The sequence below is a fragment of the Eudoraea sp. genome, assembly GCF_039969275.1.
Lineage (GTDB): Bacteria > Bacteroidota > Bacteroidia > Flavobacteriales > Flavobacteriaceae > Eudoraea.
Genome location: NZ_JBDVOC010000010.1, coordinates 346,029 through 461,371, shown reverse-complemented (window position 1 = coordinate 461,371; position 115,343 = coordinate 346,029). Strand labels below are relative to the sequence as shown.

Here is a 115,343-nt window from a genome sequence, read left to right as displayed (position 1 = left end):
GAGGGGCTAAGCACCACCTTGGAAACCTATAAAGACCGCTTAAAAGGCAAGATCTCGGATACCGACAGAAAGTTGATATTAGATGGACTGGGGCAGGCGGGGAGCAACTACAGAGCCACTATTTATGCTGATGGCTATAACGGGTCCCGGAAAAATGTTTCCAAAGCCGCGCTGCTGAATTTTGTAGAAGTGGCCCTAAACTATATGGATCACAGCATAGACGCCAATAAAAGGGCAGACAAGATGTACCATGCCTATAACCTCATGTCTGTGGAGAATGACAAGGAGATTGCTGTTTCCTATTTAAGTGAAATGCTCGAAGGGCAGGTGGCAGTACTGAGCGCTGGTTACCTTTCCTCAGAAGCCTGCCTGGAAGTACTCGATGCTTTAAAGGCCAGCAGCTTGTTCCGGGAAGATCAATACAGCTATATCTTATACCCGGACAAGGACTTGCCACGCTTTGTAGACAAGAACAAGATCCCTGCAGAAAAAGTAGCCCGGTCCAGGCTCTTGCAACAATTACTCAAAGAGGGGAATAAGACGGTGCTGGAACAGGATGTGGCAGGGGACTACCATTTTAACGGGGCCTTTAATAATGCCGACAGCCTTAAAAAAGCTCTTGCAGAACTCCCTGAAGGGCCATACAAAACGCTTGTTGATGAGGAACAGGAATTATTGTTAAACACTTTTGAAGAGGTGTTTGATCATAAATCCTTTACCGGAAGATCAGGGACCTTCTTTGGTTACGAGGGCCTTGGGTCTATTTACTGGCATATGGTGTCCAAATTGCTCCTGGCGGTCATGGAGGTCTGTTTAAAAGCCATAGAAGAAGGGGAGGACGAGGCCATCATTGGAAGATTAATAGACCATTATTACGAAATAAATGCGGGGATAGGGATACATAAATCTCCTGAGCTGTATGGGGCCTTCCCTACAGATCCTTATTCGCATACCCCGGCGGGGAAGGGCGCCCAGCAACCCGGGATGACCGGCCAGGTAAAAGAGGATATTTTAAGCAGGATGGCAGAACTGGGCGTAGCCGTAAAGGCCGGTAAAATTACATTTAGCCCCGGCATTTTTAATAAGGCCGAGTTTTTAAAAGCGCCTGCTACCTTTAATTATGTAGATATACATTTTAAGCCTCAACAATTAGAACTGAAAAAAGAGTGGCTTTGCTTTACCTATTGCCAGGTACCGGTAGTCTATAAACTTGACGAACAGGAGGGCCTTGAAGTATTTTATGCTAATAAAACTTCAAAGAATTTCGAAACATTACAGCTAGACCGCGATACGAGCAAACAGCTCTTTGAAAGGACTGGAGATGTAGTACAGATTATAGTATCTCTGAGAAAATAAAAAAATAGGGAACAAATTACGAAGTGCGAACTACGAAGGAAGGCATATAAGAAGTAGACAGCATTCATTTCAAATAAAATTCTATTTCACGGTCTTTCCCGTTTTCTTGCCATAGCGACGCAAAGACCTGAAAGAAGCGTAATATTTGTAGATGTTGCTGACATACTGCACCGGCTCCCGGCCTACCTCCCGCGCTACCAGCAGTTCCACCTGCCCAAACCAAATATTGGGATTCACTCCCTGCGCATCGGCTTTCCCGCGAATCCGGTTAATCCGTGCCGGACCCATGTTGTAAGCAGCCATGCTAAACAAAATGGCATTCAAGGGGTCAATTTTCGGGTCTGTAAAGTACCTCTCCCGTATAAAGGCAAGGTATTTGGTACCTGCATGAATGTTGTTTTCCATATCATAGACATTGTCAATCCCAACATTCGGGTCAGCAGCCGTACTGGGTTTTATCTGCATTATCCCAACTGCTCCTGTTGAACTCTGCTTGCTATTATCGAGCTGAGATTCCTGGTATCCCTGAGCCGCCAACAGCATCCAATCAATATCGTATTGCTTACCGTATTTGACAAACAGATCCCGGACCACGATAAATCGGTTAAGGGTTTCCGGGGAACTGGCTTTTTTGACATAACTTAAATTGTCAAGGTATTTTTTCAACAAAATATTCCCCATCAAAGTGCCTTGTTTGTGTTCCTGCACAAAGACATCCACTTCAGCTTTCAGTTTTGGACTGTTTTTGCGCATTGCCCACGCCACTTCTCTGTCGGTTTTTATCAAAAGATTTGGATGTACACGGATATTCTCCAGAACGGGTTCCCACAATTTCACGGTGAACTCATTCGCTATAGTCAACGGAATCAACCCGGCATTGACCATCTCTAAAATATCATCGTCCTCCAGAAACTCGTCTACGGGCTCAATGTGGACTATCGGTTTTCCTGCGGTACGAAGAGAATCATTTAGCATTACCAAATGTTCGAAATAACTGCTTGTACGACGCACATGTACTGTATCTCCCAACATGTCTTCCAGGCTTGATAGGGGCAGTACTTCAGGGCCCGAAACCACTAGTTCGTTCCAGCCACTGAGAAGAGGTGCGGAAAAATCAACCAAATCTTTGCGTTTATCAGTAATCACAATGTTTGCTGCGGCGATATCCCCATATCCTTCCTGCAAGGATGGTAAAATCCGGTCACGGGTAATCGGGATGAAAATTACCTGAACATATCCGGGGTTCCCTGATTTTTTCCCCAACCGTTCGTTGAACTTCTGTTCAAACAGATTGAGCGCCTCATATGTAATCCCACTCCTTTTCATGCCGTCTATAAAATAACTGGTACGGTTATAAGGTACCAGGGCCCGGATGTGTCCACGTTCAATCATACCATCCAGGTCGCCCGTCCATTTTTCACTGAGTCCAAGTACCTCATCCGAAGCATTAAATTCGGGTTCGGCCAAAGACTCCATGGATTCCGCTTTAGAGGAATTCACTGAGGGCTTAGAAGTCTGATTATCCTTACAGGAACTCATGCCAGCCAACAGTATCAGAAAAATGAACATAGTACTACGAATTTGATTGATAACTTTTGTTTTCATTTTTCTTCCTTTGGTCATAAAGTGCTAAACTCCTTTAAAATTAGCACTAATTTATGTCATTTCCTATTTGGCTAATATGATCTAAATTAACAATGATTCGTGCTATTTTGTTTGGACAGGATTCCATTTTAAATTGTTACAAAGAAGGGTAATGTTTTTACATTTTAGTATAATTTCAGAGTCTACATACTTAATATCGTTTTACCAGGACTTTGCCCCCGCTGGCGCAAACATCTCACTCGTACCTTTTCCCAACTACCACCAAAAATAATAGCTGATATGCAATACCAGGGTTACCTAAAAAGCATAAACTGCAATTTAACTTGGAACCACGAATTATCTTTGGTATGCTTAAGATAGATTATCTTAGTTTACATATATGGATGTAGTTAATACCTATAACCATTGTAATCATTCAAATCAACATCGAAAGGTTTCTAGCAATAGATAAATAAATGAAAAATAGCATTTTAGTAATTTTCGTAAGCTTGTCACTTTGTGTTGTTGCATGTACTAAAGTGGAGAAAGAGCAAAGACAACCGAATATAATTTATGTATTGGCAGATGATATGGGGTATGGTGATGTATCAGGGCTAAATCCGGAAGGTAAAATAAAAACGCTATACTTAGATAAAATGGCCAATCAGGGGATGATATTTACCGATGCTCACACTTCTTCATCAGTTTGCACCCCAACACGATACGGCATTCTCACCGGGAGATACAACTGGAGAAGCAAGCTAAAGAGTGGCGTGCTCACAGGAAAGTCAAAAGCGCTAATCCCCACCAGCCGAAAAACAGTGGCCTCTATGCTTGAAAATCATGGCTATGAGACCGCCTTTATTGGGAAATGGCATTTAGGGTGGAATTGGGGACTCAAAAGTCCAATAGACAGTACTGGGGCAGGATGGAACAAGGAGGATTTTGAGAATATAGATTTTAGCAGGCAGGTTACAAACAACCCAAATGATTTAGGCTTTAATTATGCCTATGGCCACTCAGGATCATTAGATATGGCACCCTATGTTTATGTGGAAAACGGGAGGGTTACAGCCCTGCCAGATACAACTACAGTTAATACAGGCAAGTACTCCTGGTGGAGAGAGGGTCCTACCGGCAGCGATTTTATTCATAAAGATGTGACTCCAAATTTCTTTCGCCGGGCTAATAAATATGTTGCTGAAAAAGCCGGGGAAGACGCTCCTTTTTTCCTTTATCTGGCTTTACCTTCACCTCATACCCCCATTCTGCCCACCAAAGAATGGCAGGGAAAGAGTGGCTTAAACCCATATGGCGATTTTGTGATGATGATAGATGCCTATATGGGGCAACTTGAAAAAGTGATAAAAGAAGCGGGGATAGAAGAGAACACCATCGTAATTTTCACCAGTGATAATGGTTGTTCTCCAGCGGCAAAGATTGATGAAATGGAGGAAAAAGGACATAAACCAAGCTATATATACAGAGGACATAAAGCGGATATCTATGAAGGTGGTCACCGGGTTCCGTTTATCGTTAAATGGCCCGCTAAAATTGAGGCAACCTCCATGAGTAATCAGACGATCTGTACCACTGATTTGATGGCTACCCTGGCTGATATTATCGGTTATTCATTAAAAGATAACGAAGGAGAAGACAGTTACTCTATGCTTTCTTTGTTTGAACAAAATAGTACAAATAAGTCAGATCGAAAAGCCATTGTACATCATTCCATAAATGGAAATTTTGCTATAAGGAAAGAGAAATGGAAGCTGATTATGGCCCCGGGATCGGGTGGCTGGAGTTTCCCAAATCCGGATAACGATAAGGAAATACTGGTCACAATGCCTCCTGTACAATTATACGATCTGGAAACAGATCCCGGAGAAAAGTATAATTTACAAGCTAAAAATCCTGAGATAGTGGCAGAGCTTAAGACTCTGCTAATTAAATATATTTTGGATGGACGAAGTACACCGGGTAAGCCACAACAAAATGATTCGATTGACTTTGAATGGAAACAAATTGAATTCATCAAAGCTGTTAGCCATTCAGATTAACCAACCAAAGTATACTATTGAACAGTTGAAGCAGGATGATGTATTCACTGCATTACAAGGGTTGTGAAATAGTTTTGATGGGAAAGTACAGCAATGGAGTGCCAGTGCGTTCCCTCGTTATATAAGCACTATGGCTATGACATGCACATATCTGCAATAGAAATAGACTAACCGTTGGCGTTAATTATAAAACAAATTGATAAATTCGACCTTAAACCAGAAGACATAGGATTCTTATCTGACTCATTGACCATGACTTGAGATTTCGTTAGTCAGAATATTACAAATTACCAAACCAATAGAGGTTAAGTAAATGAATATATTTAAGAAATTAAACACAATTATTATCCTGCTTTTAACCAGCATCAATCTTTCAGCACAGGTTGAAAGTGTCTGGCATCAAAAACCCGAAATCAAATTTTCTGGATTTATAGACGTGTTTTATATCTATGATTTTAACCAGCCGCAAGGTACTAGCAGACAACCGTTTTTATTCAACCACAACCGACACAACGAGTTTAATTTAAATCTAGGATTGGTAAAATTCGCTTTAGAGCATACAAAGTACAGAGCCAATCTTGCGTTTCAGGCAGGAACTTATGCCAATGATAATTATGCTGCAGAGCCAGGACTATTGAAAATAATTTCTGAAGCGAATATTGGTATTTTACTTAGCAAGAAAATTAATCTATGGCTAGATGCAGGTGTTTTGCCATCTCACCTTGGTTTAGAGAGTCCCATTTCAATGGACAACTATACATTTACACGGTCACTGTTGGTTGAAAGTTCGCCTTACTTTTTAACAGGGGTTAAATTAACTTTTAACCCAACAGATAAATGGGAAATAGCAGGGTTAATTGTTAACGGTTGGCAGCGCATTCAACGATTGCAGGGAAATTCTTTGCTGTCATTTGGAACGCAAGTAATTTATAGCCCAACAGAAAAAATAAAGTTAAACTGGAGCACATTTATTGGAACTGACGACCCCGACACAACAAGGCGTATGCGATACTTCAATAATCTTTACGGGCAATTTCAACTGGCAGAAAGAATTGGATTAATCGCAGGTTTTGACATTGGGATACAACAAAGAACAAAAGGAAGTTCGGATTACGATATTTGGCTTAGCCCTATAGTAATAGGACAATACACTTTTAACAAAACTTGGAAAACGGCAATAAGAGCAGAATACTATCAGGACGAAACAGGCATCATTATTCCTACTGGCACAATTAACGGTTTCCAAACAACAGGACTTTCATTAAATCTGGACTATTCACCAACGTCATATATCGTTTGCCGACTGGAAGGTCGTTGGTTGAATAGCAAGGACGACATTTTTGAAACCAAAACAACCCCGACTAACAACAATTTCATAATCGGAGCATCAATAGCAATTAAATTGGTGGAATTGCTGCAATTATAGTATTTGAAGTGTTTACTGTATTACCGGAATTTTGTAACTTTATTATTGTTGTCTTGCTAACAGGATTAATCTTTTGTAAACAGGTTTTTAGTGGTAAGCCAATGGCCAGTTTGTGGGGAATGGGATATTCTACTTTTTTATTAGTAATATGCTCAACAACAGCAACAGGAATGACCGATGCGGATGCCAAGGTTTGGAAGCGTGTTTTACAAATAATGATAACTGTAATTTATATCGCTGCAGCTTTGGGTTTGATAGTAAGATTTAAAAAAAATGATAAGAAATTAGAATCATCATGATGATACTAAGTAAAGTGTTTTATGAGCTAGACCACCAGCTATTTTCACGGTTTGGCGAATCAGCCCATAAAATGAAAATCAGAAATCTAATCATATTATTCTATTTCTCGGCTAGTATCAATCTATTTGCACAAAGGGTATTAATCCCTAGTGATAGCACTATCTCAGTTACATTAAATTCCACTGGTTATACAGAAATTCACCCCCATGATGTTCCGGATGAATCCGGATTGTTTATATACACTGCAAATGGACGTGAGGCACTTAGAATTTATGGATCATTTCGTTTATTACTTACCTGGGACGACAAGAAGAACTTTCATCCCTTTGACTTAACTCAACCCACTATCCCAACTGGCGTCAAGGATTTTTATTACCCTAATTCCCAGGCTACTATCAACATGTCCAGGCTGGGTTTTGATGCGATGATAGCAAGAAATAAATCAAGCGACTTGTTAATCAGAATTGAATTAGACTGGAAGGGGGATAATGAAAAGTTCAGGATCAGACACCTGTACCTGCGTTCGGAGCATTGGCTGGTTGGGAAATCATGGTCATCTTTTAACAATGTGGCCTATCTAACTCAAGCGGTAGATGGTCGTTTAACTGGAGGCGCAGTAGGTGTAAGACCAGTTCAGATACGATACTACAACCAAACCGAAAAGTGGAGTTATCAGTTCTCAGCCGAATATCAAAAGCCCACTTTGATTCAACCTGATACCCTGGGAGCCCAAAGCGATGTTATTTTTCCAGGTTTTACTGGAAATGTTAGTTATAAAACCAATTCTTTTGATATAATGCTTGCCGGAGTACTAAGAATCAACAGAGTGCAATTTACATCAGATTATAATGGCAGTCAATCGGAAACAGGATATGGAGGTCTGGTTGCTGCAAAGATACATTTAAATAAAAAGAACAGGTTCATGATGAGTGCAACTGGGGGTATGGGAATAGGAGGACTTATGGGAGATTTTGCTTTTGTTGATATTGATCTCGCCTTCAATCCGGATGACCAGAAATTTGAGAATATGGGTGCTTTTACTGCATTCCTGGGTTATGAGCATGATTGGTCAGATGAATTCACATCGGCCATTGGAGGGAGTATATTAGGTTCAGAAGAAAAATCCTTTTTCGATGGTGGATACTTTAAGTCCGGGAGTAAAGTACTTACTAACCTGTTCTATAAGCCCTCCTCAAAATTTGGTGCCTTTAGTGTGGGTGTTGAAGTTGAATATGCAGAAAGGAAAAATATAACAAGCCCTTCAAACAATACGATAAGAGTGAGTTCCCTGCTGATTTATAATTTTTAACAGTGAATTGCCAATATGTAGTTATTTGATAAACTCAGTAAGCTCTTTCATTATTTATTTCTAATTTAGAGATGATAAAATTATCTATTGAAGTTAATTCAAAATAAATTAAAACATGCCGAGGCTCATTATTTTTTCGAGTTTCGGGTTTAGACTTTTAATTTTATTAATAAGTTTCCTATGTGTTCGTTAGTTTTATATGCCTTACGAGGATCAAAATAGGGTGCAATTTGCGGAATGGGTTGATACTACATAAAACCAAAAGAATCAGTTATTCCTTAACTGTTTCTTCTGATTCATTAAGCCAAGCAATGAATAGCTTGTATCCTATCGAGAGGATAATAGCGCCAGAAAATAACCCTATAAAACCGAAAAACATGAACCCTCCAACCGCTCCAAGAAAGATGACCAATATAGGTACGGGCGCACCTTTTCCCATTAGCAGGGGCGTTAGCACATTATCAGCACCAGAAATAATAATTAATACAATTGTCCAGATTGTGGCAACCAATGGATCGTGAACAGAATAAAGATATACGGCTATTGGAATGGTTACCAATACAGGAGGTATTTGTAGTATGGCAAATATCAATATAAACAATGCCCACAATCCAGCGAATGGCACTCCTGCCAGTGTGAATCCAATTCCAGCAAGGATGCCTTGAATCAGAGCAACTCCTAATATACCTCTGGTAACATTATTGATCGTGATAACCGTTAGTTCACTGACCTTTGCACCACTGGGTCCCATAAGCCTTGTGAATAATTTCTTGAAAGTTTTATCGGCAGGTTCTGAAAATACTAGAAGAATACCGGCGATGATAAAGGAAACAAGGAACAACAGCATGCTTTTGCTCAAATTAACCGCAGAGCCTACTACGGTTATTCCGATTTCTTCTAACTGCTCCTGGTATTTATTAAATGCATTTTCTAGATTATCGTAAGCAGCTTGCCAGGCTTCGCTAATTTTTTCGCCAATTAAAGGCCAATCTGAAACACTTTCATTTGGTGGCGGGATAATTACTGTCCCGCTTCGCAAATCACTCCCGATTTTATGTATTCCATCATACATCGAATCAATCAAAAAATAACTGGGAACAATAATAATTAACAGGAAAAACAAAGTCAGCAACAAAGCTGCAAGTTTCTCCCTGCCACCTATCCACCTAGTAATTTTCTTGTACAGTGGTGATACTGCTACTGCAATGATAGCGCCCCATAAAAATGGATTAAGAAAAGGCAATATGATGCCTATACAAATAGCAATCGTTACCACCAAAAGGATCAGCCTTATTGCCACATCTATGGTGACTTTCGAAATTTCGTTAATGTTTTTGTCAGAATTACTCATACTATATAAATTTAATTTTTAGTTGATTAAGGATTTCTTAAATAAACGGTGTCTTGTCCGGGCACCCAACCACCGCCCAGAGCTCTATACAGGTCAATGGTTGAAGAGAGCTGCAATTGTAAAGCTTTTGAAGCAGCCACCTTTGAATTGAATTCAGATCGCTGAAGGTCAAGTATCTCAAGGTAATTTGTTAACCCATTATCGTATCTCACCCATGCAAGCCTAACAGCATATTGCGCTGATTCCACCTGGTTTTTCCGGATATGATATTCATTACCGTAACGCTCAACGATTCTAAGTTTTTTTTGGTCATTGAAACGCACTTTGCTCAAAGTTACCAACTTTTGTAAATGTTCATGTTATTTCTTGACAATTAATTCTCTCCTGATCCGAATTTTTATGACCGCTATTTCAAGATTTCAAATCCGACTGAAGCACCTTCACAACAATAGGTTCCATATGTTAGAATATTATCAAAAGCGCATGCAATTCAGATGCCACAGACTGCTTAATTTTTTTAATTTAGAAAATGACTAAATAGCCTCTAAATACATTATCTTGGTTAACATAAGTGGGCGTTCATGAATAACTATATCTTATGGTTATGTACAATTGGAAATAGAAATAATATTGAATGACAAACATAGATATTTACAAACCGTTTTTAAAGCTCGCAGCTATTTGCTCATTTCTTGGGGCATTGACAACAGTCTTATTGATTTTTCTACCAAATACGGTAGCTACCGATTTCGAATCTCAAACACTGCTATATGAAAATAGACTGTACTTAAGTAAACTTTGGATTTTGTTTATTCATCCGCAGGTAAATATTTTGGCAGCCCTGGGAATTGCCCTTCTGTTATGGAAAAAACACCCCTTACATATCATAGTTGGAACCTTATTTTTACTGGTTTGGGCACTGGCAGAAATTTCCCAACAGTCATTATTGATCGATAGCTTGAATCAAATTTGGCGACCAGGATATATCGAGGCAGAAAATGAAGTAACCAAAAATATGTTTAAGACCCTTATTAATGCTGCAAATGGAATTTCTGACAGCAAGTATTTTTTGGTTATTTATGGCTTTGGGATAGGCTCTTTACTCTACGGAATGGCATTCGTTCAAGAAAAAGGTTGGGAAAAATGGATTGGAGTAGCGCTCTTATTCATTGGGTTATTAAGTATTTCCTCGTTTGTAAGATATTATTTAGGAGTAAGCTCCCTTAATACCATTGTAAATTGGTCCTATGAATGGATATATCCTTACCTGCAACCCTTGGTCAGAATAGCAATTGGGATATGGATTTTCAAAGAAATTAAGAAAAGTGCCTAACACTGTATATGAAAACACAGCACACTTAGTGATGCTACGCTTCATATACCACCCGTTGCAGCACTTTGCGCATAGGTAGTAGAAAAAATACATGAAGTCACTAATACCTGGTATAAGATTTAAATAAGTTGAGACAGTTTGTATTTTAAAAACCAGGTAACGTTTGCCCCCTCGCTGGCGCGAGCATCTCGCTCGTGCCTTTTTCCAACCACCAACAAAATAAAAAGCTGTGATGCTATACAGTTTATCTATTAAGCATTCTGTATTACAAAACACGGAACCACGAATTATCTTTGGTATTCTTAAGATAGCTTATCTTAGTTTACATAATAGGAAGTTCATAGTTAACTATGTCTGTTGTTGAAATCATGGTTATTTTGAAAGGTCCAACATATGTTGGATTGGGACCAAAGCCTTTTCCCTGATAGCTCTGGGAACATTGATCTGCGGGCTTTCATTAAGTAAACAATTATATAATTTTTGTAGCGTATTTACTTTCATATAGCCACATTCACTACAGGCACAAGTATTATCTTCTTCTGCAGGGGCAGGAACCAATTGAGCATCGGGGACTTCTTGTTTCATTTTATGCAAGAGACCAGCTTCTGTTGCGACAATAAATTTTTCTGTTGGATACTCTTTTACATAATTTATCATTCCGGAGGTAGAACCGATATAACTGGCAGTATTTAATATGTGTTCTTCAGATTCAGGATGGGCAATAATTATTGCATCCGGATGTTCTTTGTAGAGCGCCAATAATTTATCAATACTGAAGGCTTCATGTACTATGCAACTCCCATCCCATAGCAGCATGTTTCTACCTGTTTTTTTTATGATATACTTTCCTAAATTTCTATCGGGAGCAAAAATGATAGGTTTATCCTTAGGAATAGATTCTACGATTTTTAGAGCATTTGAAGAAGTACAAACTATATCAGACATTGCTTTTACCTCAGCACTACAATTTACATAAGTAATAACGACATGGTCCGGATGGGCGGCTACAAACTTCCGAAAAACATCCGGCGGACAAGAATCTGCTAATGAGCATCCTGCATTCAAATCGGGTAAGACAACCGTTTTTTCAGGGTTTAGTATTTTCGCGGTTTCTGCCATAAAATGAACTCCGGCAAATACAATTATATCTGCATTTGTTGCCGCGGCCATTTGAGATAACCCTAAACTATCACCAACATAATCTGCTATTTCCTGTATTTCAGGAGGTTGATAATAATGCGCCAAAATAATTGCATTCTTCTCGTTTTTCAGTGCTGCTATTTTTTCTTTCAAATTCATTTTCAGGGTTTTGAAGAATTTATTTGCAATCTTATGCTATTTATGCGGTAAATAAAATGATTTGTATCATGATTTCCTTAAACATGGCTAAAATATAGTTAGCCCTTATGTTCCTTGATTTATAATGCAAAATATATAACCTATTGCCCAATTTATAATAATATTTGCACAGTGTGATTTTTCACAAACATTTTTTTACTTTTAAAGCTTACTAACTGCTGATCAATATGAGAATAATAAAATTACGTTATCCCAAATATATTCTAGCCACAATCTTCGTTTTTTCATTTTTTAACCCCTCTGTTGTTCTTTCTCAAGAAAATAATAAAGAATTGAAAAATATTCCTTTTAGCTCGCACATGCAGAACATTGACACCAAAATTGATAGCCTGCTTTCCCAATTAACCTTGGAAGAAAAAGTGGCTATGTGCCATGCCCAATCTAAATTTAGTACCCCTGGTATGCCTCGTTTGGGAATACCCGAAGTCTGGATGTCTGACGGCCCACATGGGGTAAGGGGAGAAATTTTAATTGATATTGCTGATTTAAAATATTACGAAGAATCTATTTCAAATTGGCGCCTGGAAAAAGGGGAATATATGATTTGTGAAGGAAACGCCTCTGATAATATTGTGAAGAAATTAAAAATTAGTATTGATTAAACACGCCTCAGCACCCATCTTATGGATAACAATTTACCCAATGAGGCTGGTTTTACTTTTCAAAATAAATAGCACATGTCTGTAACAAAAAAAATATCAATAAAGGAAAAAATTGGATATGCCTTAGGGGATGGTGCTGCAAACATTGCCTGGAGAGGAGTAGCTACCTTTTTATTTATTTTTTATACAGATGTTTTTGGATTGAGCCCCGTTACTGTTGGTGTATTGATGCTGGTTGCTCGCTTTAGTGATGGTATTAGCGATGTGTTGATGGGTATTATTGGTGACAGGACAAAATCTAAGTACGGAAAATTTCGCCCTTGGATTTTATGGACAGCCATTCCGCTTGCCGCCATTCTATCTTTACTATTTACCAGTCCTGATCTTGGATCTTCGGGTAAAATTATTTATGCCTATATAACCTATATATTTTTCACACTAATCTATACCGCTAATAATGTTCCTTACGGAGCGCTAATGGCGGTAATGACGGGTGATGACAGAGAGAGGACAAGTTTAGGTTCTTTTAGAATGGTTGGAGCTTTTGGAGGTGGTATGATTGTACAGGGAGCTTTACTTTTTTTAGTCGCTTATTATGGAAATGTTAACCCTGCAATAGAGGTTAATGAACTGGACAATGAAAAATTCAGCGTTGTAGTTTCTGTCGCTGAGGATATTGAGAATGTTAATATTAAGACTGAAGATGGAATTGCAATGTTCACTTGGGATGATAATACTATGGATTTTGAAGAAAATGTTCCAACTCCCAGAAAGAGTTTTTCTATGAAGGCAGATAAGAAGTATGCATTTATTGTTGCCGGAGAGTCTAATATAAACGCAAGTAAGATTTCAATTATAGATCAAAAGCGAGGTTACAGTAATTCAATGTATTTGATGTCTGTTTTCCTGGCTCTTTTTATGTTTATTACATTTTATACTACTAAGGAAAGAGTTCAACCTCCAAAGGCACAAAAAAATAATTTAAAGCAAGATTTTAAAGATTTAATTTCAAACAAACCATGGCTTGTATTATTGGTCATCGGACTATTATTCAACATATACAATTCTATAAAGCAAGGTATTGTTATCATTTATTTTACTCATTATTTAAATAATCAACTGTTAGCTGCATCCTTTCTGGTTGGCTTGATGATCGCTTCTGTGGCCGGCGCAATGATTACCGCACCTTTAGGAAAGAAATTGGGTAAACGTAATTTATTTATATATGCACTGATATTTTCAGGTGGAGTAAATGCCTTACTAGCTTTTTGCGGGCCAAATGATATTGAAGCCATTTTTTCGATTGGAATTGCATCTGAATTGGCAGCGGCTATTTTTCCTACTTTGTTTTTTGTAATGCTTGGTGATGCAGCAGATTATTCAGAGTTTAAAAACGGACGAAGAGCTACGGGACTAATATATTCAGCGGGGTCATTTGCAACTAAATTTGGAGGTGGCATCGCAGGTGCAATAATTGGTTTGATACTAGGCGCTTTTCATTATAACGGGCAGGATACCGAAGCTATAAAAGGAGCAGTTCCCGGAATCATAATGCTGATGAGTTGGGTGCCGGCAATCATTACAGTAATAGCAGCCGGTTTAATGCTTCTTTACCCGCTCAATCAAAAAAAGCTTGATGAAATTACCCTGGAGTTGAATAAGAGAAGACAAGACGAATAAAGACCTAATAAGAAAATTTTAAATATCCGCAATATGAAGTACGGACACTTTGATGATGAGAATAGAGAGTATGTAATTACAAATCCCAAAACACCTTATCCCTGGATCAATTACTTAGGGAATGAGGATTTTTTCTCACTTACCTCCAATACCGGTGGAGGTTACACCTTTTATAAGGACGCCAAATTCCGTAGGTTAACCCGTTACAGATATAATAATATTCCTGTAGATAACGGGGGCAAATATTTTTATGTTAAAGATGGTGATACTACCTGGTCTCCCGGCTGGAAACCTGTTAAAACAGAACTGGACCATTATGAATGTCGCCATGGCATGAGCTATACCAAATTCAAGGGCTCTAAGAATAAACTGGAGGTAGCAGTACTTCAATTTATCCCACTTGGCTTCTGGGGAGAGATTCAGAAAGTAACGGTAAAAAATGCTTCCCCCGGTATCAAAAAAATAAAGTTGTTTTCCTTTATAGAATGGTGTTTGTGGAATGCGGAAGATGATATGACCAATTTTCAGCGAAACTTCTCCACTGGCGAAGTTGAAGTAAAGGACTCTGTGATCTATCACAAGACAGAGTTTAAGGAGCGCCGTAATCATTATGCTTTTTATTCGGTAAACAGCCCTATTGATGGCTTTGATACAGACAGGGAAACCTTTATTGGTCTTTACAATGATCTGGATTCCCCGGATGTAGTCAGTGCAGGGCAATCAAAAAACTCGGTTGCCCATGGCTGGTCGCCAATTGCATCGCATTGTCTGGAAATTGAGCTTAAGCCCGGAGAAGAAAAAGAATTGATCTTTATGCTGGGGTATGTGGAGGTAGAGAAAGATAACAAATGGGAAAGCAAGTCGGTCATTAATAAACAACCGGCACAGGAGATGATCTCTGCCTATGACACGGTAGAGAAAGTAAATAAAGCCTATGAAGAGCTAAGGACCTACTGGGATAATTTATTGGGCAAGATCTCAATTGAATCCGGAGATGCCAGACTGGATAGAATGGTTAATATCTGGAATCAGTACCAATGTATGGTTACCTTTAATATGTCTCGTTCAGCCTCTTTCTTTGAGTCTGGTATTGGTCGGGGAATGGGGTTTCGGGATTCAAATCAGGATCTTATCGGTTTTGTACATCAAATTCCGGAAAGAGCCAGGGAGCGTATTTATGACATTGCCTCTACCCAGTTTGAAGATGGTTCCTGTTATCATCAGTATCAACCCCTGACAAAAAAAGGTAATGCCTCAGTGGGCGGCAACTTTAATGATGATCCACTCTGGCTGATTCTCTCTACAACCGCTTATATAAAGGAGACAGGTGACTTTTCCCTATTGGATGAAATGGTACCTTTTGATAATGATCCCACACGAGCGAAAACCCATTTTGAACATTTGAAAGCTTCTTTTTACCATGTGGTAAATAATTTGGGTCCGCATAAATTACCCTTAATAGGCAGGGCCGATTGGAATGACTGCCTTAATTTAAATTGCTTCTCTGAGGATCCTAATGAATCCTTTCAAACTACAGAGAACCAAAAAGGAGGTACTGCAGAATCTTTAATGATAGCAGGACTATTTGTGGTATACGGAAAAGAATATGTAAAGCTTTGTAAGCGTATTGGAAAAGAGAAAGAAGCTAAAGAAGCTCAGGTACATGTAGATGCCATGATTGAAGCAGTAAAAGCACATGGTTGGGACGGGGAATGGTTTTTACGCGCATATGATTATTTTGGCAATAAAGTGGGATCTTCAGATAATGAAGAAGGTAAAATATTCATTGAATCTCAAGGCTGGTGTACTATGGCCGAAATTGGAAAAGAAAATGGAATGGTGGAGAAATCTTTAAATGCGGTGAAGGAACACCTGGATTGTGAATACGGAATTGTCCTGAATTATCCAGCCTTTACCAAGTATTATATTGAGTACGGTGAAATTTCAACTTATCCGGCGGGTTATAAGGAGAATGGCGGTATCTTTTGCCATAACAACCCCTGGATTATGATTGGCGAAACAATGCTGGGGCGCGGAGATCAGGCTTATGAATACTACACAAAAATAGCACCTAGTTTTCTGGAGGAATTGTCGGAATTGCATAAAGTAGAACCCTATGTCTATTGCCAGATGATAGCAGGTAAAGAGGCACAAAAGCCGGGTGAAGCAAAAAATTCGTGGCTGTCGGGTACGGCCTCCTGGAATTTCTACGCTATTACACAACATATTTTGGGAATCAGCCCAGAATACGATGGGTTATCAATTAATCCTTGTATCCCTTCTGGATGGGATGGCTTTAAAATGAAAAGGGTGTTTAGGGATGTTACTTATAATATTAATGTTAAAAACCCGGAACATATAAGTAAAGGGATAAAAAAAATACTGGTAAATGGCACCGCCATTGATTCTAATATTGTTCCTATTCTGGAAAAGGGTAAGGAACATACTGTGGAAGTGATAATGGGGTAATGAATTTAAAAAACCGCATTTATTAATGAGGAAGTTTGTTTTTTAGTACACCGTATACAAATGTGCCAAATACAGCTGCAGCAATAACGATTAGCATACTTATTACACCTGTACCAAATAGAACATATAAGGGCCCGGGGCAAGCACCTGCAAGTGCCCAGCCAAGACCGAAAACCGTACCGCCCGCAATATAACGTACAAAGCCGCTGTCTTTTGGTATCAGATGAATTTTATTGCCTTCAATATTTTTTATCCTCAGGATTTTAAATAGCCCAATAAATAAAACGCCAAGTAAAACGGCAGAGCCAATGATACCATACATATGAAACGCTTGAAATTTGAACATTTCATAAATCCTGTACCAGGAAACAGCTTCAGATTTTACGAGGACTATTCCAAAGAAAATGCCTACCAATAAGAATTTTAAAACTTTCATGGGCTGAATATTATAGGTAATAGTAAATGGGTCATTATTAAGCCCCCAATAAAAAATCCAACAACTGCAATTAGCGAAGGCCATTGAAGATTGCTGAGCCCTGTAATCGCATGACCCGATGTACAACCACCCGCGTACCGTGTTCCAAAACCAACCAGGAAACCTGCTATAATAAGAATGGCCATTCCCTTTATTGTTAAAACATTATCCCATGCATAAATTTCAGAGGGTAAAAGATTCTCACCTGCATTGCTAAATCCTAGTTGGCCAAGGTCCGCCACGGTTTGAGAATTTAGGGCAATAGTAGAACCATCAGACAAAAAAGTAACAGCCACATAGCCACCAATAATGGCGCCCAGAACTACAACAAGGTTCCAGCGATAAGCCTTCCAGTCGAAACGGAAGAAATCAGAATATTTTCCGGCACCGCTAATACTACATAGGGTTCTGAGCGTAGTTGACATGCCAAAGGTTTTGCCAAAATAAATCAGCAATAACATTACGAGTGTTATCAAAGGTCCTGAAACATACCAGGGCCAGGGTTTAAGCAGATATTCCATTTCCTTTATTTATAAAAAACATAACTCAATAATTGTCGGATTCATGGAGTATAAATTACTCGCATGAAACTTGTTTAAAGATGATTTTTGCAACTTTAATTTCTTTGAAATAAAAATGATTATATTATTGTTTTGTGTAAACTTCACTCATAAATCCAGGCAGGTCCTCATTTGTAGTGCTCGTTAACCTGTCACCACTTAGATTATATACAATCAAGGTAGTATTTATAAATAAGGACAGCTGCGAATTTTGAAATTGCCAGAGTCCTGAAGAGGTATTACTTGTGCCGCTACACCTAATATCAAAAAGCCCGCCTGTAATGGTAGTAATTTCTAAATTAGCAACGGTTGAGCTCCACGTACCGTCATTATTTATAATAAGTGTTCCTGTTGCGCAGGGAAGTTCAGTCAAAATATTCGAAGTTGTATTTCCATTTTCGTTAATATCCTGGGGCGGATTAATATTTAGTTCGGCCAAACTCCAGGTACCTATAACTGCATCATTGTTATCCACAGTGGGAGCATTATCGTCCGAAGAGCAAGCCTGTAAAATAAATATAAAGACAATTAGGGGTATTATAACCTTAATCTTTTTCATTGCTTTTTTTTTTAATTCTGAATCAAATGTAAATGATTTTGATGATAATAGATCAATTTTCGTAATTGGAATAGTTCAACCGATAGGAACAGCGGTTTTATATTATGGGGTCCGGTAGCAATTAATAGCTATTATATAGCATAAAAACCATTAGATTTGAATAAATGTATTTTAAGCATAACCTGGAGCATATTTTGGAAAAATAAAATTTATTGAAGATGAAAAAATTAAAACCAATACTGTTCATCACGGCTATTTTAAGTATAATATCCTGGGTGGTTGTGAGTACTGAAAAAATTGGTAATGCCACAGAAGATTGGCATTATCTTTTTAACGGAAAGAACCTGGAGGGTTGGGTGGTTAAAGTGCATCATCATGAATTGGGTGATAACTATGCGAATACTTTTCGTGTTGTTGATGGGAAAATTCAAATTAACTATGATGATTATGATGCATTTAATGACAGATTTGCACATCTGTTCTATAATGAGTCCTTCTCGTCTTATCACTTAAAATTTGAGTATAAATTTACAGACCAGTGGTTAAAAGATGCTCCTGTTTATACGTATAGGAATAGTGGTGTTATGTTTCATTCTCAGGATCCCAAAACCATTTTAAAAGAACAGAACTGGCCTGTTTCTGTGGAATACCAAATATTAGCCGATGAGGGAAATGGAGTTCCCCGCCCAACCGGCAATATGTGCTCGCCTGGAACGGATGTACTGTATAATAATGAAATTGATCCCAGACATTGTATCAGCTCTTCTTCTAAAACGTATAAATGGGATCGGTGGGTAAGCGGAGAATTAATTGTATATGGTGATTCTCTGGTGACGCATATTGTCAATGGTAAAGAAGTATTGCAGTATAGCAAGCCTCAAATAGGGGGTGGGGTGGCAGACGGATTTGATCCTGCAATTAAAATTGATGGTAAACTGCTAAAAGAAGGGTATATAGGATTGCAATCTGAAGGTCAGGGCATCGAATTCAGGGAAATAAGAATTAGAAAATTAGATTAATCAATCAGACACTATGCAGTTTGGCAAAGTCTGAAAAGAAGTATTTTAAAGACTATGAAATCTTATAAATTATTATTAATCATCCTGGGATTATTCTTTTTAAGCTGTAAAACTAGTAAAGAACCCACGCCAAAATTTCAACATGATATTAAAATGGGGCCAACCCCCTGGACCAGTGATCTTTTTGAATTAGAGGAGGAGGATTTCACATTTGCCATCATCTCAGATTTAAATGGAGGTGAGCGGGAAGGGGTTTACAGTACGGCTGTATCCCAATTAAACAGATTGGACCCAACTTTTGTTCTTAGTGTAGGCGATTTAATTGATGGAGGTACCGAAGACTCTATACAACTGGCTAAAGAGTGGGATTCTTTTGATGCCCGTACTTCAAAACTTAATATGCCTTTTTTTTATTTAGGGGGTAACCACGATCTGACAAATCCGAGGATGAGGGAATTCTGGAAAAATAGATTTGGACCACGTTACTATCATTTTGTTTACGAAGATGTTTTATTTTTAATGATGGACTCAGAGGACTATACTGAAAAGCGGATGTTAGAGATTTACCATGCGCGAGCTGAAGCCCTTAAAATTATAAATGGTGATATTGAGGGAATTTACGAAGAGTCTGAATATTTCAATATGCCCGAGCGTCGACTTGGAGGTATGAGTGAGGATCAATTGCTTTATTTTAAAAATGTCCTCAATCAATATCCCAGCGTAAAATGGACTTTTGTTTTAATGCACAAGCCACTTTGGAGGAGAGAAGATGATAAAGGTTTGGGACAATTGGAAGCAGTTTTATCTAATCGAAATTATACCGTACTTAACGGTCATTTACATTCCTTTTCACACAGGATCAGAAACAAAATGGATTATATGGTCCTGGGAACAACAGGGGGAAGCCAAAAGACGGGTGATTCTCTTGCTTTTGATCATGTAACCCTGGTGAGAATGGCACAAAAACCAATAATTACACATTTAAAAATGGATGGTATTTTAAATGAAACTGGTAAAGTTCCTGATTAGGCTTTAGCCTGCTTCCAGGAGTATGGTTTAAAAGAAAGCAACCTGGTTCTAGCACCATTATTTACCCGCGAATGTCATTCGAAATGACAATATCAAAGAAGTGAAAATTATATAGGAGCAGCTGTAAACATTTTTTATAGCTGCTCCTTTAGTATCTTTTGGTTTAATGATACTTTACTAATTACCAATTATGCTCACATTAATTCTGATTGTTTTGATCTATTCTTTTTTAATAAGTTGTGAGGCTCCGGTCAAATGCTTTTCAGTTACTAAAGCACCTCCTTCATAGGTAAGTGAACTGGCTCCGGCAGCATCTATTTTAATTGTCTCTGATACAGAAAGTTGGGCATTACTGGCTCCGGAAAGAGCAATAGTTAAATTTTTGACTAAAAAATCATAGTTGAGCAATTCGCTACCACCTGACAACTCTGCCTTGAATTCACCAGTTTTCCCGAAAATATCTATTTTGGAAGCACCTTCAGCTTCAAGTTCTAAATTATCAGTATTTAGCTGACCAGTAAAAATAGAAGCGCCAGATAAGTCAATTTTAGCTGATTCTGCTGTTAGTTCAGATTCCAGGGTTATCGTGGAAGCCCCGGTGGCGAGATAATAGTCAATGTTCTTTGTGGTAATGTAAACATTCATTGTTGCGTTTCCGCGAATATTGGTAAGTTCCTTAAGCTTAATTTCCAGATTGTTGTCTTTCATTTCTACAACCACAAGATTTTGAATATCTTCATTGGCTTCAACAATTATTTTTTCTTCAGTATCCGAGAAGGTAACAAATGCATTAAAGGTACTGGCTACTTTCAGTCCTGTAAATCCTTTGAGGTTTACTTCAACCCTGCTTACTTGGCCAGAAACATTTACAGTTTCTTTTTCACAAGATGTCAGTATTACTATTACGAAGATTAAACCGGTTAATAAAGTTGTTTTTTTCATTTTCTTATAATTTATTTTAGTACTATTTTAAGTTTTTATTTGATCCCATTAGGGGTATCCATTGAAAGTTTATTGGAGACCATTCAGTGTTTCCTTGATTGTCTATTGTATCGTTTTTTACAAAAACATTATTGTTTTTGGAGTATACATACTGTGTACGTATCAGCCAATGTGCAGAGCTTCCAGGAGGTATAGTATTTTTTACCATCTTAAATTTTCTTTTTGTATCTGTTTCTACCCATATTGAATACGCCCACCTTAACACCAATTCCTACAGAGAAACCATTAATATCAGAAACCAGGCCGGGTTGAAAATCAGTGCTGCTTGAAAACCTGTACTTTAAGCCCGCTTCTAGCTGTACATATCGTGAAATATTGTAGAGAATATTGACCCCTGGTTCAAATACAAATATGGCATCCCACTCATCAACGTCTGTAAAGGGGTCATCAATATCCCCGTTTAAATAGCCCACGGCGCCACCCCCTATAAGTACGGGAAACGACACGTTAACCCGGGATTTTCCAAATAAAATAGGCTCTAAATGTAATCCTCCGTAACCACCAACAAGGTCTCCATAGGAAAATGAACTACTTTGGGCATTTTGTTCCGAATAAAGTCCCACTCCAATTATTCCCACTTCGAATTGCTGATTGGCCACATAAGCTATTTTTACGCTGCCCAAATAAGTGTCTTTTTTATCAATTTTACCATAAGACCCTGCAATTCCCAGGTATATGCCATGTACCACATTTTTGCGATCATTAAACTCCACGTAGTCATTAGATTCTTGGGCATTGGTAAAGGCAACAACTTGTAACAGGATGAGAAGGAATAGTAATTTTTGATGTTTCATGATTTAATTATTATTTGATTGATGTAGTAATAGACAACCCATTTTTAAAATAGTTGCATTTCTTATTATTTATTTTAAACAATGGTATTTTAATATTTTGGATCAGGTCTTTTTAAGAGCTAGTTATCGTAATTTTAATGGAAGTTGGATAGTTTACTTCTGTTCTTTAAGTACTACCACGCCTTTATTTCCGATTAAGGACACCTTACCCTGCATTTTTTTTCCATATGTAGCTTCAATTTCACGGATTTTTTTTACATCATTTACCATCTTTGAATTAATGTTTTCAAAGGTCTTAGGAATCCTTAGTAATCCCTCTTCCAAAACGGCATCAAATACGAAGGATGTTCCACTAATATTAAGACTGACATCCGAGGACTCCTGGTTAATAAAAACTACAGGATTTGGTTTAAGAAATTGGGAAACTTTAAAATCCGTGACCTTAGTGCTAATATTAATAGTATTACCAACACTTTTCACAAGTGCAGTAGTAAATTTTAGCTCTCCCTCAATAGAGCCAATTTCTCCTATAGTTATTTCATCCTTATTCGAATGGATATCAAGCGTAGTTACGTTTTCTATTTTAATATTTGTGCCACGGCTATTAATCCGTAGATCTCTGGATTCATCAATAGTAATGTCACCGTTCTTTGACCTAAGATTACCGTAACCGACAGAACGGGCCTTTAATTTCCCGTAGTCTATGGTAATGTCTGCATTATCAATGTTCTCATTAATCCAGATATCGCCATGTGCAACTATAGCTTTAAGATTTCCTGCCCATCCGTCAATAACAACATCACCAAATTTGTTATTTATCTCCAATTCGGCATTGGAAGGCAGCATAATGATATAATCTATTTTAAGATTACTTCGACTAAAATCTAAAGGACTCTCATTGGTAAAATATTTGGCAATAAATCCTGTTTTTTTAGCCTGTATTTCTGAGGTCACCGCCACATAATTGTCCATAACCTTGAAATCAGGAATAACGCGTTCTAAAAGACTTTCCGCGTTTTCTTTCTTCTTACCGGTAGCGGTAATGTCTATTACTATTTCAACTTTGTTTTGATCCCAGCCCCTCACAGTAATATTTCCGTATTCGTTGTTAACCTGTAATTCCCCGGCCCCATTCATTTCAAAAGAATTTTCTATCCTCTTAGTTACCTTCTGCTGAGCCGTTGTAGAATGGCTTAATGCGAGAATAACCATTATAACCAGTAGTTTTTTATAAATTGTATCCATCATTTTCATCTGTTATTTTGGATTCGTTTATTTGTTGCAATAAATTTTCTATGAGTTCAATTCTTTTTTTATAATTGGTAATGATGGCCTCCAGAACAATTTCGCTGTCCAAGTTTTTTTTCATTTCCAATTTTAATACCTCATATTCTTCATCCAGTTCATCTATAAAACCTAAAAATTCCTCTTTATCGTTTTCTGAGAGTTTAGGGTGATCTTTTACCAACTGTATCTGGTGAGAGACTAAAGCCTTATAGTGCATATCAATACCCTGTAATTCTTTGGTGACCAGACTATCCTGATATTTTTGATTTCCCGTATTGAATAAAGTAACCCCTATGATTCCTGATAGCCCTAGTACCAATAAAATACTGGCAGCAATTCGGACCATGGATATCCTCCAAAGCTGTATAACCTTGGGCTGAGGATCACCCAATTTAGCCGAAATATTTCCCCAAAGTTTAGCTTTATCAGGTTCGTGTATATCAAACAATTCTTTGTTCGACCGTATATGTTTTTCAAATTTGTCCATTATTAGCTGCTAATAATTGTGATTAATTTTTTTTTGGCTCTGTGGTACTGAGATTTTGAAGTAGCTTCAGAAATCTCGAGTATCTGTGCAATCTCTTTATGTGCATAACCTTCTATTAAATAAAGATTTATGATCTGTTTATACCCGGCAGGTAGTTTTTCAATTCCGTTAATGATGTTTTGGATATCCTTTTGTTCACTCTTTTGATCACTCTTTTCATTCTCATCTTCATTCAGGTAATATTCATGGTTTTCAATTGGCGTAATTGCTATACGCCTTGTTTTAAGGTGGTTAATACTTTTATTTATTACTATTCTTTTTAACCACGAACCAAATGTGCTTTCATACCTAAAGTTTTTTAGGTTTTTAAATGCCTCAACAAAACTATCCTGGAGTACATCCTCAGCATCTTCTTTTATTCCTATCATTCGCATACCAACATTGTACATGGCGTCCACATAGAGTTCATACAATTGGTATTGTGATGTTCTATCTCCCAACTTGCTTTTTTCAACAAGATCTTTATGCGTATAACGTATATTGGCTTTCAACTAGATCAGGCCTTGGTTAGTTCTATTTTTGAATTATAAATTTCATTCACTTCTAAAGACAAGCTAAAAACGAAAGGGTTGCACCAGAATAAAATAATTTCGAAATAAATTGACAAAATGGATATTTTGGCTACCAAAAATTACATGTCATTCGAAATGCCTATCTTGAGGTTATATGTCGATTATTGTAGCCTAGATGTTACAAATATTGGCAGGCAAATAGAAAATTTTATTAAGATTTTGATTGGTAATCCTATTTTATAAATACAGGACACCTAATAAAAGTATATGGAAAACAAATATCTGGATATCAATACCCTTAAATTTTTACTTTACGAAGTACACGATCTTCAAATTGTTTTAGATCAGAGTCGTTTTAATGACTATGACCAGGAATCTGTAGACCTTTTTTTAAACGCTGTCAAGGATTTTTCGGACAGGGAGATGTTCCCATTTTTTCGTGAAATGGATGAGCAGCCTGCCCGTTTTGAAGATGGAGAAATAATTGTCCATCCACAGGTGAAAAATTACATAAAAAAAGGAGGGGAAATGGGACTTGTTTCCGGACTTTTTGATTATGAAATGGGTGGGATGCAATTACCCGGGATGGTGGTTACTGCATCGGCTTATATCCAGGAAACAGCTAATAATCATTTGCCTGGTTACCTTGGATTGACCCTTGGGGCAGCAGAGTTGATTGTAAAATTTGGGAGTAAAGAGCTCAATGATAAATTCGTTCCTAAAATGCTTACTGGTGATTGGAACGGGACTATGTGCCTGACGGAACCCCAGGCAGGAAGTTCTTTATCTGATATTGTGACTTCAGCTGAACCTTCCGAAGACGGCTATAACATTTCAGGGCAGAAAATATTTATATCGGGAGGAGACTATAAAGGCGCCGAAAACATTGTTCATCTGGTATTGGCCAGAATCAAAGGGGCACCTGCAGGCACCAAAGGAATTTCTCTATTTGTTGTTCCTAAAAACAGGCAATCAGCTACTGGTGACCTTACATTTAATGATGTGACTACTTTTGCGGATTTTCAAAAAATGGGTCAGAAAGGCTATTGTACAACGCATCTTTTCTTTGGGCATAATGACGATTGTAAGGGATGGCTTGTTGGGGAACCCAATCAGGGATTAAAGTATATGTTCATGATGATGAACGGTGCCCGGATAGCTGTAGGACGGGGAGCTGCGGCTATTACTATGGCAGCTTATCAGGCATCTTTAGCGTACGCACGTGAAAGACCCCAGGGACGAAGCCTGACTAATACCGGTAAAAAAGATGTAGCGCAGGAGCAAACCCTTATCATAAACCACCCGGATGTTAAACGTATGCTTTTATTGCAAAAAGTTGTGGCAGAAGGATCCTTGAGCCTGGTATTACTTACCTCCAAATATCATGATTTATCAAAGACTCATACAGATCCGGAAGAAAGGGAAAGATATGAACAACTGCTTGAAATGCTAACACCAATTGCTAAAACCTATCCCTCTGAAATGGGATTGCTATCCGTTAGTAACGGTGTACAGGTCCTTGGGGGTTATGGTTTTTGTTCAGACTTTATTTTACAGCAATATTACAGAGACATCCGAATTTTTTCAATTTACGAAGGAACTACAGGGATTCAGTCATTGGATCTCTTAGGAAGAAAGATTACAATGAATAATGGCAAAGCATTACAATTGTTGTCGGCAGAAATAATGAAAAGCATAAAAAAAGCATCTGAACATGATGATCTTGTGCCTTATGCAAAGAAACTTGGAACAACTTTATCCTTAACAGAGGAAGTGTTGAATTTTCTGATGGATTTTGCTAAAAAAGGAGATTATGAACGATTTTTATCAGATGCTACGGTATTTATGGAATTTTTTGGAAATATTGTTTTAGGCTGGTTGTGGTTGGATATCGCTGTTAAATCTCAAAATGCGATGGTTTTGAGTGACACCAAATATTCATCCGCATTCTATGAGAGTAAGATCTCTGCGATGAAATTTTATTTTAAATATGAAATTCCTAAAACAAAGGCATTGGCTGAGGTTTTGATGGATAAAGATGTGTTGACTACAGCTAATGAAAATAAGTTGTTTACCTAGTGGACGTCATGGGGCATTAGTGAACGAAGAATTACCAATTTGAATAAAATAAGTTGAAATAAACTATGAGCAGTATAAAATCTAAATTTGACCTGAGTGGTAAAGTAGCTATAGTCACCGGATCAAGTAAAGGAATAGGGAAGTCTATTGCCAGGGGGCTGGCTGAAAATGGAGCCAAAGTAGTAGTAAGTAGTAGGAAGCAGGCAGCTGTAGACGAAGTTGCCGCTGAATTTAGGGAAGACGGCCTTGAGGCGGTGGGAATACAATGCCATATTGGCGATTCTGAACAACGTAAAACACTTATTGCTAAGACCATTGAACATTTTGGAAGCATAGACATCTTAGTGAACAATGCGGCCATAAACCCCTATTATGGTCCTCTGGAGGGCTCAGACGAAGCCGTCTTTGATAAGATAATGAATGTCAATGTCAAGGCGCCCTGGATTCTTTCTAATCTGGTCCTGCCTCACATGAAGGAAAAGGGTAGTGGTAGCATCATTAACATTTCATCGGTTGAAGGAATAACTCCTGGCTTTGGATTAGGATTGTACAGCGCCACTAAATCTGCTTTGATAATGCTAACCAAGAATCAGGCGAAAGAATGGGGCCGTTATGGGATTAGGGCAAATGTATTGTGTCCTGGTCTGATCAAGACTAAATTTAGTGAAGGATTATGGACAAATGACAAATTGGTTGCCGGATTAACAAAAGCCTTACCACTGGGTCGGATAGCTGCTCCCGAAGAAATGGCCGGAATGGTCATGTTGCTGGCATCTGATGCAGGATCTTATATGACAGGTGGAGTATATGTAGCAGACGGGGGGTACTTAATTTCAGGTTGACATTTGTTTACGGATTAAAATTAATGATATGAATTTTGAATACAGTGAAAAATCGCTTGCTTTCCAGGAAAAACTTAAGCTATTTATAGCTACGCATTTAATACCTGTACAGGAGGAAGTGGAAACTTTCCATAGAGACCCAACCAATATTTGGAAAAAATGGCCGGGCCTTGAGGCATTGAAACAAAAAGCCAAAGCTCAGGGACTTTGGAATTTGTTTATACCCGTGGGTTATGGAGCCTTAAGTCCGGGATTGACAAATTTGGAATATGCCCCATTGGCCGAGATCATGGGAAGGATACTTTGGTCCTCAGAAGTATTTAATTGCAGTCCCCCCGATACAGGTAATATGGAAGTCTTGGCGAAATACGGAACTTCTGAACAGAAGGAAACATGGCTTCAGCCATTAATGCAGGGCGAAATCAGATCTTCATTTTTAATGACAGAACCCGACGTAGCCTCCTCAGATGCAACTAATATTGAGACATCTATTGTAGCTGATGGCGATGATTATGTAGTAACAGGAAAAAAATGGTGGTCTTCAGGAGCCATGGACCCTAATTGCAGGATCACCATAGTAATGGGTAAGACTAGTTTTGATGCGCCCCGCCATCTGCAACACAGCATGATTTTGATTCCGATGGATACGCCCGGCCTGGAGGTTATAAGACCTCTAAGTGTTTTTGGATACCAGGATTCTCCCGAGGGCCATGCAGAAATCGTTCTAAATAAAGTTCGTGTACCAAAAAAGAATCTTATCCTTGGTGAAGGCAGAGGATTTGAGATAGCCCAGGGTCGCTTGGGTCCGGGAAGAATACACCATTGCATGCGATTAATAGGAATGGCACAACGTTCCCTGGAGTTAATGTCTCAAAGGGCCTCTGAACGCAGTCCGTTTGGCAGAACTTTAGATACCTATAGCAGTATTCGTCAGGAAATTGCGCATTCTCGTTGTGAAATAGAACAAACACGTCTACTGGTCCTTTCTGCTGCAGATAAAATGGATAGGGTTGGAAATAAGGAAGCAAAAGACCTGATTGCTATGATTAAGATAGTAGCTCCAAATATGGCCTTAAAAGTGATTGATAGGGCCATACAGATAATGGGTGGCAAGGGCGTTTGTGGAGATACCCCATTAGCGCACTTTTATGCCTCTGCCAGAACCTTGAGGCTGGCTGATGGCCCGGACGAGGTTCATCTAAGTCAATTGGGAAAAAATACAATAAAAAAATACACATAAGTCTGGCAATGCGGGTAAAGGAACTGACCAAAACTGTTCGAAAAGGAGAAGAGCTTCATGTGCAAAGCTTGAAAAAGTTCCTGTTGCAATGCAATTTGATCAATGATGAGAAAAGTGAATTAATCATCAGGCAGTTTTATAATGGATATTCTAATCTTACTTATCTGCTAAAAACAGAGGATAAGGAATACGTACTTCGTCGTCCGCCCTTTGCGGCACCAAAACGCGGTCATAATATGGGCAGGGAATTTAAAGTACTCTATAATTTGCATAAAGTATTTGATAAAGCGCCTGCGCCTTATGCATATTCAGAAGATGTTGATATTTTGGGAGCTCCTTTTTATTTAATGAAAAAAGTTGACGGAATAATTTTAACTGCTAATGAGGCCAGAGATCGTGCGGTCACTCCTAATGAATTTAAAACTATAGCGGATACATGGTTGGATGCCTATGTGGAACTCCATGATGTAGATTATAAAGCAGCCGGTCTTGAATCATTGGGAAATCCGGATGGCTATGTTGAGCGACAAGTTAGAAACTGGGGCAAGCAGTACCTTGCCGCGGCAACGGAAGAAGTTCCCTCCGCAAATAAGGTCATGTCATGGATGGAAAAGTATCAACCTGAAAACTATCATTACAGCCTTATCCATAATGACTATAAGTACGATAATGTAGTGTTTGTTGATGACCAATGGAAAAAAATAGCCGCAATACTGGATTGGGAAATGTGTACTTTAGGTGATCCTTTGATGGATTTGGGTACTTCCCTTGGGTATTGGACCACAGCCTCAGATGCTGATTTTTTAAAACAGGGGCTTCCATCTCCAACAACTATGGCAGGCAATCCTACCCGAACAGAAATCGTGCAGCAATATGCACTTAAAAGTGGCAGGGAGATAAATAACCTTACCTTCTATTTTGCATATGGTCTTTTTAAAATTGCGGTAATTGCCCAACAGATATATTATAGATTTAAGCACGGACATACAACAGACCCTCGTTTTGCGAACCTGAATACGGTTTCCGCCTTATGTTGCGATACCGCATGGAACGCCATTCAGAATGATAGTATTGACTGATAACATTAGTAATTTAAAATTTAAAACACAAAGCATAAAAGATCAAGGACGTTTGACAAAATAAAAGCAATATGCAATTAGAAAATAAGATTGTGATCATTACCGGAGCAGGAAGTGGAATAGGAGCTGCTTCAGCTTTATTGTTAGCTAAGCACAAGGCATTGGTCATTGTATCTGATCTGAATATTGAAAGAGCCCAAAAGGTAGCCGATCAAATAAACACTGCAGGAGGTAATGCTTTTACGTACCAGGCGGATGTATCTAAGTTTGAAGAAGTAGAGTTGTTAATAAGCCAAACGGTTCGGGATCATGGTAGGTTAGACGTCATGATAAATAATGCGGGTATAGGTGGTGAAAATCAAAGAAAGACAGCTGAACATACCCTTGAAGATTGGGACAATGTTATTGCTGTGAATCAGACGGGGGTATTCTATTGCATGAAAGTGGCTTTGCAGCAAATGATGAAGCAGGGACATGGGAATATTATAAATATCGCTTCACTGGCAGGCTTAAAACCCTCTGGTTACAACCTTTCCTATAGTGCCAGTAAGTTTGCGGTTGTAGGTATGACCAAATCGGCGGCCCTGGAATATGGGCGTAAGAATATTAGAATAAATGCAGTATGTCCGGGGTATACCCATTCGGCACTTTTAGACAAATTACTTGCAAGCAAACCTGATATGGGAGAAACCCTTAAAAGATTGATTCCTATGGATAGGTTTGGAGAAGCAGATGAAATTGCGGAAGCCGTAGCATGGCTAGCGTCTGATAATTCAAAATATATTACTGGTCAAACCATAACACTCGACGGTGGAACATCTTTATTATAAAATAATTTAAAAAACCAATGCTGAACAAAATAAAAATTTTACCCGGATGAATACATTAAAGATTATTAAGAAAGAGGGTTATACCATTATTCAGATGAACCGTGGTAAGGTAAATGCCATTAATTATGATATGGTTCAGGAGCTTAGGCAAGTGTTCCGCGATATTGAAAATGACAAAGCAGTGAAAGGAGCAATACTTACAGGGCAGCCACACTATTTCTCGGCAGGATTGGATTTAATAGAATTATTTCAGTACGACAAAAAGCAGATCGAAGATTTTTTTAATGTTTTTGGTGCACTTTTCATAGAACTAATGCAGATCACCAAACCTGTTATATCGGCAATTACCGGTCATTCCCCGGCGGGGGGCTGCGTTCTTGCAGTGGCAAGTGATAACCGAATTATGGCAGATGGAGAACAATATATTATTGGACTGAATGAGGTTGCTGTAAATATTCAAATTTCTCAGAACCTTGTAGAAACCTATGCCTTTTGGATAGGTCAGGGTTTGGCTAGCAGATATATTATGGAAGGGAAGCTGCTTAATGGAAAAGAAGCCTTGTCTGCCGGATTAGTGGACGAATTGGTTCCTTTAGAGCAGGTATTGCCAAAGGCTGAATCCAGGATGCAGCAGTATTTGCAAGCAGATCAGGAAATACTTCTTAACACAAAAAATAAGCTTCGAAAAAATTTACTCGCTAAACTTGATTTAAATGCTAAAAATTCGCTGAAAGAAGCTGCAACACTGTGGTGGAAACCTGAAATACGAACCAAAATGGAAGCATACGTAAAGAGTTTCTCAAATAAAAAGAAAGGATAAAACCGAAATGAAAAATATGAATAAACAATTGAAATTTGTAAAGAGACCGATAGGTGAGGCAGATGCTTCAACCTGGTCATTAGAGACTAATCCTATTCCCGAATTGCAGGAAGGGGAAATTCTGGTGAAACAACATTATGTTTCCCTTGACCCGGCTATGCGGGGTTGGATGAATGATTCCAAGTCCTATATAGAGCCAATGGCTATTGGATCAGTTATGCGCTCTGGCGCTGTTGGTGAGGTGGTGGCAGTTAATAAAAATCTCAACTTTAAAGTAGGGAATTATGTAGCCGGATTTGGGGGTGTACAGCAATATGCAATTTCGGATGGAAAGGATTTGCGTAATATAGATCCTAAGCTTGCTCCTCTTCCAACTTATTTAGGCACTTTGGGCATGACAGGCATGACAGCCTATTTTGGTATTCTTGAGGTAGGGAAAATAAAAGAAGGTGATATTGTGGTAGTTTCAGGAGCAGCAGGAGCGGTGGGGAGCATCGTAGGTCAAATTGCTAAAATTAAAGGATGCCGGGTTGTCGGCATTGCCGGGGGTAAGGAGAAATGTAAATATATTTTAGAGGAGTTGGGTTTTGACGCTGCTATTGATTATAAGAACGAGAATGTTGTAACCAGGTTGAAGGAAGAATGTCCAAAAGGCCTGGATGTTTATTTTGACAACGTAGGTGGCGAAATTCTTGATATTGCCCTGAGTAAACTGAGAATGCATGCCCGAATAGTGATATGTGGAGCCATATCGCAATACAACAATAAAACGGCCATAAAAGGACCCAGTAATTACCTTTCACTCCTGGTAAACCGAGCCACAATGCAGGGAATGGTGGTATTTGATTATGCACAAAGGTATGGCGAAGCTGCAAGGGCGATGGGTGCGTGGCTGGCAGAGGGAAAATTGAAAGGCAAAGAAGATATATATGAGGGAATTGAGAATTTTCCGCAAACCTATAAAAGGTTGTTTACAGGTGAAAAGTTAGGCAAACTGGTGCTAAAAGTAGTAGAAGATGAAGGCCATACGATGTAAAGAATTCGGACCGCCATCTTCTCTGGTTTTAGAAGAAATGTCCGGTTTAAAACCCAAAGCAAAAGAGGTGGTGGTGCAAGTAAAAGCCTGTGGAATAAATTTTCCTGACACATTAATTATCCAGGGTTTATACCAGTTTAAACCAGAGCTTCCATTCACTCCTGGAAGTGATATTGCCGGAATAGTTAAAGAAGTTGGCGAAGATGTACATCATCTGGCCATAGGAGATGAGGTCTTTGGATTTGTGTTCAGCGGAGGCTTTGCAGAGGAAGTTATAGTGCCTTCCAATACCTGTTTCCTGAAATCAAAGAAAATGAATTTCCCTGTTGCGGCTTCTTTTATGGTGGCATATGGCACCTCATATCATGCCCTCAAAGACAGGGCAAAACTGGCAAAGGGCGAGACATTACTAGTACTTGGCGCTTCGGGTGGTGTTGGTTTGGCTGCGGTGGAATTAGGTAAATTAATGGGGGCCAAGGTTATTGCAGCAGCGTCTTCTGAAGAAAAGTTAGAATTATGTCGCGAATATGGTGCTGATCAAACCATTAACTATTCCAAAGAAAATTTGAAGTCTGAAATAAAAAAATTGACAGATAACAAAGGGGTAGATGTTATATACGATCCTGTTGGTGGGGAATATTCTGAGGCGGCATTCAGAGGTATTGCATGGGAAGGGAGATATCTGGTAGTAGGATTTGCTTCCGGGACTATACCTAAAATGCCTTTAAACCTGCCTTTGCTTAAGACAGCTTCTATCGTTGGGGTATTTTGGGGCGATTTTGCCATGAGAAACCCCAAAGTGAATATGGAGAATACAAGGACCCTGATGCAATGGTATGATGAGGGCAGAATAAAACCCCATATCCATAAGATTTATGAGTTGAAGGAAACCTCCATGGCGTTACAGGAAATAATGGACAGAAAAGTCAGAGGTAAATTGGTAATAAAAGTTTAATGCCGTTCTTCTTCCTGATTATTTTGCTTTAGATTAAAGTTCTGCTTAGTTTAAAGGATCAAATTTCGCAAAGACGAAAAAAAATATAATTAATGAATCATACAAAATGAGACTTAAAGACAAAATTGCCATAGTTACCGGGGGTTCCCGTGGAATAGGGCAGGCCATATCCGAACTCTTTTCAAAAGAGGGTGCAACGGTAATTATTATGGACCTGTTACCGCAAGGACAGAAGGTAGCTGATAACATAAATGAGACCGGGGGAAAAGCGGAGTATCATCAGGTTTCTGTAACCGATAAACCTGCAGTAGAAAGGCTTTTCAAAAAAGTAAATGATAAATATGGTAAAATAGATATCCTTATTAATAATGCGGGAATCACAAGAGACAGAACGCTCGAAAAAATGAGTGAAGAAGAATGGGACGCCGTTATTGATGTCAATCTGAAAGGAGTCTTTATCTGTACACAGGCTGTAGTACCATATATGAAGGCCAATACGTATGGAAGGATTGTAAGCGCCGCCTCCAATGTAGGTTTAAGGGGTAATTTTGGACAGACGAACTATGCAGCCACCAAAGCAGGTGTTATTGCCATGGCAAAGACCTGGACGATGGAATTTGGCAAGTATGGCATAACCGCCAACGCCATAGCACCCGGTTTTACAATGACCGATATGGTAGATAAGATTCCGGAAGAACATTTTGCTAAAATTAAAGAAAGCATTCCCTTGCGCACTGTAGCTCAACCTTTAGATATAGCCTATGGTTATCTCTATCTGGCATCTGATGAGGCGCGCTTTGTTTCGGGGATATGCCTTACAATAGATGGTGGAACTTCAAGATAATTAATATGGCCAAATTAGAATTAGAGAATTTTGCTGACTTTCGAGAAATAGAAGGTCAAAGATTACCGGCGGGAGATTGGCTTACGGTGACCCAGGAAATGATTAATGACTTTGCCAAAGCCACCATGGATTTCCAGTGGATACATATCGATGTTGAAAAAGCAGAAAAATATTCACCTTTTAAAAAGCCGGTGGCTCATGGTTTTATGTCACTTGCACTTTTAGCTAAACTTTTAAAAGATGTTTTGTTAGTTAAATCTGCCAAAATGGGTATAAATTATGGATTAAATAAAGTACGCTTTCCAAGCCCTGTTTTAGTAGATAATCAGCTCAGGTTAATCTGTACTATTCAAAAAATTGAAGATTACGGGGATAAAGGATTAAAAATTACCTGGAATTGTGTGGTGGAGCTAGACGGTTCTGATAAACCAGCCTGTGTGGCCGAATTTATTAGTTTGATGTTCGAGTAATTTTTTTAATTTTAAAGTTGACTAATGATTCTCGGATAAAGGCGGATTTAATAAATATACCAATACCAAACCTAAAATAACAAACCAATGACCAGACTTTTTGATCTTCTTTACCATCAATTAAACAGCAACCCACTTGAAGCTTCCTTAAGTGCCCGGGATTCTAAAGGTAACTGGAAGTCCTATAGCACAGAGGATGTAAAAAATTATTCGGAACAAGCTGCTTCCGGTTTGCTAAAATTAGGCCTGAAGCCCGGAGATAAGGTAGCGATGGTAATCTATAAAAACAGGCCCGAATGGGTAATTATGGATTTTGCGCTGCAAATGGCCGGACTTATAAGTATTCCATTATACCCAACCATTAGTATTTCGGAGTATGAATATATCCTGAATGAAGCGGAAGTAAAGGCAGCATTTTGCGGAGGTCTTGATCTTTATGACAAACTGTCCTTAGCAGGAAAGAATATTCCGAGTTTAGAAAATATCTACACTTTTGACAAAGCTGAAGGAAGGCCCTATTGGGAGGAAATTTTGGACAGTGAAGGTTTAAGCAAAGTGGAGGAAATTAAGGGGCGATTAACGGGAGAAGATCTGATTACTATAATTTATACGTCCGGAACAACCGGTAATCCTAAAGGTGTCATGCTAACAAATAGTAATATCATGCATGCTATACTTGAAACTGCACCAATAGCACCAATTGATCCCGGTGAAAAGGTGCTGAGTTTTCTGCCGTTATGCCACATTTATGAAAGAGCGGTTTCTTTCGCCTGGTTTAACAAGGCTGCCAGCATATATTTTTGTGGAACCGATAGCCTGAGTGGGCCGGACGGTGATCTGGCATCGGTGAAACCGGTGGTTTTTACGACAGTTCCAAGACTGCTTGAAAAAGTATATGAAGCGATCTACAATAAAGGCCTGGCTTTAACAGGAGTAAAAAAGGCACTTTTCTTTTGGGCACTTCGCTTAACAGATAATTATGAGCTGGATCAAAATCTATCTCCTATTAATAAAATAAAATGGGGGATCGCAGATAAATTGATTTTCAGCAAATGGCGTGAAGCCCTGGGGGGAAATGTACGTCTGATTATTACGGGCTCAGCTCCTTGCCCCTTGAAGATAATTCGCGTTTTTTGCGCTGCAGGCATTAATATAAGGGAGGCATATGGGTTAACAGAAACCTCTCCTACCTTAACTGTTAATAGTACTGAACCGGGGGGAGCCATTATTGGCACGGTAGGCTATGCTATCAAAGGGGTAGAGCTATATATAGATAGGTCGTCAGGGGAATATAATGAAGACGAAGGTGAAATACTTGCTATTGGGCCTAATGTTATGTCGGGTTATTATAAAAAACCTGAGATAAATGCTAAGGTATTTAAAGAAATTGATGGCAGAAGATGGTTCTGCACCGGGGATATTGGAAAATTGATAAAAGGTTCGAATGGCAAGGATTTTTTAAAAATAACTGACAGGAAGAAGGAGTTGTTGAAAACTTCCGGCGGTAAATATGTGGCCCCTGCACCTATTGAAAACAGGATAAAGGAAAATTTTGTTATTGATCAGATCATGGTTATTGGGGATAAACAAAAATTTGTTTCTGCGCTAATTGTTCCCTCTGAGGATGGGTTAAAGAACTGGTGTATGCATAAAAGTATTAAGTGGACCAATCTGGAGGACATGGTAATGCAGGATAGAATTATCGCGAAATATCAAAAAGTGATTGATAAATACAATCCGGAATTCAGTCATATAGAACAAATAAAGAAATTCCGGTTGGTCCCAGCCGTTTGGCTGCCTGTTCACGAAGATGATGCTGTGGCTGAACTAACGCCAACATTAAAGCTCAAAAGACGTGTGATTAGGGAGAAATATAAAAAGGAAATTCAGGAAATATATACTTAATTCTGCCTTTTGTATTGCTTAAGAATTTAAGAGACTCTTATGGGTTTTGATTCTTTAGGGCGTTGAGGCTGTCCATTTCCTTCCTGAATCTTAGGATGACCAATGAGTCTAATTGCTGTGAAATGCTATCTTTCATTGCTTCCCAGTTGGCCATATTCATATCTGAATTATATCGTAGTATCCTGTGGAATTTTGCAACATTAAACCGGTTGGCTTCCCAGGCTGCAGCCGTACTTTCCTGATGCTTTAAATCTTGAAGGTATATGCCAATACCAAAGCCCAAGATAACCAAGATCAAGGCAATTGCTAAATTTCTGGTGCTTTTAGGCATTTTTTAGGTTTTAAGATCATGATAGTAAAACTAACATGGATTTGGAGCATATTGGTAGATCAAAGATACCAATTAGATTGATATGACCGGAAGTAGCCTAGATAATATTGGTAACTACCATGAATGACATAAAAAGAACAAAAGCACTTCCAAGTGTTAGTACAAAGCTGATAATTTTGGATCTTCTTCTCATAATCGTAAAACTAGAATGGATGGCCTTAATTACAAAAGATATCCGTTCAAATATAATTTACTTGGATAAAATGCACTTAGATTCCTATTTATCCAAAGAAATGAAAGTCTATCTATTTGGATTGCCGATCATGGATATTATGGCTGTTATTAATGTAAGCCTGGAAAAGAATTTCATTAAATTAATCCAGATTAAACCAAATGTCTACAGCACAATAAAAAAGTTTTATCTTCAGGATTAATTGTCTTCTATTATTTAAACTTAGAAACATGTATTTATCAAAAAAGAAGCGAGCTCCTTTTTGAAACACGCTTGTATTTCCACTTTTTTGTGGTTTATTCGTGACCTTGACAGGATTACCTACGGTTTTCCTTTGAACTCCTTTTTGAAAATAGAAAGACCAGCTGCGGGCGCAGTTGATTTTCCATTTTAATTCACTTACAAAAACCTTTAGTTTTTGACGTTTCTAAAATGAAAAAATCCATTACTCGCGTAATGGACTTTCTGCTTTAAGTGACCTCGACAGGATTCAAACCTGTAATCTCTTGAGCCGTAATCAAGTGCATTATTCAGTTATGCTACGAGGCCAAATATATTATGTTTCCCAAGGGGGCTGCAAATATATTTCTTTTTACATTTAAGGCAAAATTACTAGCAATCAAATAAATGGATTTTAAAAATTACATCAGAGATATTCATGATTTTCCTGAGAAAGGGGTGAACTTTAAGGATATTACCCCCCTTTTAAAAGAAGCAACTGCATTGCAGGCGGCGGCAGATGCCATGCTAAAAATGATTGGTGATATGAAAGTAGATAAGGTTGTTGGAATGGAAAGCAGGGGTTTTTTCTTTGCTCCAATCCTTGCATCACGATTAAATGCCGGATTTGTTCCTGTGCGAAAATCGGGAAAATTGCCTTCGGATAAGATCAGCAGAACCTATTCGCTTGAATATGGGAAAGATACTCTGGAAATGCATGCAGACAGTATTCAGCCCGGAGAAAACGTAATTATACATGATGATGTTTTAGCCACAGGCGGGACTGCAAAGGCTACTTGTGAATTGGTGGAAGCACTGGGAGGAAAAGTAATACAATGTAATTTTTTACTGGAGTTACTTAAACTTAATGGTGCGGCTAAATTAGAGGGTTACCAGACTAAATCATTGGTAAGTTTTTAATCCAGGGCATTGGTAGTAACAAAGTAACGCCAACCAATAATGGCCATTTGGTACTTAGAGGCTTTGGAAAGATCTAATCTCTTTTTAGTAAAGGAAGGTAATATCAGTTTGTTAATCTTGGCAAGAAGCCTAAAGAGTGCTTTTTTCATGCGTTACTTTTTGTAAAGATAGTACCTAAAAAATAAAAAAAATGAACGCATAAAGCGTTCATTTTTTTATAAAAGATACCCCTTTAATTCTGTTTAGGATATTATAAGAATCAAGGATACTATGACAAATATTATAATTTTGGCAATTGTAATCATAACTGGTTTTATACGTTTAAAAATTATTTCCTTTTAATTATAGATCGAAGATATTGGAATTCATACCCCATCTCCAAGCAAATTGTTAAAAATTAATGCAATTGCATACACTATTGTAAGTAAAATAATGAGTTATATTATAAATATATTAACTGTCCCTTGTACAAAGTTTCAAATATTAAGCATAAATGCTTGTTAAACTTATAATTAGTAATAATTGTAGGGGGTATTTTTAACTTTTTTGGAATTGCAAGGCACTTTTTGGTTCAATAAAAGCCAATTTGGGCAATTCCGTTGTGCAATAAAAAAATACCGATCAGAAATGTGATCGGTATTTTAAGTATATAAATATTTAGTTTAGGTACTTTCAGGAGCTAGTTCTCCTTTTTGGTTTTAATTTCTATTACCCCATCTTTTGCTTTTTTACCATACTTTTCAACTGCCTTATCACCTTTGTAAACATTTATGGTTTCAATCTTATTGGGAGATACAGATTTAACATCTTCTTTGCTGCCTTCTTTTCCGTCAATAATATAAAGTTGAACTTCGTCATCTTCCGTATCAATAAATAAAAATCCATTCCCATCTTCACTAATTACTTCAATATCATCTTCATCATCGGTATCCTTTACTATAATTACGTTGGTATGGTCACCGGCTAAGTGTTTTTGCTTTATCCGTACATGTTTACCATGCATCTTATCTTCTTCCTCTATTTCCTCAAAGGCTTCGCGGGAAACTTCTTTACCATTTACAATAATTATTTCCTTTCCATCATTCACTTTTATTTCAATGTGCTTATGCTCTTCATTGTCGCTGTAGACCCAGGTATTAATATCGGTATCTTCGTGTATAACTTTATGCTTGGACTTTTTGTCTCCCATAAAAAAGGAGTTGTTATCTTCATCATAAACAATAGTTATGGGATCAATTGGCTTTCCATTATTGTCGAATGAAGAGGATCCTCTGAATTTTTTCCCGTCTTTCTTCTTAGAGCGCATATCAATTTCTAGCTCTATAATCTCTTTATTCTCATTATGCACAACGGTGTAGGAGAAATCTATTCCCTTGGAGGATAAATCTTTTTTAATTTCCTCCAATTCTTCATTTGTAGTATCCTTATTTATCAGGATTTCAATGGTTTTAAGGCCTTCTGCGGTTATAAAGGCAGAACTGGTATTAGTTTCTTTCTTCGGTAGGTAGACCGTATGTGTGTTAAAACTTATTAGGAATACGGCCAGGGCCGGCAGGATTAGTGCCATTTTAAGCAAGTTTCTTTTGTGTGATTTTGATTTGTGTAACATGACTATTCGTTTTTTGATTAATGAACTGTAAAAATTATTTGTGATTGGTGTAAAAAAGTGATTTCCGGATACTTTAAGCAAAGCATATTTATATGCCCTGCTGGAGACAACACTTTGTATGGCCGTATCGTCTGCTAAAAACTCAAGATTTTGTTCAATGTTTTTTTTATATAACCAGCTGAATGGATTTGCCCACATAACTATGGTAAGCAGATGGGCCAACAGTAAGTCCAGGGAATGTTGCTGGGAACTATGAGCCCGCTCGTGTTTTAAGATTGCTTCAAGTTCCAGCTCCTCGAATTTAACGGGGTTATAAAAAATATACCTGAAAAACGAAAAAGGGGCAATGTCCTTATTAGTTTCTATATAAACGTAACCATCCTTTTTAATAATTTTGTTCGAGTGAATCACCTTCCTTATAGCGAAGATTTGCAGAAAAAACTTAAGTCCAAGTAAAAACATACCTATACCATAAACTAAATAAACTAAATCCAGCCAATTAAATAAGGGCTGACTTATTTCAAAAGAGGAATTTTTAACTGAGGTATTAGCTGTAATAAAAGGAGTCGCTGTAATTTCTACATAATTATTAATTACGATAAAAGGGCAAACAAAGGCAGCTATTACTCCGATTAGTAAAAAATGGCGGTTTACCCGGAAAAAGGTTTCCTTTTTAAGAAATACCTGGTAGACGAAATAAAATAGAACGAGTATTCCCGAGGCTTTTAAAAGATATATCATTATAGCTTCCATCTAGTCTTTTTTTTCAATTAATTCTATTATTTCCTTAAGTTCATCAATCGAAATCTTTTGCTCCCTGGCAAAAAAAGACACCATGCTTTTATAGGAATTGTCATAATAATCTACAAGGGTGTTAGAAATAAAGTGTTTTCGGTAATTTTCTTTGGTGACCAAAGGATAATAGCGGTGGGTATTGCCAAATGCTTCATGAGAAACGTAATTCTTCTCCTCCAGGTTGCGGACTATTGTAGATAAAGTATTGTAATGTGGCTTATCGCCCTTCAATTCAGCCCTGATTTCCTTTACAAATGCCTTTTCTAATCTCCACAGGATTTTCATTATTTCCTCTTCCTTATTGGTAAGTCTCTGCATGATGCGATTAATTTTAATCAAACATATTACTAATAATCTAGTTAAGCAACTACATTTATAGTTATTTAACTATTTTTTAAGTTTTTATTGGGTTAATAATTCAATTCTCAGACATTATCTAAGGATAATAAATCATCCTTCAATTGTCCAAAAGACGGTATTAATTTAATGTTGTGTACAGCCCTGTTCCGGGTGTATTCTGCTATATTTGCTAAAATTTTTAAGATGTTCAATTTATTGCTTATTGCTCTTGGCTTGGCTCTATTAGTTCTGGGGGGTAATTGGCTGTTGAAGTCAGCGGTAGCTTTTTCATTGCGTTTGAACATATCCAGGATTATTATAGGTATGACCATTGTGTCTTTTGCTACCTCAGCACCGGAACTTATAGTTAGCATAAACGCCGCCATAGATGGTTTTCCGGACCTGGCGCTGGGCAATGTAGTTGGATCCAATATTGCAAACCTGGGATTAGTATTGGCAATTATTATAGTACTGGGCAACATTGATGTGCGCAAGGCTTTCTACATTACAGACTGGCCGGTGATGATGGCCGCGACTTTTTTATTTTTTGGTTTTATTTATTTCGACGGTGCATTACAGCGCTATGAAGGCGGAATTATGCTTCTTTTTCTATTTCTGTTTTTAATTTTTTTACTTCGCTATCAGAAAACAGCTGTTGTAGATGATGCTCGTGAGGATGACAAACCACTGGCACTTTATAAAGCACTGCTTTTCCTTGGATTGGGGGGAGTAGCCCTTTGGGGGGGGTCAGAATTATTGGTAATGGGTGCCGTAGGCATGGCTACTTTCTATGAGGTTAGCGAAAGAATCATTGGAATCACAGTGGTTTCTGTAGGGACAAGTATCCCGGAACTGGCCGCTTCTATTATAGCTATAATTAAAAAGGAAAAAGCGATTTCAGTTGGAAACCTTATTGGATCTAACATTTTTAATTTATTGGCGGTCCTGGGTATTACCTCCATGATAACCCCAATCTATGTAATAGACCAGGGGCTTTTAACCAATGACATCTGGTGGATGCTTGGTATTTCCTTTGTTATTCTTCCATTAGTATTTATACCCAAAGGCCTCCGGCTTGGTTGGCGCGACGGAATTATTTTACTTTCCCTTTACATTTTGTTTTTGTATTTTACATTGTCCTAAGGGTGCCATTAAAAATTTAAATTTTTATGAGGGTAAGATTACTTCTGGTCTTTTATATCCTTATAGGTTTTTATACTTCCGTTAGCTGGGCACAGCAGTCAGAGTTTATATATGGAAAAATCATAGATGCTGAAACTAAAAAACCTGTCTCTTTTGCCACGATACGAATTGAGAACAAAGCCATAGGTGTGATCTCCAATGATGATGGCGGGTTTGCTATACCCTTGGAATTTAAAGAAATAGGCGAAATACTTGAAATTACCTCAATGGGTTTCATGGAGCAGAACATACTAATTTCGGAATTAGCTACGGAAGAAATAAACATAATAAAGCTTTTTCCCAAGACTATAGAACTCCAGGAAGTAATAGTCACAAATAGAAAAAAGAAGAGGCTCTCTGCAAAAAGGATTGTTAAAAAGGCCATAGAAGGAATTCCTGGGAATTACCCTCTGAATTCTTTTTCAACAGTTGGTTATTATCGGGATTATCAAAAAAAACAAAATCAATATATCAACCTTAATGAGGCTATTTTAGGGGTTTTTGATGAAGGTTTTGATGAGTCCGATAATGAATCCACTTCAGTACGCATATATGATTACCGGGAAAACAGGGATTTTGAGAGGGATACTATAGCCGAAAAGCCCTATAATTATAAAAGTGGTGTAAAGGTCATAGATAAAGCATTTTTAAGGAATTATGGGGGTAATGAATTTACCATTTTGCGAATCCATGATGCCTTGCGAAATTATGACATTGATTCGTACTCTTTTGTGCATCGTTTAAAATATGATTTCATTAAAAATCACACTTTTTCCAAAGGGCCGGATACCTATTTAGCCAGTGAAAGCCTTTATGCAATTAGATTTAGAAAGGAGGACATGCGTTATTTGGCCTATGGTACTTTATACATTTCCCAAAGAGATTTCGCCATTCATAAAATGGAGTACGCCCTTTATGATAAATTAAAAACCACAGTTGCCAATAATGGAAATAATAATGTGACTAAAGGACAACTGATTTTTGAAGTCATCACCGAGTATCAACGCGTTGATAATAAAATGTTTTTAAACTATATTTCTTTTAATAATTCCTTCAGATTAAGGAAGCCTCCTAAATTTAAAGTGGAGGAAATGTTGATGGATTCGAAAAAACTATGTTTTGTAGTAGTGTTTAACAAGGAACCTGAAAAGCAATCAGCCCTAATAAAGAACAATTATTCTTTAATTTATAAGGGTAAAAAGATGAAATTAAAGGAGATTATAATAAATAAAAATCAGGCATACATATACCCTAATTTTAGTAATGTTGATGAAAGGTTGTCTTTCTTTAAAGAATTGAATACTTCCCGGAATAAAGACAATATAATAGATGCTAAGTTATTTTCCTTTGATGCCAGGAATATTGTTGATACAGAGGGTAACGAAATAAATACACCAACTTACATTTATTTTAATCAGTTTAGGGAATTTTTCGTCCAGCAGGTAAAACCAAATGTCAGAGGTCCTGAAGACAGTCTGTATATGAAGAAGGACAGGCCTATTTTTAAAAACCAGCCTATTGTTAAACCAGACGATTTCTCCGAATTATGGATGAATACCCCATTAAAGACTATAGATAATTAAAAAACCGCCTTTAATTCCTCAAAGGCGGCTTTATAAAAATAATTCTGAAAATTAGTTAGCTACAGCTTCTATATTTGCTGATTTTACCGTTTTGATAATTCTACCTGCTATTTTATACGGATCTCCATTAGAAGCTGGTCTTCTGTCTTCTAACCATCCTTTCCATCCTTTTTCGACAGTTATAATTGGAATTCTGATTGAGGCACCCCTGTCTGAAACCCCATAACTGAAATCCTTAATAGATGCTGTTTCGTGCAAGCCTGTAAGTCTTTCATCATTAAAAGCACCATAAACGTCTATATGGTCAAGAGCCACTGGTCTGAAAGCCTCACAAATTCTTTCATATATTTCTTTAGAGCCACATGTTCTTAAAGTAGTATTGGAAAAGTTTGCGTGCATTCCACTACCATTCCAATCACCTTTAACAGGTTTTGGATGTAATTCTATGTAATAACCATATTTTTCGCTAAGGCGATTCAGTAGATAACGCGCTATCCAGATCTCATCACCTGCTTTTTTAGCACCTTTGGCAAAACACTGAAATTCCCATTGCCCTGGCGCAACTTCCTGGTTTATACCTTCAAAATTAATTCCAGTTGCGATACACATATCCATATGCTCTTCTACAAAATCTCTCCCCCAGGTGTACCTTCCACCTACGGAGCAGTAATATTTACCTTGAGGTCCTGGAAATCCACCACGTGGAAACCCAAGAGGTAAATCCGTTTCAGTGTCCATTAAAAAGTATTCCTGTTCAAATCCGAACCAGAAGTCATTATCATCATCATCAATTTTAGCACGATGATTCGACACATGCGCTGTTCCATCTGCATTTAACACTTCTGCCATTACTAAAAATCCAGTTTCTCTTTCCGGATCCGGATAAATAGCGACCGGTTTCAACAGACAATCTGAGGAATCGCCTGTGGCTTGCTCTGTGGAACTTCCATCAAAAGACCATATAGGGCAGTCTTCCAATTTACCACTGAAGTCTTCTTCAATCTTGGTTTTGCTTCTTAGTTCCTGAGTTGGTTCGTGACCATCCAACCAAATGTATTCTAACTTTGTTTTGCTCATAATCTTCCGTGTTAATATTTCATTTTTATGATTTTCAAAAATAAATTATTTTATAGACATCTATAAAAAATTAGGGGGTATTTATCAAAAAAATCGACATATTTATCAACACCCCTGTTTTTTAAAGGGTATTTTGCAATATTTGTATAATTTAGCGGTTTTTCTATGAAATACTTAATATCGTTTTAATTAAAATCTTAAAATTCAATTAATGTCCAAAAGAAGATTAAATGCAATTACTGAAAGCCTGCAGCGCCAACAGCTTTCAGTAGTAGAAACAGGGCGAAGATCAGAATTGTTTGGAACCCATGTTTTCAATGAAGACAGGATGCTGCAATATCTTACAAAGGATGCGCATTTAAGTATTAAAGAGGCTATATTCTCAGGCTCCAAAATTGATAGAAAAATAGCAGATCAGGTTGCGGAGGCCATGAAAGCGTGGGCAATCTCTATGGGCGCTACTCACTACACACATTGGTTTCAACCTCTAACAGGATCAACTGCAGAAAAACACGACGCTTTTTTTGATCTTCGACCTGACGGTAGGGCGGTTGAAAAATTTGGTGGAGCACAACTTGTTCAGCAAGAACCGGATGCCTCAAGTTTTCCAAGTGGCGGTATACGAAATACCTTTGAAGCAAGGGGTTACACGGCATGGGATCCTTCTTCACCGGCATTTATTTACGGAACAACACTCTGTATCCCCACAATTTTTGTTTCCTATACCGGAGAAGCGCTGGATAACAAAGCCCCACTATTAAGGGCATTGCATGCTGTGGATATTGCTGCTACTGCTGTTGCCAAATTTTTTGATAAAAATGTTTCCAAAGTCCACGCAACATTAGGGTGGGAGCAAGAGTTTTTTTTGGTTGATAAAGCATTAGCGAATTCACGTCCTGATATAGTTCTAACCGGTCGGACACTTATTGGACATCTCGCAGCCAAGGGACAGCAGTTAAGTGATCACTATTTTGGAGTTATTCCTATCAGAGCAATAAATTTTATGCGGGATCTGGAAAAAGAATGCATTCAAAAAGGCATCCCATTAAAAACCAGACACAATGAGGTAGCACCGAATCAATTTGAATTGGCTCCTGTTTTTGAAGAAGCAAATCTCTCGGTTGATCATAACTTGCTTCTCATGGATATTATGGAAAAGGTAGCAGACAGGCATAATTTTAAAGTTCTTTTTCATGAAAAACCCTTTGCAGGGATTAACGGTTCAGGAAAGCATAACAATTGGTCACTGGCAACAGATACAGGGGTCAATCTTCTAAGCCCGGGTTCTACACCTATGAAAAACCTGCAGTTCCTTACCTTTTTTGTTAATACCATCAAAGCCGTAGACACCTATGAGGAACTATTGAGATCTTCAATTGCTTCTGCCAGTAATGATCACAGACTGGGCGCCAATGAAGCTCCACCCGCTATTTTTTCAATCTTTATAGGTACACAACTAAGTAATGTATTGGATGAATTGGAAGGGGTTTCCCAGGGAAAACTCTCACCTGAAGAGAAAACAGAATTAAAACTTAATGTTGTAGGTAAGATTCCGGAAATTTTATTAGACAATACAGATAGAAATCGAACCTCGCCATTTGCCTTTACGGGGAATAAGTTTGAGATGAGAGGAGTTGGTTCAAAAACTAATTCTGCTAAACCCATGATGATTCTAAATACTGTTGTTGCTCACCAATTAAAAGAGTTTAAAAGAGAAGTAGATGCTTTAATTGATAAAAAGAAATTAAAAAAGGATGAAGCAGTTTTTAATGTTTTAAGGGAATACATCAAGTCATCCAAAAGAATTCGTTTTGATGGGGATGGCTATAGTGATGAATGGGAAAAAGAAGCAAAAAAAAGGAAGCTGAGTAATAATAAAAATACCCCTTCGGCAATCAGGGTACTTACATCCAAAGAGAGTTTGGAACTTTTTAAGGGACAGGAAGTAATGAGTACTATTGAAGTAGAAGCTAGGCGGGACGTTGAACTAGAGACCTATATTTTACAAACCCAAATTGAAGGCAGGGTTTTTAATGATTTGGTTTATAGCTACATCATTCCTTCGGCAATTGAATACCAAAATAAAATAATTAAAAATGTTCTGGGCTTAAAAGAGATTTATGGAGCGGCTCATAAAAAACTGTCTGAGGGTCATCTCACTCTTATTGAACAGATTGCGGAGCATATGGTAGAAATAAAAAAGAATACGGATGATATGACCAATGCCAGAAAAATGGCCAACAATTTAAAGGACCTGAACAAGAAAGCTTTCGCTTACTGTGATAATGTTCGACCTTATTTTGATAAAATCAGATACCATTGCGATAAGCTGGAGCAACTAATAGATGATCAGTCGTGGCCACTTACTAAATACCGGGAACTATTGTATATTAAATAAACGAATAATTAAAGCTCACATTTTGTGGGCTTTTTTTTATGGTTTATCTTATTTTTGCGGAAACCAAAACCCATGGATCCGTCTACTAGCAAACGTTATGACCAAAGAGGAGTTTCTGCCTCAAAGGAAGACGTACACAATGCCATAAAAAATATTGACAAAGGCTTATTTCCAAATGCATTTTGCAAGATTGTAGAGGATTATCTGACCAGGGATGAGGAATACTGTTTGGTAATGCATGCAGATGGCGCTGGCACCAAATCTTCACTCGCTTATATGTATTGGAAAGAAACAGGGGATGTGTCTGTTTGGAAGGGTATTGCGCAGGATGCATTAATCATGAACCTGGATGATCTTTTATGTGTGGGGGTAACAGATAATATTCTTTTATCCTCTACTATCGGGAGAAATAAAAACCTGATTCCGGGTGAAGTCATTTCGGCAATAATAAATGGCACTCAGGAATTAATAGAAGATTTAGCAAATCATGGTATAACCATTTATTCAACGGGCGGGGAAACCGCTGACGTGGGCGATTTGGTACGCACAATAATTGTTGATTCTACGGTAACAGCCAGGCTAAAAAGGGCTAATGTTATAGACAATGCGAATATTTGTCCGGGAGATGTAATTGTTGGTTTGGCTTCCTATGGAAAAGCTACCTATGAGTCTGAATATAACGGAGGGATGGGTAGCAATGGACTTACATCAGCAAGGCATGATGTTTTTTCAAAATATTTGAGCACTAAGTATCCTGAGAGCTATGACTCGCATGTTCCGGAGGAATTGGTGTATTCAGGAAGTGTAAAACTTACAGATTCTGTCCAGGATTCCCCCCTTGATGCCGGTAAACTTGTACTGTCTCCTACCAGAACCTATGCTCCGATCATCAAAAAAATTCTGCAGAAATACGATTCTAAAGATATTCATGGGATGGTGCATTGCAGTGGCGGGGCACAGACAAAGATTCTTCACTTCGTGGATAAACTGCATATTGTTAAAGATTCTATGTTCGCAGTACCGCCATTATTCAAATTAATACAGGAACAATCGGGTACAGATTGGAAAGAAATGTATCAGGTCTTTAATTGTGGTCATCGCATGGAACTTTATGTGAACGAAAGCGTTGCGAAAGACCTGATAGCAATTTCCCGCGAGTTTGACGTAGATGCCCAAATTGTGGGCTATGTAGAGCCTAATACTTCAAAAAAGCTGACAATTAAGAGCGAATACGGAACGTTTATCTATTAAGGTATACGAATCACTCTTTTAAAGCGTTCTTTTTATAGTAGTTTTCAGCCCGATTCCTGGGTTGAAATTACATGCAGACATTAAAAAAAATGAATGTTATGGAGAGAAAAGAATTTTTAAGAAGCCTGGGAGCGGGTGCCGCTTTTGCGTTAACCTTCCCTTGTATTAACGGCTGTTCAAGTGATGATGGAGAACTGCCAATGCAGCCCATACCTAGTGGTGTTGACTTCACTGTTGATCTTAATTCGCAGGAAGGTGCAGGGTTGCAGAATAATGGTGATTTTATTCTAAAAAATGATGTGGTTGTTGTAAAGAATCTTGAAGGTGTTTTTATTGCTGCAAGTCAGATATGTAGTCATCAGCAAACAGATCAGGTGAGATTTTTGGATGATAATGGAGGAATTTTTCGTTGCTCCACCCATGGATCAGAATTTGATCAAAATGGAGCACCTTTAAACACAATTACAAACAATCCGCTTAAAACGTTTAACACAGAACTAAACGGTAATATACTTCGGGTTTTTGAGTAATTACGGATTAGTCACATTTTGATAATTACGTGAAAAGTTTGGCCCTAAATCTTTTCGTTTTTTCTTGCACATTTTTTTCAATTCATAAAAAATGCGCAACCCTACGCCCAATATTTTCACAACTTAAAAAAGCACAGTAAGTGAAAAGTTTTGTGGCACTACTTTTTGGTATTCTTACCATGACTTCAGTTTGTGGTCAGGCGAAAAGGAATGTTACCGTAAAGAGATCTGTGAAATTAATGGGCAGTCCCTTTGAATTTACTGTGGTAACGCAAAATGAAGAAATTGGATATATCAATTTGGAAGAGGCAATTGCTGAAGTCAAACGTATAGAAAGGCTGATTTCTTCCTGGGATCCTGAATCAGAGACTTCGGAAATAAATCGGAATGCCGGCTCAAAACCTGTCAAGGTAAGCTTCGAGCTTTACAAATTAATCGAACGTTCTATTCAGATTTCTGAAATTACAGATGGTGCTTTTGATATTACTGTTGCAGCAATGGAAGGGGTCTGGAAATTTGATGGTTCAATGTCCATGTTTCCAACTCCGGAACAAATCAGTCGGGCAGTTTCCAAAGTAGGTTATAAAAAAATCATTTTGAATAGTACTGAAAACACTGTATTTCTTAAAGAAAAAGGAATGAAGATTGGTTTTGGGGCAATTGGAAAAGGTTATGCCGCAGATCAAGTTAAAGAGCTATTAGTATCCAAACAGGTTCCTGCAGGTATGATTAACGCTTCAGGAGATATCTCTACCTGGGGGACAAAGGCAAGCGGAGAGAAATGGTTAATAGGCGTCGATCACCCAAGAAGTAATGGCAAAATATTTACCTGGATACCATTAATAGAATCATCCGTGTCCATTACAGGTAATTTGGATAGATATATTACTTTTAACGGTAAGAAATACCCACATTACATCGATCCAATATCCGGGTATCCGACCACTGGAATAAGCAAGGTAACCATATTTGCCAAAAGTGCGGAATTATGTGATGCTTTGGCTACGGCGGTCTATATTTTAGGTAAGGAGAAAGGAATATCCTTAATAAATCAGCTCGGTGATACCGAAGTGATAATTTTAGATAACTATAATCAGATGTTTCATAGCCATGGAATAATTTTGGACACGGTAGAATAAATTTTCTCATTCTTCTTTTATAAAACTCTTTCTATCTTGCTTATGAAGTGGTTAATTTACCTTTAAAAATTTGTAAATTCGCATTCCTAAGAGATGTTTGAATGTTAGATAAATTAAATATTGTTAAACAGCGCTTTGATGAAGTATCAGACCTTATAATACAGCCTGATATTATTTCAGATCAAAAGCGCTATGTAAAACTTAATAAGGAATACAAGGATTTACGCTTGCTTGTTGATAAAAGAGATCGATATATTGAGTTGACCAATAATATGAACGAAGCTGAGGAGATCATAAGTGATGGTAGTGATCTGGAGATGATTGAGATGGCAAAAATGCAATTGGATGAGGCTAAGGAGGCATTGCCTGTATTGGAGGAGGAAATTAAGTTATTATTGATTCCAAAAGATCCGGAGGATGCTAAAGATGTAGTGATGGAAATACGCGCAGGGACAGGTGGAGATGAGGCCAGTATCTTTGCAGGAGACCTTCATCGCATGTATACCAAATATTGTGAGTCTAAAGGTTGGAGAACGAACATCATTGATTTGAGTGAAGGTACCAGCGGAGGTTATAAAGAAATTCAATTTGAAGTTAGCGGAGAAGATGTATACGGGACACTGAAATTTGAAGCGGGGGTTCATCGCGTGCAACGCGTACCACAGACAGAAACACAGGGCCGTGTTCATACCAGCGCGGCAACAGTAATGGTTTTACCAGAGGCCGAAGATTTTGATGTACAGATAGATCCAAAGGATGTACGTATAGATTTCTTTTGTTCATCAGGTCCGGGAGGCCAATCTGTAAATACAACCTACTCAGCTGTTAGATTAACCCATATTCCCACAGGTTTGGTGGCTCAGTGTCAGGATGAAAAATCACAGCACAAGAACAAGGATAAAGCTTTTAGAGTATTGCGATCGCGACTTTACGACATGGAACTGGCTAAAAGGCAAGAGGAGGATGCTGCAAAACGAAATTCACAGGTTAGTAGTGGAGATCGTTCAGCTAAGATTCGTACGTATAATTATCCCCAGGGAAGGGTTACTGATCATAGGATAGGCCTAACGCTCTACGATCTGCAAAATATAATCAACGGAGATATTCAAAAGATTATTGATGAGTTGATGTTGGTTGAGAATACCGAGAAACTGAAAGAAGCTTCGGAGATTTTTTAGAAATCAGGATGAAAATTGAACACTTAGTTGAGCAAATCTATAAAAAGGAATCCTTTCTCTGTATAGGTCTGGATACGGACCTGGAAAAAATACCAGAGCATCTCCTAAATGAAGAATCACCAATTTTTTCTTTTAATAAGGCCATTATTGATGCTACCCATCACCTTTGTGTAGCCTATAAACCAAATATTGCTTTTTATGAAGCTTATGGTTCCATGGGTTGGGATGCGTTGCGCAAAACTATTGAATACCTTAATGAATTTTACCCTGAATTATTTACCATTGCAGATGCAAAACGAGGTGATATAGGGAATACTTCATATAGATACGCAAAAGCATTTTTTGAAGATTTGGATTTTGATTCAATCACGGTTGCACCCTATATGGGCAGGGATTCTGTTGAACCATTTTTATCTTTTGAGAACAAACATACCATTCTACTGGCATTGACTTCAAACGAGGGTGCCTTTGATTTTCAGACAAAACAAATTGGCGAAAAGAAGCTGTATGAACAAGTTCTGGAAACATCAAGATCATACAAAAATTCTCAAAATCTAATGTATGTAGTTGGAGCTACAAAAGCCAGTCATTTAGTAGAAATCCGCAAAATAATTCCGGATAGTTTTCTTTTAGTACCGGGGGTAGGTGCACAGGGTGGAAGTCTGGAAGAAGTTTGTAAATATGGTATGAATAAAAATGTTGGGATATTAGTGAATTCCTCAAGAGGGATTATCTACGCCTCGACAGAGCAGGATTTTGCAATTATGGCAGCGCAAAAAGCTGCCGAATTACGCGATAAAATGGCAAAAGAACTTAAAACAAATTGAGTTATACTACACAAAATTCTCCAACAATTTCTTAAGCTTTCGTGCCTTCAATTCAAAAAATTCAGCAAGCTTATCATCTGTAGTCTTAAAGTCTGATGCCTTCCTTAAAAAGTTCTGATATTGGGATTCAATTAGGGCCAGGGCCTTTTGTCCACTTGTTATTGGAGTAATCGCTCCCACTTTACAATATTGATTATCCATGATCACATTCTTTGTTCTTACAAATATACGACCAAAACGAAGGTTTGGATGTTCACTTCTATATGTATTCACCTAAAAATCAGGTGATATGTCTAATTTTTAACTAAATTGTTGAATATATACCCATTATGCCTTCAAAAAAATAAAATTGGGCAAGTTTTCCGGTTATTTGTGAATACAGAAAACGAATCACAAATAAGGCTTAATTTAATTCACCATAGCTATCAATTGATAATCAATTCCTTGAATAAAAAATATTTAATATTAATAAGCATTTTTCTTGCTACAGCGTTTGGAACCTGGGCGCAATCTTCAGATTGTAATTGCTGTTCAGAAAACCATGACGATTTCGATTTTTGGGAAGGTAAGTGGGAGGTTACTAATACAGATGGAACTGTTGCTGGTAAGAATACAATAGTGAAAATGCAAGACGGCTGTGTTCTAAAAGAAAATTGGGTTGGAGCCAAAGGGAATTATACCGGTACTAGTTTAAATTTTTATAATGATAAAACCAAGCAATGGGAGCAACTTTGGGTTGATAATTCCGGAAGTTATTTGAAACTGACGGGTAATAGAATAGAAAATCAAATGATCCTGAAATCTGAGCCTATTGATCATAAGGATGGCAAGCAATATGTAAATAAAATTACCTGGACCCTAAATAATGATGGAACAGTAAGGCAACTCTGGGAAATCATGAATAATGGTACATTGGTAAATGTGGCTTTTGACGGTTTGTATAAGAAAGCGGATTAACTAAGACATTAAGACAATTGGGGAATAAAAAAACCGGTGCTTCCACCGGTTTAAACTAACTAACTCAAAAAATACTAACTCAAATAATTCGTTTAAGGATATCTGCCTTATAAGTCAGCAGAACTACAATATTTTAAAAATTGTAGTGATTTACCTTCAAAATTTTAACGTTAATATATTATGTTTATTGCAAGGATTTTAAGAAATTTTCACTTATTGCTTTAAATTATACAGAATTCATTGTAAAATCTGAATGTAATTGGATAATTTATTGGTGACTTAGGATACCCATACGATTTTCAATAGTGATCGGAAATTAACTTCTCCGTTTCTGTTTTGTTTTTAAAAACATCAAAAGTTTTTCCCTGTGTACGCAGGGCACCAAGAGTATTTGCATATTGCGCAGCTCTAATTGGGTCTTTGTAAAAAGAAAACCCATAGGCCAAACCACCGGCAAAAGAATCCCCACATCCTGTAGTATCTACAACATCTTTCATAAAAACAGATTTTATAAATTTTTTCACAGTAGTACCATTTTCCCTATAATAAACGACGCAACCTCTTGAGTCTAAGGTAACATAAAAATAAGTAACCCCCTTGGACAGCACGTGTTCAGCCATTGCATCCAAATGATCGGTTTTATCTTCTTCATAACTCGTCATTTCCTCATATTCATATTCGTTTTTAAACCAACACGCCTGAGATTCTTCAAGATTCATTTTAAGAACATCAATATAGGGAAGCCATTCATCCATATCCACCCAAAACTTTCGGTATCGATCTCCGGTCATACTCATTGTCGTAGTAGGCCCATGCGCATCAAAAATTATCAACCCTTTTTTATGCTGTTTAATATAACTCAGAGTACTAAGGGAAACTTCGAAGTCTGTAATAGGAACAAAAACATACGCATCAATATCATCTATATCTGAAATATCTTTTGGTAAGATAGGTCTCATACAGGATGTTTGTTTCTCTAATCGATTATTTTGATCTATAAACCTCAATTCTATAACAGTGCCTCTGTCTTCCTCATTCCTAATGTGAGAAGTGTCAATATTTGAATAAGGTTTAAACACTTCCAAAATAGGATCAAAATCTTTTTGATGAACATTGGTGATAGGAATAACAGTTCCTTCCTCTCCCAATAGTTTGGATAAAGCAATTACAGGATGTGTTACACAACCATATTTTTGTATTACCTCGTCCTGATGCGTGTAGATGGTATCTCTTGGTATTGGACCTAAAACTGCAATTTTAACCATTTGCATAAATCTTTGTAAAATATTATTCTGTTAATATACTAAATAATATGCGGGGTAAAAAGGGCTTATACTTTGAGGTTATGAGAATATTACTGTTTTATTATTGTAAACCATTGTTTTCCTGTTTACATGAAGTTGAACGGCCCTGGAAAGTACAATTTTTTCCAGATCGCGTCCTTTGGCAATAAAGTCTTTCACTCGGTGTGAGTGAGAAACCATTGTAACATCTTGCTCAATTATGGGTCCTGCATCCAGAGCTTCCGTAACATAATGGCTGGTTGCCCCAATGATTTTCACACCCCGTGCAAATGCGGCATGATAAGGTTTGGCTCCGGCAAACGCGGGAAGAAAGGAATGGTGAATGTTGATTATTTTGTTTGGAAAATGATCTATAATTTTACTGCTTATTATTTGCATATATCGAGCCAATACTATAAAATCTGTATTATGGGATTTTAACAGTTCCAATTGTTTCTTCTCAGCCTCGGCTTTGGATTCTTTAGTTACAGGAATATAATAGAAAGGGATTTCAAATTGTTCAGCAATATGTTTAACCTCTTCATGATTGCTTAAGATGAAAGGGATCTCCACCTCCAGTTCGCCCGATTTATATCTGCTGAGCAGGTCATACAGGCAATGGTTGTATTTAGATACAAAAATGGCCATTCTCGGTTTTAGGTTTCCAGGATGTATGTTCCAATTCATCTCATATGGGAGTGCCAATTTCGTCTCAAATTCTTCTTTGAATTCAGAAAATGCAATCGTGTTACTTGAAAACTCACTTTCCAGACGCATAAAAAAAACACTGAGCTCTTCGTCAACATGCTGATCCAGGTAAACGATATTTCCTCCTTTATTGTGTATAAACCCGGTTATAGCACTTATTATTCCCGATTGATCCGGGCAGTGAATAAGAATTGTGTTTCTCAAAATGATATATTTAAGCCTATAAAATTATAATATTAGGAACAGAGGCTTGGTGAAACTAATGATTTTTATAAAATTCTGATTGCAAGGTGATTTTTTTTGCATTTTCCGTAAATTGCTAACCTAAAGAAGGCCAAAAATTATCAATGGAACAAAATAAAGTCTATAAACCAAAGAATAAAATAAGAGTGGTTACTGCGGCTTCTCTGTTTGATGGCCATGATGCAGCCATTAACATTATGCGGCGCATTATTCAGTCTACAGGAGTAGAGGTAATTCATTTAGGCCACGACAGAAGTGTTGATGAGGTTGTAAATTGCGCTATACAAGAAGATGTCAATGCCATAGCAATGACTTCGTATCAAGGTGGTCATAATGAATATTTTAGATATATGTATGACCTTTTAAAGGAGCGCGGAGCTGGTCATATTAAGATATTTGGTGGTGGTGGAGGTGTAATTCTGCCGTCAGAAATAGAGGCCTTGATGAAGTATGGGATTACCAGGATATATTCACCTGATGATGGTCGGACAATGGGATTACAAGGAATGATAAACAACCTTGTAGAACAGAGTGATACACCGGTTCCCGACTTAATTCTAGATAAAGGAACCACCCTCATTAAAGCTTTAAAGAGAAAACAACCAAAGACTATTGCACGGCTAATAAGTCTTGCGGAAAACAGGCCTTCTGAATTTGAAGAACTCTTTTCCGGAATTCGCCAGGATAAAAATCATGTCCCTGTGTTAGGAATAACAGGTACGGGAGGTTCTGGAAAATCTAGTTTAGTTGACGAACTCGTTCGGCGATTTTTAAGGGATTTTCCAGAGAAATCAATTGGTTTGATATCTGTTGATCCTTCTAAAAGAAAAACAGGAGGAGCTCTTCTGGGTGACCGGATCAGAATGAATGCTATAAATGATGATCGGGTGTATATGCGATCCCTGGCAACACGACAATCCAATTTGGCATTATCTAAATATGTCAATGAGGCCGTTGAAGTACTAAAAACAGCTGCCTTTGATCTGATTATTCTCGAAACCTCGGGCATTGGCCAGTCAGACACAGAAATAATTGAGCATAGTGATGTTTCCCTTTATGTTATGACCCCTGAATTTGGTGCTGCAACTCAGCTTGAGAAAATTGATATGCTCGATTTTGCTGATCTGGTTGCGATAAATAAATTTGATAAAAGAGGAGCTCCCGATGCCTTAAGAGATGTAAGGAAACAATATGTACGAAATCAAGGACTATGGGAAACAGATGTTGAGACTTTACCGATATTTGGCACTATAGCTTCACAATTTAATGACCCGGGCATGAATCGTTTATACAAAGCGGTTATGCAACAATTAACAGAAAAGGCAAGAGCAGATCTTGCTTCAACTATAGTGATCAGCCAGGAAATGGATCAAAAGGTATTTGTTGTGCCGCCATCCAGGACACGATATCTTTCAGAGATTGCGGAAAGTATTAAAACTTATGATACTAAAGTGTCACATCAGGTTGAAGTAGCCCAACAATTATATGGAATTTACAAAACAATAGCAGGTCTTTCTCAGACCCCACCAGAGTTAACTAGTGCGGGAATAAAAGCTTCCAGTTTGGAAATTTCAGAGGAAGGTGAAAAAGATAATTTAATTCAACTTTTATTAGTTGAATTTGAACGGGTAAAACTCAATTTTGATCCTTATAACTGGGAGATTATACTCAACTGGGATAGTTTTGCAAATAAGTATAAAGGCCCTACTTATGTTTTTAAAGTTAGAGAAAAAGAGATAAGTATAGATACGCATGTTGAGTCACTATCAGGCCTTGCAATTCCCAAAGTGGTTTTGCCTAAGTATAAAGCGTGGGGAGACTTGCTTCTATGGCGATTACAGGAGAATGTACCTGGGGAATTTCCATATACTTCCGGACTTTATCCCTTTAAAAGGACAGGTGAAGATCCCACACGAATGTTTGCAGGTGAAGGAGGACCTGAACGCACAAACAGGAGATTTCATTATGTAAGTCTTGATATGCCTGCCAAGAGATTGTCTACTGCATTCGATTCTGTGACACTCTATGGTAATGATCCTGATCACAGACCCGATATTTATGGAAAAATAGGGAATGCAGGAGTATCTGTTTGCTGTCTTGACGATGCCAAAAAGTTGTATTCCGGTTTTGATCTGAGCGATCCCATGACATCAGTTAGTATGACCATAAATGGACCTGCACCAATGCTGTTGGGTTACTTCATTAATGCTGCAATTGATCAAAACTGTGAGAAGTATATACATCAAAATGGTCTCGAAAAAGAGGTAGAATCAAAAATCAAAGCCCATTATGGCAGAGATTTAAAAAATAGACCAAAATATGAGGGCATTTTACCGGATGGAAACAACGGTCTTGGTCTTTTTTTACTGGGTATAACTGGAGATATAGTACTTGCCCCTGAGGTGTACAAAACCATTAAGCATGAGACTTTAAAAACAATCCGCGGAACAGTCCAGGCAGATATTCTAAAGGAAGATCAGGCACAAAATACCTGTATCTTTTCAACAGAATTTGCATTGAGACTTATGGGGGACGTTCAGGAATATTTTATTCTCAATGAGGTAAGGAATTTTTATTCTGTATCGATTTCGGGTTACCACATAGCAGAGGCCGGGGCAAATCCTATTACCCAATTGGCTTTTACGCTGTCTAATGGTTTTACCTATGTTGAATATTACCTTAGCCGGGGAATGGATATTAACAAGTTTGGTCCCAACTTGTCGTTTTTCTTTTCCAATGGAATAGATCCTGAGTATGCAGTAATAGGAAGAGTCGCAAGGCGTATTTGGGCCAAAGCTATGAAAGACAAATACGATGCGGATTCCAGGGCACAAATGTTAAAATATCATATACAAACATCCGGTAGAAGTTTGCATGCGCAGGAGATTGATTTTAATGATATTAGAACCACTTTGCAGGCTCTCTATGCCATTTATGACAATTGTAATTCATTGCATACCAATGCATATGATGAGGCTATTACCACACCAACGGAAGAATCGGTTAGAAGAGCAATGGCGATTCAATTGATTATTAACAAGGAATTAGGTCTTACCAAAAATGAAAATCCGCTTCAAGGCTCCTTTATAATTGAAGAACTTACAGATCTTGTAGAGGAGGCTGTTTTACTTGAATTTGACAGAATTACTGAGCGCGGGGGTGTTTTGGGTGCAATGGAAACTATGTACCAACGATCCAAAATTCAGGAAGAAAGTATGTACTATGAAACACTGAAACATACAGGTGAATATCCAATAATTGGTGTAAACACTTTTTTAAGTTCTTCAGGATCACCTACCATACTCCCTGCCGAGGTTATTAGGGCTACAGATGAGGAAAAACAGCAGCAAATTAATACTTTACAAGGCTTGCAAATACGAAATAAGCTAATTGCTCAAAAACAGTTGAAAGAGCTACAGGAAACGGCCATAAAGAATGATAACATATTTGAAAAACTTATAGAGGCGACTAAAGTTTGCTCATTAGGCCAAATTACACATGCATTATTTGAAGTAGGAGGGCAGTATAGAAGAAATATGTAAAGTAATTATAGGAAAAACCCGGAATTTAAATTCATTAAAGCAATGTATTATTCCTTAAGGGCCTTATTTAGTAGCCCATATAATCATTAAATCCCCAGCTTGAATCACCACCATTTTTACCGATAGACTTTCTCCATTTCTTAAAAGATTTTCTAAAACTATGGATTTCTTTCCGAAGTAAATCCACATATTCTCGTTCTTTTAATCCATCCTTTTCCAGTCCGTTACAATAGGAGATTATGTTATCTATCATAATATTAATAAATGAAGCACTTTTCATTCGAACAGTAAATGATTCTGTAGATTCTGCTTGTGCAATCTGTTGCGGGATTAAAATGGCGTCAGTTAATAAAGAATCTGCAATATGATCTCTTAAACTATTGGATTGGTACAATTTCAGTAAATCCTTGTTGTGGGAAACAAACGAGGCAATTTCTCTGCTCATAGTGCAAAGTTCCATCGCTTTTCTGTAAACCGGTAAGGTTCTTAAGTTTTTGTAGGGCATTTTCTCTTTTAGCAAATATTCTACTATAAAGTTACGTTCAAATTTCAGATATTATCTTTAAAATATAAAGCAATTTTGTATTTTAGCTTTATAAACAATATTAATTAAGATAATTTACTTTGAATAGCAAAATAGATGACTTAAATTGGCGCATCCTTAAACTCCTGCAGGAGAATTCGAGGCTGTCATTGTCATATATTGGAAGGGAGGTGGGGCTAACTCCACCAGCAGTGGCGGAGCGTGTCAAAAAAATGGAGGACCTTGGAATTCTCGAAGGTTTTAATGCAAAAGTATCGTATACCCTGGCAGGTTATCAACTAAAGGCAATTATTACATTAAGAGCTTTTATGGGTAAATTGAAGCCTTTTCTTGAGATGGTTAAAACTCTGGAGGAAGTTATAAATTGTTATCGGATTACGGGTGATGAAAATATTATAATGGAGGTAGTTCTAAAGGATCAGACTCATCTCGAAAGATTTATCGATGAACTTATTAGATATGGCGAAACCAGGACACATATTATTCTGTCTGATGTAGTCTCTGATGCACCGATAAAGCGACTTAAGTAAAGTTTGTTAATTGAGTCTGGAATATGGTAAAGGAGTCATGTCTATTGCCGGCTGGATTAGATATAATGAAAGTAATTAAATTAAAAATTATTCTTTTAACAGAATTTTATAACCGGACATCCGGGTGTAGGAAATAAATAGTTTTGAATATTTGTTGTTGAAGGATTTAATTACTTAATTTATCTATAGGTTGTCACGAGGTTGTATTTTTTATAAGTAATCCAATATACAATCTTAAAGGTTTTTCAGTAATACTTTGAACATTTGTAGAATTCTTAACTATTTTGGCCAGGTTTTTGATTATTTCAGAAATATGAAGCGAGTTTTATTTCTTCTTTTATTTGTAAGCTTGGCTTATACCGGCAGTTCACAAACAAGACAAGCGGTATTTAAAAAAGGAAAGATTATAGATTCTGTCCGCATCAACGATTCAATTTCCGAAACATATAAATTATATCTTCCTAAAAAGTTTGATGGTAAGGGTACATGGCCCGTCATATTTGTTTTTGACATGGAAGGCAAAAATGGCCAGGCATTAAACATTTTCAAGGTTGCGGCAGAAGAGCAGGGGTTTCTACTTGCTTCGTCTAATGATATAGGCGATACGCTTTCAATTTCAAAAAATGTTTTAATTACCAGTAGGATGTTTCAGGAAGTTGCAGCGCTTTTCCCTTTGAATAGAAATAGAATTTATACTGCCGGATTTTCGTCCGGAGCTAAGTTTGCCGCTCTTGTACCTTCATTTATAAAAGAGGTTGAAGGTGTAATTTCATGTGGATCTTTTGTTCCAAGTGTTGAATTATTAGACGAGAAAAATCCTTTTTACTTTGTTGGAATTGTTGGGAATGAGGATTTTAACTATCCTCAAATGTTACAGGGCAGAGAATTGTTGAACAAAATGAAATTCCCCAATGATCTGTTGGTATTTGATGGAGGTGAAAGATGGTCAGATTATAGCCTTATAGGCAAGGCATTAAAGATACTTACACTTTCGGCTATAGCTAAAGGGAATGTCGCTAAAAATGATGAATTTGTGATGAATTCTTATGGCCAAAATTTGAAGGACCTTAAACTACTAATTAATTCAGGTCAGTTATTAAAGGCATATAACTTACAAAGTGAAATAATATCTATTTACAGGCCACATCTGGAAGTTGATTCATTGAGGGAGCAACTTAAAACCCTTAAAAAAGAAAATAGGTATAGATCTCAAAGACGAAATTTAAATAATGTTCTTCTTCGGGAATCATTTATAAAAGAGGATTATGACTATAATTTATTTGATGACTTATCTGCTCTGAATTACAATAATCTGGGATGGTGGAATTATCAGATGGAGGAACTCAAAAAATATGATAAGAAGCTGGATCCATTCGAACAACAAATGGGAAAACGTTTATTGGGGTATCTAAATGCACTTATAGAAGATAATATAGATATTGAAAAGGAGTATCCAGTTGTTAATGACGAGGCATTAAGTTTTCTCTGGATGTTGAAAACTATAACAGAGCCTAAGGCTTATTCATATTACTTAAATATTATATCCGATAGTTCTAAATACGAAGATTTTGGTACGGCCTTATTTTATCTGGAAGAATTGTTAAAAAATGGCTATGAGGACAAGGCACGCCTATATTCATTGGAACATACAGCCCTATTGAGAATTATGCCCGAGTTCAATGCCATAGTAAATAAGTATCTAAAGGGGTCTCGTTATGATGCCATTATTGAGGAATAGTTTTTTCAATTAAATTAAGATCCCAATCAATTACTAATCCTTTGGCAAGAGATTTAGTCACTTCTTTTCCATAAAGGTACTCGCAAAGATATAAAGAGGCTTCGAAGCTCTTTGCTCCACCCGCAGAGGTTATGTATTTACCATCATGCACAAACAGTACACTGTCCTTTACTTTTAGAAGAGGAAACATCTGCCTGTATTTTGCAATGTCGCTCGGAAAAGTGGTAGAGGTAACCTTGTCTAACAAGCCGGCTTTTGCCAGAACAAAAGCGCCATCGCAATGTGAAGTCATAAATAACGCATTCTTGTCTACCCTTTTTACAAAATTAAGCATGGCAGTATCTTTTAAATCCGTGTCCAGGTGATGTTCGGCACTGGGAATTACCAGTATATCTATTCGTGGAAGGGAATCTCTTATGTAATTAAAATCCGGTAATATGCGCAGTCCCTCAAAAGTAGTAATTGGCTCTAAAGTGTTAGCCACCGTAAAAGTATTCATGGCCTTGATGCCTTCTCTGTATTTTGTATGCTGAAAAATGTCATATGGGGCAGTAAATTCTGTATTATATGTGCCATCCATAATTAAGAAGGCAACATTATAATTATCAGGATGTAATTCAATAGCTCTTTTAAGAATGTTTCCTGAAGTTTTGGAATGATTCTTTTTTTCCATGCATCCGGTAATTAAACCAGAAAGAACTAAGAGTGAGAGAAATATTTTCATAGCTTTTACTTTCGGGAATTTCTTAGAAGTAATTTTTTCAATAACAAAAGTAACAAAATGCCAAGTAAACCTACAAAAGTGGCCAAATACCAGGTGGTTTGATAACCTAGCCTGGCAATGGAAATCATCCCCGAATTATGTGCGAAAATGTGAGAGATTGAAAAGGAAATACTATAAAGGGCCATATACTCTCCTTGCCTGCCTCTTTTTGCCCTATCCATGGCAAATGCATTAGAGAACGGGAACGCTATCATTTCTCCAAGTGTCATCAATAACATCCCTATAACAAGGATACCAATCCATGTGGTGAAAGTTAGTATTAGAAAACTGAAAGTAACTAGCATTAAACCAATTATCATATTGGATATTTTAGATGAAGACCTTGTTTCTAAAAACTTTATAAGGGGCATTTCAAATACAAATATTAAGAAACCATTCATGGCTAATAGTAGACCTATCTGAGTTTCACTTAATGCGTGCACATCGTTATAGTAAATTGGGATTGTAGAAAAGTACTGCACAAATATGAATCCGAACAGCACCATTGCAATAATAAATACCAAATACGGCACATCTTTATATGCAGATAACGGCATTTTATTTTCAACGCTATCAAGGACTTTAGCCTTTTTAGGATTTAGAAGTACTAATAACAATATACCTGCTGCGATACAGCTAAGACCATCTATCCAAAATAACCCAGAGTAACCTAAGGTACCAATAATTAGACCGCCAAGTGCTGGTCCGGCAGAAAATCCAAGATTTATTGCAAGACGTATAAGAGTTACGGATCTGGTTTTGTTTTCAGGCTTACTATACGTGCTTAGCGCCACAAATGTTGCGGGTCTGAATGCGTCCGCAATGATCATTAACACAAAAATACCTCCACAAATTGTCCAAAATGAATCAAGGTATTGAAGTATTATAAAAAGAATACCAGTCAATATCAGACTTACAAGCATCACAGGGTATGAGCCAAACATATCCGTTAATTTACCTCCCAGCCAGGCACCTATAAGTGATCCTAATCCAAAACAACTCATTATAATACCGACATTTTCCAAAGTAAAACCGAGATCCTGGGTAAGATAAAGTGACAAAAAAGGGATAACCATCGTCCCCGCTCGATTAATAAGGGTAATTAAAGACAACCACCAAACCTCTTTGGATAATCCCTTAAATGAATTTATGTAGCTAGTGTATACTGATTTCATTCCGTCTAAATCATAAAAAAGCCTGACACTCTTGCCAGGCTAAAACCGATAAACCAGAATTGATTCTAAAACTAGCAGCGCTGTTTCCTTTGATAAGGAAATGCTTTAACCAGCCTCAGAATTAACGATCTGTTCATATTAAGTCTTACAAAGTAAAAATATATAAAAAAAAAGAGATGTTGTATTTTTGATGTAAATATGTGTCTATGAATAAAAAACTTTTGTTTGGTATCATATGTCTCTTTGCTTGTGTCATAGGATGTGCAGATAAGCGGAAATATCACGATACTATAAAGTCGGACCTTATTGTATCAGATAATTCAGAGATAGTTAAGGAGATTTTATTATTTCAAAAGGAACTCAATGAAGAATTCAAAAACCCGGATACTTCTCCACTGCCTGACAGGTATCGAAAAGATTTTGAGGGATTAGATTTCTTTCAACCGGATACTTCATTTAGAGTGATAGCTTCCCTGGAAAGGACAGTAGATGCCATTCCTTTTATGATGCCTACTACTACTGATCGCCTTTCTGAAGAAGTAGTATACGGGATTGCTAATTTTACTGTAAATGGGAAAAACTATAGTCTTGAAGTTTATCAAAATCTGGAGTTGGTGGAAACCGTAGAATATAAAGATTATCTCTTTCTGCCTTTTTTGGATAATACGAACGGCGAAGAGACATACACCGGTGGTCGCTATCTGGATTTAGCAATTCCAGAAGGAAATTCAATTATACTTGATTTTAACAGAGCTTATAATCCATATTGTGCATATAATAAGAAATATTCCTGTCCTATTGTCCCAAAAACAAATAGCCTGAATACTAAAATCAAAGCTGGGGTGAAAAGCTTTAAACATAAGTAAAATAAATAGGCCCCGATGTGTTACCATCAGGGCCGGCATTTATTTAACTAAACATAACAAACCAAACTTTTTTTCTTCCTAGAAAGCGAATACAGCTGCCAATAGGAAAGAAGATAGGCTTTTAGACGTTTCTAAATCCTTATTTAAAAAGGCATCATCTGAAGCGTTGTCTAATCTTATTTCTGGAATTATTTTAAGGTAATTGCCTATTGTCACATTTCCTGAAAGGGTGACAGCGAATACGTTAGAATCTTCAACTCCGGTTCCAATGGCTCCAAAATCACCAATTTCTTCAAAATACTCACCTCTTAAACCAAGGGTAAAGACCTCAGAAAAAGTGTATTGCGGATATAATGCAACACCGTAGAAACCGAGATCATCTGGGGTATCTTCATCAAAACTTACATCACCGGTATCCTGATAAGTGGCATTTATTCCGAGGAAGAAATCTTCACCAATGTTAAATCCTCCAGTATAATCTATCTGGAATAGATTGTTAATGTCTGGTTCCTCAATAACTCCATCATTGACAATTTTGTCGATTCCCTGTTTTCCGTACAAGAAGTTAAGGAATTGACCTGCATAACCGAGCTGGGCTCCAAAACTAAAATCGCTTTGCCGGGCAGCAGATGTAAAATCGGTTTGATTCAAAATGGCTACCATGGCCGACCAGTCATTTCCTAAATCAAAATCTGCTTTCAGACCAGTGTGGGAAAACGGGCCGTAGGAGAACATATAAGAAGTACTATAATTAAAATTCGCAACTGGTGAGATTACCTCATATCCCAGAAATGTGTTGAAATTTCCTAGAGTAAGAGTCACTTTATCGCTGACGTTCCAATAGACATACAACTGGTTCACGATGCTGGTAGGCCCCGAATCATTAAATACGGCATCTTCACCTCTGGGTCCAAATACCAGGTCAGCTACAAAACCCACTTTTTCGCCTTCGTATCCTGCTATAAAATTAACCATACCTATTGCAAAACCATTATCATTGGCGAATGATGAACCGGGTGCAGTTGCAGGTATTTCGCCTATCTCCTCACCACCTTCTACAATTGGTACTACGCTGTTCAATCCGTTGAAATTTGTACGATAATACGCGTCTACCGAACCGCTAAAAGAGATTTTCTTTTTTTCTTCTTCCTCTTCTTCTTGTGCAAATGCGGCTGATCCCAGCAATAGCATTGCTAAAAGAAATAAATTTTTTATGTAACTTGTATTTGTAAATAATTTCATAATTCAATGTTTTTGAGATTCCTGTTTAAGGAATGCGTTAAAAGATTTAAATTGATTTATTTGAAAATTTTACATAACGGAGCGTTCTGCCAAACGCTCCGTTAGTTTTTTATATTATTAGTGTTGATTCATTCTAAAGTCGGGGTAGGCGTCCATTCCATGTTCTGCCAAGTCCAACCCGTTTATTTCTTCTTCTTTAGGGACTCTTATTCCTACTGTTTTCTTAAGTGCAAAAATGATAATGAAGGCTGAGATACAGCAGAATACTCCTACTGAGGCAATTCCGGTTAGTTGATATATTAACTGCTGCCCTCCGGCTAAATCTCCAAATATACCTACTGCTAGTGTTCCCCAGATTCCGCATATAAGGTGTACAGTAACTGCTCCAACAGGATCATCTAATCGAATCCTATCAATTAGAGCCACGCCAAGAACAATAATCACACCAGCTATAAGACCTATAATTACAGCCTCGGTCGGCGACATTAGATCGGCACCTGCCGTAATACCTACCAGGCCTCCCAATATTCCGTTTAGGAACATGGTTAGGTCCATATTCTTATACATAATGGTAGATAATGCTGCAGCAGCAACACCACCGGCAGCAGCTGCCAAACAGGTAGTTACAAGTACAAGAGATGTAGAAGCTGGGTCAGCAGATAAAACAGAACCACCGTTAAATCCAAACCAGCCCAACCATAGGATTAAAACACCCGCTGTCGCCATTGGAATACTATGCCCCGGGATAGCCATTGGTTTCCCGTCCTTATCAAATTTGCCTATTCTGGCTCCCAAAAGGTAAATGGCTATTAATGCGCCCCATCCACCAACGGAATGTACCAAAGTAGAACCTGCAAAATCATAAAAGCCTCCTTCTTCTCCACCTAATGTGGATAAGAATCCGCCACCCCATTGCCAGGAACCAACTATGGGATATATTAGGCCCACGTAAATGATTGTGAAAATCATAAAGGAACCTATTTTAATACGCTCGGCAACCGCTCCTGATACAATTGTTGCCGCTGTGGCTGCAAACATTCCCTGGAACAGAAAATCTGTCCACCAGGTATAACCTCCATCGGCGTATTCAGGTGTCATCCCATTTTCCGGGGCGTCAATACCAAAACCTGCAAATTCGAAAATACCCATCGAACCTTCTTCAAACCCGGGATACATTAGATTAAAGCCACCTATATAATACAATAGTAGTCCTACTGTTATAATAAAGATGTTTTTAAAAAGTATATTAATTGTATTTTTTTGTCTGGTGAGGCCAATTTCTAAAAAGGCGAACCCCGTATGCATAAAAAATACAAGGGCGGTACATACCATCATCCAAACATTATTTGCTGTAAATAATCCTGCTTCCATTTCTTTTAAGTATTAGTTGGTTACTTTTTAGTTGATTCCGGCTTTGCCGTTTTCTTTTGTTCTTATTCGATAAGCTTGCAGGACATCGGAAACAAATATCTTACCATCACCTACATTTCCTGTGTAAGCGGCTTCCAATACTGTGTTTACAGTTCTTTCAAGAAATTCGTCAGAAATGACGATTTCCAGATACCTTCTTTGGATGTCTGTGGTACTATATGAAATACCTCGATAGACGTGTCCTTCTTTTTCATTACCTACTCCAGTTACATCCCAGTAACTAAAGAAATTTACCTCAATTTCATGAAGTGCATTTTTCACATCATCAAATTTGGATTTTCTAATAATTGCTTCAACTTTTTTCATTTTTAATTTTTATTGTTGATTGGCGCAAATATATATTAAAATAATTTACACCCTAAAAAAATAGGGGGTAGTTATACAATATTTATTATAATTATAATTATACCCCATAAAAAATTAGGGTATGACATTAAAAATGTAAAAAATTGTTTATTTGATGATTTTGTGAGGAAGTATTAACTAAATTTGTAGGAAAGCAAAAAAAACCTGCTTTCTATTTCAATCATGAAGAGGCTTATAAATTACTGTTAATAAGGAAAATAGCACTTAAATACCGGTGGTATTCATATTAACCTGGAAACCCAAAGCCCCACGACCACAGCAAGAACACCAACGGTAATACTGCTTAAAGTATAAAAGGAAAAGTGCAACCATTCACCGGATTGTAGCAATCCGTGATTTTCTAAAGTAAATGCAGAAAAAGTAGTAAATCCACCGCAAAAACCTGTAGATAGAATTAAGATCTGATCTTTTGAAAGTAGATTTCCTTTCATTGATGCGCCCAGAATAAAACCAATTATTAAGCAACCAATAATATTAACCAGGAATGTACCAAGGAAGAAATTATGAAAATATTCGTTGAAGGTTTTGCCAATAATAAAACGAAGAAAGCTACCAAACCCACCTCCAATAAAAACAAGTAAAAACTGTTTCATACCCTAAAGGTAAAAAACTAAATGGCTTTTTTGTACTTGGTTGGATTTAAATCCAGAGGATAAATTTTAGTCAAAGATTGCTCTGAAATACTTTTCCTTAGCTTACTTACTCTTTGTTCAGCGCTTGTTACGCTAAAAAATAAAAGTGCTGCATTCAAGAATATTAGAACAAAAAAAATAATTAAAAAGGTGGTCATTTTAGAATAATGATATAATTTGTTAACGCAAAATTACTTCTTTTCTTATATTATACGAATTAAAAGCAAAGTTTGTTGTGAATCACCAAGTTTTTGTTGTATTGATAGTAATTTTATTAATTTTTAAGGATGTTCTTAATAACAAATAATAATATTACGAATATTATAAACACAATGCCTACCCACTTTACTCCTCTATAATTTTTAGCATGAAGTTTTTTGTCTTTTCGATAAGAAAAGATCAGGATCAATGTGAATAACAAAATAAAAACTACCGCAAAGATTACTTGTCCTGTGCTAAACATATTTATTATTTTTACGCAAAACTAAAACAAAAAAGCCATGAAAAGGAAAATTGCTTCTGTTGAAATTTTTCATAAATCTTTTGGCCTGGGAGTGTCTCACTCAATGAAGGCAGATCTGGGTGCTGCCAAGAACAAGTTGCGATTTAACCTTATGGACGAAGAAAATAAGGAATATTTTGAGGCAGCCCAAAATAATGATTTGGCAGAGGTAGCGGATGCTTTAGGCGATATGCTTTATATTCTTTGTGGAACTATTCTGGAACATGGTATGCAACATAAAATTGAGGAAGTGTTTGAAGAAATACAGCGTAGCAATATGAGTAAATTAGGAAAAAATGGTAAGCCAATTTACAGGGAGGATGGTAAAGTGCTTAAAGGACCAAAATATTTTAAACCAAACATTCAGGCTATCCTTGATAAATAAAAAGGACACTAATCTTTAGTGCCCATTTCTTTTAGTTTTATTGGATTACAGTACCTTGTACCTCCATCCAAATTTATCTTCAATCTTGTTATATTGTATATCTAATAAGTGTTGCTTTAAGATTGACGCATAGGAATTTTCAATTTTTGGCAATTCATAGCGTTCTTCTTTATAACCAAAGCCCAAAATTGGATTTATCACGGCCGCGGTTCCACTACCAAACATTTCTTTTAGAGAATTGTTCTTTATGCCATCAACCAATTCAGACACTTTTATAGGTCTTATTTCTACTTCAATACCCATGTCTTTTGCTAATTCAATGATACTTTTTCGGGTTATACCATCTAAAATTCTATCGCCGGTGGGACAAGTAATTAGTTTGTTATCAAATCGAATAAAGATATTCATTGTACCAGCCTCTTCAATGTACTCATGAGTGCTTGCATCTGTCCAAACCACTTGTTGAAACCCTTCTTCCTTCGCAAGGTTGGTTGGATAAAATTGTCCGGCATAGTTACCGGCGGCTTTGGTAAAACCAAATCCTCCATCAGCGGCCCTGCTAAATTTTTCGGCAATCTTCACTCTTACCTCACCGCCGTAATAGGATTGTGCGGGAGAGCAAATAATTATAAATTTAAATTCTTCAGAGGGAGAAGCAATAATACCTGCTTGGGAGGCTATAACAAAAGGACGGATATACAGAGAATTGCCAATACCTGCTTTTATCCACTTCTCATCTAACTGCAATAGCTTTTTAAGACCATCAAAAAAGTACTCTTCAGGAAATTCAGGCATTGCAAGTCGGACACTTGATTTATTTATACGTCTAAAGTTTTCATCCGGTCTAAATAACCACACACCTCCTTCATCATCTCTGTAGGCTTTCATCCCTTCAAAAACTGCCTGACCATAATGAAATACCCTGGAAGAAGGTTCCATTTGCAACGGCTGATAAGGGATTATTTTGGGCGTTTCCCATTCACCGTTCCTATAATCACAGACAAACATATGATCTGTAAAATATGCGCCAAAAGGCAGTTGGTCAAAATTAACCTTGCTAATCTTAGATGTTTTAGCCTTCTCGACTATCAGGTTTTTTACTTCTGTATCCATTGAAATCACTTTTTCTAAGATTAAAATTAAACAATTATCATCTTTCATGACTTCTTTTTTCGAGGAAAAATCACCAGTTTTGTATATGTGACATAAATATTATTAATAATGAAAAGTTTTAACATTTTACTTGTGTTTTTAGTACTGATAGTGGGTTGTAAGAATAAACAAAAGCCATCTGCAGAAAGTGAAAATGTCCAAAGTGAAATGAATTATGCTTCATTTGGCAAGTTAATTGACTTCGAAGGTGCCATTGGCGGTGAAGAAATGCTATATGAATTCCATGCACTTAAGGATGCAGATACTCTGGAAACAAAGTTTTCAGCTACAGTTACTGATGTCTGTAAATCTAAAGGTTGCTGGATGAAACTGAATTTGAAAAATGGAGAGGAAGTAATGGTGAAGTTTAAAGATTATGGTTTTTTTGTACCCAAGGATATAGAAGGCCGGGAAGTTGTTGTAAATGGAATTGCTTTTGTTGATAACATGAGTGTTGATGACCAAAGGCATTATGCCGAAGATGCTGGTAAATCTCAAGAAGGTATTGCACAGATTAAAGAACCTAAAAAAACTTTTGAGTTTGAGGCAGATGGTGTACTAATAGGGCAATAAGTTGATAAGAAAGATAATTACCACAGGCGATGGTTCTAAAACCATCCAAATACAGGATTGGAACGAACAATATCATTCCATGCACGGGGCCGTAAATGAGGCTTATCACGTTTTTATTGATAAAGGTTTTACATATTTGACCAATAAGAGCCTTAGTATTTTAGAGATTGGTTTTGGAACAGGTCTTAATGCACTCATTACTTTGATTGAAGCCCAAAAGAATAACAGGCTAGTTGATTATACGGGTATCGAGGCATATCCCATAAATATTGAGGTAATATCACAATTAGACTATATTGAAACTTTAAAAGCTGATGCTTTTAGAGAAGCCTTTTTTGAGATGCACAGTTGTGCCTGGGAAAGCAAATTAAAACTTACGCCGCATTTTTCATTTAGCAAACAAAAAAAAGACTTCCATGAAATTGCTGACAGTAATCATTACGACCTTATTTATTTCGATGCCTTTGGAGCCAGGGTACAACCAGAACTATGGACGGAGATAATTTTTGAAAAGATGTACAATGCTCTAAATGAAAATGGAATTTTGGTAACCTATTCGGCCAAAGGAAGTGTGAGAAGAGCCATGCAAACAGTTGGTTTTGTGGTTGAACGTTTGCCAGGACCACCTGGCAAAAGGGAAATGCTGAGAGCCCTTAAAGTATCTGGGAAAACCAATTTTAGCAATAATTCATAAACGATACTGTTAAATCCAAATTAAACCTGATTGTCACAGGTATAAAAACCAATATCTTTATCCAAAATTATGCGATGAAAGTTTTGATCACCGGAGCCACTGGTTTAATAGGTAGAGCGATAACCGATTTATGTTTTGAAAAAGGGATTTCGGTAAATTATCTTACTACTGATAAGTCAAAAATAAAGAACGAATCAAATTACCGTGGATTTTATTGGGAGCCGAAGACAAATGAAATAGATTTAAATTGTTTTGAAGGAGTAACGGCAATCATCAATCTGGCGGGAGCCAGCATTGCCAAAAGATGGACTAGATCGTATAAAAAGGAAATTCTATCTAGCAGAATAGATAGCTTAAATACACTTTATATTGCTCTTAAAAATCTGAACCTTGAAGAAAGCATTTCATTTATTTCGGCATCTGCAATAGGCGTTTATCCAAATTCCTTACCCAATTTTTATACTGAAGAAGAAACAAGCGTAGATTCAAGTTTTTTGGGGGATGTAACTGAGATTTGGGAAAAGGAAATCGATAAATTTCAATCACTTAAGTGTACCGTTACCAAAATACGCATAGGCCTGGTTCTGTCATCGGAAGGGGGTGCATTGCCAAAGATGGCCAGTACTGTAAGAAGATATTTAGGGGCTTCATTTGGTTCAGGGAGACAATGGCAATCGTGGATCCATGAGAATGATCTCGCCCGGATGGTCTTATATGTAGCCGAAAATAGATTGTCTGGTGTTTTTAACGGCGTTGCGCCAAACCCTGTTACCAATGCAAAAATGGTTAAAGAACTGGCCAAGGTTCTTAATAGGCCTTTGTTTTTGCCCAATATTCCTCGTATTGTAATGAGACTTATCCTGGGCGAGATGTCTTATCTGTTATTTGTTAGTCAGCGTGTGAGCAACAAAAAAATAGAAAAAAAAGGCTTTAATTTTAAATTTAGTAATATTTGCTTAGCTCTGGAAAATTTATACTTAAAGGAAGTCAATGAGGATCATCCAAATGATGTAATGGCCAAAGAATATGTATAGATTTTAACAAATAATCAGTAGCAAACTTTTGAACATCCTTCAATTAGGGTGTTTTTTTTGTGACATTTTGACATTTTTCAAGAATTGGCAGTACTTTTGCCATCCTAATTTGAGGTTTATATAAAGCTATATCAAATGAATAATAAAGATAAGTCAGAAGAGATAAATGAAATGATTCCCGAAGATCAGGAAATACAGGATGAGCTGGAATTGGAATCAGATCTAAATAAGCCCCAGGAGGAGGTGAAATCTATTGAAGAGCAATTACAGGAAGATCTGGATAGAGAAAAAGATAAGTTTTTAAGACTTTTTGCGGAGTTTGAAAATTATAAAAAGCGTACTACGAAAGAACGTATGGACCTTTTTAAAACTGCCGGACAGGAGGTCATTGTATCTCTTTTGCCTATTATGGATGATTTTGATCGGGCTCTGAAGGAGATTTCAAAGTCTACCGATAAGGAATTGTTTAAAGGAGTAGATCTTATTAGCAACAAATTTAAAGAAACGCTTAAATCTAAAGGTTTAGAGGAGATAAAAACGAAAGAAGGCGATGCTTTTGATGCCGAAGTACACGATGCAATTACCCAGATTCCGGCTCCTCACAAAAAGCTAAAAGGTAAAATCATAGATGTTGTTGAGAAGGGATTTAAACTTGGAGATAAAATAATCCGACATCCAAAAGTGGTTGTTGGAAATTAAATTTATAAAAGACTTATGAAGCAGGATTTCTACGAAATATTAGGTATTTCTAAAAATGCTACAGCAGCCGAGATTAAAAAAGCATATCGCAAAAAAGCGATAGAATTTCATCCGGATAAAAATCCGGGAGATTCCGAGGCAGAAGAAATGTTTAAAAAGGCAGCTGAGGCTTATGAAGTTTTGAGTGATCCTGATAAAAAAGCCAGATACGATCAATACGGGCATGCTGCATTTGAAGGTGGTGGTTTTGGTGGCGGAGGTATGAACATGGAGGATATCTTTAGCCAATTTGGTGATATTTTTGGCAGTGCATTTGGAGGTGGATTTGGAGGATTTGGAGGTTTCAGCGGTGGTCAACGCAGGATGAAAGGCAGTAATTTGAGAATTCGTGTTAGTTTAACACTTGAAGAGATTGCTCATGGTGTAGAGAAAAAGGTTAAAGTGAAGCGCAAAAAGCAAGCGACTGGCGTTACCTATAAAACTTGCACTACTTGCAATGGCGCAGGGCAGGTAACAAAAATAACCAATACAATTCTGGGTAGGATGCAAACGGCAGCTACTTGCAGTAGTTGTGGCGGAAGTGGGCAAATAATAGATAAAAGACCAAGTGATGCTGACGCTCATGGATTGAAAATAGTTGAGGAGACAGTTTCTATAAAAATACCACCGGGTGTAGAGCAAGGCATGCAGTTAAAAGTTTCCGGTAAGGGTAACGAAGCTCCTGGTGATGGAATACCAGGTGATTTGCTGGTTGCAATAGAGACAATCGAACATGGATCCTTAAAAAGAGAAGGTGATAATTTGCATTATGATTTATACATAAGTATTTCGGATGCGGTTTTAGGTACTACAAAGGAGATTGATACCGTAACAGGTCAGGTTCGTATTAAATTAGAATCCGGGATTCAGTCGGGCAAAATTCTAAGATTAAGGGGAAAAGGTATATCCAGTATTAATGGTTATGGTACAGGCGACCTTTTGGTACACGTGAATGTCTGGACACCCAAGGAACTAAATAAGGAACAACGCGAATTTTTTAAGAAGATGCAGAATAGTGAGAACTTTGAACCTAAACCTGAAAAATCTGATAAATCCTTTTTTGAAAAAGTAAAAGATATGTTCTCTTAACGAATTAAAATTTTCTTTTTAAATAAAAAACGTATATTTGAATCAATATTGGGAAACCAATATTAATTTTCTTTTTCATAGCAATTTTTTTCCCATCCTTAATCTTTTTAAGGGTGGGTTTTGTTTTATATACGGTTGGACAATAGTAATTACTGCTCTTTTTTATAATATAATACTGATGATCTTTGATCTTATCAGAAATTTAAGATCTATTTTTTTCCATTAATTACTAATAGTAGTGCACAATAAAAATGACTGATATAAGCTTTTATCCGCACATCAGTCAGGCTAAAAACAAAATACTATGAATTGCAAATCCATTCTAATGCATTTCTATATCTTTGAATCCTATAAAAAGAGAATGATAGATACAAAATTCTAAGCTTATTAATATAGTATAGGTTGTAATTGTAATTTGTTCTATTTAATCTTAGTTAATTCAAAACTCATTTCGAATACCATAGATACAATCAAAACGTAAAAAATAGCCTGAATGAATAATATTCTTGTTGCTAATAATGTTACTAAAAAATTTGGCAACCAAATTGCGTTAAATAATGTTTCACTGGCAATACCAAAGAATAGTATTTATGGGCTCTTAGGACCAAATGGTGCCGGTAAGACTACCTTAATAAGGATAATAAATCAAATTACCTATCCGGATTCCGGTGAAGTTATATTTGACGGAGAATTACTGCAACCCCATCATATTGAGCATATTGGTTATCTTCCTGAAGAGAGAGGTCTTTATAAAAGTATGAAAGTTGGCGAGCAGGCACTATATCTTGCTCAGCTTAAGGGATTGGGCAAATCCGATGCAAATCAGAAACTTAAGTATTGGTTTGATAAGCTGGAGATTGGAGATTGGTGGAATAGGAAAATTCAGGAACTCTCAAAGGGCATGGCGCAAAAAATTCAGTTTATTGTAACAGTTCTGCATGAGCCTAAACTCCTCATTTTTGATGAACCTTTTAGTGGTTTTGATCCAATAAATGCCAATATTATAAAGGATGAGATTTTAAAGCTAAAGGATAAAGGGACCTCTATTATTTTTTCAACTCACAGAATGGAATCTGTTGAAGAGTTATGTGAATATATTACCTTATTGCACAACGCGGAAAAGATTTTGGACGGTAGGCTTGAAGATATCAAAAAAGAGTACAAAAACAATATGTTTAAAGTAGGGCTTGAATTGGAAAATGGAGAAAACTTTTTAAAACTGATTTCTGAGAAATTTGATATTTCCTATTCTCACTATGATATGAACAGAAAGCAGTTAGACTTTACAGTACAACTGCCCACAGATGATACCAGATCTTTTTTAGCATTCCTATCTTCAGAGTCGATCATTAATAATTTTGTGGAGACCATCCCTACCGTTAATGATATTTTTATTCAAACAGTACAACGCAAAAATGACCATGAATAAATTATCTCTTATCATTAAGCGCGAATATCTTGCCAAAGTTCGAAACAAATCATTTGTGATCATGACTTTTCTTAGTCCCATTCTGATGGTGGGAATGATTGTGCTTATTGCGTATCTCACCAAGGTAAACGATAGTCAGAAGAGAATAATTGCGGTATTTAATGAAAGCGATTATTTCTCTACTGACTTCAATACGACTGAAAGAACTTCCTATATTTTTCTTAAAGATTTATCATTGCATGCTGCAAAGGATTCTACTTTAAATCTTGGCTTTTCCGGTCTCTTACATATTCCTGATCACAGTGACCTTGAAGAGGTAGCCCAAAATTCTTACTTTTATTCAAAAGAAGCTCCAAGCAATATCGTTCTCGATCCATTGGAAGATATATTTGAGGAACGCTTAAGGCAAGGAAAACTTGTAGATATTGGGGTTTCTGCAGAGGAATTTACTACAATAAATGACAAATTCGAAATTAATATAGCCACTTTTAGCGGCGAGCAGAATCTAAAAGGAATAAATGAAATGAAAGCCTTTATAGGCGGTGGTTTTGGTTATTTGATTATGATGTTTATTATAATTTATGGTGGTTTTGTTATGCGCAGCGTTATAGAAGAGAAAACGAGTCGTATTATTGAAGTTATAATCTCTTCCGTAAAGCCATTTCAATTAATGTTGGGTAAAATTATCGGTACTTCTTTAGCAGGAATAACGCAATTTGCCATCTGGATAATATCTGCGTCCTTGCTATTGTTTGTGGTGTTTTTAATTTTTGGAATAGATCTGACAGGGCTTAGTGAACAACCTGGCATAGCTACTAATCCTATGAATAGTATGTCGCCTTTACCGGCAACAACAAATACTATGCAATTGTATGCAATCGAATTTCTGGAGATACCCTGGTTTATGCTCATTTCGCTGTTTTTGGTGTATTTTATTCTCGGATATTTAATTTATAGCTCTATTTATGCAGCAATAGGGGCAGCCGTAGATAACGAGACGGATACTCAGCAGTTTATCTTTCCAATAATACTGCCTTTAATGTTGGCCATATATGTTGGATTCTTTTCGGTATTTAGCAACCCCAATGGTCCTATTGCTGTTGCGTTTTCCCTGTTTCCGTTAACCTCACCAATTGTAATGCTGATGCGTTTACCCGGAGGGATTGGAGAAGGCGGGGTTCCATTGTGGCAGGTAATTATATCCATTATATTCTTAATTGTAACTTTTATTGGTATCGTTTGGCTTGCAGCTAAAATCTACCGGGTGGGAATTTTAATGTATGGAAAAAAACCTACCTATAAAGAACTATACAAATGGTTAAAATACTAATCATGCAAGATCAGGAACCAGGTGAAGTAGAGAAATTCATTCGGGAAGATGTTTGGGACTCCATTTATGACTTTTTAAACTGGGGACTTCATCTGGGTGAAGGGGCCAATTCAATTAATATTACTATTGGACTTTTACTTGTAATTATTATTACTTTCTTTATTACCCATTTTGTATTAAATACGATAAGGAGATTTTATACAAATAAAATGGAAGGTGATGATAAATTAAAGTTCATCAGCATCTTTAAATTTATCAAGTATCTGGTCTATCTGGTTGTAATACTGATTACCCTGAGTGCGGGGGGTATAGATATAACACTTCTTATAACAGCTTCAGCTGCTTTATTTGTTGGATTGGGCCTTGCGCTTCAAGAACTATTCCAGGACATTATTGGAGGTATTTTTATCATTACCGATAAATCGCTTCAAGTGGGAGATATTGTCGAAACTGAGGGAAAGGTTGGTAAGGTAGTCGAAATAAAATTGAGAACCACAAGAGCAATTACACGAGGTGATAGGGTTATAATTATACCCAATCACAAATTTATGAGTGATATTGTTTATAATTATACCCAAAACAATAATAGAACCAGAGAAGAAATTAAGGTTGGAGTGGCTTACGGAAGCGATGTACAATTAGTCACAACAGTTTTGCTTTCCTGTTTGGCAGATGATAAAGAAATATTAAATAGCCCGGAACCGTTTGTTCTTTTTGACGATTTTGGCGATTCCGGTCTTTTATTTTCATTGCATTTTTATATTAATGATAGTTTCAAAGCGTTAAAGATAAAAAGCAGAATTCGATATATTATAGATTCTAAATTCCAGGAAAACAATATCAAAATCCCTTTTCCACAGAGAGATATTCACTTATTCCAGAACTAGTTTTCAAATTCTAAAAAAAATCGCCACATGGAAGTAGCAATATTGATAGTATGAGTAAGTATTTTCTTTTATTTTACTTTTTACTTTTAGTAGGTGGAACTTGTTTTGCTCAAAGCACGGATATTTTGAGGGTTGAATATAGTTCGCTTCCGAAAGGAGATTCGGGTACCAATGCATCACGTTACCGATTTATACTAAATGTACCTATTAAAGTTGGCTTAGATAAGTATCTGGTACTTGGCGGTGAGTTTAATCTTATTGATTTTGAAATCACTAAAGAATATCCATTTGATTCCAGTGAATTGAATACACTTTATGTTATTGATCTTAATGTAGGCTATATTTTTAAAGTAAATGAAGACTGGCGATTTGTGGGTATTGTAACTCCAAGAATAGCATCTAATTTGGTAAATGGCCTTCAGGGAGATGACTTTTTATTAAACCTTACTGCAACTATGTGGAAGGAGAAAAAGGATATTGACAAACCATTTAGATTAATACTGGGCCTAACTTATAATAGTACAACCGGTCTCCCTTTTCCTCTGCCACTTGTTAATTACCACAAACGGTTTCACAGGTCCTGGTCTTACTCCCTGGGAATTCCAAGAACAGATTTTAGATATCACTTTAAAGATAAACATACCTTACAAATGGCACTATTTTTGGACGGTTACTTTGTAAATGTGCAAAATGACATTCTTTTGCCCGATGGTGAATTTGGATCCTCCGTTTCACTTTCGGCTTTTGTTAGTGCTTTTAGTTACCAATATAATATTAATAAGCGTATGTCTTTTTATGGGGTTGCCGGAGTTACGTTATACCAATCAGGTTTGTTGAGAAATAATAATAGGGAAAAAGTTTATACCTTAAATGATAAAAAGGCGGGAGGTTTTTACTGGAAAGCGGGATTTAAAATTTCAATTTTTTAATAATAAAAACATGTCAAAAATACTGGTTATAGAAGATGAAGCAGCTATCCGTAGGGTTTTAGTTAAGATTTTATCTGAAGAGAGCGAAATGTATGAAGTGGATGAGGCAGAAGATGGTTCACTTGGTCTGGAAATGATTAAAAAAACGGACTATGATCTTGCCCTTTGTGATATTAAAATGCCCAAAATGGATGGTGTTGAGGTCCTACAGGCCGCAAAAAAAATTAGACCGGAAGTCCCCTTTATAATGATTTCAGGCCATGGAGATTTGGATACTGCTGTAAATACAATGAGGTTAGGAGCTTTTGACTATATCTCCAAACCACCCGATTTAAACAGACTTCTCACAACAGTACGGAACGCCTTGGATAAGAAGGAACTAGTACTGGAAAATAAGATCTTAAAGAAAAAAGTTAGTAAAGGCTATGAAATGATTGGTCAAAGTAAGGAAATTACCACTATCAAGGAAATGATAGATAAGGTTGCGCCAACAGATGCCAGAGTTTTAATAACCGGATCAAATGGTACCGGTAAGGAACTTGTGGCCCATTGGCTACATGAAAAAAGTGATCGCAGCGGAGGCCCATTTATTGAAGTGAATTGTGCAGCTATCCCCTCAGAATTGATTGAAAGCGAATTATTTGGCCACGTAAAGGGGGCCTTTACTTCGGCGGTGAGAGATAGAGCCGGTAAATTTGAGGCTGCCAACAAAGGCACTATCTTTTTGGATGAGATTGGAGATATGAGTCTTTCAGCTCAGGCCAAAGTGCTTAGGGCTTTGCAAGAGAGTAAAATCTCGAGGGTTGGCACTGACAAAGATATTAAAGTTGATGTACGCGTAATTGCTGCTACCAACAAGGATCTTCAGCATGAGATTGAAGAAGCAAAATTTAGGGAAGATCTATATCATCGTTTAGCCGTTATACTCATAAATGTTCCATCATTGAATGACAGAAGGGAAGATATTCCACTCCTAATAGATCATTTTGCCGCCAAAATTGCCTCTGAGCAAGGGGTAGTTACCAAAAAGTTTACCAAAAAAGCTCTTGAACTTTTAAAAAGTTATGATTGGACAGGTAATATTCGCGAATTAAGAAATGTGGTCGAGCGCTTAATTATACTGGGCGGTGCAGAAATTACCGAAGAGGACGTTAATCTGTTTGCAAGTAAATAGCGGAATTATAAATAGGTAAATTCAATAAGGTAATTGCAGAAAATCCTGTATGCTAATTATTGCAGTCCTTTAATTTATCAAGTGCGATTGCCGTAATTTGTTTTGTTCTCAAATTGTAATACTTTTTGGCTTCTGTAAGTCCCGGCTTTAGAAGTTCCTGTTCACAACGCTCGTAAATTTTACTTGCAAACTCGTAGGCCTCTTTGCATTCTACGCTATTGACTACCTCGTCCAGAGAATTTTGATAATTTACAAGTGACTGATCAATTTTTCGTTCCAGTTCTTTGCCAACCGGCATTATCATACTTAATTTTTCTTTTTCTGCTGTTTTCGTATTCATTACCAGCATATCATTGGCATATAAACTTCCCTGGTGTTCATCATGATCTCTTATAGCTTCAAGGCTTCCCGCAGAGTTATCCAATGCTCTTGTTAGAAGTAATTTAGCGCTGTTTAAGGAAGAAACTCTGGTAGCTTTCTTTAGGTTGTCCAGACCTTCATAAATGCTTTCTTTAGCATAATCGCAACCGCAGGCTTCAATTTGCTCTTTCGATTTTTCAATGGCATTAAGAGCTTTGTAGGCAAAGAAGCGCGAAGTATTAATGTCTTCTGCAGCAAGAGCGCGTTCTGTCTGGGATTTGATGTACCCAATATTCGACCCTGCATAGTCACATGCCTTACTCATATCAAAAGAAGACATAGAGAAAAGCACAAAGAACATTAGAACGGTACATAATACCTTCATAGCTTAAAGTATTGATTATGTAAAATTTAGGAGGGGTAAAGATAAAGGGCATCGCCCCAGTCGCCTTATTTATTCGTTTAATTAACCGGTCTTTCGGGATTAAATGTCGAATGGTACATTATTAAGGATAAAAGGTTATTTTTAAATTTGAGCCCTTATTAGGACAACAAAATATTATATATTCATCTCATGAAGAAAATTGATATATCCTCATACAAAATAGTTTCTGAACTAAAATTAGCAGATCTCAATACTTCGGAAAATCTTGACAGCACAGAAAAGGAACTCAAGAAAAAACTGGAAAAATTACGTGAAGATTTAGGCGATTTTCAAAATATGCTATACGCGCATGGCAAATACGCCGTCCTGATTTGTTTTCAGGGGATGGATACTTCCGGTAAGGATAGCCTTATACGTGAAGTATTTAAAGATTGCAATGTTAGAGGTGTCGTTGTACATAGCTTTAAAGTACCTACGGAGCTTGAGCTGGATCATGATTATATATGGAGACATTATATTGCGCTACCACCAAAAGGAAAATTTGGGGTGTTTAACAGAACCCATTATGAAAATGTATTGGTAACCAAGGTACATCCGGAGTATATTTTAAGCGAGAATATTCCAAATATTAATACGGTGGCAGATATTGATAAATCATTCTGGGACAAACGGTATAAACAAATTAATGATTTTGAACGCCATATCACAGATAATGGAACTCTTGTTTTCAAATTCTTTTTAAACATTTCTAAAGAAGAACAAAGACAGCGCTTATTGAGAAGATTGCGTCTGCAGGAAAAAAATTGGAAATTCTCACCAGGTGATCTAAAAGAACGCAATCTTTGGGATAATTATCAGGATTGTTATGAGGAAGCCATTAACAGAACGTCTAAAACCAATGCGCCGTGGTATGTTATTCCGGCTGATGACAAGAATGCTTCGAGATTAATTGTAGCTACTATATTGCTGGAATCGTTAAAAAAATACAAAGATATAAAGGAACCAGAGCTTGATTATAAAATAAAGGCTAATATTGAAGCCTATAAATCCCAATTGGAAAAAGAATGATGAAAAATTTATGCCTGCTACTTTTATTATTGGTCGGACCTATCTGGTCGCAAACGGATGACAAAGAACAGTTAAAAGCAATTTATAATACATCACTTACACAGGGTAAGGCTTATAATTGGTTGAATTATTTATCTAATCAGATTGGGGGTCGACTTACAGGTTCAGTACAGGCCGAACAAGCAGTGGAATATACCAAGCAAAAAATGGATTCCCTCGGACTGGATCGGGTATGGTTACAACCAGTAATGGTTCCTAAATGGGTTAGGGGTGTACCTGAATTCGCCTATATTGAAAGTAAACCCGGCATTACGAATAATGTACCTATTTGTGCATTGGGTGGGTCTATTTCTACGCCTTCTGGCGGTATCAAGGCCAATGTTATTGAAGTAAGGGGTATTGAAGAATTGGAAAAGCTAGGGCGTAGTAAAATTGAAGGTAAAATTGTCTTTTACAACGGACCTATGGATCCGACGAAGATTAAAACATTTGAATCTTATTCTGCAAGCGCGAAACAAAGGTATTCCGGAGCTAAAGAAGCTTCAAAATATGGAGCTGTGGGGGTTATTGTTCGTTCTATGAGCCTGCGTTTGGATGATTATCCTCATACTGGAGCTATGAGTTATGGGGAAATCCCGATAAATAATAGGATTCCTGCCGCTGCCATAAGTACCAACGGAGCTGAATTGTTAAGCACTACACTGCAACTTAATCCGGAGATAAAATTTTATTTTAAGCAAAATTGCAGGCAACTTCAGGATGTTCAATCCTACAATGTTATTGGAGAGATAAAGGGCAGTACATATCCCGAAGAAATTATAGTAGTTGGTGGACATCTCGACTCCTGGGATCTTGGTGATGGTTCCCATGATGATGGTGCCGGCTGCGTTCAGAGCATGGAAGTTCTTCGGTTATTAAGAATAACTGGATATGTCCCTAAACGTACAATCCGGGTGGTACTTTTTATGAATGAAGAAAACGGTTTAAGAGGTGCAACTACCTATGCGGAGATTGCATTAAATAAGAAAGAGAAGCATGTATTTGCATTGGAAAGTGATTCAGGAGGCTTTACACCCAGAGGTTTTTCTTTTGACTGCCAGGAAACTGACTTTGCCAAAATTTTACGATGGAAACCGCTTTTTGAACCATACCTGGTTCATATGTTTGAGAAAGGAGGTAGCGGTGCCGATATTGGTCCATTAAAAAATGACCAAATTGTACTTGCAGGATTGCGTCCGGATTCACAGCGGTATTTCGACCATCATCATGCTGAGATTGATACATTTGAGCATGTTAATAGACGTGAACTGGAACTTGGTGCAGCCACAATGGCCAGTTTGGTATATCTATTTGATAAATATGGTACAAGTGCAACAAAAATGGAAGGAGGTAAATAATACCTCCCTGCTATTTCTAAATTACTACCATATAGAAGCCATAAGGACGATAAAATGAGCAGCTGTCAATTTAAATTTATTACCTTTGCAGCTTATTAAAAAAATGAGATATGCAAGACGGAATTTACGCAAAATTCAATACTTCAAAAGGAGAAATAACAGTAAAATTAACCTATGATAAGACCCCTGGTACTGTAGGTAATTTTGTAGCACTGGCTGAAGGAAATTTGGAAAATAGTGCCAAACCAAAAAACACACCTTATTATGACGGACTTAGTTTTCATAGGGTAATCCCAGATTTTATGGTTCAAGGTGGTTGTCCTCAGGGTACGGGAACAGGAGATCCTGGTTATAAATTTGATGACGAATTTCACCCGGACCTAAAACATACAGGACCTGGAGTATTGTCTATGGCTAATGCAGGCCCCGGCACCAATGGAAGTCAGTTCTTCATTACACACGTGGCTACTCCATGGTTAGATAATAAGCACACGGTTTTCGGAAATGTTATAGAAGGACAGAATATTGTTGATGAAATAGCCCAGGGAGATTCAATTAATAACCTTGAGATTATTCGTGTAGGAAGCGAAGCAGAATCCTGGAATGCGGTTGAAGCCTTTAAATCCTTTGAAAGTTCAGGCGAAATTAGACAACAGGAAGAAAGAAATAAAGCAGAGGCAGAATTAGAAAAACTTGCTTCTGGATTTGATAAAACAAACAGCGGACTTCGTTACAAGATTCTTAAAAAAGGAGATGGTAATAAAGCAGCAAACGGAAATACGGTTTCTGTTCATTATGAAGGTTCATTGACTAACGGACAAGTATTTGATTCGTCATACCAACGCAATCAGCCTATAGATTTTCAATTAGGGATAGGACAAGTAATACCAGGATGGGATGAAGGAATTAGTTTATTAAACGTAGGTGATAAGGCACGTTTTGTAATTCCATCTGAACTTGGTTATGGGAGTGCTGGTGCTGGTGGTGTAATACCTCCAAACGCGACCCTGGTTTTTGATGTTGAGCTTATGGAAGTTAAATAAATATCCATATCCTATAAAAAATAATAGAGGAGGGGCGACCCTTAGAATTATCTGTTAAATTCAGTAAAACTTCTTTCAATTTTTCGAAAGAAGTTTTTTATTTAACCCTGTTCGCACTAAAAACAAGGAGAATTAAATTGATAACGAACAAAAAGAATAGCATTACAAAAAAAACAGACATAGCAACTTGTTAAGGTTATTTATGGGGAATCTTCTTATTTATATAACACCTTTGTAGTTGTAAACCCTACCATGTAACCACTTAAAAAGTATTTTATGAAGTTGTTTACAACAAGGGGGAATGTCAGATCGTGTAATACAATGATAAAATTAAAGAAGGTTGGACAAATGACCAAGCTTAAGCTTAATTAAATTTTGTTAACCAAGTTATTTATTAGTCTCATATGATCCAACACCACAAATCTTATTGTTGACTTCAACTAATTTTAAAGTCATATAAGAGATAATAAAAAGCCTTTTGATCTCAGAAGGCTTTTTATATTCATACTAAAGTTCTTTTAAACCGTTGTTGGATCCGGAGTCATTCGAAGGTAAGGTTTAATTTCTTCTACTCCTTTGGTAAACATATTGCGTGCTTCATCAGTTGGTATAGCCGGACTTACCACTACATCCTCCCCATGGTTCCAGTTGGCCGGAGTGGCTACCTTGTGATAGGCAGTTAGTTGAAGAGAATCAACAACCCTTAATAATTCGTGAAAATTACGACCTGTAGAAGCAGGATAGGTAATAATAAGTTTAACCGTCTTATCGGGAGCTATAATGTACACCGAACGCACTGTAAGATTGTTATCGGCATTAGGATGTATCATATCATATAAGGAGGAAACCTTCTTGTCCTCATCCGCAATAATAGGAAAGTTAACCGTTGTATTTTGTGTCTCATTAATATCCTTTATCCATTCGTTGTGAGAAGCTTTACCATCAACACTAAGGGCTAACATCTTTACATTTCGTTTGTCAAATTCTGCTTTAAATTTAGAAGCTGTCCCAAGTTCAGTTGTACAAACAGGGGTGAAGTCTGCTGGATGTGAAAAAAGAATACCCCATCCATCACCTAAATAATTATAAAGATTAATCGTTCCTGCAGAGCTGTCAGCGGTAAAATCTGGGGCGATGTCACCCAATCGAATTGTTGCCATTTTTATTATTTTTAAGTTGAAGTTTAAAACTCTATAAAATTAATAGTTAATGAAATGATTTTGGTCAATACCAGGTTAAATATCTATTAAAGTTTAACGGATTAAACTTTCCTGACTACTGAAAATAAAAGCACTGCAAGGGAATTGGCTTAGCTTCAGGAAATGAAAATCACTATTTTTGATATATGGAAAAAGTAAAACTGGAAGAATTGCGATATCCCATTGGAAAATTTGAAGTGCCCTCTGCAATTTCGGAAGAGCAAATTTCAGAATGGATTGCTATTTTGGAACATTACCCTAATAAATTGGAGTTGCTGGTAAATGAATTGTCAACTTCTCAATTAGAGTCTCCGTATAGGCCTGGCGGGTGGACTGTTCGCCAGGTTATTCATCATGTTGCCGATAGTCATCACCATAGCTATATTCGTTTTAAATGGGCATTAACAGAAGAAACTCCCGTCATAAAACCTTATCTTGAAAAGGAATGGGCAGAACTTTTTGATACACGGACGGCCCCTATTGAACTATCGCTGAACCATCTCAGGGCAGTACATGCCAAATTGGTTTATTTACTTAAAGGGCTTTCTTCTTCAGACTTGAAACGCAGTTTTATACATCCTGAGAGTACAGAATCAACTACAATAGAGGAAAATATTGGTCGATATGTCTGGCATGGCAACCATCATTACAATCATATTAAAAATCTATTACAAAGAGAGGGTTGGATTTGACAGGGCTGGGTAAATGAATGTCTACTATAAAACTAAGATGTTTTTATTTTTTTCAAAAGCACGTACATCGGCTTTTCTTTATCCAAAACTAGATCAAATTTTAATTGCTTTTCTTTTAGGATATGATATCCGTTTTTAAGATAGAATTTCAATGCGGGTCCTTTTTGCATAGCTTCCAGCCATAACACTTGTTTGTCTGAGTCCATGCAGTATTTTTCAACCCAGCTTAGTGCAAGGCTCCCTATCCCTTTACCGGCGAATTTATTTAGGATGTATATTTTTTCGAGTAAGATCGCTTTTTTTGAATTATAGGGTCCTATTGGAGCATCTTTGATAAGTTTAAGAATACCAATTGCCGTATCTCCCATATGAATTAACCAAAGAGATGATGAATTATCTTTCAATTCATGTCTGACGACATCTATGGTAAAGCTTTCTTCAAAGTAAGGAGTAGGATCATTATTTTTCCATAAGTGCAAATAATGCTCTTTGTATGCCTTTATTCCTAGTTTACAATAGAGCTCACGGGTTTTATTTGTTACGGCCTCAAATTTTATATCCATTTTATATTACAACCTATACTCGGTTTTTGAACCGGATTTATTGGTTTATTATTTAACAATGCCTCCATGGCATTATTTAAGTCCAATCCGGTTGAGGGTATCCCATTTTCTGGCCTGGAATCGTCTAATTGACCTCTATATACAAGTCTCAGGGTATTGTCAAAAAGATAAAAATCCGGAGTGCATGCCGCCTCATATGCCTTAGCCACCTCCTGGGATTCATCAAATAAATACGGAAAGCTATAACTTTCTTGTAATGCTGTTTGTTTCATAAGTTCGGGGGCGTCCTGAGGATAATTTACTACATCGTTACTGGAGATTGCTATAAAAGCTATTCCCTTAGATTGGTAAGTACTTGCCAATTGTGTTATTGTAGAATTTACGTGTTTAACAAAGGGACAATGATTGCAGATAAACATAATCAGACTACCTTTTTCACCTTTTATTTGATCAAGGCTGACCATTTTGTCAGTGACAGTATCTGGTAAATTAAAATTAGGGGCAATTGTGCCCAAAGGCAACATTTTGCTTGGTGTTCTTGCCATCTTTTGAAGTTTTCTAATAAACAGGATTAAAGTTAGTAGTTATAAGTTAAATAAAAGAAACCTTATTAACTCTAATTTCATCACTTATTAGATAGTTTGCCGCAACTTAGACGAAAGTCTTGGCAATTCATAAACTGTGTTTATTACATTATTTTTCCAAAGAAAATAGCGTTCATAAGAAATTTATTTGTTCCATACCAAAAGGCCCTGAAGTTAGTGTTATCTGTAAATAAAACAACCCGGCCCTTGCCAAGTCTTTGTACTTTAAATGGCACGCTACCTTTAATCATTTCCAAGTTTTCTTCTGAAATATAACCGCTTTGGAGAGGTTGATTAGTATATTGAATTGGATTATTATAACTATCCTTATCTGGTTCAATATAAACGTTTGTATTTCTAAACAGGGACACTTTATCGTTTTTGTATCCAAAATTAATGGGGTGAGAGCGATCTTGCTTAGCCTCAAATATTGCGCCGCCTGTAACCTGCGCCCCAATGAAATCTGACTTCTGCCCGAATGATATATCCCTGGCTTCAAGGGTGTCCTTTCTAAATTCTAAGTTCATGAGCTGATGTTTATCAAACCAATTTGCCATATTTCCATAACCAATAAGCGTTCCACCGGCTTTTACCCAATCATTTAATTTTTTAGCCATAGTTTTATCATTCGAATTTTTACCTGATGACCTGGGTATTATAATATCTGTGTAAGAACTCAAATCAACAGAATTAAGATACTCTTTATCAATTTTGGTAATCTTCATATTATAGCGTGTGTCAAATAAATGCCAAATTTCTCCTGCATCATAAGATCGTATACCGCTGCCTACCACTATGGCAACTTTTTGTTTTTTAACAGGATCAAAATCGTTACTGCCCAGATCAATACCCTGTGATAAACCTGTATTCACACCCGTTATTATGATCTTACTGTCTTCAGCTACTTCTTTTAGAAATATATACAAATCATTGCTGTTTAATACCTGATTTTGCACCGGTATCATTATTGTTCCGTAATCATAGGTGTTATTTTCCAGGGAAAACGGCAACTTTGCTACTTTGGCCCTAAGTCCTTTAGATAAAATTTGATTTAGTGCTCTGGGCGTATAATATTCATGCCATTCAAATAAGTACGCATAACTACTTTGCTGACTTACATTCCCTGTTAGCGGTTTAAAGTCAGTTATTTGTGGTCCTGCACTCGACAGGGACTCCAATTCCGCATAATCAACATTAAATGCAAGAGGAAATGTCCATGCCGAAATATCATAAAACAAACTGTCAGTAAATGTAGTTCGCTTCTCAAACATAGATTTAATTAACCTATGGTTTTTCTGATTCATTGGAACCACATAGCTATGATCTTTTTTAAATGATTTGCTATCTATAGTAACATCGGTGGCAAGTTCATGGAAGTTTATTTTCTGTCTGCTAAGTATTTCTGCCAGATGCCAGGTTTTGGCTGCATCCTTGCTATCTCCAAAAACTATGGCCTTAGTCCTGCTTTTTGAGGCTTCGTTTCTCATGTTTCGATAAAATTCCTGCTGATAGGAAAGTATCTTTACACGCATATTTTGTGCCGCTTCAATGGTTGATAATGCGGTTGTAAATTGATTTCTGATTGTAAATGGAAAAGTTAGGGTACCGTTTTCAGTGTCTTGTAAATGACCCCTCGAACTGGCTTGTTCAAACAATATTCCAATACCGCCGTTGACATCGGGAAAAGTAGAGCCCTTGCCATAATAGTAGTCATCATATCTTTCCTCTGAAAAATAAAGAGAACCTATTTTGTCCAATGCTTTAGCATGGTAGCTTCCAATTTGAGCTGTTAACTCCTGGTTCATGGCAGGTGTTAAAGGATGAACTCTTGTTGGTTCGCCGGGTTGAAAAAAGAAGGTTGAATTAGTAACCATTTCATGATGGTCTGTTAGAATATTTGGTAACCATTTATGGAATGTTTCTATTCTGGCACGGCTTTCGGGCAATTGAACCGGAAGCCAATCCCTATTCATGTCAAACCAATAATGATTAGTCCGGCCGCCGGGCCATACTTCGTGATACTCTCTTTCATTATTATCCGAATTTAGGTTGATGCTTTTATTGGTATTAGCCCAATATGCAAAACGCTGAAGTCCATCCGGATTATAGGAGGGATCCATAAGAATGACCAGGTTATCCAGTAATTCATCAATTTCAGGACCTTGAGCAGCCGCCAGGTAGTAAGCGTAAGCTAATCCAGCGTTTGCCCCACTTGGTTCATTGCCGTGAATAGAGAAACCCTGATATACTATTATAGGCATGTTTTCTATGGAAGCTGAGGTATTTTGGTTTTCGGTAAGTGCAATATGTTCTGCTCTTATCTGTTCCAGGTTATTATGGTTTTTAGGGGAAGTGATAGTAAGTAATAAAATGGGTCTTCCTTCAAAAGTAGATCCGCGATTTTCAATACTTATGCGATTACTTTTCTCGGCTAATGTTTGCATATAAAACATCAACTTATCGTGGGTAACATGCCATTCACCAACTTCATGACCAATTATATCAGCCGGTTTGGGTATGTTATCATCATAAGTAATATTTTGTGGTAAATAATAATCAAGATCAATCGAATGTTGTGCGATACCTAAAAAGGAGAATATAAGAAGTAATGTTGTGATTGTTATTCTCATGTGTTATGGGGATATTAATAAGTTTAGGAATAGAAACAAAAAACGACCTTTGAATACAAAGATCGTTTAGTCATTTTTGTGATTAGAGTTTAGATATCATCAAAATCTAGATCTGTGAAATTATCTGTAGAAGAAACTTCTCCATTCTGACTCGGCTCTTCCTTTTTGAAGTCCTTTTGATGTCTTTCTGAGATGACTTCAAGTCCTTTCTCGTCAATTATATAGTCCATCATTTCTTCCATGATCTCTCTAAAGGATTGAAAATCCTCTTTATAGAGATATATTTTGTGTTTCTTATAATGAAAGGAGCCATCATCATGTGTAAATTTTTTACTCTCCGTAATGGTCAGATAATAATCTCCCGCCTTTGTACTCCTGACATCAAAAAAATAGGTCCTTCTCCCAGCTCTTAAAACTTTTGAGAAAATTTCTTCCTGATCCATGAAATCTTTATCGCTCATTTGTTAAATATCTAGTTAGTATTTATGCTCAAAATATATTCAAAAATGGAAAAAAAAAGCGTATCCAGCAACATTTTTCTAGTTTTCTTTCGCTGATAGTTGATTGATATATAGCTCCTTGTAATAGCCATTTATTTCTATCAAATCATTGTGAGTGCCTTCTTGGAGTACCTTTCCGTCTTCCAGGACTATAATCTTATCCGCATTTTTGGCCGAAGAAACACGATGACTTACTATTAGGGTGGTCCTTAGATGTGAAGCATGTTTTAGGTTGTGTAATATTTCTTCTTCAGTCTCTGTGTCCACGGCAGACAGACAATCATCGAACAGATATATCCTGGGATCTTTTAGCAAAGCCCTGGCTATTGAAACACGCTGTTTTTGACCTCCACTAAGGGTTATTCCCCTTTCACCGAGTATTGTATCGTACTTTTTGGAAAAGCCCATAATGTTTTCATGCACAGCAGCCTTTCGGGCTACTTCCAAAATTTCATATTCCGTTGCGTCCTCCTTCCCGAATTTAATGTTATTTTTTATAGTATCAGAAAACAGAAATGCATCTTGTGGAACGGCACCAACAGACTCTCTCAGGCTATTTAAATTTAAACTTTGAACCGGGACATTGTCAATTAAAATCTCACCTGAAGAGGTGTCATAAAGCCTGGCAATCAGATCCAGGATAGTGGATTTTCCTGAGCCGGTTTTTCCAATTATCGCAACCGTTTCACCTTCTTTAATGGTGAAAGATATATCGTTAAGTGCGGTAATATTTGTGTCGTCATAGGTAAATATGACATTCTTAAATTCTATGGTGCCTTTAATCGGCGTGTCTTCTAAAACTGCATTTCTTATCTCGGGTTGTTCCTTTAAGAACTCATTTATTCTCTTTTGGGAAGCTTCGGCGCGCTGAACAATGGAAGTCAGCCAACCTACAACAGCTACCGGCCAGGTAAGCATATTTACATAAAGTATGAATTCTGCTATGGTACCTATAGATGAAATTTCGCCATTAATATATTGTTTACCTCCCACATAAATAACAAAAATGTTGCTGATTCCAATTAAAAGGATCATCAACGGAAAAAACCAGGCGTTTACTTTGGCCAGATCCATACTTTTCTCCTTTCCTTTATTAGCCAGTACAGTCATTTCATTGTTTAGCTGAGGTTCCAGGCTATATGCTTTTATTACTGATACTCCAGAAAAGGATTCCTGGGCAAAGGTTGACAAAGTGGACAGGTATTCCTGAACTTTAGTACTTCGTTTATGAATAATTTTACTTATCTGATATATCAAAACAGAAAGTATGGGCAGTGGCAATAGGGAATAAAATGCAATAGTTGGAGCCTTAATGAACATTAGGGGTATAAGACATACGAATAAGGTGAGTGTCTGAATTCCATACATTATTGCGGGTCCGGTATAAAGCCTTACCTGCCCAACATCCTCACTTATCCTGTTCATTAAGTCACCCGTGCGGTTCTTTTTATAAAAATTTAGACTTAAAAGTTGGTAATGATCGAAAACTTCGTTTTTTAAATCGTATTCAATGTATCGAGATACATTTATAATGGTCTGTCTCATTAAGAAAGTGAAGAATCCCGAGAGTAAAGCCGCCCCGACAATGATCAGGATATATTCCAAAAGCAAATCTCTTGCCTGGGGCTCTGTAATTTGTGAAGCCACATAATTTTCAACAACTTCTATAGATTTTTTTACATAGGAAGGCATTACCAATTGAAATATCCTCGCAATAATGGTGATGATTATGCCGATGAGTAATTTAAACCAATATTTTTTGAAGTATTTGTCTAAGTGCCTGAGTTCTTTCATTAAAATGGCTGGTAATGCAACTAGGTTTTAAGCATTGGACAAATATAGCTGATTGGTCGCAAAACAAATGTTATAAAACTTATAAGATAAACTGAGAATTAGGTTTGGTTTTAAAATAGATTAGTATTTTTGCGGCGTTTTGTATTTCTAATTTAACAAAAGGTTCTTTAAAATGCTTACACGAAGGCAAATCAGGGTAAAAGTGATGCAATGCATTTATGCCTTAACCTTATCGCACGATGAATCATTAGAAAAACAGAAAAACTTTCTCCGAATAAGCATTGACAACACTTATATTCTCTATCTACTTGTTTTAAGTCTTTTAATGGAACTTCATAAAATGGAGGAAAATTTCATCAGATTATCATCTAAGAAATATTTGAATGCAAATGACGAAAAATATCCGAATAAGGAAAAGTTTCTAAATAATGCAGTGCTTAAGCAAATTGTTAATAATTCCCTGTTGCAAAATGAATTGGTTAAAAGGAAATTGAATAATTGGGATCTGCACCAGGATTATATAAAAATAGTGTTTAATGAAATAAAAAAGAGTGAACTCTATGAGCAATATATGCTAATGGATGAGCGCAACTATGAAGGGGATAAAAATCTTATTGCAAGTCTCTTTAAAGAGGTTATAGCTCCAAATGAAAGGATTTATGAATATTTTGAGGATGATAAATTAACCTGGGTAGATGACATCCCTCTGGTGAATACCTTTGTATTGAAACAATTGAGGAAGGTAAATGAAGAATATAGCCAATCCTTCTTTTTGCCAAAGCTCTTAAAAGACTCAGATGATATGGTTTTTGCTGATCAATTATTAACAAAAACGCTCCTAAACAATAAAAAATTTGAAGAAGAAATTCAAATAAAAACACCTAACTGGGATAAGGACAGAATAGCCGATATAGATGCTATACTTTTAAAGATGGCCATTTGTGAGCTAACCGGTTTTTCTTCCATACCCGAACGAGTCACCATTAATGAGTATTTAGAAATTGCTAAAGAGTATTCTACACCTAAGAGCAGTATCTTTATTAATGGCATATTGGATAAATTGGTAAAAGAATATAGGATTAATGGAAAATTGAAAAAAGCAGGGAGAGGGTTATTATAAACAAATATTCCTTAATTTTGCATGCAAATCTTAAAACTTAAATTAAAATGAAAAGATTATTTATTGCCCTCGGTTTAACCGCAGCATTAGTTCTTAGCTCTTGCAAGGAGAATGCTTCTAGTAAGGTAAATACTGAAAACGTTGAAGTGGCAGCTGAAAGAGACATGCAGGCAAAAAATTTACCTGTAATGAATTTTGAAAAAACGGAACACGATTTCGGAACCATCACTCAAGGTGCTCCACAGGAGACTGTCTTCAATTTCACAAACACAGGTAATGCGCCATTAATTATTACAAATGCAACCAGTAGTTGTGGATGTACAGTTCCTAATCCACCTAAAGATCCAATTGCTCCAGGTGCAACAGGTGAACTTCTTGTGAAGTTTAATGGTTCAGGCCAAAATCAGGTTACTAAGACCATTACTGTAACTGCGAATACGGAAAAAGGACAGGAAGTTCTAAGAATTAAGGCATTTGTTAACCCTAAAGAAGGGGGACCTTCGGCAGCATTGGGCCCTGTTAAATAAGTAGTACAAAACTCAACAAAATATTATGGGTGATATAGGACAATTTCTACCGATGATACTCATCTTTGCCGTGGCATATTTTTTTATGATACGACCGCAGATGAAACGTCAAAAGGATGAAAAGAAATTTGCACAAGCATTGAAGAAGGGTGATAAAATAGTAACCAAAAGTGGCTTGCATGGCAAAATTGTGGATTTGAACGATAAGGATTTTTCCTGTATTATTGAAACCATGGCCGGAAGGCTTAAATTTGACAGATCTTCCATTTCTATGGAAATGAGCGCCAAATTGAATGTTGTTCCCAAGGAAAAATAGGATTAAAAACAATTTCATTAAAAAAGCATCGGTCACTACCGATGTTTTTTTTTGATCTAATATTTGGCTGAAATTCTTTATATTAAACTTTTCAAAAAAAATGATATGAAAACAAACAGAAGAAGGTTTATTAAGAAAAGCTCATTATATCTTTTAGGGTCAGCCGGCTATTTTCTATTTCCTGTTGAACTTCTTGCGTCAATGCGTAAAAAAGTCGGCGCTAATGACCAGATTAATCTGGGATTAATTGGTTGCAATGGCATGGGCTTTAGTAACCTGCTCTCGCTTTTGAAAATTAGTGAGGTTAACGTATTAGCACTGTGTGATGTAGATGAAAAAGTACTTTCCAGACGTACTTCAGAACTCGAAAAAGCCGGTATTAAGAAACCACAATGGTATAAGGATTATCGAAAAATGTTGGATAATAAAGATATTGATGTTGTGGTTATTGGGACACCAGATCACTGGCATTGCCTGCAATTGACAGATGCTTTAAGTGCTGGAAAAGATGTGTATTGTGAAAAACCAATTGCGAACTCAATGCAGGAATGTGATATTATGCTTAATACTGTTCAGAATAGCAAGAATATTGTTCAAATTGGTCAATGGCAACGTAGTCAACCTCATTTTGTAGATGCGATTAATTTTGTACACTCCGGAAAACTAGGTGAAATAAGACTGGCAAAAGCCTGGGCATATCAAGGATGGATGAAACCAGTTCCTATCCTGGCAGACACCAATGCTCCTGTCGGAGTTGATTACAAAATGTGGTTAGGACCTGCACAAGAACGTTTATTTAATCCTAATAGATTTCATTTTAATTTCAGGTGGTTTTGGGATTATGCAGGTGGACTTATGACGGATTGGGGTGTTCATCTGATAGATTATGCGTTATACGGAATGAAAGCCGGAACCCCAAAATCTGTAATGGCTCTTGGAGGTAAGTTCGCCTACCCGGATGATGCTTCAGAAACACCAGACTCATTACAGGCAGTTTTTGAATATGATGATTTCTCCATATTATGGGAACATGCTACTGGTATTGACGGGGGAAATTACGGAAGAAATCACGGGATAGCCTTTATTGGCAATAATGGTACCCTGGTATTAGATAGAAATGGCTGGGAAGTAATTCCGGAAAAAGAATTTCAAGGCTGGGGAAAAGAAGGCATCCCCCGCATGGAAGCTTTGCCTCTACAACAGAATCAGGGAAGTGGTTTGGATCTTCATACTAAGAATTTCATAGAGGCTGTTAAAAGCAGGGATCCGAAGAACCTTAATGCGCCTATTAAAGTAGGTTATGATGCAGCCATGGTATCCCATATGGGAAATGTTGCATTCAAATCCGGTAATAGAATATATTGGGATGCAGATAAGAACAGATTTACTGATACAACGGCTAATAAGATTATGAAGGCGTCTTATCATAATGGATGGAAATTGCCACAAAATTAAAGTTACCTAAAGTTGTAAATTTACATTTTCAGAAATTTAAGGCCCTTATTAGGGATAGAAAGTTCTAAGTTTATTTGTATTTATCATTTAATCCCTGGCCTGCTGAGATCATTGGAATAATCTTCTCAAGTCGCGATTCCTTTGTCTTTTGTTGTTTTGCCTCTGTGATATACTCGCAATAATCTCTCTGTTTATAAGGAGTGAGGGCATTAAATTGCTCATTCAGCCTGGTGTTTTCTGACAAAGCGTCCAATAACAGTTTTGGGAGGATTATTTCTGTCTTTCGCGATTGTTTTATTGCCAGTCCTTTCTTTTGAATTGCGATAGCTTCATTTATATATTCTAGAACACCCGCTTCATCTATATCGTTTACTGAGCTAAATTTCCAGTGCCTCATTGATTTTGTTTTGCCTTCCTGTGCATTCACCAGAACTCCCTTAGGATCACTAAGGAAAACTCCGTTAAAAAACCAAATGCCAAAATGATTTTTAAAAGCTAATATTCCCAGTACGTTTTTATTGTCGATAGTATACACAGGTGAGCCCCATTTTAGAGTTTCTACCAATTGGGTTTTCAAGGCAATGGCTCTCAAATGTGAGATACCCTCCTTATATTTTTGATTTTTGGAATAGTAGGCTACTATTTTTGCATCAACATTCATACTCCAGTCTATTTTCTAGCTACAATTTCGCAGATTTTCACGATAACATCAACCGCTTTTTGCATACTTTCCACAGGTATGTATTCATACTTGCCGTGAAAATTATGTCCACCCGCAAATATATTTGGACAAGGTAGTTCCATAAAACTGAGTTGTGAACCATCTGTACCACCCCTGATAGGTTTTATGATCGGTTCTATATCTAATGTTTCCATAGCTTCTTTGGCAATTTCAACAACATGAAAAACTGGTTCTATCTTTTCTCTCATATTGTAGTACTGATCTTTTATCTCCAGGGAAAAGCAATCCCCGTGTTTTTCATTTAGTTCATTGACACTATTCTGCAGTAGTTTTTTTCTCTTCTCAAATAAGGATCGATCGTGATCCCTAATTATGAGTTCCAACTCTGCTTTTTCTATTTCGCCACGAAGCTGATTTATATGAAAAAATCCTTCCCGACCTTCGGTTTGTTCCGGTACTTCTTTTTTTGGTAATAAATTCATTAACTCATTAATCAGGCCAATTGCATTTACCATTTTTCCTTTGGCATATCCCGGATGTACGCTTTTACCTATGGCAGTAATCTTTGCTCCGGCGGCATTAAAATTCTCATACTCCACTTCCCCTATCTGACTCCCGTCTATTGTATATGCCCAATCTGCATTAAATTTTTTAACATCAAATTTATGTGCTCCACGCCCAATTTCTTCGTCTGGTGTAAAACCAATACGGATAGGCCCATGTTTAATTTCCGGGTGCTGTATAAGATACTCCATTGCTGTAATTATTTCGGTAATACCCGCTTTATCGTCGGCCCCAAGGAGCGTCGTGCCATCAGTAACAATAAGGGTTTGTCCTTTGTAAAGAAGTAAATCATCAAAATAATCAGGTGAAAGTACAATGTTGTTTTCTTTATTAAGGACAATGTCCTTTCCGTCATAATTATGAATCAGACGAGGTTTCACATCGGTTCCTGAAAAATCCGGGGTCGTATCAAAATGCGAAATAAAGCCAACTGTGGGTACCACCTTTTTAATATTTGAAGGAAGCGTAGCCATAATGTAGCTGTTCTTATCAATAGATATATCTTCCAAACCAATTTGTTTTAATTCCTCGGTAAGTTTATTGGCCAATACCCATTGTTTTTCTGTACTCGGAGTACTATTTGAATTTGGATCACTCTGAGTATCTATAGTGACATAGCTAATAAAACGGTCAATGATTTTTTGCATGCTAATTAGTTTATATCAAAATTACAATAATACTTTAAAGCCTCAAACATCATAATAATAGATGTTTAACTCCAAATCCATATGAAGAAAGTAGTATCTAGCAGACAATTTAAGATAAGTTTTGTCTACCTTATGAGGATATTAACTCAAAAATGATAACACATGAAACAGCATTACTTAATTATTTTTGTCCTAATATTTGGCGCCATTGGCATTGTAAACGGGCAGATAACGGGTACAGTGACGGATGATCAGGGGGTTCCGCTTGTTGGAGCTTCGGTTGTAAAAAAAGGCACAACTATTGGTACTACAACAGATTTTGATGGAAACTACAGCATAGATGCCATCCTTGGTGACAGGTTAGTCGTTTCATATATTGGATACGAACCTCTGGAAGTTTTAGTAAATAGTACTATTCTAAACATTACCCTTGTTTCCGGATTGGCATTGAGCGAGGTCATAATTACAGGTTCCCGTAACCCTAACAGGGTTGCGACGGAGAGCACAGTTCCTGTAGATGTAATTGATGTTAAGGAGTTGGCAAGTGTTGGCCCGCAGGTAAATTTAAACCAGATTTTAAACTACGTAGCGCCTTCATTTACTTCAAATACACAAACCATTTCGGATGGAACAGACCATATAGATCCTGCATCATTAAGAGGTTTAGGACCTGATCAGGTATTGGTTTTGATTAATGGGAAAAGAAGACATACATCTTCACTGGTAAATGTGAATGGTACATTTGGTAGAGGAAGTGTAGGAACAGATTTAAATGCTATTTCTACAGCTTCAATACAACGTGTTGAGGTACTTAGAGATGGAGCTGCGGCACAATATGGATCAGATGCAATTGCAGGTGTAATCAATATAATTCTTAATAAAGATGCAGGTGAATTAAACCTTACAGTTACAACCGGCGCCAATTTTTCCAAGAATGCCAATGGGCAAACAGGAGGTTCAGATGGTGAAGCCACCAATATAGCCGGCAGTTATGGAATTTCTTTGGGTGAAAGAGGAGGATATATAAACTTTTCCGGAGATTTTGATGTTCGTCAGGACTATAGCCGTATGAAAGAATGGGAAGGTGATGTATTTAATCAATACAATACTGTAGAGCGATTTGCAGATGCTGATGGTTATGATGTAGCTGCTTTATTAGATGACGATGTAACTGATGTACTATTTTATGCAAATGCTGCAGGCATTGATACAGGACTGGCAACTACTAAAGAAGAATTACAGCCCATTCTCTCTGTTGATAATACAGAATCTGAATTGACTGCTAGGGGATTAGTTAGAAGTGATTTTAATATGAGAGTAGGTCAGTCTGCCTTAAGAGGGGGTCGTTTTTTCGCTAATTTTGCACTTCCCTTAGACGATTATGGAACAGAATTATATTCTTTTGCCGGGATTAGCTCAAGAACAGGAAATTCTGCAGGTTTTTACCGACTTCCTAATCAGAGTAGAACATATACTCCTGCTTATCTTAATGGATTTCTACCAGAAATAAATTCTAACATCAAGGATCAATCCGTATCTATAGGTATCAAGGGAAAAGTAGGCGATTGGAGTGTGGATTTCAGTAATACGTATGGAAAGAATGCATTTCTTTATACTATAGGTAATACCTTTAATGCTTCCTTGCAGAGCGCATCACCTACTAGCTTTGACGCCGGAGGGTTTTCCTTTGCACAAAATACAACTAACCTGGATATTACACAGTTTTATGATGATATCTTTAGTGGTTTTAATGTGGCATTCGGTGGAGAATACCGTTATGAGAACTACGAAATTGTTGCAGGTCAAGAATCCTCTTATGCTCAATATACTGCTGCAGGAGAAGTAATTACACTTTCTACTCAAGAGCCATCGCAGGATTTCTTTGGAAGCGCCAGACCAGGAGGATCGCAGGTATTTCCTGGATTTAGTCCTAACAATGAATTATCGAGAGATCGAAGCAGCATTGCGGGATATTTTGATTTAGAGGCTGATTTTTCTGAAAATGTTCTTGTGAGTTTTGCAACCCGTTTCGAAAATTACAGTGATTTTGGTTCAACCATAAATTTCAAAGTTTCATCACGTGTTAAAATTAGCGATAACTTTAATCTACGTGGTGCATTAAATACCGGATTTAGAGCACCATCTCTTCATCAGATTTATTTTAATTCAACTTCCACCATTTTTGATCAGGATGGGAATCCGCAAGAGGTGGGTACTTTTTCCAACGATAGCAGGGCTGCTAAACTTTTGGGGATACCTGAATTAAAAGAAGAAACATCGAGTAGTATTAGTTTAGGTTTGACAGGTAAAATACCAGATGCCAACCTTACGGTGACTGTCGATGGTTATTTTGTTAAAATTGATGACAGAGTGGTATATACAGGGCAGTTTCAGGGTCCTGGTACGGGAACGGAATTGGATAATCTGCTTAGACAGGCAAATGCCTCAGCAGCTTCATTTTTTGCTAATGCAATTGACACAGAATCAAGGGGTATTGATTTAGTTCTTACCCATAGGGCGAATGTGTGGGATGGATGGATGCTTAATTCAAGTTTGGCAGCTACTTTTTCTAAAACCCAACAGGTTGGAGAGATAAAGGCATCCCAGGTAATTGAAGATGCTGGGTTAGTAGATACTTACTTCCCTGAAGATAGTAGGGTTTATCTGGAAGAAGCGGTTCCAAGAACAAAGGTGAACTTAACGTTTAATCTGTCTTCAGACAAATGGATTTTCTTTTTAAGAGGGGTATATTTTGGAAAAGTTACAGAAGCAACTACAAATATTGATAGACAACAGGTTTTTGGTACCAAATTTGTGACGGATCTTTCGGCGAGTTACAAAGCTACACCCTCCCTGACCTTTACAGTTGGGGCAAACAACGTATTTGACACTTATCCGGACAGGGCAGCCGAAGTTTTGGCTGACGGTGGGAATAATCGCAGTAGCGGTCGTTTTGATTGGTCTAGGAGAGCACAACAATTTGGTATTGGAGGTAGATTCTTATTTGCTCGAGTTAATTTCATTTTAAAATAATCCATACAATTGCAATTATAAAAAAGCTACCTTATAAGGTAGCTTTTTTTGTTTGTGGTGTTAAATTGGGGGGAATTATAATTTTTGATAAAAAACACAGTTTATATAGAAGTTTATTAGATAAAAACTAAAAAGGATTTGAGATCATGAAATTGAAATATTATTGTTCTATTCTATTGCTTTTTATCTTCTTAACAAGCATGGGTCAAACGGCAGACTGTACCTTAGGCATTGGTGGTAAGGATACAGAAACTATTATTAAAGTCTTTCAGCTTAGTGAAGAACAGTTAGTACAAATGGAGGGCTGGATTCAGGAATTAAATAAATCCAATGAATTAATCGAAGAACAGATTGATGTCCTTTTGGATAAGCATCCGCAAAGTAACGAAGAAGAATTGCAAGTCCTGGCTGAAAAATTTAAACCACTCCGTGCACAGATTATTGCCAATTCAAGAATATGTGATCAAAAATTAATTGGTATACTAAATGAAAATCAATACCGTCGGTATATTGACTTATGTACCGAGGCTATCCGCAGACCACTAAAGGGATTAATCTCCAAGGAGGACATGGTACCGGAGTGATTTTAACACTCCAGAAAAGACGAAATAGTTGGTAATGCACCGCTAACCTAATGGAAGTTTGTATTTTTGAACAAAGTTTTTTTAGCCTATGTACAAGCTCCTCATCAGACCTTTTCTATTCCTTTTGGACCCGGAAAAAGTACACCACCTTTCATTTACATTGATTAAATTATTATCTAAAATTGGATTTTCTGGTCTCTTCAGATTCCTTTATCTTATAGATGACGAACGTTTGGAACGAGAGGTTTTTGGAATAAAATTTAAAAATCCTGTGGGCCTTGCAGCCGGATTTGATAAAAACGCTGAATTATATAACGAACTCTCCAATTTTGGATTTGGTTTTATTGAAATTGGTACTGTAACGCCCAAACCACAAGCTGGTAATCCTAAAAAGAGGCTTTTCAGATTAAAAGCAGATCACGCAATAATAAACAGAATGGGTTTTAATAACCTGGGAGTTTTTGAAGCCGTTGAAACCTTAAAGAAAAAACACAATGTTATTATAGGCGGGAATATTGGTAAGAACAAAATCACACCTAATAATCTTGCCATCAAAGATTACCTGATATGCTTTGATGCCCTTTTTGATCATGTCGACTATTTTGTTATAAATGTAAGTTCTCCAAATACTCCGGGCCTCCGGGAATTACAGGATAAGGAGCCTCTTACGGCGCTCTTGATGGCTTTAAAACGCGAAAACCGTAAATACGCACAAAGTAAACAAGTAATTGAGAAGCCAATTCTTCTAAAAATAGCACCTGACCTTTCGAATGAACAGTTATTGGATATAATTCAAATTGTTGAAGATACGCGGATTTCAGGGATAATTGCTACTAATACTACAATAGCCAGAGAAAATCTGAAATCGGATTACTTTCTTGTGGAAGAAAATGGAGGATTAAGTGGAAAACCCCTTGCGAACAGAAGTACAGAGGTTATTCGATTCTTGTCTGAAAAAAGCAATAGGGCATTTCCAATAATTGGGGTTGGAGGAATTCATTCTACAGAAGATGCCCTGGAAAAACTAGAAGCAGGTGCTGATTTAATTCAGCTATGGACAGGATTTGTCTATGAAGGACCTGCACTGGTGAAAAGGATAAATAAGGCCATTCTGGACCAATCCTGAGAGATTCCAATTAATTTTCCTCGGATACTATTTGTGATGCCTTACCTCAAAAATGGTAATCCGGACTATTTAGTCCAATAATCAACCACCATTACATCATCTACAGAAGGTCCTATAAGACTGACGAAGGCCTTATGGTCTGGATGTGGCAAATATATTGCACGATCTTCTTCACTTTTAAAACTGACAAAAAAGCAATGCGTAAATCCTTTATCCAGTCCTTCCGGACTATTGTTTAAACCCCATTCAAAATCAGAGATTTGAGGTATTTTACCCGCTAAAGCGCCAAAAGCCTTTTCAAAAGAAACTAGTTGCTCTTCAGATGTTTCTTCCTTAAACTTAAAAAGGACCACATGTCTTAAAACGCTGTCCTTCGTATTTTGTAATTCCGTTTTTGTCTGATTTATTTTTTTATCCATTTTTAAGGAAGTAAAGCTAAGTGACACCAGACCAAGCACCGCTGTCAATAAAAGTATTTTGGTTTTCATAAATAAAATTTTTGTAAGATAAAAAAAAGCACGAAACTTTTGTATTTTGAGCTATGATTCTCATAATTTCTTAACTTGAATTACGAAATACTTTCCGCCTTTATCCTGGCAACCGCTGCCCTGGCTATATCACCGGGTCCGGATAATATTTATGTATTAACACAAAGCATATCCAATGGCATAAAATGTGGTCTTTCAACCACCGCTGGCCTAATTACAGGTTGTATTGTTCATACTACTTTCCTGGCATTTGGCGTTTCCGTACTAATTAAGGAAAACGATCAGATATTTTTCATAGTTAAACTATTTGGAGCATTTTATTTGTTTTACCTGGCTTATAAGGTATACAATGCCAAGGTGCATATTACATTGGATAGTACAAAGTTTCCGAAAAAATCTTTGGGTCAATTGTTTAGACAAGGTTTTATTATGAATGTGCTCAATCCGAAGGTTACAATTTTCTTTCTTGCTTTTTTTCCAGGATTTCTTTTTAGTGAAGATTTGGATACGGTAATTCAATTTTATGTTCTTGGCTTATTGTTCATGATAGTTACATTCTTTATTTTTTCTGCAATCGCATTGCTTTCAGGCTCTATTGCCAAACAAATTAAAAAGCATTCTGGTATTGAATTATTTCTTAAGTGGTTACAAATTGTCGTCTTTTCTGGCATAGGTATTTACCTATTATTTTCGGATAATTAATATTAATTTTGGTAAATACTAGATTCGCCATATGCCCGAAAAAGTGAAGATTATTGAATGTCCCAGAGATGCTATGCAAGGCATTAAAAACTTTATTCCGACTGAGAGGAAAATTGCATACATTCAATCTTTGCTGGGTTGTGGTTTTGATACCATAGATTTTGGGAGTTTTGTCTCACCCAGGGCCATACCGCAGATGTCGGATACTGCTGAAGTACTTTCAAATTTAGATCTGTCCAAATCAAAGAGCAAGTTATTGGCTATTGTAGCAAATGTGAGAGGGGCAAATGAGGCAAGTGTTCATCCTGAAATTGACTATTTGGGATATCCATTTTCAATTTCTGAGAATTTTCAAATGCGTAACACGCATAAAACCATTGCGCAATCTATAGATATTCTGGGTGAGATTCTTGAAATAGCCAATGCAACAAATAAAGAAGTAGTTACTTATCTCTCCATGGGCTTCGGCAACCCATATGGTGATCCATGGAGTGTCGAAGTTGTTGGAGAATGGGCAGAAAAATTGGCAAATATGGGAGCTCGGATATTGTCCTTGTCTGATACTGTGGGGACCTCCACCCCTGAAGATATCAACTATTTATTTTCACATTTAATTCCTAAATATCCGGATGTTGAATTTGGAGCCCATTTACATACAACACCAAACAGATGGCATGAAAAAGTAGATGCAGCATATAAAGCAGGCTGTCGCAGGTTTGATGGCGCGATAAGAGGGTTTGGGGGCTGTCCAATGGCCAAAGATGAATTAACCGGAAATATGCCTACTGAAAAAATGTTGTCTTATTTCACTGAAAACAAGGTAGATACGGGAGTTCAGTGGATGGTCTTCGAAGCTGCACATAATAAGGCGACAGAACTCTTTGCTGCCTATAGTTAAGATAATTTCGACTTTATTAATTTCTCGCTATCCCATAACTGTTAAAGTTGATAAATTATTTAGATTTATTATAAATAAACTTTTGAAAATTAAATTTTGAGATTACATTTGTTCTTTATTTATCAATTATTTAAAATCAGTCTAAATAAAAATAACTACCAAAATGAAACAAACCACCCTTGTCTTTTTATTATTTTATTGCGGGATGATGATAGCACAGACTAAAACGGATTCTATTACTCTCGATCCGCAAAAGCAGATAAATGCAGCACAACGTTTAATATCCGGTAATTATGCCTCGGCAGTAACCGTAGGGGCATACGGTGAAGTTTTATATAATCAACCCGAAGGAGCCAATGGAGAATTGGATGTACAACGATTGGTTCTACTCTTTGGATATAATTTTAACGATAAAGTTCAATTTGTTACTGAAGTAGAAGTGGAACACGTTGAAGAGGTCTTTGTGGAACAGGCTTTTATAAATTATAATGTTGCAAATAATGTAAATCTGAGGGGTGGTTTAATGCTTATCCCTATGGGAATAATCAATGAATTTCATGAACCCACAACTTTTAACGGAACAGAACGACCCGGTGTGGATAATGTCATTGTACCTACCACATGGAGGGAAATCGGAGTTGGGGTAACCGGAAGATTTAACTCGATCTCCCTTGGATATCAGGCTTACATATTCAATGGTTTCAAGTCTGCAGAATCGGATGGAGAGGGTGGCATTAACGGCTTTTTGAAGGGATCTAACGGACTTAGGAGTGGGAGGCAAAAAGGAATTCAATCCACTGTTAGTAGCCCCACTTTATCGGCCAAAGTAGACTACTACGGTATTCGAGGTTTGCGTTTAGGTTTAGCCACCTATCTTGGAAAGACCCAGGCAGAAGATGATATTAAAAAGTTAGACGGTGCTCGTATTGGTATCTCCATGCTTGGACTTGATGCAAGGTATGCCTACAAACGATTTATGGCCAGAGGTCAGTTTATTCAAGGATGGTTGTCCGATACCGAAGCTTATAACACTCTTACCGGACAGGATTTGGGAAGCGCTTTGCAGGGCTGGTATGTGGAAGGTGCGTTTAATCTTTTGCCACAAGAAAAGAAACAAAAACTCTTTACCTTTGCCCGCTTTGAATCCTATGATACTCATGCCCAGACAGATGGCACATTGGAAAGAAATGATGCTTATAACAGATCGGATATTACAACGGGTTTAACCTATCATATAGTAACAGGAGTAGTTGTAAAAGGAGACTATCAATTTAGAAGTAATGCCCTTGAAGGAAGTGATATTCCGAATCAATTAAATTTTGGGATCGGAGTATGGTTCTGATAAATCAAGCAATGAAAATAATTTAGTATTACTGATGAATAGCTTATTAAGATTAAATCTAAATTAATACATTTGCCTTATGTGGTTTCACAAACAATTTTGTTTTTCTTTTATTCTGGTGTCCTTCCTATTATTCGGATTTGGTCTTCCAAAAGTTATTCAGAAGAGGGTAAATAAGGAGATCGAAAAGACTTTTCAATCTTCGACCATAGAGATGCTCCCGGTTATTGTACCGGAAGAAATCAATAGTAAACTTCCAACAAAAATTACCGGAGCTAATTTTTTTACTTTATCAGAAGGTTCTGAACTTTTGGGTTATGCATTTGTGGACAATGCTCCAAGCAAAACAGCCAAGTTTGATTATCTGGTAATATTCGATCAGGACTTAACGGTTATTCACACCAAAGTGCTGGTATACAGAGAAGATTATGGAGGTGAAATTGGAAGCAAACGATGGTTGAAGCAATTTTTGGGAAAAACAGGGAATGATAGAGTGAGCTATGAAAACAATATTGATGCTATTTCAGGAGCCACGATCTCTGTGCGATCCATGACTTTGTCTATGGATAAACTTTTTCAGACAATTGGACAGCTTCAGGAAAACAAGGTATTGTAATGAATTACAATGGTCTTTTACAGCGATTACCAGTGGAGATCAAATGGTTTGTAGGTTCATTTGTTTTTATATTATCCATTGGTTTTTATACAGGACTTTTATTTGTTAATCAAACAAGTTCGGCAGCACCAAGTGGTATCGTGGAAAATTATTTAGGAAATGAGGCTGACGAAGATGCCAGGGTTATGAAATTTAAGAAAAGTGAGTATGAAATGCTTACAATTATCCACACCCATATCTTGTCCATGTCTTTTATTTTTTTCTTATTGGGAATTCTGGTATGGCTCACTAAACTACCTAAAAAGCTTAAGCTGTTCCTTACTATAGAACCTTTCCTTTCAGTCATCCTCACTTTCGGAGGTATTTATGTCTTATGGTCAGGACTTGAATGGATGAAATATGTAGTGGTTTTTTCCGGCATATTGATGACTATTACCTTTATGATTTCTTCGTTATTGGTCCTTTATCAACTAGTGATTCCGATTAATTCAGAACGGTAAGAAAACAGTAATCCTCAAGTTGTATTAAATGTAGTATATTTGCACGCAATTAATCCTTAATTGCCATGGAAGCTCACCTTAGTAAAATTCTTGGAGAAGGTCTCACATATGACGATGTACTCCTTGTTCCGGCTTTTTCTGAAATACTACCCAGAGAAGTTGATATTCGTACAAAGTTCACCAAAAATATTACTATAAATGTTCCCATAGTTTCAGCGGCTATGGATACTGTAACCGAATCGCGAATGGCTATTGCGATGGCTCGTGAAGGCTGTATTGGTGTATTACATAAGAATATGACAATTGAGCAACAAGCAACAAAGGTTCGAAAAGTTAAAAGGGCTGAAAGTGGGATGATTTTGGATCCTGTAACACTGCATCTTGATGCTTTGGTAGGAGACGCTAAAGCCAGTATGCGTGAGCATAGCATTGGCGGTATTCCTGTTGTTGACGAAGATCAAAAACTTATAGGTATTGTAACCAACCGAGACCTTAGGTTTGAGAAGAACAATAGCCGTCCTATTGCTGAGGTAATGACAAAATCCAATCTCGTTACCGTCGCTGAGGGGACTTCCTTAGAACAGGCAGAGGGTATACTTCAGACCAATAAAATTGAAAAACTTCCGGTTGTAGATACTACAAATAAACTTGTTGGCCTAATCACATTTCGCGATATTACTAAGCTAACTCAAAAACCAATTGCAAATAAAGACCAATATGGAAGGCTAAGAGTAGCAGCGGCCATAGGTGTAACTCCAGATGCCTTGAAAAGGACAGAAGCACTGGTGACAGCCGGTGTTGATGCTATAGTTATAGATACTGCCCATGGACATACAAAGGGAGTAGTTAATATACTTATGGACGTAAAGAAACAATTCCCGCAGCTAGAAGTTATTGTTGGTAATATTGCCACAGCGGATGCTGCAAAATATTTAGTAGAGGCCGGGGCCGATGCCGTCAAAGTCGGGATAGGACCAGGTTCAATTTGCACAACAAGAGTAGTAGCAGGCGTTGGGTTTCCACAATTCTCAGCGGTATTGGAAGTTGCCGCAGCCATTAAAGGTAGCGGTGTACCGGTTATTGCGGATGGTGGCATACGTTATACCGGAGATATCCCAAAAGCAATTGCAGCAGGCGCAGATTGTGTAATGCTGGGGTCTTTATTAGCCGGGACGAAAGAATCTCCCGGAGAGACAATTATTTATGAAGGCCGAAAATTTAAATCTTATAGAGGTATGGGATCTGTGGAGGCTATGAAGGAAGGAAGTAAGGACCGGTATTTCCAGGACGTCGAAGATGATATTAATAAATTGGTGCCCGAAGGGATAGTAGGGCGCGTTCCTTATAAAGGAGAGCTATATGAAAGTATACATCAATTTGTTGGTGGTCTCAGGGCCGGGATGGGTTATTGCGGTTCCAAAGATATAGACACTTTAAAAGAAACAGGAAGATTTGTAAAGATAACTGCGAGCGGTATTAATGAGGGCCATCCTCATGATGTTACAATTACGAAGGAATCTCCCAACTACAGCAGGTAAACTATTTCCCATTACCACTATACGTTTTCCAGTCTTTTTCCAGGTAGATATTATCTCCAAAATAACGGGCAATATTTAAAAAAGGATCTGGTTTTTGATATCCCGGTACTGGGGAAAGCATATTGTGTTGCTCATCCATGAATACAACAGTCGGATAACTCAAACGTCCTTGTAACAATGCCGCAGCTAACTCGTGGTAACCTCTTTTACCCGATGGCACATATTTATAGGTCTTGCCTTTAAAATCAATGGGTTCTTTCCCTTCTCCATCCAGCTTCACCATATAAAAGTTGTTGGACATGTATTCGGCCACTTCGGCATTTTGAAATGTGTCCTTATCCATTTTTTTACACCAGCCACACCAATCAGTATATACGTCCACAAATATTTTCTTTGGATTCTTGTCTGTTGCCGCCAAGGCTGCAGCTTCATTCCAGCTTAGCCAATTAACCTCCTGGGCATTTGACGTAAAGGTTAATAAACCAATAAAGACTATAAGAAAAGGCGTAGAAATTGCCAGGGACTTAGATTTCATAAGATTTGATTTGAGTAATTAGTCCAAATACTGTACCAAAACTAACGAAAATTTAGCTGCTTTATTTCACTGAAGCTTTTTGATTCTTTACGGCAAACAAATCTTTAACATCAATTTGGTTTCTAATCAGATCATCAAAAGTTTCTCTTTCCCGTATAAGTACAGATTTACCCTGGTGCCAAAGGACTTCAGCCGGTCTGTATCTGGAATTATAATTACTGGCCATGCTAAAGCAATAAGCCCCTGCATTTTTAAAACAAAGGACATCACCTTCAGAAATTTCATTGATCCTCCTGTTATTGGCAAAGGTATCCGTTTCGCAGATATAACCCACTACAGAATAATAGCGTTCTTTTCCTTTCGGATTTGAGATATTGATAATTTCATGAGTGGCACCATAAAGCATAGGCCGAATTAGGTGATTAAAGCCAGAATCTACGCTGGCAAAAACAGTAGAAGTAGTCTGTTTTACCACATTTACTTTTGCAAGAAAGTAACCGGCTTCACTTACAAGAAACTTACCAGGTTCAAAAGCCAGAGTCAGTTCTTTACCATACTCTTCACAAAAGTCATTAAACCGACCACTTAATTTTTCGCCCAATTCCTCAATATTGGTCTCAATATCTCCCTCTTTATATGGCACTTTAAATCCGCTTCCAAAATCTATAAAGTCCAGCTCTTTAAAATTTTTCGCTGTTTCAAAGAGAATTTCTGAGGCATATAAAAACACCTCAATATCCAAAATATCACTTCCGGTATGCATATGTATGCCATTGATTGTCATTCTTGTTAATTCAACAATTTTCAATAAATGAGGAATCTGATGGATGCTAATTCCAAATTTTGAATCAATGTGGCCCACCGATATATTAGAATTACCACCGGCCATTACATGAGGGTTTATTCTTATACATACAGGAATATCGGGGTGTTTGTTCCCAAATTGTTCCAGGACAGAAAGATTATCAATATTTATTCGTACTCCTAAAGCTGCGGCTTCTTCTATTTCTTCTAAAGAAACTCCATTGGGGGTATAAATGATTTCCTCAGGTTTAAAACCAGCCAGAAGACCGAGTTTCACCTCCTGAATTGAAACGGTGTCTAAACCACTTCCAAGGTCGTTCATTAACCTTAGTATTGTAAGGTTGGAAAGTGCTTTTGCAGCGTAATTTAGTTTTAATTTTTTAACCGTTTTAAAGGCATTGGTTAGCCTGTTGAACTGAGATTTTATCTTTTCAGCATCGTAAACATATACAGGATTTCCGTACTCTTTTGTAATGTTTAATAGATCGGTGTACTTCATCTTTAACCTTACTTTTGAGCAAAACTAAAATACTTGGATCTATTACACAAAATAAAACGTAGAAATATTAGAAATAAAACAAATAGTTACAAATATAACAATCATAATTAATGTGACATTTGTGACTATGTAGTTCACTTTGTATTTTTAGAAAAATATTTTAATATGAAACTACCCTTTTTCCCTTTGCAATCTGTCTTCTTTCCTGGTGAAAAGGTGCCTTTACACATTTTTGAGGAAAGGTATAAACAACTTATCAATGACTGCCGTAAAGAGGCTATTACTTTTGGTATTCCCGTGTATATTGATGATAACATTGCTTTTGGAACTGAGGTTCAGTTGATGGAAGTTGTAAACACCTATGAAAGCGGGGCAATGGATGTAGTATGTGTTGCGCGACAGATATTCAGGGTGATATCCTTTGAGAATTCAATGAATAATAGATTATACGCCGGTGGCGAGGTACAATTCATTGACAATATTAAGGACAGTGAATTATCTGTCAAAGAAGGAGTATTTCAAAAACTAAAGGAGTTATATCAACTAATGGAGGTTCCTTTTGCACCCATTGAGCTAGAAATGTTTAATAGTTATACCCTTGCCCACAAAATGGGTCTTTCATTTGAACAGGAATACCAGCTATTACAGTTAGCAAGTGAAAAGGAACGTTTAGAATTTATAATGAATCACTTATTGACAACCATTCAGGTTCTGAATGAAGTTAATCGTACTAAAATACTCATAGAATTGAATGGTCATTTCAGAAATTTTGATCCATTAGATTTTAAAGCGTTTAAAATTTAGTTTAAATACTGAAGGGATGTCTATTTATTTTCCTATTCAGAACTATACTAATATATGGGAAGAAAATTTTTGTTATTTGTGCGTAGTGGTAGCTGTATATTTATTTGGTAAAAAAGAAATGTAAAAACAAACTATTGTAAAAACCACTATTATCACTTAAAAACTAAATAATATGATTGCGACGTATTATCTCGAATACATTTGTGATTGTTAAAAGTACAGATATAAAATGAGTTATATTAAACCCTGCAAATAGACCTAAAATTTTAATAATTTGATTTTTGCATTAACTTTATAACTTGATGTTCTAAGACTAATTTGTCGACAAATGCTGATTGATAACTCCATACTAAAAACCAAATTTTTTCTGCCGCAACCAACGTCTGATTTTATTGAACGCAAAGGTCTTAAAGTAAAATTTGATGAACTAAAGGAGAAGCCAGTGATGCTGGTGTCAGCTTCTACAGGTTATGGAAAGAGCACTGTTGTATCAGCTTTTCTTAAGAATCGGGAAGAAGACCATGTTTGGCTTTCATTAAGTGAAAAGGAGAATGAATTTCAACGATTTGTCCTTTATTTTATTAAGGCCATTCAAGGGAAGGTGCCTGGTTTTGGTGAGCATGCGTTAGAATTGGTGTATGCGCCAGAACCTCCTGCTGTTGAAGAATTGGCAGAGCATATTGTTAATGATCTGGCCGAACTGGATAAGCATGTATTTATGGCAGTTGATGACTATCACCTTATCAGAAATAATGATGCTCATCTTTTTGTCACAAAATTATTTCAATATCCTCAGCCATTCTTCAGGCTTATCATTGTCACACGACGTGATCCAGAATTACCGTTCTCATTATGGAGGGGTAAAAATATATTAATAGAAGTAAGAACATCGGACCTCAAGTTCAATCGTAATGAAATAGCAGCCTTTTATGAGCAGGCCGTTGCCCATTGTCCTGAAGATAATGTACTTTCCAAAATTGTGGAAGCAACAGAAGGATGGATTTCTGGCTTACGTATACTGATGCTTACGGCCAATAATAGGGAAGATTTACAAAATCACATATCAAATTTCAATTACAAAAACTCCCGGGTCATTCATGAGCTTATTGATGCTGTGCTCGATAACCAGTCTGATATAGTAAAGGACCGACTACTCAGGTTATCAATATTGAACCAGTTCAATGTGGATTTATTTTCTGAATTATGTTTGAACGAAGAAGAGAAGGAAAACAAAGAGATTAGATTCAATGAGTTTACTTTGGATTTAATCAATTCTAACATGTTTATCATTGCGCTGGATGATAAGCACAGTTGGTATCGTTTTCATCATCTATTTACTGAGCAATTATATGAGTTATTACTGACAAAATATGACAATAAGAAGGTAGGTGAACTAAGGTTGAAGGCGGCAGATTGGCACTATGAAAATAATATTCCGGAGGATGCCATTAAATATTATCTGCAGGCAAATCAGGTTACGCAAGCACTTGATATTTTTATGGAATACAGGCTCAAACTTATTTCAGAAACCCGTTTTCAGCAGTTAGAACTCATATTCAATATGTTTCCTGACAAGATTGTTGAAAAGAATGGCATATTACTCGTTACGAAAGGATGGCTTCTATTGCAAAAAGGAAATATTCCTGAAATGGCCAGGTTTATTAAGCCTCTGGAACAATTTCTTCTACGAGAAGGACACCCTCAGGAGATACTCGATTTATTAATTGGCGAACTACATGCTATGAAGACCTTTGATCGATATTTGTCCGATGTGGATATGCAGGCATGTCTTAAACATTGCAAGCAGGCAATTAAGTTGCTAAGAGGTAGAAATCCTTATGCATGCGGCATGGCCTGGGTTTATTATGGGGCAGTAATGCAGCACCTGGGTCAACCGTCGAAAGCAAAAAAAGAAATTTATGAAGTGCTGGAGAACAATGATAATGCCGTCATGAAAGGACATTTGTTACTGATACTATGTTTCATTGATTGGTTTGAAGGTAATTTAGGCAGCATGATCAAAACTGCTGAGCATTTACTTCGGCTCGGGCATAATTCAGGAATAAAAATGGTGACTGCAAACGGAAATATTCTGACAGGCATCGCTTATTATTATCAGAATAATGATGAAAAAGCCCTGGATTATCTATTGGAATCTCATGAATTACGTCGATATACGTATTTGCATATGAGTTTTGCTACGGGAATGGCGCTTGCTGATATTTATGCAAAAACAGGCAAAATTGAAGAGAGAGATGCTATTATCCAAGCGTACGAAACAACAGCTTTAAATCAAGGGGGAAAATTGTTTAATAAAATCACGAAATCTGCATCCGCAGAATTAGCATGGAGAGATCAAAATAATTTATCCGGTTTAAAATGGGCCAAAGAAAACGATTATAAAGACTTCTTGCCACTTGCTAATTTATTTTCTCCTGAGATTGTGCAGGCTCGTATTCTGGCACTTGATGATGATCCTTCTTCTAATAGCCTGGCTCAGGAAATACTAAATACTACGATTCCCTTTTTCGAAGGGCAAAATGATATAAATGTTCTAATTCGTGCCTTCACAATACAGGTTGTACTTTATTTCAAAGCCGGCGAATTGAAAAAAGCATATAACATACTGGAGAAAGTAGTTAAGCTGTCTAGTGTTGGTCAATTAATAAGACCTTATTTGCAATTGGGGAAATCGATGAATAGCTTATTGATCGAATATAAAAAAACAGCTATAATCAATCCACACATTGATGAAATTCTTCAATACTTTCAAAAAGAATCAAACATCCCGATGGAAAAAGTCATATTAACCCAAAGGGAGAAAGCAATTTTGGTTCTTGCTGAAAAGATGACCAATAAAGAAGTAGGCAATCAACTATTCATCTCCGAAAAAACGGTTAAAGTACACATCACCAACATCAATAGAAAGTTGGATGTTGTAAACAGGTTTGACGCTATTGCTAAGGCAAAAGAATTAGCATTGATTTAGTTTATCCTGTCTTGTTCTGATTCACTTTCCATCCGACATAATTCGGTCAATATAAGTTTATCAACCAAAGGTTTCTAAGACCCTACTAAGCCTACTAAGACCATTTTAAGACCCTCTAGGTCTTGATTTCCAACCCCTTATTTCTTTATTTTGCTTAAGAAGCTTTTCATTAAATAGATATGGAACCTCAAGAATTTATTAAAAAATACACAGGCCCTGCAACTTACCAGATTACCGTTAAGGGCAAGGTTGATCCTGCGTTTATGAATCAGCTCAATGATCTTTCTGTTTCTCACACGGAAATACATGGTCATGCATTAACCACATTAACCGGAAAAATTGCAGATGAGGAAGCCTTAAATGGCCTTTTAAATATCTTATTTGATCATCAATATCCCGTCATCTCATTGATGAAATTTGATATATAATCCAAACTGATGAGAAGCAGTATAAAAAATAACTCTAAACCAAAAAAAATTAATAATTAAACTTAAAAAGGGAAAACATGAAAAATTTAGAACAAGGCGATAACAAAAATAATTTTTCACGTCGTAAATTTATAAAGGGATCGACAACTGCAATTGCGGGCGCTTCTGTACTAGGCTTAAGTACTGTCACTTGTGCACAGGAGACTCCTCAGGACAGTAAAGTATCGCCACCAGAGCCTGAGTCACCAGATACTTCTGTTCGATGGGAAACTCCACATGGCGACCTCTACAATGAAAAGCGTGGCTACAGCGACAGAGAAGTGACCGGTTGGAAGGGGCAGTATGTTTATGGTGCAACCGTTGGTATTCTCCAGCTACCTGCTAACATTCCCATGCTTCCTGGTGATGTGGGGAATCCTACAACCTTTAATTTTCCTGTAATTTATGAATTGATTGAGGAAATTGACCCATTTTGGGTTTTGGCTGAAAAACCTCACCCAGTGGTTATGGAAAAAGTTATAGCTGCCTGCAAGCGGCTCACAATGCAGGGCGTCAAGTCAATCATTGGTAACTGCGGCTTTTTCGCCAACTACCAGCCTGAGGTTGCAGCATCCCTCGACCCGGGTGTACAGTTCTTCCCTAGTTCTCTGAACCAGGTTCCTATGCTCTTG

The 115,343-nt window shown here is 37.1% G+C and carries 109 protein-coding genes and 1 tRNA gene (2 of these 110 cut by a window edge); 69 read left to right on the top strand and 41 right to left on the bottom strand.

From position 1 onward, the window contains the following. Positions 1 to 1,356: the 3' portion of a hypothetical protein gene (locus ABJH90_RS09925; protein WP_348138870.1), read on the top strand. It extends 2,106 nt beyond the left edge of the window; the window shows 1,356 of its 3,462 coding nt (coding positions 2,107-3,462); its start codon lies off the left edge, out of view; its stop codon occupies positions 1,354 to 1,356. An 81-nt stretch (positions 1,357 to 1,437) separates the two neighbouring features. Here the strand turns inward: ABJH90_RS09925 and ABJH90_RS09920 are convergent, their stop codons facing one another. Next, entirely contained in the window at positions 1,438 to 2,925 is a 1,488-nt protein-coding gene (locus ABJH90_RS09920; protein WP_348138869.1) for a transglycosylase SLT domain-containing protein, read from the bottom strand. Positions 2,926 to 3,416: 491 nt separating this feature from the next. On the opposite strand from ABJH90_RS09920, the gene ABJH90_RS09915 reads away from it, so the two are divergent. From ABJH90_RS09915 to ABJH90_RS09900, 4 genes are all read left to right on the top strand, one after another. After that, positions 3,417 to 5,000: an arylsulfatase gene (locus ABJH90_RS09915; RefSeq protein WP_348138868.1), complete on the top strand. Its 1,584-nt coding sequence runs from the start codon at positions 3,417 to 3,419 to the stop codon at positions 4,998 to 5,000. Positions 5,001 to 5,313: 313 nt separating this feature from the next. After that, positions 5,314 to 6,426, top strand: a complete 1,113-nt coding sequence (locus tag ABJH90_RS09910; RefSeq protein ID WP_348138867.1) for a porin — start codon at positions 5,314 to 5,316, stop codon at positions 6,424 to 6,426. 8 nt (positions 6,427 to 6,434) lie between these two features. Next, positions 6,435 to 6,725, top strand: coding sequence for a hypothetical protein (locus ABJH90_RS09905; RefSeq protein WP_348138865.1), 291 nt, complete (start codon positions 6,435 to 6,437; stop codon positions 6,723 to 6,725). Next, on the top strand, positions 6,722 to 8,035 hold the full coding sequence (locus ABJH90_RS09900; protein WP_348138863.1) for a DcaP family trimeric outer membrane transporter: 1,314 nt from the start codon (positions 6,722 to 6,724) through the stop codon (positions 8,033 to 8,035). Before ABJH90_RS09905 ends, ABJH90_RS09900 begins: the two co-directional genes overlap by 4 nt. A gap of 271 nt (positions 8,036 to 8,306) precedes the next feature. Here ABJH90_RS09900 and ABJH90_RS09895 read toward each other — a convergent pair whose 3' ends face one another. Together ABJH90_RS09895 and ABJH90_RS09890 are read right to left on the bottom strand one after the other, a co-directional pair. Further along, positions 8,307 to 9,386 (bottom strand): AI-2E family transporter, encoded by a 1,080-nt coding sequence (locus ABJH90_RS09895; protein ID WP_348138861.1) that lies wholly within the window; start codon positions 9,384 to 9,386, stop codon positions 8,307 to 8,309. A gap of 26 nt (positions 9,387 to 9,412) precedes the next feature. Further along, positions 9,413 to 9,718 carry a hypothetical protein gene (locus ABJH90_RS09890; RefSeq protein WP_348138859.1) on the bottom strand — a complete coding sequence of 102 codons (306 nt, stop codon included), beginning with the start codon at positions 9,716 to 9,718 and terminating at the stop codon, positions 9,413 to 9,415. Between the two features lie 302 nt (positions 9,719 to 10,020). Here ABJH90_RS09890 and ABJH90_RS09885 point away from each other — a divergent pair, with 302 nt between their 5' ends. Then, on the top strand, positions 10,021 to 10,719 hold the full coding sequence (locus ABJH90_RS09885; protein ID WP_348138857.1) for a hypothetical protein: 699 nt from the start codon (positions 10,021 to 10,023) through the stop codon (positions 10,717 to 10,719). A gap of 372 nt (positions 10,720 to 11,091) precedes the next feature. On the opposite strand, the gene nadA is transcribed toward ABJH90_RS09885, so the two are convergent. Continuing rightward, a complete protein-coding gene (nadA, locus tag ABJH90_RS09880; RefSeq protein WP_348138855.1) occupies positions 11,092 to 12,018 on the bottom strand; it encodes a quinolinate synthase NadA in 927 nt (308 codons plus the stop codon). A 227-nt stretch (positions 12,019 to 12,245) separates the two neighbouring features. Between nadA and ABJH90_RS09875 the strand changes: the two genes are divergently transcribed. The 3 genes from ABJH90_RS09875 to ABJH90_RS09865 all read left to right on the top strand — a co-directional run bounded on the left by ABJH90_RS09875 (position 12,246) and on the right by ABJH90_RS09865 (position 16,829). Further along, positions 12,246 to 12,680 carry a hypothetical protein gene (locus ABJH90_RS09875; protein ID WP_348139373.1) on the top strand — a complete coding sequence of 145 codons (435 nt, stop codon included), beginning with the start codon at positions 12,246 to 12,248 and terminating at the stop codon, positions 12,678 to 12,680. A gap of 75 nt (positions 12,681 to 12,755) precedes the next feature. Next, on the top strand, positions 12,756 to 14,360 hold the full coding sequence (locus ABJH90_RS09870) for an MFS transporter (RefSeq protein ID WP_348138853.1): 1,605 nt from the start codon (positions 12,756 to 12,758) through the stop codon (positions 14,358 to 14,360). Positions 14,361 to 14,393: 33 nt separating this feature from the next. Beyond that, the gene (locus tag ABJH90_RS09865) at positions 14,394 to 16,829 is read left to right on the top strand and encodes a glycosyl transferase (protein WP_348138851.1); all 2,436 of its coding nucleotides are present in this window, start codon (positions 14,394 to 14,396) and stop codon (positions 16,827 to 16,829) included. 22 nt (positions 16,830 to 16,851) lie between these two features. Here ABJH90_RS09865 and ABJH90_RS09860 read toward each other — a convergent pair whose 3' ends face one another. The 3 genes from ABJH90_RS09860 to ABJH90_RS09850 form a co-directional block, all read right to left on the bottom strand. Next, a complete protein-coding gene (locus ABJH90_RS09860) occupies positions 16,852 to 17,265 on the bottom strand; it encodes a DUF6691 family protein (RefSeq protein WP_348138849.1) in 414 nt (137 codons plus the stop codon). Continuing rightward, complete coding sequence (locus tag ABJH90_RS09855) at positions 17,262 to 17,825, bottom strand: YeeE/YedE thiosulfate transporter family protein (RefSeq protein ID WP_348138847.1); 564 nt, start codon at positions 17,823 to 17,825, stop codon at positions 17,262 to 17,264. Before ABJH90_RS09855 ends, ABJH90_RS09860 begins: the two co-directional genes overlap by 4 nt. A gap of 124 nt (positions 17,826 to 17,949) precedes the next feature. Further along, positions 17,950 to 18,423, bottom strand: a complete 474-nt coding sequence (locus ABJH90_RS09850; protein WP_348138845.1) for a hypothetical protein — start codon at positions 18,421 to 18,423, stop codon at positions 17,950 to 17,952. Positions 18,424 to 18,641: 218 nt separating this feature from the next. Between ABJH90_RS09850 and ABJH90_RS09845 the strand changes: the two genes are divergently transcribed. After that, positions 18,642 to 19,442 (top strand): DUF1080 domain-containing protein, encoded by an 801-nt coding sequence (locus tag ABJH90_RS09845; protein WP_348138843.1) that lies wholly within the window; start codon positions 18,642 to 18,644, stop codon positions 19,440 to 19,442. A 54-nt stretch (positions 19,443 to 19,496) separates the two neighbouring features. Next, the gene (locus ABJH90_RS09840) at positions 19,497 to 20,471 is read left to right on the top strand and encodes a metallophosphoesterase (protein ID WP_348138841.1); all 975 of its coding nucleotides are present in this window, start codon (positions 19,497 to 19,499) and stop codon (positions 20,469 to 20,471) included. Between the two features lie 219 nt (positions 20,472 to 20,690). Here ABJH90_RS09840 and ABJH90_RS09835 read toward each other — a convergent pair whose 3' ends face one another. From ABJH90_RS09835 to ABJH90_RS09815, 5 genes are all read right to left on the bottom strand, one after another. Continuing rightward, positions 20,691 to 21,413: a head GIN domain-containing protein gene (locus ABJH90_RS09835; protein WP_348138839.1), complete on the bottom strand. Its 723-nt coding sequence runs from the start codon at positions 21,411 to 21,413 to the stop codon at positions 20,691 to 20,693. A 209-nt stretch (positions 21,414 to 21,622) separates the two neighbouring features. After that, positions 21,623 to 22,267: a hypothetical protein gene (locus ABJH90_RS09830; protein ID WP_348138837.1), complete on the bottom strand. Its 645-nt coding sequence runs from the start codon at positions 22,265 to 22,267 to the stop codon at positions 21,623 to 21,625. Positions 22,268 to 22,420: 153 nt separating this feature from the next. Then, positions 22,421 to 23,515 carry a hypothetical protein gene (locus tag ABJH90_RS09825; protein ID WP_348138835.1) on the bottom strand — a complete coding sequence of 365 codons (1,095 nt, stop codon included), beginning with the start codon at positions 23,513 to 23,515 and terminating at the stop codon, positions 22,421 to 22,423. After that, positions 23,496 to 24,041, bottom strand: a complete 546-nt coding sequence (locus tag ABJH90_RS09820; protein WP_348138833.1) for a hypothetical protein — start codon at positions 24,039 to 24,041, stop codon at positions 23,496 to 23,498. The genes ABJH90_RS09825 and ABJH90_RS09820 overlap by 20 nt, the downstream gene beginning before the upstream one ends. 2 nt (positions 24,042 to 24,043) lie before the next feature. Continuing rightward, positions 24,044 to 24,592: an RNA polymerase sigma factor gene (locus tag ABJH90_RS09815; protein ID WP_348138831.1), complete on the bottom strand. Its 549-nt coding sequence runs from the start codon at positions 24,590 to 24,592 to the stop codon at positions 24,044 to 24,046. A gap of 288 nt (positions 24,593 to 24,880) precedes the next feature. Here ABJH90_RS09815 and ABJH90_RS09810 point away from each other — a divergent pair, with 288 nt between their 5' ends. From ABJH90_RS09810 to ABJH90_RS09760, 11 genes are all read left to right on the top strand, one after another. Then, positions 24,881 to 26,692: an acyl-CoA dehydrogenase gene (locus tag ABJH90_RS09810; protein WP_348138829.1), complete on the top strand. Its 1,812-nt coding sequence runs from the start codon at positions 24,881 to 24,883 to the stop codon at positions 26,690 to 26,692. A 65-nt stretch (positions 26,693 to 26,757) separates the two neighbouring features. Then, the gene (locus ABJH90_RS09805; RefSeq protein ID WP_348138827.1) at positions 26,758 to 27,534 is read left to right on the top strand and encodes a glucose 1-dehydrogenase; all 777 of its coding nucleotides are present in this window, start codon (positions 26,758 to 26,760) and stop codon (positions 27,532 to 27,534) included. Between the two features lie 28 nt (positions 27,535 to 27,562). Further along, on the top strand, positions 27,563 to 28,774 hold the full coding sequence (locus tag ABJH90_RS09800) for an acyl-CoA dehydrogenase family protein (RefSeq protein ID WP_348138825.1): 1,212 nt from the start codon (positions 27,563 to 27,565) through the stop codon (positions 28,772 to 28,774). A gap of 8 nt (positions 28,775 to 28,782) precedes the next feature. Next, complete coding sequence (locus tag ABJH90_RS09795) at positions 28,783 to 29,853, top strand: phosphotransferase family protein (protein ID WP_348138823.1); 1,071 nt, start codon at positions 28,783 to 28,785, stop codon at positions 29,851 to 29,853. Between the two features lie 71 nt (positions 29,854 to 29,924). Next, positions 29,925 to 30,683 carry an SDR family NAD(P)-dependent oxidoreductase gene (locus ABJH90_RS09790; RefSeq protein ID WP_348138821.1) on the top strand — a complete coding sequence of 253 codons (759 nt, stop codon included), beginning with the start codon at positions 29,925 to 29,927 and terminating at the stop codon, positions 30,681 to 30,683. A gap of 46 nt (positions 30,684 to 30,729) precedes the next feature. Further along, a complete protein-coding gene (locus ABJH90_RS09785) occupies positions 30,730 to 31,503 on the top strand; it encodes an enoyl-CoA hydratase/isomerase family protein (RefSeq protein ID WP_348138819.1) in 774 nt (257 codons plus the stop codon). A 7-nt stretch (positions 31,504 to 31,510) separates the two neighbouring features. Then, entirely contained in the window at positions 31,511 to 32,539 is a 1,029-nt protein-coding gene (locus ABJH90_RS09780; protein ID WP_348138817.1) for an NADP-dependent oxidoreductase, read from the top strand. Further along, complete coding sequence (locus tag ABJH90_RS09775) at positions 32,520 to 33,494, top strand: NADPH:quinone oxidoreductase family protein (protein WP_348138815.1); 975 nt, start codon at positions 32,520 to 32,522, stop codon at positions 33,492 to 33,494. The genes ABJH90_RS09780 and ABJH90_RS09775 overlap by 20 nt, the downstream gene beginning before the upstream one ends. Positions 33,495 to 33,600: 106 nt before the next feature. Next, positions 33,601 to 34,338 carry a 3-oxoacyl-ACP reductase FabG gene (gene fabG, locus ABJH90_RS09770; protein WP_348138813.1) on the top strand — a complete coding sequence of 246 codons (738 nt, stop codon included), beginning with the start codon at positions 33,601 to 33,603 and terminating at the stop codon, positions 34,336 to 34,338. A gap of 5 nt (positions 34,339 to 34,343) precedes the next feature. Beyond that, positions 34,344 to 34,808 (top strand): MaoC family dehydratase, encoded by a 465-nt coding sequence (locus ABJH90_RS09765; RefSeq protein ID WP_348138811.1) that lies wholly within the window; start codon positions 34,344 to 34,346, stop codon positions 34,806 to 34,808. An 87-nt stretch (positions 34,809 to 34,895) separates the two neighbouring features. Then, the gene (locus ABJH90_RS09760) at positions 34,896 to 36,713 is read left to right on the top strand and encodes a long-chain fatty acid--CoA ligase (RefSeq protein WP_348138809.1); all 1,818 of its coding nucleotides are present in this window, start codon (positions 34,896 to 34,898) and stop codon (positions 36,711 to 36,713) included. Positions 36,714 to 36,750: 37 nt separating this feature from the next. On the opposite strand, the gene ABJH90_RS09755 is transcribed toward ABJH90_RS09760, so the two are convergent. After that, positions 36,751 to 37,044, bottom strand: coding sequence for a hypothetical protein (locus ABJH90_RS09755; RefSeq protein WP_348138807.1), 294 nt, complete (start codon positions 37,042 to 37,044; stop codon positions 36,751 to 36,753). A gap of 119 nt (positions 37,045 to 37,163) precedes the next feature. On the opposite strand from ABJH90_RS09755, the gene ABJH90_RS09750 reads away from it, so the two are divergent. Beyond that, a complete protein-coding gene (locus ABJH90_RS09750; RefSeq protein WP_348138805.1) occupies positions 37,164 to 37,478 on the top strand; it encodes a hypothetical protein in 315 nt (104 codons plus the stop codon). Positions 37,479 to 37,751: 273 nt separating this feature from the next. Here the strand turns inward: ABJH90_RS09750 and ABJH90_RS09745 are convergent. Then, a tRNA-Arg gene (locus ABJH90_RS09745) sits at positions 37,752 to 37,825 on the bottom strand. 78 nt (positions 37,826 to 37,903) lie between these two features. Between ABJH90_RS09745 and ABJH90_RS09740 the strand changes: the two genes are divergently transcribed. Then, positions 37,904 to 38,416 carry an adenine phosphoribosyltransferase gene (locus ABJH90_RS09740; protein WP_348138803.1) on the top strand — a complete coding sequence of 171 codons (513 nt, stop codon included), beginning with the start codon at positions 37,904 to 37,906 and terminating at the stop codon, positions 38,414 to 38,416. Here ABJH90_RS09740 and ABJH90_RS09735 read toward each other — a convergent pair. From ABJH90_RS09735 to ABJH90_RS09725, 3 genes are all read right to left on the bottom strand, one after another. Then, positions 38,413 to 38,565, bottom strand: a complete 153-nt coding sequence (locus tag ABJH90_RS09735; protein WP_348138801.1) for an SsrA-binding protein — start codon at positions 38,563 to 38,565, stop codon at positions 38,413 to 38,415. The genes ABJH90_RS09740 and ABJH90_RS09735 overlap by 4 nt on opposite strands. 530 nt (positions 38,566 to 39,095) lie before the next feature. After that, the gene (locus tag ABJH90_RS09730) at positions 39,096 to 40,778 is read right to left on the bottom strand and encodes a M56 family metallopeptidase (RefSeq protein ID WP_348138799.1); all 1,683 of its coding nucleotides are present in this window, start codon (positions 40,776 to 40,778) and stop codon (positions 39,096 to 39,098) included. Continuing rightward, a complete protein-coding gene (locus ABJH90_RS09725) occupies positions 40,779 to 41,138 on the bottom strand; it encodes a BlaI/MecI/CopY family transcriptional regulator (protein ID WP_348138797.1) in 360 nt (119 codons plus the stop codon). A gap of 225 nt (positions 41,139 to 41,363) precedes the next feature. Here ABJH90_RS09725 and ABJH90_RS09720 point away from each other — a divergent pair, with 225 nt between their 5' ends. Together ABJH90_RS09720 and ABJH90_RS09715 are read left to right on the top strand one after the other, a co-directional pair. Then, entirely contained in the window at positions 41,364 to 42,302 is a 939-nt protein-coding gene (locus tag ABJH90_RS09720; protein WP_348138795.1) for a calcium/sodium antiporter, read from the top strand. 26 nt (positions 42,303 to 42,328) lie between these two features. After that, a complete protein-coding gene (locus ABJH90_RS09715; RefSeq protein WP_348138793.1) occupies positions 42,329 to 43,924 on the top strand; it encodes a carboxypeptidase-like regulatory domain-containing protein in 1,596 nt (531 codons plus the stop codon). 51 nt (positions 43,925 to 43,975) lie between these two features. Here the strand turns inward: ABJH90_RS09715 and ABJH90_RS09710 are convergent, their stop codons facing one another. Continuing rightward, positions 43,976 to 45,001 carry a glutamine synthetase beta-grasp domain-containing protein gene (locus tag ABJH90_RS09710; RefSeq protein ID WP_348138791.1) on the bottom strand — a complete coding sequence of 342 codons (1,026 nt, stop codon included), beginning with the start codon at positions 44,999 to 45,001 and terminating at the stop codon, positions 43,976 to 43,978. Positions 45,002 to 45,212: 211 nt separating this feature from the next. Between ABJH90_RS09710 and ABJH90_RS09705 the strand changes: the two genes are divergently transcribed. The 6 genes from ABJH90_RS09705 to pyrF all read left to right on the top strand — a co-directional run bounded on the left by ABJH90_RS09705 (position 45,213) and on the right by pyrF (position 52,324). Then, positions 45,213 to 47,399, top strand: coding sequence for a glutamine synthetase III (locus ABJH90_RS09705; RefSeq protein ID WP_348138789.1), 2,187 nt, complete (start codon positions 45,213 to 45,215; stop codon positions 47,397 to 47,399). Between the two features lie 72 nt (positions 47,400 to 47,471). After that, positions 47,472 to 48,650 (top strand): AIR synthase related protein, encoded by a 1,179-nt coding sequence (locus ABJH90_RS09700; protein WP_348138787.1) that lies wholly within the window; start codon positions 47,472 to 47,474, stop codon positions 48,648 to 48,650. A gap of 98 nt (positions 48,651 to 48,748) precedes the next feature. Continuing rightward, positions 48,749 to 49,180, top strand: coding sequence for a Rieske (2Fe-2S) protein (locus tag ABJH90_RS09695; RefSeq protein WP_348138785.1), 432 nt, complete (start codon positions 48,749 to 48,751; stop codon positions 49,178 to 49,180). A gap of 140 nt (positions 49,181 to 49,320) precedes the next feature. After that, on the top strand, positions 49,321 to 50,319 hold the full coding sequence (locus tag ABJH90_RS09690) for an FAD:protein FMN transferase (protein WP_348138783.1): 999 nt from the start codon (positions 49,321 to 49,323) through the stop codon (positions 50,317 to 50,319). A gap of 101 nt (positions 50,320 to 50,420) precedes the next feature. Continuing rightward, on the top strand, positions 50,421 to 51,497 hold the full coding sequence (prfA, locus tag ABJH90_RS09685) for a peptide chain release factor 1 (protein ID WP_348138781.1): 1,077 nt from the start codon (positions 50,421 to 50,423) through the stop codon (positions 51,495 to 51,497). Between the two features lie 8 nt (positions 51,498 to 51,505). Then, a complete protein-coding gene (gene pyrF, locus ABJH90_RS09680) occupies positions 51,506 to 52,324 on the top strand; it encodes an orotidine-5'-phosphate decarboxylase (protein ID WP_348138779.1) in 819 nt (272 codons plus the stop codon). A 6-nt stretch (positions 52,325 to 52,330) separates the two neighbouring features. Here the strand turns inward: pyrF and ABJH90_RS09675 are convergent, their stop codons facing one another. Next, positions 52,331 to 52,597, bottom strand: coding sequence for a hypothetical protein (locus ABJH90_RS09675; RefSeq protein ID WP_348338083.1), 267 nt, complete (start codon positions 52,595 to 52,597; stop codon positions 52,331 to 52,333). Between the two features lie 171 nt (positions 52,598 to 52,768). Here ABJH90_RS09675 and ABJH90_RS09670 point away from each other — a divergent pair, with 171 nt between their 5' ends. Further along, the gene (locus ABJH90_RS09670) at positions 52,769 to 53,281 is read left to right on the top strand and encodes a hypothetical protein (protein ID WP_348138775.1); all 513 of its coding nucleotides are present in this window, start codon (positions 52,769 to 52,771) and stop codon (positions 53,279 to 53,281) included. 299 nt (positions 53,282 to 53,580) lie between these two features. On the opposite strand, the gene ABJH90_RS09665 is transcribed toward ABJH90_RS09670, so the two are convergent. After that, positions 53,581 to 54,546 (bottom strand): carbohydrate kinase family protein, encoded by a 966-nt coding sequence (locus ABJH90_RS09665; protein ID WP_348138773.1) that lies wholly within the window; start codon positions 54,544 to 54,546, stop codon positions 53,581 to 53,583. Between the two features lie 78 nt (positions 54,547 to 54,624). Further along, positions 54,625 to 55,476: a formyltetrahydrofolate deformylase gene (purU, locus tag ABJH90_RS09660; protein ID WP_348138771.1), complete on the bottom strand. Its 852-nt coding sequence runs from the start codon at positions 55,474 to 55,476 to the stop codon at positions 54,625 to 54,627. A 143-nt stretch (positions 55,477 to 55,619) separates the two neighbouring features. Between purU and ABJH90_RS09655 the strand changes: the two genes are divergently transcribed. Further along, a complete protein-coding gene (locus tag ABJH90_RS09655) occupies positions 55,620 to 59,057 on the top strand; it encodes a methylmalonyl-CoA mutase family protein (RefSeq protein ID WP_348138769.1) in 3,438 nt (1,145 codons plus the stop codon). A 67-nt stretch (positions 59,058 to 59,124) separates the two neighbouring features. Here the strand turns inward: ABJH90_RS09655 and ABJH90_RS09650 are convergent, their stop codons facing one another. Next, positions 59,125 to 59,562: a hypothetical protein gene (locus ABJH90_RS09650; protein WP_348138767.1), complete on the bottom strand. Its 438-nt coding sequence runs from the start codon at positions 59,560 to 59,562 to the stop codon at positions 59,125 to 59,127. Positions 59,563 to 59,681: 119 nt separating this feature from the next. Between ABJH90_RS09650 and ABJH90_RS09645 the strand changes: the two genes are divergently transcribed. Both ABJH90_RS09645 and ABJH90_RS09640 read left to right on the top strand, forming a co-directional pair. Next, entirely contained in the window at positions 59,682 to 60,131 is a 450-nt protein-coding gene (locus ABJH90_RS09645; protein ID WP_348138765.1) for an Lrp/AsnC family transcriptional regulator, read from the top strand. Positions 60,132 to 60,444: 313 nt separating this feature from the next. Beyond that, positions 60,445 to 61,869, top strand: a complete 1,425-nt coding sequence (locus tag ABJH90_RS09640; RefSeq protein ID WP_348138763.1) for an alpha/beta hydrolase — start codon at positions 60,445 to 60,447, stop codon at positions 61,867 to 61,869. Here ABJH90_RS09640 and ABJH90_RS09635 read toward each other — a convergent pair. Both ABJH90_RS09635 and ABJH90_RS09630 read right to left on the bottom strand, forming a co-directional pair. Continuing rightward, positions 61,856 to 62,542 carry a DJ-1/PfpI family protein gene (locus ABJH90_RS09635; protein WP_348338081.1) on the bottom strand — a complete coding sequence of 229 codons (687 nt, stop codon included), beginning with the start codon at positions 62,540 to 62,542 and terminating at the stop codon, positions 61,856 to 61,858. The two genes, ABJH90_RS09640 and ABJH90_RS09635, sit on opposite strands and share 14 nt — an antisense overlap. Positions 62,543 to 62,598: 56 nt before the next feature. Beyond that, complete coding sequence (locus ABJH90_RS09630; RefSeq protein WP_348138759.1) at positions 62,599 to 63,807, bottom strand: MFS transporter; 1,209 nt, start codon at positions 63,805 to 63,807, stop codon at positions 62,599 to 62,601. Between the two features lie 206 nt (positions 63,808 to 64,013). Here ABJH90_RS09630 and ABJH90_RS09625 point away from each other — a divergent pair, with 206 nt between their 5' ends. Then, a complete protein-coding gene (locus tag ABJH90_RS09625; protein ID WP_348138757.1) occupies positions 64,014 to 64,673 on the top strand; it encodes a DUF1684 domain-containing protein in 660 nt (219 codons plus the stop codon). Between the two features lie 78 nt (positions 64,674 to 64,751). On the opposite strand, the gene ABJH90_RS09620 is transcribed toward ABJH90_RS09625, so the two are convergent. From ABJH90_RS09620 to crcB, 4 genes are all read right to left on the bottom strand, one after another. Next, complete coding sequence (locus ABJH90_RS09620; protein ID WP_348138755.1) at positions 64,752 to 65,915, bottom strand: outer membrane beta-barrel protein; 1,164 nt, start codon at positions 65,913 to 65,915, stop codon at positions 64,752 to 64,754. Positions 65,916 to 66,032: 117 nt separating this feature from the next. Next, positions 66,033 to 67,286: an ammonium transporter gene (gene amt, locus ABJH90_RS09615; RefSeq protein WP_348138753.1), complete on the bottom strand. Its 1,254-nt coding sequence runs from the start codon at positions 67,284 to 67,286 to the stop codon at positions 66,033 to 66,035. A gap of 27 nt (positions 67,287 to 67,313) precedes the next feature. Then, complete coding sequence (locus ABJH90_RS09610; protein WP_348138751.1) at positions 67,314 to 67,652, bottom strand: P-II family nitrogen regulator; 339 nt, start codon at positions 67,650 to 67,652, stop codon at positions 67,314 to 67,316. 281 nt (positions 67,653 to 67,933) lie between these two features. Further along, entirely contained in the window at positions 67,934 to 68,305 is a 372-nt protein-coding gene (gene crcB, locus ABJH90_RS09605; RefSeq protein ID WP_348138749.1) for a fluoride efflux transporter CrcB, read from the bottom strand. A 539-nt stretch (positions 68,306 to 68,844) separates the two neighbouring features. Between crcB and ABJH90_RS09600 the strand changes: the two genes are divergently transcribed. After that, positions 68,845 to 69,231 (top strand): nucleoside triphosphate pyrophosphohydrolase family protein, encoded by a 387-nt coding sequence (locus ABJH90_RS09600; protein ID WP_348138747.1) that lies wholly within the window; start codon positions 68,845 to 68,847, stop codon positions 69,229 to 69,231. A gap of 45 nt (positions 69,232 to 69,276) precedes the next feature. Here the strand turns inward: ABJH90_RS09600 and ABJH90_RS09595 are convergent, their stop codons facing one another. Further along, positions 69,277 to 70,344, bottom strand: a complete 1,068-nt coding sequence (locus ABJH90_RS09595) for a branched-chain amino acid aminotransferase (protein ID WP_348138745.1) — start codon at positions 70,342 to 70,344, stop codon at positions 69,277 to 69,279. A 108-nt stretch (positions 70,345 to 70,452) separates the two neighbouring features. On the opposite strand from ABJH90_RS09595, the gene ABJH90_RS09590 reads away from it, so the two are divergent. The 10 genes from ABJH90_RS09590 to ABJH90_RS09545 all read left to right on the top strand — a co-directional run bounded on the left by ABJH90_RS09590 (position 70,453) and on the right by ABJH90_RS09545 (position 80,260). Then, a complete protein-coding gene (locus ABJH90_RS09590) occupies positions 70,453 to 70,956 on the top strand; it encodes a DUF4920 domain-containing protein (RefSeq protein ID WP_348138743.1) in 504 nt (167 codons plus the stop codon). A 1-nt stretch (position 70,957) separates the two neighbouring features. After that, complete coding sequence (mnmD, locus tag ABJH90_RS09585) at positions 70,958 to 71,650, top strand: tRNA (5-methylaminomethyl-2-thiouridine)(34)-methyltransferase MnmD (RefSeq protein WP_348138741.1); 693 nt, start codon at positions 70,958 to 70,960, stop codon at positions 71,648 to 71,650. 74 nt (positions 71,651 to 71,724) lie between these two features. Next, positions 71,725 to 72,684, top strand: a complete 960-nt coding sequence (locus tag ABJH90_RS09580) for a TIGR01777 family oxidoreductase (RefSeq protein ID WP_348138739.1) — start codon at positions 71,725 to 71,727, stop codon at positions 72,682 to 72,684. Between the two features lie 135 nt (positions 72,685 to 72,819). Further along, entirely contained in the window at positions 72,820 to 73,383 is a 564-nt protein-coding gene (locus ABJH90_RS09575) for a nucleotide exchange factor GrpE (protein WP_348138737.1), read from the top strand. A gap of 15 nt (positions 73,384 to 73,398) precedes the next feature. Next, the gene (gene dnaJ / locus ABJH90_RS09570) at positions 73,399 to 74,511 is read left to right on the top strand and encodes a molecular chaperone DnaJ (protein WP_348138735.1); all 1,113 of its coding nucleotides are present in this window, start codon (positions 73,399 to 73,401) and stop codon (positions 74,509 to 74,511) included. A 493-nt stretch (positions 74,512 to 75,004) separates the two neighbouring features. After that, positions 75,005 to 75,940, top strand: a complete 936-nt coding sequence (locus ABJH90_RS09565) for an ATP-binding cassette domain-containing protein (RefSeq protein WP_348138733.1) — start codon at positions 75,005 to 75,007, stop codon at positions 75,938 to 75,940. Beyond that, positions 75,933 to 77,270 carry an ABC transporter permease gene (locus tag ABJH90_RS09560; RefSeq protein WP_348138731.1) on the top strand — a complete coding sequence of 446 codons (1,338 nt, stop codon included), beginning with the start codon at positions 75,933 to 75,935 and terminating at the stop codon, positions 77,268 to 77,270. Before ABJH90_RS09565 ends, ABJH90_RS09560 begins: the two co-directional genes overlap by 8 nt. A gap of 2 nt (positions 77,271 to 77,272) precedes the next feature. Beyond that, positions 77,273 to 78,157, top strand: coding sequence for a mechanosensitive ion channel domain-containing protein (locus ABJH90_RS09555; RefSeq protein WP_348138729.1), 885 nt, complete (start codon positions 77,273 to 77,275; stop codon positions 78,155 to 78,157). A 50-nt stretch (positions 78,158 to 78,207) separates the two neighbouring features. Further along, positions 78,208 to 79,086: a DUF6268 family outer membrane beta-barrel protein gene (locus ABJH90_RS09550; protein ID WP_348138727.1), complete on the top strand. Its 879-nt coding sequence runs from the start codon at positions 78,208 to 78,210 to the stop codon at positions 79,084 to 79,086. Between the two features lie 10 nt (positions 79,087 to 79,096). After that, the gene (locus ABJH90_RS09545) at positions 79,097 to 80,260 is read left to right on the top strand and encodes a sigma-54 dependent transcriptional regulator (protein WP_348138725.1); all 1,164 of its coding nucleotides are present in this window, start codon (positions 79,097 to 79,099) and stop codon (positions 80,258 to 80,260) included. A 52-nt stretch (positions 80,261 to 80,312) separates the two neighbouring features. Here ABJH90_RS09545 and ABJH90_RS09540 read toward each other — a convergent pair whose 3' ends face one another. After that, positions 80,313 to 81,005 carry a hypothetical protein gene (locus ABJH90_RS09540; RefSeq protein ID WP_348138723.1) on the bottom strand — a complete coding sequence of 231 codons (693 nt, stop codon included), beginning with the start codon at positions 81,003 to 81,005 and terminating at the stop codon, positions 80,313 to 80,315. A gap of 189 nt (positions 81,006 to 81,194) precedes the next feature. Here ABJH90_RS09540 and ABJH90_RS09535 point away from each other — a divergent pair, with 189 nt between their 5' ends. The 3 genes from ABJH90_RS09535 (at position 81,195) to ABJH90_RS09525 (ending at position 84,513) form a co-directional block, all read left to right on the top strand. Beyond that, positions 81,195 to 82,073 carry a PPK2 family polyphosphate kinase gene (locus ABJH90_RS09535; protein WP_348138721.1) on the top strand — a complete coding sequence of 293 codons (879 nt, stop codon included), beginning with the start codon at positions 81,195 to 81,197 and terminating at the stop codon, positions 82,071 to 82,073. Next, the gene (locus tag ABJH90_RS09530; protein WP_348139360.1) at positions 82,073 to 83,470 is read left to right on the top strand and encodes a M28 family peptidase; all 1,398 of its coding nucleotides are present in this window, start codon (positions 82,073 to 82,075) and stop codon (positions 83,468 to 83,470) included. The genes ABJH90_RS09535 and ABJH90_RS09530 overlap by 1 nt, the downstream gene beginning before the upstream one ends. 110 nt (positions 83,471 to 83,580) lie before the next feature. Then, positions 83,581 to 84,513 (top strand): peptidylprolyl isomerase, encoded by a 933-nt coding sequence (locus tag ABJH90_RS09525; RefSeq protein WP_348138719.1) that lies wholly within the window; start codon positions 83,581 to 83,583, stop codon positions 84,511 to 84,513. Positions 84,514 to 85,031: 518 nt separating this feature from the next. On the opposite strand, the gene ABJH90_RS09520 is transcribed toward ABJH90_RS09525, so the two are convergent. After that, entirely contained in the window at positions 85,032 to 85,673 is a 642-nt protein-coding gene (locus tag ABJH90_RS09520) for a peroxiredoxin (protein WP_348138717.1), read from the bottom strand. 185 nt (positions 85,674 to 85,858) lie between these two features. Here ABJH90_RS09520 and ABJH90_RS09515 point away from each other — a divergent pair, with 185 nt between their 5' ends. Next, the gene (locus tag ABJH90_RS09515) at positions 85,859 to 86,404 is read left to right on the top strand and encodes a YfiT family bacillithiol transferase (protein ID WP_348138715.1); all 546 of its coding nucleotides are present in this window, start codon (positions 85,859 to 85,861) and stop codon (positions 86,402 to 86,404) included. 32 nt (positions 86,405 to 86,436) lie between these two features. Here ABJH90_RS09515 and ABJH90_RS09510 read toward each other — a convergent pair whose 3' ends face one another. The 5 genes from ABJH90_RS09510 to ABJH90_RS09490 form a co-directional block, all read right to left on the bottom strand. Then, positions 86,437 to 86,967, bottom strand: coding sequence for a GNAT family N-acetyltransferase (locus ABJH90_RS09510; RefSeq protein WP_348138713.1), 531 nt, complete (start codon positions 86,965 to 86,967; stop codon positions 86,437 to 86,439). After that, positions 86,958 to 87,512 carry a thioredoxin family protein gene (locus ABJH90_RS09505; RefSeq protein ID WP_348138711.1) on the bottom strand — a complete coding sequence of 185 codons (555 nt, stop codon included), beginning with the start codon at positions 87,510 to 87,512 and terminating at the stop codon, positions 86,958 to 86,960. The genes ABJH90_RS09510 and ABJH90_RS09505 overlap by 10 nt, the downstream gene beginning before the upstream one ends. A gap of 143 nt (positions 87,513 to 87,655) precedes the next feature. Further along, positions 87,656 to 90,181, bottom strand: coding sequence for a M14 family zinc carboxypeptidase (locus tag ABJH90_RS09500; protein WP_348138709.1), 2,526 nt, complete (start codon positions 90,179 to 90,181; stop codon positions 87,656 to 87,658). A gap of 89 nt (positions 90,182 to 90,270) precedes the next feature. Beyond that, the gene (locus ABJH90_RS09495; RefSeq protein ID WP_348138707.1) at positions 90,271 to 90,642 is read right to left on the bottom strand and encodes a PUR family DNA/RNA-binding protein; all 372 of its coding nucleotides are present in this window, start codon (positions 90,640 to 90,642) and stop codon (positions 90,271 to 90,273) included. Positions 90,643 to 90,720: 78 nt separating this feature from the next. Beyond that, positions 90,721 to 92,475, bottom strand: a complete 1,755-nt coding sequence (locus tag ABJH90_RS09490; protein WP_348138705.1) for an ABC transporter ATP-binding protein — start codon at positions 92,473 to 92,475, stop codon at positions 90,721 to 90,723. A gap of 172 nt (positions 92,476 to 92,647) precedes the next feature. Between ABJH90_RS09490 and nusB the strand changes: the two genes are divergently transcribed. The 4 genes from nusB (at position 92,648) to ABJH90_RS09470 (ending at position 95,893) form a co-directional block, all read left to right on the top strand. Beyond that, positions 92,648 to 93,595 carry a transcription antitermination factor NusB gene (nusB, locus tag ABJH90_RS09485; RefSeq protein WP_348138703.1) on the top strand — a complete coding sequence of 316 codons (948 nt, stop codon included), beginning with the start codon at positions 92,648 to 92,650 and terminating at the stop codon, positions 93,593 to 93,595. A gap of 47 nt (positions 93,596 to 93,642) precedes the next feature. Beyond that, positions 93,643 to 94,122 (top strand): DUF1573 domain-containing protein, encoded by a 480-nt coding sequence (locus ABJH90_RS09480; RefSeq protein WP_348138701.1) that lies wholly within the window; start codon positions 93,643 to 93,645, stop codon positions 94,120 to 94,122. A 25-nt stretch (positions 94,123 to 94,147) separates the two neighbouring features. Then, entirely contained in the window at positions 94,148 to 94,438 is a 291-nt protein-coding gene (gene yajC / locus ABJH90_RS09475) for a preprotein translocase subunit YajC (RefSeq protein ID WP_348138699.1), read from the top strand. A gap of 105 nt (positions 94,439 to 94,543) precedes the next feature. Next, positions 94,544 to 95,893 carry a Gfo/Idh/MocA family oxidoreductase gene (locus ABJH90_RS09470; protein ID WP_348138697.1) on the top strand — a complete coding sequence of 450 codons (1,350 nt, stop codon included), beginning with the start codon at positions 94,544 to 94,546 and terminating at the stop codon, positions 95,891 to 95,893. Between the two features lie 70 nt (positions 95,894 to 95,963). On the opposite strand, the gene ABJH90_RS09465 is transcribed toward ABJH90_RS09470, so the two are convergent. Both ABJH90_RS09465 and pepT read right to left on the bottom strand, forming a co-directional pair. Then, entirely contained in the window at positions 95,964 to 96,554 is a 591-nt protein-coding gene (locus ABJH90_RS09465) for a DUF1801 domain-containing protein (protein WP_348138695.1), read from the bottom strand. An 8-nt stretch (positions 96,555 to 96,562) separates the two neighbouring features. Next, on the bottom strand, positions 96,563 to 97,786 hold the full coding sequence (gene pepT, locus ABJH90_RS09460) for a peptidase T (protein WP_348138693.1): 1,224 nt from the start codon (positions 97,784 to 97,786) through the stop codon (positions 96,563 to 96,565). A gap of 162 nt (positions 97,787 to 97,948) precedes the next feature. On the opposite strand from pepT, the gene ABJH90_RS09455 reads away from it, so the two are divergent. The 3 genes from ABJH90_RS09455 (at position 97,949) to ABJH90_RS09445 (ending at position 102,529) form a co-directional block, all read left to right on the top strand. Continuing rightward, positions 97,949 to 100,819: a TonB-dependent receptor gene (locus ABJH90_RS09455; RefSeq protein ID WP_348138691.1), complete on the top strand. Its 2,871-nt coding sequence runs from the start codon at positions 97,949 to 97,951 to the stop codon at positions 100,817 to 100,819. Between the two features lie 146 nt (positions 100,820 to 100,965). Beyond that, positions 100,966 to 101,403 carry a hypothetical protein gene (locus tag ABJH90_RS09450; RefSeq protein WP_348138689.1) on the top strand — a complete coding sequence of 146 codons (438 nt, stop codon included), beginning with the start codon at positions 100,966 to 100,968 and terminating at the stop codon, positions 101,401 to 101,403. Between the two features lie 88 nt (positions 101,404 to 101,491). Further along, positions 101,492 to 102,529 (top strand): quinone-dependent dihydroorotate dehydrogenase, encoded by a 1,038-nt coding sequence (locus ABJH90_RS09445; RefSeq protein ID WP_348138687.1) that lies wholly within the window; start codon positions 101,492 to 101,494, stop codon positions 102,527 to 102,529. Positions 102,530 to 102,594: 65 nt separating this feature from the next. On the opposite strand, the gene ABJH90_RS09440 is transcribed toward ABJH90_RS09445, so the two are convergent. Further along, complete coding sequence (locus tag ABJH90_RS09440) at positions 102,595 to 103,017, bottom strand: Dabb family protein (protein ID WP_348138685.1); 423 nt, start codon at positions 103,015 to 103,017, stop codon at positions 102,595 to 102,597. Positions 103,018 to 103,092: 75 nt separating this feature from the next. Between ABJH90_RS09440 and ABJH90_RS09435 the strand changes: the two genes are divergently transcribed. From ABJH90_RS09435 to guaB, 6 genes are all read left to right on the top strand, one after another. Continuing rightward, entirely contained in the window at positions 103,093 to 103,719 is a 627-nt protein-coding gene (locus ABJH90_RS09435; RefSeq protein ID WP_348138683.1) for a LysE family translocator, read from the top strand. Between the two features lie 31 nt (positions 103,720 to 103,750). Then, positions 103,751 to 104,617, top strand: coding sequence for a hydroxymethylglutaryl-CoA lyase (locus tag ABJH90_RS09430; RefSeq protein WP_348138681.1), 867 nt, complete (start codon positions 103,751 to 103,753; stop codon positions 104,615 to 104,617). 163 nt (positions 104,618 to 104,780) lie between these two features. Beyond that, entirely contained in the window at positions 104,781 to 105,959 is a 1,179-nt protein-coding gene (locus ABJH90_RS09425) for a hypothetical protein (RefSeq protein WP_348138680.1), read from the top strand. Between the two features lie 79 nt (positions 105,960 to 106,038). After that, the gene (locus ABJH90_RS09420) at positions 106,039 to 106,575 is read left to right on the top strand and encodes an FMN-binding protein (protein ID WP_348138678.1); all 537 of its coding nucleotides are present in this window, start codon (positions 106,039 to 106,041) and stop codon (positions 106,573 to 106,575) included. After that, complete coding sequence (locus ABJH90_RS09415) at positions 106,575 to 107,075, top strand: hypothetical protein (protein ID WP_348138676.1); 501 nt, start codon at positions 106,575 to 106,577, stop codon at positions 107,073 to 107,075. The genes ABJH90_RS09420 and ABJH90_RS09415 overlap by 1 nt, the downstream gene beginning before the upstream one ends. A gap of 65 nt (positions 107,076 to 107,140) precedes the next feature. Next, entirely contained in the window at positions 107,141 to 108,613 is a 1,473-nt protein-coding gene (gene guaB / locus ABJH90_RS09410; RefSeq protein WP_348138674.1) for an IMP dehydrogenase, read from the top strand. 1 nt (position 108,614) lies between these two features. Here guaB and ABJH90_RS09405 read toward each other — a convergent pair whose 3' ends face one another. Next, positions 108,615 to 109,148: a DUF255 domain-containing protein gene (locus ABJH90_RS09405; protein WP_348138672.1), complete on the bottom strand. Its 534-nt coding sequence runs from the start codon at positions 109,146 to 109,148 to the stop codon at positions 108,615 to 108,617. Positions 109,149 to 109,209: 61 nt separating this feature from the next. Then, complete coding sequence (gene lysA, locus ABJH90_RS09400) at positions 109,210 to 110,451, bottom strand: diaminopimelate decarboxylase (RefSeq protein ID WP_348138670.1); 1,242 nt, start codon at positions 110,449 to 110,451, stop codon at positions 109,210 to 109,212. A gap of 165 nt (positions 110,452 to 110,616) precedes the next feature. On the opposite strand from lysA, the gene ABJH90_RS09395 reads away from it, so the two are divergent. The 4 genes from ABJH90_RS09395 to ABJH90_RS09380 form a co-directional block, all read left to right on the top strand. Continuing rightward, on the top strand, positions 110,617 to 111,255 hold the full coding sequence (locus ABJH90_RS09395) for an LON peptidase substrate-binding domain-containing protein (protein WP_348138668.1): 639 nt from the start codon (positions 110,617 to 110,619) through the stop codon (positions 111,253 to 111,255). Between the two features lie 328 nt (positions 111,256 to 111,583). Further along, entirely contained in the window at positions 111,584 to 114,244 is a 2,661-nt protein-coding gene (locus tag ABJH90_RS09390) for a LuxR C-terminal-related transcriptional regulator (protein ID WP_348138666.1), read from the top strand. A 179-nt stretch (positions 114,245 to 114,423) separates the two neighbouring features. Then, entirely contained in the window at positions 114,424 to 114,672 is a 249-nt protein-coding gene (locus tag ABJH90_RS09385; protein ID WP_348138664.1) for a hypothetical protein, read from the top strand. Positions 114,673 to 114,749: 77 nt separating this feature from the next. Next, positions 114,750 to 115,343: the 5' portion of a hypothetical protein gene (locus tag ABJH90_RS09380; protein ID WP_348138662.1), read on the top strand. It continues 393 nt past the right edge of the window; the window shows 594 of its 987 coding nt (coding positions 1-594); its start codon is at positions 114,750 to 114,752; the stop codon falls past the right edge of the window.

What these genes read in the sequence shown, in the direction of transcription:
- ABJH90_RS09920 (WP_348138869.1), bottom strand. Translation starts at nt 2,925, where the DNA reads ATGTTCATTTTTCTGATACTGTTGGCTGGCATGAGTTCCTGTAAGGAT.
- ABJH90_RS09915 (WP_348138868.1), top strand. Translation starts at nt 3,417, where the DNA reads ATGAAAAATAGCATTTTAGTAATTTTCGTAAGCTTGTCACTTTGTGTT.
- ABJH90_RS09910 (WP_348138867.1), top strand. Translation starts at nt 5,314, where the DNA reads ATGAATATATTTAAGAAATTAAACACAATTATTATCCTGCTTTTAACC.
- ABJH90_RS09900 (WP_348138863.1), top strand. Translation starts at nt 6,722, where the DNA reads ATGATGATACTAAGTAAAGTGTTTTATGAGCTAGACCACCAGCTATTT.
- ABJH90_RS09895 (WP_348138861.1), bottom strand. Translation starts at nt 9,386, where the DNA reads ATGAGTAATTCTGACAAAAACATTAACGAAATTTCGAAAGTCACCATA.
- ABJH90_RS09885 (WP_348138857.1), top strand. Translation starts at nt 10,021, where the DNA reads ATGACAAACATAGATATTTACAAACCGTTTTTAAAGCTCGCAGCTATT.
- nadA (WP_348138855.1), bottom strand. Translation starts at nt 12,018, where the DNA reads ATGAATTTGAAAGAAAAAATAGCAGCACTGAAAAACGAGAAGAATGCA.
- ABJH90_RS09875 (WP_348139373.1), top strand. Translation starts at nt 12,246, where the DNA reads ATGAGAATAATAAAATTACGTTATCCCAAATATATTCTAGCCACAATC.
- ABJH90_RS09870 (WP_348138853.1), top strand. Translation starts at nt 12,756, where the DNA reads ATGTCTGTAACAAAAAAAATATCAATAAAGGAAAAAATTGGATATGCC.
- ABJH90_RS09865 (WP_348138851.1), top strand. Translation starts at nt 14,394, where the DNA reads ATGAAGTACGGACACTTTGATGATGAGAATAGAGAGTATGTAATTACA.
- ABJH90_RS09860 (WP_348138849.1), bottom strand. Translation starts at nt 17,265, where the DNA reads ATGAAAGTTTTAAAATTCTTATTGGTAGGCATTTTCTTTGGAATAGTC.
- ABJH90_RS09855 (WP_348138847.1), bottom strand. Translation starts at nt 17,825, where the DNA reads ATGGAATATCTGCTTAAACCCTGGCCCTGGTATGTTTCAGGACCTTTG.
- ABJH90_RS09850 (WP_348138845.1), bottom strand. Translation starts at nt 18,423, where the DNA reads ATGAAAAAGATTAAGGTTATAATACCCCTAATTGTCTTTATATTTATT.
- ABJH90_RS09845 (WP_348138843.1), top strand. Translation starts at nt 18,642, where the DNA reads ATGAAAAAATTAAAACCAATACTGTTCATCACGGCTATTTTAAGTATA.
- ABJH90_RS09840 (WP_348138841.1), top strand. Translation starts at nt 19,497, where the DNA reads ATGAAATCTTATAAATTATTATTAATCATCCTGGGATTATTCTTTTTA.
- ABJH90_RS09835 (WP_348138839.1), bottom strand. Translation starts at nt 21,413, where the DNA reads ATGAAAAAAACAACTTTATTAACCGGTTTAATCTTCGTAATAGTAATA.
- ABJH90_RS09830 (WP_348138837.1), bottom strand. Translation starts at nt 22,267, where the DNA reads ATGAAACATCAAAAATTACTATTCCTTCTCATCCTGTTACAAGTTGTT.
- ABJH90_RS09825 (WP_348138835.1), bottom strand. Translation starts at nt 23,515, where the DNA reads ATGATGGATACAATTTATAAAAAACTACTGGTTATAATGGTTATTCTC.
- ABJH90_RS09820 (WP_348138833.1), bottom strand. Translation starts at nt 24,041, where the DNA reads ATGGACAAATTTGAAAAACATATACGGTCGAACAAAGAATTGTTTGAT.
- ABJH90_RS09810 (WP_348138829.1), top strand. Translation starts at nt 24,881, where the DNA reads ATGGAAAACAAATATCTGGATATCAATACCCTTAAATTTTTACTTTAC.
- ABJH90_RS09805 (WP_348138827.1), top strand. Translation starts at nt 26,758, where the DNA reads ATGAGCAGTATAAAATCTAAATTTGACCTGAGTGGTAAAGTAGCTATA.
- ABJH90_RS09800 (WP_348138825.1), top strand. Translation starts at nt 27,563, where the DNA reads ATGAATTTTGAATACAGTGAAAAATCGCTTGCTTTCCAGGAAAAACTT.
- ABJH90_RS09795 (WP_348138823.1), top strand. Translation starts at nt 28,783, where the DNA reads ATGCGGGTAAAGGAACTGACCAAAACTGTTCGAAAAGGAGAAGAGCTT.
- ABJH90_RS09790 (WP_348138821.1), top strand. Translation starts at nt 29,925, where the DNA reads ATGCAATTAGAAAATAAGATTGTGATCATTACCGGAGCAGGAAGTGGA.
- ABJH90_RS09785 (WP_348138819.1), top strand. Translation starts at nt 30,730, where the DNA reads ATGAATACATTAAAGATTATTAAGAAAGAGGGTTATACCATTATTCAG.
- ABJH90_RS09780 (WP_348138817.1), top strand. Translation starts at nt 31,511, where the DNA reads ATGAAAAATATGAATAAACAATTGAAATTTGTAAAGAGACCGATAGGT.
- ABJH90_RS09775 (WP_348138815.1), top strand. Translation starts at nt 32,520, where the DNA reads ATGAAGGCCATACGATGTAAAGAATTCGGACCGCCATCTTCTCTGGTT.
- fabG (WP_348138813.1), top strand. Translation starts at nt 33,601, where the DNA reads ATGAGACTTAAAGACAAAATTGCCATAGTTACCGGGGGTTCCCGTGGA.
- ABJH90_RS09765 (WP_348138811.1), top strand. Translation starts at nt 34,344, where the DNA reads ATGGCCAAATTAGAATTAGAGAATTTTGCTGACTTTCGAGAAATAGAA.
- ABJH90_RS09760 (WP_348138809.1), top strand. Translation starts at nt 34,896, where the DNA reads ATGACCAGACTTTTTGATCTTCTTTACCATCAATTAAACAGCAACCCA.
- ABJH90_RS09755 (WP_348138807.1), bottom strand. Translation starts at nt 37,044, where the DNA reads ATGCCTAAAAGCACCAGAAATTTAGCAATTGCCTTGATCTTGGTTATC.
- ABJH90_RS09750 (WP_348138805.1), top strand. Translation starts at nt 37,164, where the DNA reads ATGAATGACATAAAAAGAACAAAAGCACTTCCAAGTGTTAGTACAAAG.
- ABJH90_RS09740 (WP_348138803.1), top strand. Translation starts at nt 37,904, where the DNA reads ATGGATTTTAAAAATTACATCAGAGATATTCATGATTTTCCTGAGAAA.
- ABJH90_RS09735 (WP_348138801.1), bottom strand. Translation starts at nt 38,565, where the DNA reads ATGAAAAAAGCACTCTTTAGGCTTCTTGCCAAGATTAACAAACTGATA.
- ABJH90_RS09730 (WP_348138799.1), bottom strand. Translation starts at nt 40,778, where the DNA reads ATGGAAGCTATAATGATATATCTTTTAAAAGCCTCGGGAATACTCGTT.
- ABJH90_RS09725 (WP_348138797.1), bottom strand. Translation starts at nt 41,138, where the DNA reads ATGCAGAGACTTACCAATAAGGAAGAGGAAATAATGAAAATCCTGTGG.
- ABJH90_RS09720 (WP_348138795.1), top strand. Translation starts at nt 41,364, where the DNA reads ATGTTCAATTTATTGCTTATTGCTCTTGGCTTGGCTCTATTAGTTCTG.
- ABJH90_RS09715 (WP_348138793.1), top strand. Translation starts at nt 42,329, where the DNA reads ATGAGGGTAAGATTACTTCTGGTCTTTTATATCCTTATAGGTTTTTAT.
- ABJH90_RS09710 (WP_348138791.1), bottom strand. Translation starts at nt 45,001, where the DNA reads ATGAGCAAAACAAAGTTAGAATACATTTGGTTGGATGGTCACGAACCA.
- ABJH90_RS09705 (WP_348138789.1), top strand. Translation starts at nt 45,213, where the DNA reads ATGTCCAAAAGAAGATTAAATGCAATTACTGAAAGCCTGCAGCGCCAA.
- ABJH90_RS09700 (WP_348138787.1), top strand. Translation starts at nt 47,472, where the DNA reads ATGGATCCGTCTACTAGCAAACGTTATGACCAAAGAGGAGTTTCTGCC.
- ABJH90_RS09695 (WP_348138785.1), top strand. Translation starts at nt 48,749, where the DNA reads ATGGAGAGAAAAGAATTTTTAAGAAGCCTGGGAGCGGGTGCCGCTTTT.
- prfA (WP_348138781.1), top strand. Translation starts at nt 50,421, where the DNA reads ATGTTAGATAAATTAAATATTGTTAAACAGCGCTTTGATGAAGTATCA.
- pyrF (WP_348138779.1), top strand. Translation starts at nt 51,506, where the DNA reads ATGAAAATTGAACACTTAGTTGAGCAAATCTATAAAAAGGAATCCTTT.
- ABJH90_RS09665 (WP_348138773.1), bottom strand. Translation starts at nt 54,546, where the DNA reads ATGGTTAAAATTGCAGTTTTAGGTCCAATACCAAGAGATACCATCTAC.
- ABJH90_RS09655 (WP_348138769.1), top strand. Translation starts at nt 55,620, where the DNA reads ATGGAACAAAATAAAGTCTATAAACCAAAGAATAAAATAAGAGTGGTT.
- ABJH90_RS09650 (WP_348138767.1), bottom strand. Translation starts at nt 59,562, where the DNA reads ATGCCCTACAAAAACTTAAGAACCTTACCGGTTTACAGAAAAGCGATG.
- ABJH90_RS09640 (WP_348138763.1), top strand. Translation starts at nt 60,445, where the DNA reads ATGAAGCGAGTTTTATTTCTTCTTTTATTTGTAAGCTTGGCTTATACC.
- ABJH90_RS09635 (WP_348338081.1), bottom strand. Translation starts at nt 62,542, where the DNA reads ATGGAAAAAAAGAATCATTCCAAAACTTCAGGAAACATTCTTAAAAGA.
- ABJH90_RS09630 (WP_348138759.1), bottom strand. Translation starts at nt 63,807, where the DNA reads ATGAAATCAGTATACACTAGCTACATAAATTCATTTAAGGGATTATCC.
- ABJH90_RS09625 (WP_348138757.1), top strand. Translation starts at nt 64,014, where the DNA reads ATGAATAAAAAACTTTTGTTTGGTATCATATGTCTCTTTGCTTGTGTC.
- ABJH90_RS09620 (WP_348138755.1), bottom strand. Translation starts at nt 65,915, where the DNA reads ATGAAATTATTTACAAATACAAGTTACATAAAAAATTTATTTCTTTTA.
- amt (WP_348138753.1), bottom strand. Translation starts at nt 67,286, where the DNA reads ATGGAAGCAGGATTATTTACAGCAAATAATGTTTGGATGATGGTATGT.
- ABJH90_RS09610 (WP_348138751.1), bottom strand. Translation starts at nt 67,652, where the DNA reads ATGAAAAAAGTTGAAGCAATTATTAGAAAATCCAAATTTGATGATGTG.
- crcB (WP_348138749.1), bottom strand. Translation starts at nt 68,305, where the DNA reads ATGAAACAGTTTTTACTTGTTTTTATTGGAGGTGGGTTTGGTAGCTTT.
- ABJH90_RS09600 (WP_348138747.1), top strand. Translation starts at nt 68,845, where the DNA reads ATGAAAAGGAAAATTGCTTCTGTTGAAATTTTTCATAAATCTTTTGGC.
- ABJH90_RS09595 (WP_348138745.1), bottom strand. Translation starts at nt 70,344, where the DNA reads ATGGATACAGAAGTAAAAAACCTGATAGTCGAGAAGGCTAAAACATCT.
- ABJH90_RS09590 (WP_348138743.1), top strand. Translation starts at nt 70,453, where the DNA reads ATGAAAAGTTTTAACATTTTACTTGTGTTTTTAGTACTGATAGTGGGT.
- ABJH90_RS09580 (WP_348138739.1), top strand. Translation starts at nt 71,725, where the DNA reads ATGAAAGTTTTGATCACCGGAGCCACTGGTTTAATAGGTAGAGCGATA.
- ABJH90_RS09575 (WP_348138737.1), top strand. Translation starts at nt 72,820, where the DNA reads ATGAATAATAAAGATAAGTCAGAAGAGATAAATGAAATGATTCCCGAA.
- dnaJ (WP_348138735.1), top strand. Translation starts at nt 73,399, where the DNA reads ATGAAGCAGGATTTCTACGAAATATTAGGTATTTCTAAAAATGCTACA.
- ABJH90_RS09565 (WP_348138733.1), top strand. Translation starts at nt 75,005, where the DNA reads ATGAATAATATTCTTGTTGCTAATAATGTTACTAAAAAATTTGGCAAC.
- ABJH90_RS09560 (WP_348138731.1), top strand. Translation starts at nt 75,933, where the DNA reads ATGAATAAATTATCTCTTATCATTAAGCGCGAATATCTTGCCAAAGTT.
- ABJH90_RS09555 (WP_348138729.1), top strand. Translation starts at nt 77,273, where the DNA reads ATGCAAGATCAGGAACCAGGTGAAGTAGAGAAATTCATTCGGGAAGAT.
- ABJH90_RS09550 (WP_348138727.1), top strand. Translation starts at nt 78,208, where the DNA reads ATGAGTAAGTATTTTCTTTTATTTTACTTTTTACTTTTAGTAGGTGGA.
- ABJH90_RS09545 (WP_348138725.1), top strand. Translation starts at nt 79,097, where the DNA reads ATGTCAAAAATACTGGTTATAGAAGATGAAGCAGCTATCCGTAGGGTT.
- ABJH90_RS09540 (WP_348138723.1), bottom strand. Translation starts at nt 81,005, where the DNA reads ATGAAGGTATTATGTACCGTTCTAATGTTCTTTGTGCTTTTCTCTATG.
- ABJH90_RS09535 (WP_348138721.1), top strand. Translation starts at nt 81,195, where the DNA reads ATGAAGAAAATTGATATATCCTCATACAAAATAGTTTCTGAACTAAAA.
- ABJH90_RS09530 (WP_348139360.1), top strand. Translation starts at nt 82,073, where the DNA reads ATGAAAAATTTATGCCTGCTACTTTTATTATTGGTCGGACCTATCTGG.
- ABJH90_RS09525 (WP_348138719.1), top strand. Translation starts at nt 83,581, where the DNA reads ATGCAAGACGGAATTTACGCAAAATTCAATACTTCAAAAGGAGAAATA.
- ABJH90_RS09520 (WP_348138717.1), bottom strand. Translation starts at nt 85,673, where the DNA reads ATGGCAACAATTCGATTGGGTGACATCGCCCCAGATTTTACCGCTGAC.
- ABJH90_RS09515 (WP_348138715.1), top strand. Translation starts at nt 85,859, where the DNA reads ATGGAAAAAGTAAAACTGGAAGAATTGCGATATCCCATTGGAAAATTT.
- ABJH90_RS09510 (WP_348138713.1), bottom strand. Translation starts at nt 86,967, where the DNA reads ATGGATATAAAATTTGAGGCCGTAACAAATAAAACCCGTGAGCTCTAT.
- ABJH90_RS09505 (WP_348138711.1), bottom strand. Translation starts at nt 87,512, where the DNA reads ATGGCAAGAACACCAAGCAAAATGTTGCCTTTGGGCACAATTGCCCCT.
- ABJH90_RS09500 (WP_348138709.1), bottom strand. Translation starts at nt 90,181, where the DNA reads ATGAGAATAACAATCACAACATTACTTCTTATATTCTCCTTTTTAGGT.
- ABJH90_RS09495 (WP_348138707.1), bottom strand. Translation starts at nt 90,642, where the DNA reads ATGAGCGATAAAGATTTCATGGATCAGGAAGAAATTTTCTCAAAAGTT.
- ABJH90_RS09490 (WP_348138705.1), bottom strand. Translation starts at nt 92,475, where the DNA reads ATGAAAGAACTCAGGCACTTAGACAAATACTTCAAAAAATATTGGTTT.
- nusB (WP_348138703.1), top strand. Translation starts at nt 92,648, where the DNA reads ATGCTTACACGAAGGCAAATCAGGGTAAAAGTGATGCAATGCATTTAT.
- ABJH90_RS09480 (WP_348138701.1), top strand. Translation starts at nt 93,643, where the DNA reads ATGAAAAGATTATTTATTGCCCTCGGTTTAACCGCAGCATTAGTTCTT.
- yajC (WP_348138699.1), top strand. Translation starts at nt 94,148, where the DNA reads ATGGGTGATATAGGACAATTTCTACCGATGATACTCATCTTTGCCGTG.
- ABJH90_RS09470 (WP_348138697.1), top strand. Translation starts at nt 94,544, where the DNA reads ATGAAAACAAACAGAAGAAGGTTTATTAAGAAAAGCTCATTATATCTT.
- ABJH90_RS09465 (WP_348138695.1), bottom strand. Translation starts at nt 96,554, where the DNA reads ATGAATGTTGATGCAAAAATAGTAGCCTACTATTCCAAAAATCAAAAA.
- pepT (WP_348138693.1), bottom strand. Translation starts at nt 97,786, where the DNA reads ATGCAAAAAATCATTGACCGTTTTATTAGCTATGTCACTATAGATACT.
- ABJH90_RS09455 (WP_348138691.1), top strand. Translation starts at nt 97,949, where the DNA reads ATGAAACAGCATTACTTAATTATTTTTGTCCTAATATTTGGCGCCATT.
- ABJH90_RS09450 (WP_348138689.1), top strand. Translation starts at nt 100,966, where the DNA reads ATGAAATTGAAATATTATTGTTCTATTCTATTGCTTTTTATCTTCTTA.
- ABJH90_RS09445 (WP_348138687.1), top strand. Translation starts at nt 101,492, where the DNA reads ATGTACAAGCTCCTCATCAGACCTTTTCTATTCCTTTTGGACCCGGAA.
- ABJH90_RS09440 (WP_348138685.1), bottom strand. Translation starts at nt 103,017, where the DNA reads ATGAAAACCAAAATACTTTTATTGACAGCGGTGCTTGGTCTGGTGTCA.
- ABJH90_RS09430 (WP_348138681.1), top strand. Translation starts at nt 103,751, where the DNA reads ATGCCCGAAAAAGTGAAGATTATTGAATGTCCCAGAGATGCTATGCAA.
- ABJH90_RS09425 (WP_348138680.1), top strand. Translation starts at nt 104,781, where the DNA reads ATGAAACAAACCACCCTTGTCTTTTTATTATTTTATTGCGGGATGATG.
- ABJH90_RS09420 (WP_348138678.1), top strand. Translation starts at nt 106,039, where the DNA reads ATGTGGTTTCACAAACAATTTTGTTTTTCTTTTATTCTGGTGTCCTTC.
- ABJH90_RS09415 (WP_348138676.1), top strand. Translation starts at nt 106,575, where the DNA reads ATGAATTACAATGGTCTTTTACAGCGATTACCAGTGGAGATCAAATGG.
- guaB (WP_348138674.1), top strand. Translation starts at nt 107,141, where the DNA reads ATGGAAGCTCACCTTAGTAAAATTCTTGGAGAAGGTCTCACATATGAC.
- ABJH90_RS09405 (WP_348138672.1), bottom strand. Translation starts at nt 109,148, where the DNA reads ATGAAATCTAAGTCCCTGGCAATTTCTACGCCTTTTCTTATAGTCTTT.
- lysA (WP_348138670.1), bottom strand. Translation starts at nt 110,451, where the DNA reads ATGAAGTACACCGATCTATTAAACATTACAAAAGAGTACGGAAATCCT.
- ABJH90_RS09395 (WP_348138668.1), top strand. Translation starts at nt 110,617, where the DNA reads ATGAAACTACCCTTTTTCCCTTTGCAATCTGTCTTCTTTCCTGGTGAA.
- ABJH90_RS09390 (WP_348138666.1), top strand. Translation starts at nt 111,584, where the DNA reads ATGCTGATTGATAACTCCATACTAAAAACCAAATTTTTTCTGCCGCAA.
- ABJH90_RS09385 (WP_348138664.1), top strand. Translation starts at nt 114,424, where the DNA reads ATGGAACCTCAAGAATTTATTAAAAAATACACAGGCCCTGCAACTTAC.